The 113656-nt window shown below is 70.6% G+C and carries 111 protein-coding genes (2 of these 111 cut by a window edge); 69 read left to right on the top strand and 42 right to left on the bottom strand.

The features are described 5' to 3' along the window. The 3 genes from pta to R4P08_RS10335 all read left to right on the top strand — a co-directional run. A protein-coding gene (gene pta / locus R4P08_RS10345; protein ID WP_317813822.1) for a phosphate acetyltransferase crosses the window boundary here: on the top strand, window positions 1-2056 show its 3' portion. Its footprint begins 92 nt before the window's first position; only the last 2056 of its 2148 coding nucleotides appear in the window; the start codon falls outside the window, past its left edge; it ends in the stop codon at window positions 2054-2056. Then, complete coding sequence (locus tag R4P08_RS10340) at window positions 2053-3264, top strand: acetate kinase (protein WP_317813732.1); 1212 nt, start codon at window positions 2053-2055, stop codon at window positions 3262-3264. The genes pta and R4P08_RS10340 overlap by 4 nt, the downstream gene beginning before the upstream one ends. An 86-nt stretch (window positions 3265-3350) precedes the next feature. Then, entirely contained in the window at window positions 3351-4886 is a 1536-nt protein-coding gene (locus tag R4P08_RS10335) for a thrombospondin type 3 repeat-containing protein (RefSeq protein ID WP_317813731.1), read from the top strand. Between the two features lie 19 nt (window positions 4887-4905). Here the strand turns inward: R4P08_RS10335 and R4P08_RS10330 are convergent, their stop codons facing one another. The 3 genes from R4P08_RS10330 to R4P08_RS10320 all read right to left on the bottom strand — a co-directional run bounded on the left by R4P08_RS10330 (window position 4906) and on the right by R4P08_RS10320 (window position 9835). Continuing rightward, entirely contained in the window at window positions 4906-7422 is a 2517-nt protein-coding gene (locus R4P08_RS10330; protein WP_317813730.1) for a serine/threonine protein kinase, read from the bottom strand. Then, window positions 7419-8426: a glutamate ABC transporter substrate-binding protein gene (locus tag R4P08_RS10325; protein ID WP_317813821.1), complete on the bottom strand. Its 1008-nt coding sequence runs from the start codon at window positions 8424-8426 to the stop codon at window positions 7419-7421. The genes R4P08_RS10330 and R4P08_RS10325 overlap by 4 nt, the downstream gene beginning before the upstream one ends. Before the next feature lie 92 nt (window positions 8427-8518). Then, the gene (locus R4P08_RS10320; protein WP_317813729.1) at window positions 8519-9835 is read right to left on the bottom strand and encodes a hypothetical protein; all 1317 of its coding nucleotides are present in this window, start codon (window positions 9833-9835) and stop codon (window positions 8519-8521) included. Between the two features lie 351 nt (window positions 9836-10186). On the opposite strand from R4P08_RS10320, the gene R4P08_RS10315 reads away from it, so the two are divergent. Next, window positions 10187-11206, top strand: a complete 1020-nt coding sequence (locus R4P08_RS10315) for an NUDIX domain-containing protein (protein WP_317813728.1) — start codon at window positions 10187-10189, stop codon at window positions 11204-11206. 127 nt (window positions 11207-11333) lie between these two features. Further along, window positions 11334-13148 (top strand): alkaline phosphatase D family protein, encoded by a 1815-nt coding sequence (locus R4P08_RS10310; RefSeq protein ID WP_317813727.1) that lies wholly within the window; start codon window positions 11334-11336, stop codon window positions 13146-13148. 89 nt (window positions 13149-13237) lie between these two features. Here the strand turns inward: R4P08_RS10310 and R4P08_RS10305 are convergent, their stop codons facing one another. Beyond that, window positions 13238-14020: a thiamine phosphate synthase gene (locus tag R4P08_RS10305; RefSeq protein ID WP_317813726.1), complete on the bottom strand. Its 783-nt coding sequence runs from the start codon at window positions 14018-14020 to the stop codon at window positions 13238-13240. A gap of 37 nt (window positions 14021-14057) precedes the next feature. Here R4P08_RS10305 and thiO point away from each other — a divergent pair, with 37 nt between their 5' ends. From thiO to R4P08_RS10290, 3 genes are all read left to right on the top strand, one after another. Then, window positions 14058-15347 carry a glycine oxidase ThiO gene (thiO, locus tag R4P08_RS10300; RefSeq protein ID WP_317813725.1) on the top strand — a complete coding sequence of 430 codons (1290 nt, stop codon included), beginning with the start codon at window positions 14058-14060 and terminating at the stop codon, window positions 15345-15347. 61 nt (window positions 15348-15408) lie between these two features. Continuing rightward, window positions 15409-15609 (top strand): sulfur carrier protein ThiS, encoded by a 201-nt coding sequence (thiS, locus tag R4P08_RS10295; RefSeq protein ID WP_317813724.1) that lies wholly within the window; start codon window positions 15409-15411, stop codon window positions 15607-15609. Between the two features lie 31 nt (window positions 15610-15640). Beyond that, window positions 15641-16411, top strand: coding sequence for a thiazole synthase (locus R4P08_RS10290; protein WP_317813820.1), 771 nt, complete (start codon window positions 15641-15643; stop codon window positions 16409-16411). Window positions 16412-16487: 76 nt separating this feature from the next. Here R4P08_RS10290 and R4P08_RS10285 read toward each other — a convergent pair whose 3' ends face one another. Further along, on the bottom strand, window positions 16488-17165 hold the full coding sequence (locus tag R4P08_RS10285) for a DUF1707 domain-containing protein (protein WP_317813723.1): 678 nt from the start codon (window positions 17163-17165) through the stop codon (window positions 16488-16490). 88 nt (window positions 17166-17253) lie between these two features. Here R4P08_RS10285 and R4P08_RS10280 point away from each other — a divergent pair, with 88 nt between their 5' ends. The 4 genes from R4P08_RS10280 (at window position 17254) to R4P08_RS10265 (ending at window position 19762) form a co-directional block, all read left to right on the top strand. Continuing rightward, window positions 17254-18168, top strand: coding sequence for an ABC transporter ATP-binding protein (locus R4P08_RS10280; protein WP_317813722.1), 915 nt, complete (start codon window positions 17254-17256; stop codon window positions 18166-18168). Further along, window positions 18165-18929, top strand: coding sequence for an ABC transporter permease subunit (locus R4P08_RS10275; protein ID WP_317813721.1), 765 nt, complete (start codon window positions 18165-18167; stop codon window positions 18927-18929). The genes R4P08_RS10280 and R4P08_RS10275 overlap by 4 nt, the downstream gene beginning before the upstream one ends. A gap of 85 nt (window positions 18930-19014) precedes the next feature. Then, window positions 19015-19311, top strand: a complete 297-nt coding sequence (locus tag R4P08_RS10270; protein WP_317813720.1) for a GNAT family N-acetyltransferase — start codon at window positions 19015-19017, stop codon at window positions 19309-19311. A 25-nt stretch (window positions 19312-19336) separates the two neighbouring features. After that, window positions 19337-19762 carry a CD225/dispanin family protein gene (locus tag R4P08_RS10265; RefSeq protein WP_317813719.1) on the top strand — a complete coding sequence of 142 codons (426 nt, stop codon included), beginning with the start codon at window positions 19337-19339 and terminating at the stop codon, window positions 19760-19762. An 86-nt stretch (window positions 19763-19848) separates the two neighbouring features. Here R4P08_RS10265 and R4P08_RS10260 read toward each other — a convergent pair whose 3' ends face one another. From R4P08_RS10260 to R4P08_RS10235, 6 genes are all read right to left on the bottom strand, one after another. Next, complete coding sequence (locus R4P08_RS10260) at window positions 19849-20265, bottom strand: CoA-binding protein (protein ID WP_317813718.1); 417 nt, start codon at window positions 20263-20265, stop codon at window positions 19849-19851. 103 nt (window positions 20266-20368) lie between these two features. Continuing rightward, on the bottom strand, window positions 20369-20578 hold the full coding sequence (locus tag R4P08_RS10255; RefSeq protein ID WP_317813717.1) for a hypothetical protein: 210 nt from the start codon (window positions 20576-20578) through the stop codon (window positions 20369-20371). Between the two features lie 44 nt (window positions 20579-20622). Further along, a complete protein-coding gene (gene ppk2 / locus R4P08_RS10250; protein ID WP_317813716.1) occupies window positions 20623-21516 on the bottom strand; it encodes a polyphosphate kinase 2 in 894 nt (297 codons plus the stop codon). Window positions 21517-21573: 57 nt separating this feature from the next. Next, window positions 21574-22374 carry an exodeoxyribonuclease III gene (locus tag R4P08_RS10245; protein WP_317813715.1) on the bottom strand — a complete coding sequence of 267 codons (801 nt, stop codon included), beginning with the start codon at window positions 22372-22374 and terminating at the stop codon, window positions 21574-21576. 101 nt (window positions 22375-22475) lie between these two features. Beyond that, on the bottom strand, window positions 22476-23609 hold the full coding sequence (locus R4P08_RS10240; RefSeq protein WP_317813714.1) for a GNAT family N-acetyltransferase: 1134 nt from the start codon (window positions 23607-23609) through the stop codon (window positions 22476-22478). Next, window positions 23602-24285 carry a peptide deformylase gene (locus R4P08_RS10235; protein WP_317813713.1) on the bottom strand — a complete coding sequence of 228 codons (684 nt, stop codon included), beginning with the start codon at window positions 24283-24285 and terminating at the stop codon, window positions 23602-23604. Before R4P08_RS10235 ends, R4P08_RS10240 begins: the two co-directional genes overlap by 8 nt. Before the next feature lie 190 nt (window positions 24286-24475). Between R4P08_RS10235 and R4P08_RS10230 the strand changes: the two genes are divergently transcribed. From R4P08_RS10230 to R4P08_RS10220, 3 genes are all read left to right on the top strand, one after another. Next, window positions 24476-24808, top strand: a complete 333-nt coding sequence (locus tag R4P08_RS10230; protein WP_317813712.1) for a DUF3263 domain-containing protein — start codon at window positions 24476-24478, stop codon at window positions 24806-24808. Window positions 24809-24823: 15 nt separating this feature from the next. Next, complete coding sequence (locus R4P08_RS10225; RefSeq protein WP_317813711.1) at window positions 24824-25525, top strand: LytR C-terminal domain-containing protein; 702 nt, start codon at window positions 24824-24826, stop codon at window positions 25523-25525. 88 nt (window positions 25526-25613) lie between these two features. Further along, window positions 25614-25931 carry a hypothetical protein gene (locus R4P08_RS10220; protein WP_317813710.1) on the top strand — a complete coding sequence of 106 codons (318 nt, stop codon included), beginning with the start codon at window positions 25614-25616 and terminating at the stop codon, window positions 25929-25931. A gap of 100 nt (window positions 25932-26031) precedes the next feature. On the opposite strand, the gene R4P08_RS10215 is transcribed toward R4P08_RS10220, so the two are convergent. The 10 genes from R4P08_RS10215 to R4P08_RS10170 form a co-directional block, all read right to left on the bottom strand. Next, the gene (locus R4P08_RS10215) at window positions 26032-26400 is read right to left on the bottom strand and encodes a cation:proton antiporter (RefSeq protein ID WP_317813709.1); all 369 of its coding nucleotides are present in this window, start codon (window positions 26398-26400) and stop codon (window positions 26032-26034) included. Further along, the gene (locus tag R4P08_RS10210; RefSeq protein WP_317813708.1) at window positions 26397-26690 is read right to left on the bottom strand and encodes a monovalent cation/H+ antiporter complex subunit F; all 294 of its coding nucleotides are present in this window, start codon (window positions 26688-26690) and stop codon (window positions 26397-26399) included. The genes R4P08_RS10215 and R4P08_RS10210 overlap by 4 nt, the downstream gene beginning before the upstream one ends. Next, window positions 26687-27286 (bottom strand): Na+/H+ antiporter subunit E, encoded by a 600-nt coding sequence (locus tag R4P08_RS10205; RefSeq protein ID WP_317813707.1) that lies wholly within the window; start codon window positions 27284-27286, stop codon window positions 26687-26689. Before R4P08_RS10205 ends, R4P08_RS10210 begins: the two co-directional genes overlap by 4 nt. A 1-nt stretch (window position 27287) precedes the next feature. Continuing rightward, the gene (locus R4P08_RS10200) at window positions 27288-28913 is read right to left on the bottom strand and encodes a Na+/H+ antiporter subunit D (RefSeq protein ID WP_317813706.1); all 1626 of its coding nucleotides are present in this window, start codon (window positions 28911-28913) and stop codon (window positions 27288-27290) included. Continuing rightward, on the bottom strand, window positions 28910-29503 hold the full coding sequence (locus R4P08_RS10195; RefSeq protein ID WP_317813705.1) for a Na(+)/H(+) antiporter subunit C: 594 nt from the start codon (window positions 29501-29503) through the stop codon (window positions 28910-28912). Before R4P08_RS10195 ends, R4P08_RS10200 begins: the two co-directional genes overlap by 4 nt. Continuing rightward, on the bottom strand, window positions 29500-32544 hold the full coding sequence (locus R4P08_RS10190; RefSeq protein ID WP_317813704.1) for a Na+/H+ antiporter subunit A: 3045 nt from the start codon (window positions 32542-32544) through the stop codon (window positions 29500-29502). The genes R4P08_RS10195 and R4P08_RS10190 overlap by 4 nt, the downstream gene beginning before the upstream one ends. Window positions 32545-32677: 133 nt before the next feature. Continuing rightward, a complete protein-coding gene (locus R4P08_RS10185; protein WP_317813703.1) occupies window positions 32678-33244 on the bottom strand; it encodes a hypothetical protein in 567 nt (188 codons plus the stop codon). Between the two features lie 164 nt (window positions 33245-33408). Further along, window positions 33409-35706: an AAA family ATPase gene (locus R4P08_RS10180; protein WP_317813702.1), complete on the bottom strand. Its 2298-nt coding sequence runs from the start codon at window positions 35704-35706 to the stop codon at window positions 33409-33411. A gap of 25 nt (window positions 35707-35731) precedes the next feature. Then, window positions 35732-36949, bottom strand: coding sequence for an alpha/beta hydrolase family protein (locus R4P08_RS10175; protein WP_317813701.1), 1218 nt, complete (start codon window positions 36947-36949; stop codon window positions 35732-35734). Between the two features lie 116 nt (window positions 36950-37065). Continuing rightward, on the bottom strand, window positions 37066-38499 hold the full coding sequence (locus R4P08_RS10170) for a M20/M25/M40 family metallo-hydrolase (RefSeq protein WP_317813700.1): 1434 nt from the start codon (window positions 38497-38499) through the stop codon (window positions 37066-37068). A gap of 79 nt (window positions 38500-38578) precedes the next feature. Here R4P08_RS10170 and R4P08_RS10165 point away from each other — a divergent pair, with 79 nt between their 5' ends. Further along, complete coding sequence (locus R4P08_RS10165) at window positions 38579-39367, top strand: hypothetical protein (RefSeq protein WP_317813699.1); 789 nt, start codon at window positions 38579-38581, stop codon at window positions 39365-39367. A 25-nt stretch (window positions 39368-39392) separates the two neighbouring features. On the opposite strand, the gene R4P08_RS10160 is transcribed toward R4P08_RS10165, so the two are convergent. Both R4P08_RS10160 and R4P08_RS10155 read right to left on the bottom strand, forming a co-directional pair. After that, on the bottom strand, window positions 39393-40175 hold the full coding sequence (locus R4P08_RS10160) for a hypothetical protein (RefSeq protein WP_317813697.1): 783 nt from the start codon (window positions 40173-40175) through the stop codon (window positions 39393-39395). A gap of 5 nt (window positions 40176-40180) precedes the next feature. Beyond that, on the bottom strand, window positions 40181-40657 hold the full coding sequence (locus tag R4P08_RS10155) for an SRPBCC family protein (RefSeq protein WP_317813696.1): 477 nt from the start codon (window positions 40655-40657) through the stop codon (window positions 40181-40183). A gap of 281 nt (window positions 40658-40938) precedes the next feature. On the opposite strand from R4P08_RS10155, the gene groL reads away from it, so the two are divergent. From groL to R4P08_RS10120, 7 genes are all read left to right on the top strand, one after another. Then, window positions 40939-42561, top strand: a complete 1623-nt coding sequence (gene groL, locus R4P08_RS10150; protein WP_317813695.1) for a chaperonin GroEL — start codon at window positions 40939-40941, stop codon at window positions 42559-42561. 355 nt (window positions 42562-42916) lie between these two features. After that, window positions 42917-43054, top strand: a complete 138-nt coding sequence (locus R4P08_RS10145) for a hypothetical protein (protein ID WP_317813694.1) — start codon at window positions 42917-42919, stop codon at window positions 43052-43054. Window positions 43055-43221: 167 nt separating this feature from the next. After that, a complete protein-coding gene (locus R4P08_RS10140; RefSeq protein WP_317813693.1) occupies window positions 43222-43374 on the top strand; it encodes a hypothetical protein in 153 nt (50 codons plus the stop codon). A 409-nt stretch (window positions 43375-43783) separates the two neighbouring features. Beyond that, the gene (locus R4P08_RS10135) at window positions 43784-43930 is read left to right on the top strand and encodes a hypothetical protein (protein WP_317813692.1); all 147 of its coding nucleotides are present in this window, start codon (window positions 43784-43786) and stop codon (window positions 43928-43930) included. 136 nt (window positions 43931-44066) lie between these two features. Beyond that, on the top strand, window positions 44067-44213 hold the full coding sequence (locus tag R4P08_RS10130) for a hypothetical protein (protein WP_317813691.1): 147 nt from the start codon (window positions 44067-44069) through the stop codon (window positions 44211-44213). A 381-nt stretch (window positions 44214-44594) separates the two neighbouring features. Further along, a complete protein-coding gene (locus tag R4P08_RS10125; RefSeq protein WP_317813690.1) occupies window positions 44595-45707 on the top strand; it encodes an alpha/beta hydrolase family protein in 1113 nt (370 codons plus the stop codon). 162 nt (window positions 45708-45869) lie between these two features. Continuing rightward, window positions 45870-46769, top strand: coding sequence for an alpha/beta fold hydrolase (locus tag R4P08_RS10120; protein WP_317813689.1), 900 nt, complete (start codon window positions 45870-45872; stop codon window positions 46767-46769). Here the strand turns inward: R4P08_RS10120 and R4P08_RS10115 are convergent. Continuing rightward, window positions 46729-48915 (bottom strand): prolyl oligopeptidase family serine peptidase, encoded by a 2187-nt coding sequence (locus tag R4P08_RS10115; RefSeq protein ID WP_317813688.1) that lies wholly within the window; start codon window positions 48913-48915, stop codon window positions 46729-46731. The genes R4P08_RS10120 and R4P08_RS10115 overlap by 41 nt on opposite strands. A 167-nt stretch (window positions 48916-49082) precedes the next feature. Between R4P08_RS10115 and R4P08_RS10110 the strand changes: the two genes are divergently transcribed. Both R4P08_RS10110 and lpdA read left to right on the top strand, forming a co-directional pair. Beyond that, window positions 49083-49238, top strand: a complete 156-nt coding sequence (locus tag R4P08_RS10110) for a hypothetical protein (protein ID WP_317813686.1) — start codon at window positions 49083-49085, stop codon at window positions 49236-49238. A gap of 124 nt (window positions 49239-49362) precedes the next feature. Then, complete coding sequence (lpdA, locus tag R4P08_RS10105; protein ID WP_317813685.1) at window positions 49363-50754, top strand: dihydrolipoyl dehydrogenase; 1392 nt, start codon at window positions 49363-49365, stop codon at window positions 50752-50754. A gap of 208 nt (window positions 50755-50962) precedes the next feature. On the opposite strand, the gene R4P08_RS10100 is transcribed toward lpdA, so the two are convergent. Beyond that, window positions 50963-51745 carry a hypothetical protein gene (locus tag R4P08_RS10100; RefSeq protein WP_317813684.1) on the bottom strand — a complete coding sequence of 261 codons (783 nt, stop codon included), beginning with the start codon at window positions 51743-51745 and terminating at the stop codon, window positions 50963-50965. Between the two features lie 307 nt (window positions 51746-52052). Here R4P08_RS10100 and R4P08_RS10095 point away from each other — a divergent pair, with 307 nt between their 5' ends. From R4P08_RS10095 to R4P08_RS10085, 3 genes are all read left to right on the top strand, one after another. Continuing rightward, window positions 52053-52781 carry a beta-phosphoglucomutase family hydrolase gene (locus tag R4P08_RS10095; RefSeq protein WP_317813683.1) on the top strand — a complete coding sequence of 243 codons (729 nt, stop codon included), beginning with the start codon at window positions 52053-52055 and terminating at the stop codon, window positions 52779-52781. Next, the gene (locus tag R4P08_RS10090; protein ID WP_317813682.1) at window positions 52778-55324 is read left to right on the top strand and encodes a glycoside hydrolase family 65 protein; all 2547 of its coding nucleotides are present in this window, start codon (window positions 52778-52780) and stop codon (window positions 55322-55324) included. The genes R4P08_RS10095 and R4P08_RS10090 overlap by 4 nt, the downstream gene beginning before the upstream one ends. 431 nt (window positions 55325-55755) lie before the next feature. After that, window positions 55756-56616 (top strand): endonuclease domain-containing protein, encoded by an 861-nt coding sequence (locus tag R4P08_RS10085; protein WP_317813681.1) that lies wholly within the window; start codon window positions 55756-55758, stop codon window positions 56614-56616. Window positions 56617-56891: 275 nt separating this feature from the next. Here the strand turns inward: R4P08_RS10085 and R4P08_RS10080 are convergent, their stop codons facing one another. Continuing rightward, a complete protein-coding gene (locus tag R4P08_RS10080; RefSeq protein ID WP_317813680.1) occupies window positions 56892-57527 on the bottom strand; it encodes a carboxymuconolactone decarboxylase family protein in 636 nt (211 codons plus the stop codon). A gap of 5 nt (window positions 57528-57532) precedes the next feature. Beyond that, entirely contained in the window at window positions 57533-58987 is a 1455-nt protein-coding gene (gene ramB / locus R4P08_RS10075) for an acetate metabolism transcriptional regulator RamB (protein WP_317813678.1), read from the bottom strand. Between the two features lie 194 nt (window positions 58988-59181). Between ramB and aceA the strand changes: the two genes are divergently transcribed. The 9 genes from aceA (at window position 59182) to R4P08_RS10030 (ending at window position 68661) form a co-directional block, all read left to right on the top strand. Beyond that, on the top strand, window positions 59182-60471 hold the full coding sequence (gene aceA / locus R4P08_RS10070) for an isocitrate lyase (RefSeq protein WP_317813677.1): 1290 nt from the start codon (window positions 59182-59184) through the stop codon (window positions 60469-60471). A gap of 214 nt (window positions 60472-60685) precedes the next feature. Next, window positions 60686-61594 (top strand): 3-hydroxybutyryl-CoA dehydrogenase, encoded by a 909-nt coding sequence (locus R4P08_RS10065; protein ID WP_317813676.1) that lies wholly within the window; start codon window positions 60686-60688, stop codon window positions 61592-61594. A 79-nt stretch (window positions 61595-61673) separates the two neighbouring features. Then, window positions 61674-63983 (top strand): 5-methyltetrahydropteroyltriglutamate--homocysteine S-methyltransferase, encoded by a 2310-nt coding sequence (gene metE / locus R4P08_RS10060; RefSeq protein ID WP_317813819.1) that lies wholly within the window; start codon window positions 61674-61676, stop codon window positions 63981-63983. 77 nt (window positions 63984-64060) lie between these two features. Continuing rightward, the gene (locus tag R4P08_RS10055; RefSeq protein ID WP_317813674.1) at window positions 64061-64369 is read left to right on the top strand and encodes a hypothetical protein; all 309 of its coding nucleotides are present in this window, start codon (window positions 64061-64063) and stop codon (window positions 64367-64369) included. A gap of 89 nt (window positions 64370-64458) precedes the next feature. After that, a complete protein-coding gene (locus R4P08_RS10050) occupies window positions 64459-65667 on the top strand; it encodes a DUF445 domain-containing protein (protein WP_317813673.1) in 1209 nt (402 codons plus the stop codon). A gap of 142 nt (window positions 65668-65809) precedes the next feature. After that, window positions 65810-66328, top strand: coding sequence for a helix-turn-helix transcriptional regulator (locus R4P08_RS10045; RefSeq protein WP_317813672.1), 519 nt, complete (start codon window positions 65810-65812; stop codon window positions 66326-66328). A gap of 80 nt (window positions 66329-66408) precedes the next feature. Beyond that, entirely contained in the window at window positions 66409-67500 is a 1092-nt protein-coding gene (locus R4P08_RS10040) for a hypothetical protein (RefSeq protein WP_317813671.1), read from the top strand. A gap of 172 nt (window positions 67501-67672) precedes the next feature. After that, window positions 67673-67954, top strand: coding sequence for a DUF2516 family protein (locus tag R4P08_RS10035; RefSeq protein ID WP_317813670.1), 282 nt, complete (start codon window positions 67673-67675; stop codon window positions 67952-67954). Next, window positions 67951-68661 carry a MerR family transcriptional regulator gene (locus R4P08_RS10030; protein WP_317813669.1) on the top strand — a complete coding sequence of 237 codons (711 nt, stop codon included), beginning with the start codon at window positions 67951-67953 and terminating at the stop codon, window positions 68659-68661. The genes R4P08_RS10035 and R4P08_RS10030 overlap by 4 nt, the downstream gene beginning before the upstream one ends. 73 nt (window positions 68662-68734) lie before the next feature. Here R4P08_RS10030 and purU read toward each other — a convergent pair whose 3' ends face one another. Then, entirely contained in the window at window positions 68735-69601 is an 867-nt protein-coding gene (purU, locus tag R4P08_RS10025; RefSeq protein WP_317813668.1) for a formyltetrahydrofolate deformylase, read from the bottom strand. Between the two features lie 53 nt (window positions 69602-69654). Between purU and deoC the strand changes: the two genes are divergently transcribed. Continuing rightward, entirely contained in the window at window positions 69655-70389 is a 735-nt protein-coding gene (gene deoC, locus R4P08_RS10020) for a deoxyribose-phosphate aldolase (protein WP_317813667.1), read from the top strand. A gap of 105 nt (window positions 70390-70494) precedes the next feature. Here the strand turns inward: deoC and R4P08_RS10015 are convergent, their stop codons facing one another. From R4P08_RS10015 to R4P08_RS10000, 4 genes are read right to left on the bottom strand one after another with little or no spacing between them, the layout of a single operon-like run. Beyond that, window positions 70495-71445, bottom strand: coding sequence for an NADP-dependent oxidoreductase (locus R4P08_RS10015; protein ID WP_317813666.1), 951 nt, complete (start codon window positions 71443-71445; stop codon window positions 70495-70497). Window positions 71446-71502: 57 nt separating this feature from the next. Next, window positions 71503-72006, bottom strand: coding sequence for a metallophosphoesterase (locus R4P08_RS10010; protein ID WP_317813665.1), 504 nt, complete (start codon window positions 72004-72006; stop codon window positions 71503-71505). A 42-nt stretch (window positions 72007-72048) separates the two neighbouring features. Continuing rightward, on the bottom strand, window positions 72049-72933 hold the full coding sequence (locus R4P08_RS10005) for a DUF2993 domain-containing protein (RefSeq protein WP_317813664.1): 885 nt from the start codon (window positions 72931-72933) through the stop codon (window positions 72049-72051). Window positions 72934-72990: 57 nt separating this feature from the next. After that, on the bottom strand, window positions 72991-73491 hold the full coding sequence (locus R4P08_RS10000) for a DUF2505 domain-containing protein (RefSeq protein ID WP_317813663.1): 501 nt from the start codon (window positions 73489-73491) through the stop codon (window positions 72991-72993). Window positions 73492-73529: 38 nt separating this feature from the next. Here R4P08_RS10000 and R4P08_RS09995 point away from each other — a divergent pair, with 38 nt between their 5' ends. The 4 genes from R4P08_RS09995 (at window position 73530) to R4P08_RS09980 (ending at window position 78727) form a co-directional block, all read left to right on the top strand. Beyond that, entirely contained in the window at window positions 73530-74723 is a 1194-nt protein-coding gene (locus R4P08_RS09995; protein ID WP_411741190.1) for a UDP-N-acetylmuramate dehydrogenase, read from the top strand. 151 nt (window positions 74724-74874) lie between these two features. Beyond that, the gene (gene yidC / locus R4P08_RS09990; protein WP_317813662.1) at window positions 74875-75984 is read left to right on the top strand and encodes a membrane protein insertase YidC; all 1110 of its coding nucleotides are present in this window, start codon (window positions 74875-74877) and stop codon (window positions 75982-75984) included. A gap of 437 nt (window positions 75985-76421) precedes the next feature. Next, entirely contained in the window at window positions 76422-78038 is a 1617-nt protein-coding gene (locus tag R4P08_RS09985) for an ATP-binding cassette domain-containing protein (RefSeq protein ID WP_317813661.1), read from the top strand. Window positions 78039-78067: 29 nt separating this feature from the next. Beyond that, window positions 78068-78727, top strand: a complete 660-nt coding sequence (locus R4P08_RS09980; RefSeq protein ID WP_317813660.1) for a dihydrofolate reductase family protein — start codon at window positions 78068-78070, stop codon at window positions 78725-78727. Window positions 78728-78892: 165 nt separating this feature from the next. On the opposite strand, the gene R4P08_RS09975 is transcribed toward R4P08_RS09980, so the two are convergent. The 3 genes from R4P08_RS09975 to R4P08_RS09965 form a co-directional block, all read right to left on the bottom strand. After that, the gene (locus R4P08_RS09975) at window positions 78893-79429 is read right to left on the bottom strand and encodes a ferritin (RefSeq protein WP_317813659.1); all 537 of its coding nucleotides are present in this window, start codon (window positions 79427-79429) and stop codon (window positions 78893-78895) included. A 254-nt stretch (window positions 79430-79683) separates the two neighbouring features. Then, the gene (locus R4P08_RS09970) at window positions 79684-80463 is read right to left on the bottom strand and encodes an SDR family oxidoreductase (protein ID WP_317813658.1); all 780 of its coding nucleotides are present in this window, start codon (window positions 80461-80463) and stop codon (window positions 79684-79686) included. 102 nt (window positions 80464-80565) lie between these two features. Beyond that, window positions 80566-81015: a limonene-1,2-epoxide hydrolase family protein gene (locus tag R4P08_RS09965; protein WP_317813657.1), complete on the bottom strand. Its 450-nt coding sequence runs from the start codon at window positions 81013-81015 to the stop codon at window positions 80566-80568. Between the two features lie 139 nt (window positions 81016-81154). On the opposite strand from R4P08_RS09965, the gene R4P08_RS09960 reads away from it, so the two are divergent. From R4P08_RS09960 to R4P08_RS09945, 4 genes are all read left to right on the top strand, one after another. Continuing rightward, window positions 81155-82012 (top strand): alpha/beta hydrolase, encoded by an 858-nt coding sequence (locus R4P08_RS09960; RefSeq protein WP_317813656.1) that lies wholly within the window; start codon window positions 81155-81157, stop codon window positions 82010-82012. Window positions 82013-82093: 81 nt separating this feature from the next. Then, entirely contained in the window at window positions 82094-83440 is a 1347-nt protein-coding gene (gene mshA / locus R4P08_RS09955) for a D-inositol-3-phosphate glycosyltransferase (RefSeq protein ID WP_411741189.1), read from the top strand. 151 nt (window positions 83441-83591) lie between these two features. After that, entirely contained in the window at window positions 83592-84134 is a 543-nt protein-coding gene (locus R4P08_RS09950) for a YbjN domain-containing protein (protein WP_411741191.1), read from the top strand. 57 nt (window positions 84135-84191) lie between these two features. Further along, on the top strand, window positions 84192-85517 hold the full coding sequence (locus R4P08_RS09945; protein ID WP_317813654.1) for a hypothetical protein: 1326 nt from the start codon (window positions 84192-84194) through the stop codon (window positions 85515-85517). Window position 85518: 1 nt separating this feature from the next. On the opposite strand, the gene R4P08_RS09940 is transcribed toward R4P08_RS09945, so the two are convergent. The 3 genes from R4P08_RS09940 to R4P08_RS09930 form a co-directional block, all read right to left on the bottom strand. Beyond that, on the bottom strand, window positions 85519-86025 hold the full coding sequence (locus R4P08_RS09940) for a GNAT family N-acetyltransferase (RefSeq protein WP_317813653.1): 507 nt from the start codon (window positions 86023-86025) through the stop codon (window positions 85519-85521). Window positions 86026-86034: 9 nt separating this feature from the next. Further along, window positions 86035-86343 carry a DUF1778 domain-containing protein gene (locus R4P08_RS09935; RefSeq protein WP_317813652.1) on the bottom strand — a complete coding sequence of 103 codons (309 nt, stop codon included), beginning with the start codon at window positions 86341-86343 and terminating at the stop codon, window positions 86035-86037. Window positions 86344-86457: 114 nt separating this feature from the next. After that, a complete protein-coding gene (locus tag R4P08_RS09930) occupies window positions 86458-88167 on the bottom strand; it encodes a long-chain-fatty-acid--CoA ligase (RefSeq protein WP_317813651.1) in 1710 nt (569 codons plus the stop codon). Window positions 88168-88208: 41 nt separating this feature from the next. On the opposite strand from R4P08_RS09930, the gene R4P08_RS09925 reads away from it, so the two are divergent. The 3 genes from R4P08_RS09925 (at window position 88209) to R4P08_RS09915 (ending at window position 90952) form a co-directional block, all read left to right on the top strand. Continuing rightward, complete coding sequence (locus R4P08_RS09925) at window positions 88209-88958, top strand: phosphoglyceromutase (protein WP_317813650.1); 750 nt, start codon at window positions 88209-88211, stop codon at window positions 88956-88958. A gap of 111 nt (window positions 88959-89069) precedes the next feature. After that, window positions 89070-90266: a sensor histidine kinase gene (locus R4P08_RS09920; protein ID WP_317813649.1), complete on the top strand. Its 1197-nt coding sequence runs from the start codon at window positions 89070-89072 to the stop codon at window positions 90264-90266. Next, a complete protein-coding gene (locus R4P08_RS09915) occupies window positions 90263-90952 on the top strand; it encodes a response regulator transcription factor (protein ID WP_317813648.1) in 690 nt (229 codons plus the stop codon). The genes R4P08_RS09920 and R4P08_RS09915 overlap by 4 nt, the downstream gene beginning before the upstream one ends. 66 nt (window positions 90953-91018) lie before the next feature. Here R4P08_RS09915 and R4P08_RS09910 read toward each other — a convergent pair whose 3' ends face one another. Beyond that, on the bottom strand, window positions 91019-91909 hold the full coding sequence (locus tag R4P08_RS09910; protein WP_317813646.1) for a hypothetical protein: 891 nt from the start codon (window positions 91907-91909) through the stop codon (window positions 91019-91021). Window positions 91910-91942: 33 nt separating this feature from the next. Here R4P08_RS09910 and R4P08_RS09905 point away from each other — a divergent pair, with 33 nt between their 5' ends. The 7 genes from R4P08_RS09905 to R4P08_RS09875 all read left to right on the top strand — a co-directional run bounded on the left by R4P08_RS09905 (window position 91943) and on the right by R4P08_RS09875 (window position 98554). Further along, window positions 91943-92890, top strand: coding sequence for a Ppx/GppA phosphatase family protein (locus R4P08_RS09905; RefSeq protein ID WP_317813645.1), 948 nt, complete (start codon window positions 91943-91945; stop codon window positions 92888-92890). A 1-nt stretch (window position 92891) separates the two neighbouring features. Continuing rightward, window positions 92892-94394, top strand: a complete 1503-nt coding sequence (locus R4P08_RS09900) for a hypothetical protein (protein ID WP_317813644.1) — start codon at window positions 92892-92894, stop codon at window positions 94392-94394. 196 nt (window positions 94395-94590) lie between these two features. Then, on the top strand, window positions 94591-95433 hold the full coding sequence (gene proC, locus R4P08_RS09895) for a pyrroline-5-carboxylate reductase (RefSeq protein ID WP_317813643.1): 843 nt from the start codon (window positions 94591-94593) through the stop codon (window positions 95431-95433). A gap of 207 nt (window positions 95434-95640) precedes the next feature. Then, on the top strand, window positions 95641-95862 hold the full coding sequence (locus R4P08_RS09890) for a helix-turn-helix domain-containing protein (protein WP_317813642.1): 222 nt from the start codon (window positions 95641-95643) through the stop codon (window positions 95860-95862). Between the two features lie 136 nt (window positions 95863-95998). Next, the gene (locus tag R4P08_RS09885; protein ID WP_003855542.1) at window positions 95999-96100 is read left to right on the top strand and encodes a 30S ribosomal protein bS22; all 102 of its coding nucleotides are present in this window, start codon (window positions 95999-96001) and stop codon (window positions 96098-96100) included. Window positions 96101-96263: 163 nt separating this feature from the next. Next, window positions 96264-97424 (top strand): NAD-dependent epimerase/dehydratase family protein, encoded by a 1161-nt coding sequence (locus tag R4P08_RS09880; protein ID WP_317813638.1) that lies wholly within the window; start codon window positions 96264-96266, stop codon window positions 97422-97424. Further along, window positions 97421-98554 (top strand): lysophospholipid acyltransferase family protein, encoded by a 1134-nt coding sequence (locus tag R4P08_RS09875; protein ID WP_317813637.1) that lies wholly within the window; start codon window positions 97421-97423, stop codon window positions 98552-98554. The genes R4P08_RS09880 and R4P08_RS09875 overlap by 4 nt, the downstream gene beginning before the upstream one ends. A gap of 76 nt (window positions 98555-98630) precedes the next feature. Here R4P08_RS09875 and R4P08_RS09870 read toward each other — a convergent pair whose 3' ends face one another. Next, window positions 98631-99767: an HAD family hydrolase gene (locus R4P08_RS09870; protein WP_411741188.1), complete on the bottom strand. Its 1137-nt coding sequence runs from the start codon at window positions 99765-99767 to the stop codon at window positions 98631-98633. Window positions 99768-99840: 73 nt separating this feature from the next. On the opposite strand from R4P08_RS09870, the gene R4P08_RS09865 reads away from it, so the two are divergent. Then, window positions 99841-100110 (top strand): glutaredoxin family protein, encoded by a 270-nt coding sequence (locus R4P08_RS09865; protein WP_317813636.1) that lies wholly within the window; start codon window positions 99841-99843, stop codon window positions 100108-100110. Window positions 100111-100253: 143 nt separating this feature from the next. Here R4P08_RS09865 and R4P08_RS09860 read toward each other — a convergent pair whose 3' ends face one another. Then, entirely contained in the window at window positions 100254-100595 is a 342-nt protein-coding gene (locus R4P08_RS09860) for an HNH endonuclease signature motif containing protein (protein ID WP_317813635.1), read from the bottom strand. Between the two features lie 437 nt (window positions 100596-101032). On the opposite strand from R4P08_RS09860, the gene R4P08_RS09855 reads away from it, so the two are divergent. The 3 genes from R4P08_RS09855 to R4P08_RS09845 all read left to right on the top strand — a co-directional run bounded on the left by R4P08_RS09855 (window position 101033) and on the right by R4P08_RS09845 (window position 105150). Further along, entirely contained in the window at window positions 101033-102442 is a 1410-nt protein-coding gene (locus R4P08_RS09855; RefSeq protein WP_317813634.1) for a glutamyl-tRNA reductase, read from the top strand. Then, window positions 102439-103437 (top strand): hydroxymethylbilane synthase, encoded by a 999-nt coding sequence (hemC, locus tag R4P08_RS09850; protein ID WP_317813633.1) that lies wholly within the window; start codon window positions 102439-102441, stop codon window positions 103435-103437. The genes R4P08_RS09855 and hemC overlap by 4 nt, the downstream gene beginning before the upstream one ends. Before the next feature lie 69 nt (window positions 103438-103506). After that, on the top strand, window positions 103507-105150 hold the full coding sequence (locus R4P08_RS09845; RefSeq protein WP_317813632.1) for a uroporphyrinogen-III synthase: 1644 nt from the start codon (window positions 103507-103509) through the stop codon (window positions 105148-105150). A gap of 61 nt (window positions 105151-105211) precedes the next feature. On the opposite strand, the gene R4P08_RS09840 is transcribed toward R4P08_RS09845, so the two are convergent. Next, window positions 105212-105688 (bottom strand): MarR family winged helix-turn-helix transcriptional regulator, encoded by a 477-nt coding sequence (locus R4P08_RS09840; RefSeq protein WP_317813631.1) that lies wholly within the window; start codon window positions 105686-105688, stop codon window positions 105212-105214. Window positions 105689-105780: 92 nt separating this feature from the next. Here R4P08_RS09840 and R4P08_RS09835 point away from each other — a divergent pair, with 92 nt between their 5' ends. The 9 genes from R4P08_RS09835 to R4P08_RS09795 all read left to right on the top strand — a co-directional run. Further along, window positions 105781-106434, top strand: a complete 654-nt coding sequence (locus R4P08_RS09835) for a maleylpyruvate isomerase family mycothiol-dependent enzyme (protein ID WP_317813630.1) — start codon at window positions 105781-105783, stop codon at window positions 106432-106434. Window positions 106435-106515: 81 nt separating this feature from the next. After that, entirely contained in the window at window positions 106516-107559 is a 1044-nt protein-coding gene (hemB, locus tag R4P08_RS09830) for a porphobilinogen synthase (protein ID WP_317813629.1), read from the top strand. Further along, complete coding sequence (locus tag R4P08_RS09825; protein ID WP_317813628.1) at window positions 107556-108134, top strand: hypothetical protein; 579 nt, start codon at window positions 107556-107558, stop codon at window positions 108132-108134. Before hemB ends, R4P08_RS09825 begins: the two co-directional genes overlap by 4 nt. 115 nt (window positions 108135-108249) lie before the next feature. Continuing rightward, on the top strand, window positions 108250-108678 hold the full coding sequence (locus R4P08_RS09820; RefSeq protein ID WP_317813627.1) for a hypothetical protein: 429 nt from the start codon (window positions 108250-108252) through the stop codon (window positions 108676-108678). Then, the gene (locus tag R4P08_RS09815; RefSeq protein WP_317813626.1) at window positions 108675-108911 is read left to right on the top strand and encodes a hypothetical protein; all 237 of its coding nucleotides are present in this window, start codon (window positions 108675-108677) and stop codon (window positions 108909-108911) included. The genes R4P08_RS09820 and R4P08_RS09815 overlap by 4 nt, the downstream gene beginning before the upstream one ends. A 219-nt stretch (window positions 108912-109130) precedes the next feature. Next, window positions 109131-110996 (top strand): alpha/beta fold hydrolase, encoded by a 1866-nt coding sequence (locus R4P08_RS09810; RefSeq protein ID WP_317813625.1) that lies wholly within the window; start codon window positions 109131-109133, stop codon window positions 110994-110996. A gap of 45 nt (window positions 110997-111041) precedes the next feature. After that, window positions 111042-112391, top strand: a complete 1350-nt coding sequence (gene hemL, locus R4P08_RS09805) for a glutamate-1-semialdehyde 2,1-aminomutase (protein WP_411741187.1) — start codon at window positions 111042-111044, stop codon at window positions 112389-112391. A gap of 284 nt (window positions 112392-112675) precedes the next feature. Then, complete coding sequence (locus tag R4P08_RS09800; protein ID WP_317813814.1) at window positions 112676-113296, top strand: histidine phosphatase family protein; 621 nt, start codon at window positions 112676-112678, stop codon at window positions 113294-113296. 15 nt (window positions 113297-113311) lie between these two features. Beyond that, on the top strand, window positions 113312-113656 hold the 5' portion of the coding sequence (locus R4P08_RS09795) for a TlpA disulfide reductase family protein (RefSeq protein ID WP_317813813.1). 255 nt of this gene lie beyond the right edge of the window; only the first 345 of its 600 coding nucleotides appear in the window; it begins with the start codon at window positions 113312-113314; its stop codon lies off the right edge, out of view.

The raw sequence follows: 113656 nt of genomic DNA, 5'->3' as shown, positions 1-113656 counted from the left end.
CATCTTCGCCGGTACCGTGCAGCGGGTCGGGGTGTTCCGTCCGGTCACCGTCGCACCACGCGTGGCTGACACCGAGCCCGCTCGCGACCGCATCGTGGAGATGCTGCTCCAGCACACCACCGTCGACCTCGAATACGAGGAGTGCATCGGCGTGACCAACGCCCGGGTGCACGAGGACCGCGACGCGGCGCTGACGGAGATCGTCGACCGATATCACGCCGTCGCCCAGCAGTGCGACGTCGTGGTGATCCTCGGAACCGACTACACCGGCGTCCCCAGCCCGACCGAGTTCGACTTCAACGCCACCGTCGCGGTCAACCTCGGTGCGCCCGTTCTCCTTGTGCTCCGCGGCGCCGACCGGACGCCTGAGGAGATCGGCACCAACGCCCGGTTGACCCTGGACGAGCTGCGGGTCGAGCACGCCCACCCGGTCGGGATCGTGGTCAACCGGTGCGTTCCGGAGGAACTGGAGACCATCCAGTCAGAGCTCGCGCCGCTGGGCCTACCCGCGTGGACGCTGCCGAGCCAGGCGCTTCTCACCGCGCCCACGATGGGTGAGCTGCTGGAGGCCGTGGACGGGACGCTCTACTCGGGTGACTCCGCGCTGCTGGACCGCGAGGTCATGGCCGTGATGGTGGGCGGGATGACCGGGGACCGGATTCTGGAGCGGTTGGTCGACGGCATGGTCGTCATCGTCCCCGCCGACCGGACCGACGCGGTCCTGGCGATCCTCGCCGCGCACGCCGCGGAGGGCTTCCCCTCGTTGGCCGGGATGATCTGGAACGGCGGACTGCTGCCGAACTCGGCGATGGACCGGCTTGTCCACGGGATGCGCTCCACGTTGCCGATCGTCTGCACCGCCCACGGCACCTATGACACCGCTCGCATCGCCGCGGACACCCGGGGACGCGTCTACTCCGGGTCCGGCCGGAAAGTCGAGACGGCGCTGAGCCTGATGGAGAAGCACGTCGACACCGAGGAGCTTCTCGCCCGCCTGCGGGTGGAGACCCCCGACGTGATGACGCCGCAGATGTTCGAGCACCAGCTCCTCGAGCGCGCCCGCGCCGACAGGCGGCACATCGTGCTGCCCGAGGGCGACGACGACCGCATCCTGCACGCCGCGGGCCGGCTGCTGCGCCGGGACGTGGCCGACCTGACGATCCTCGGCGATTCCGAGGCCGTGCGCCGCCGCGCGGACGAGCTGGGGATCGACCTGACCGGCGCGACGATCCTCGACCCGCGGACGAGCGAGCACGCCGAGCGGTTCGCGACCGAATACACCGAGCTGCGCAAGCACAAGGGCATGACCCTGGACCTGGCCCGCGACCGGATCCTCGACATCTCCTACTTCGCCACGATGATGGTGCACACCGGACTCGCCGACGGAATGGTCTCCGGCGCGGCCCACACCACCGCGCACACCATCCGGCCGGCGCTCGAGATCATCCGGACCCGGCCCGACGTCAAGACCGTCTCCAGCGTGTTCCTCATGTGCCTGGCCGACCACGTGCTGGCCTTCGGCGACTGCGCGGTGGTTCCCGACCCGACCGCCCAGCAACTCGCCGACATCGCGCTGTCGTCCGCCGAGACCGCCTCCCGGTTCGGCGTGGAGCCGCGGGTCGCGCTGCTCTCGTACTCCACCGGCGACTCGGGCAGCGGCGCGGACGTCGACAAGGTGCGCGAGGCCACCGAGATCGTCCGTACGCGCATCGCCGAGGCCGCCGCGGGTGACCCGGTGGCGGACCTCGTCGTCGACGGTCCCCTGCAGTTCGACGCCGCCGTCGACCCCACCGTCGCCGCGAAGAAGATGCCCGACTCGCCGGTCGCCGGCCGCGCCACCGTCCTGGTGTTCCCCGACCTCAACACCGGCAACAACACCTACAAGGCCGTGCAGCGCACCGCCGGGGCGGTGGCGATCGGCCCGGTTCTGCAGGGACTGCGCAAACCCATCAACGACCTCTCGCGCGGTGCGCTGATCGAGGACATCGTCAACACGGTCGCCATCACGGCCGTCCAGGCGCAGGCTGCCTCCGGGGCCCAGGAGAGCGACTCGTGACCCGCGTCCTCGTCATCAACTCCGGTTCGTCCTCGCTCAAGCTGCAGATCCTCGACACCGCCGTCGAGGCCGAGCTGGCGTGGGCGCTGGTCGAGCGCATCGGGGAGCCCTCCGGGACGCTGACCGTCCGCCGCAGCGAGCACACCGGGTCCCCGGCGGCAGAACGGACCGCTGAGGCCGGGTTCCCGGACCACTCCGCCGCGCTCGGCCGGGTGCTCGAACTGGCCGCCGAGCTCCGGGTGCACCCCACCGACCTGGGCGTCGAGGCGATCGGGCACCGCGTGGTCCACGGCGGGCCCGCCTTCCACGAGCCGGTCGAGGTCACCCCCGAGGTGGAAGCGGACATCGAGGAGCTGGAGCTGCTCGCCCCGCTGCACAACCCCGCCAACCTGCGCGGGATCCGCGTGGCCCGCGACCTGCTCCCCGGTCTGCCGCACGTGGCGGTGTTCGACACCGGTTTCTTCCACACCCTGCCCGCCGCCGCCCACACCTACGCGATCGACCGCGAGCTGGCCCGCAAGTGGGACCTGCGCCGGTACGGCTTCCACGGCACCAGCCACGAGTTCGTCTCCCGCCGCACTGCTGAGATCCTGGACCGGCCGTACGACGAGCTCAACCAGATCGTGCTGCACCTGGGCAACGGGGCCTCGGCGTCGGCGATCGCCGGCGGCCGTGCGGTCGACACCTCCATGGGCCTGACCCCACTCGAGGGCCTGGTGATGGGCACCCGTCCCGGAGACCTCGACCCCGGGCTGATCATCCACCTCATCCGCGACCGGGGCATGTCCCCGGACGACGTCTCCACCCTGCTCAACCGGAAGTCCGGCCTGGAGGGACTGGCGGGCGTGCGAGACTTCCGCGAACTGCTCAGCCGGGTCGACGACGACGACGAGGACGCGACGCTCGCCTACGACGTGGTTATCCACCGCCTGCGCCGCTATATCGGCGGTTACTGGGCGGTCCTCGGCGAGGTCGGGGCGATCACGTTCACCGCCGGGGTCGGCGAGAACGTCGCTAGCCTGCGGGCCGATGCGCTGTCCACGCTCGCCGGCTGGGGAGTGGAGATCGATCCGGAAGCCAACGAGAAGGGGTCGGGCGAGCGGATCATCTCGACCCCGGGCAGCCGGGTCGCGGTCCTGGTGGTGCCCACAGACGAGGAGTTGGCCATCGCCCGGGCATGCGATGTCGTACTCGGACTGGGCGGGTGAGCCCTCCATGCCTTGATAAGCGACGGCTTAGACGTAGGGTGTGAGGGGCTACCCGGGGTTTCGCTCGGGCCTGACGAAGCAGGACGATGCCCACTTCCGCACCCTCCCCTCGCGACACCGAGCCCGCTGACACTCCGCGGTCGGTCCGGTCGCGCGGTGGCCGGAAACGGGGACTCGTCCCGCTCGTACTCGCGATAGTCGCCACCCTGGTGCTCGGTGGGGCGTCCGTGGCGGGGGCTCTCACCGCCCCGCCCCTGGACGCGCACACCGACCTGGAGTTCTCTCTCGACGGAGCCAACTGGACTGACGCGCCTGACCTGGTCCTGGGGGCGTGGGGCTGTGACGTGTTCGGCGGGCCCGTCGTCTCCGACCCCGGAGGTGCCCTCGGCGGGACGCCGCGGGTCGAACCGTGCAGCATGTCGCCCGGGGAGTCGATCGACAGGACCTACCACGTCCGCAACGCCTCTCGGTCCGGCCGGATCGGTCGATACGCAGTCGGCGTCGGCGACTACCTGGTCTCCGGAGAGGCCGAGTTCGACGTGAGCAGCTCCATCACCGGTTCAGCCGGCGCAGACTCCCAGACCGTCACGCTCTACGGCGCCGACACTCCTCAGGCCGCCGACTCCCCGGCCCGCGGGAGTACTGTTGCCGCGCTCGACCTGGGGCCCGGCCAGTCCGCGCGGGTCGTCGACGAGGTGTCGGTGTCCCGCGATGTTCAGAACTACGCCCAGCGGCAGAGCGTGAGCCCCATGATCTGGGTGTCCTTCACCGAGACCGGGGAACTGGACACCGATCGCGACGGGCTGCCCGACCCGGTCGAGAACCAGCTCGGCACCGACCCCACCGATCCGCTCAACCGACTCCCCGACGGCACCGTGGGTCAGCACTACGGGCCCGAGCCGTTCCTGCCGACGCCCCCGGCCGGGACCGAGCTCGTCGTCGACACCCGCACCCTCCCGCCGGGCATGCGACTGGAGGACGGCGTGCTGGTCGGCACGCCCACCAGGGCCGGGACATACGACGTCGAGTTCACCGTCACCATGCCCGGCGGAGCCAGTTACACCTCGGTGCGGCGTGTGGTGATCAATTCCGTATCAGGCGGCGGATCCACGGAGCTGCCGGACTTCATCTGGCCGTTCGTCGTCTTCGGGGTGATCGGCGCGATCGTCGGCATCCTCGGGCAGACGCTCGGATTCCTGGGTGGATCGATCGGTGGTCTCCCCGGCGGGTCGATCGGATCAGGTGGACTCCCGACCGCTCCGGGCGACTCGTCTGGCTCCGGTGCGTCATCCGGAGGCTCCTCCGGTTCCGATTCGGGCCCGGACGGCACCGGTGACCCGAACGCCACCGGCGACCCGGGCGGAGCGGCGACCGACGGGGGCCGAGGCGGCCGCTCCGACGGCGGGGCCGAGTCCGGTCAGGTCGACGCGAACGCGGTGACCCCTCGCGATGGCGCGCCGTCGTCGGAGTGGACCCGCGCCAACTCGCAGGTCCGAGGCTCCCTGGCGGAGACCGGCGTCGGGGCGGCAGAGCTCGCGCTGTGGGCGCTCACCGCCGCTGCGGCCGGGGTGACGATGCTCCTGCTGGCATCTCGCCGCCGCGATCACGGCCCCGAGAGCTAGTCGCGGCAACCCAGTCGGCTCAGAACAGCGTCCGCGGCCGGATGCTGTTGGCCTGGTCCACCAGCCGGAACCGCTGCTGTCGGGTCTCGGTGGATCGCGCCAGCGTCCGCAGAACCGTCTCGGCGCCCGATCGCAGTCCGAACTCGGTGAACGGCACCCCACGCATCAGCGGTGAGGGCGACGGCTCGTTGCCGGGCAGCTGGATCCACGAGAGTGCGGTGGTCAACAGGGTGAGGCGGATCTGGAACGCCCGGTGCTCGCCGGTGGACAGGTTGGCGACGCGCCGTGCGGCCTCGCGCAGATGGTGCTCCTCGGTCTCGGCCAGGGGACGCCCCTGGCACTGCAGGAGGATCGCGGTGAGGTTGGCCAGCGCCGAGTAGCGGGAGTTGGGCGGCACCCGGTCCAGCTCCTCGATGGCCGATTTCACCTCACCGCGCCGTTGCAGCTGGCGGGCCAGCCCGAACGCGGAGCTGATCACCGACCGGTCCACCGACCACACGGTGCGGTAGAAGTGTTCGCTCGAGCGCGCCCAGCGGGTGCGGTCTCCCTCCGCGCACACGTCGAGGATCAACTCGGCGGTCGCGGCCAGGGCGAGTTTGGGGCCGTTCTCACCCGGCATGGCGGTCAGCACCTGCTGGAACTTCGGATACGCACCCATGGGTTCGCCTTTGAGTAGCGCGACCACCCCGTCGTACCAGACCAGCCGCCACTCCGAGCGCCGCCGGTGGGCGTTCTCCTCCAGCAGTGCCTCGGCCGCCGCGAGGTCGCCGCTCTCCAGGTAGGCGCGCGCCAGCGACATGATCACCCCCACGCTCTCGTGGGCCTCGGAGCTCTCGTCGGAGTACAGCTCGAGGAGGGTGTCGATCCGCTGCTCGACCGAGGTGTAGGAGGTGGCGGCCAGGATGCGCCCGGCGGGATCGGAGGACTCCATGAGCGGCACGGGCAGGGCGTCCACGAGTTCGGCGCCGGTGAGGGTGGTGTCGCGGGCGCGGCCGTCCACGAGGAAGTCGGTCGGCAGCACAGTGAAGAGGGTGCCGAACGTAGATCGCTGCGGTGAGAACACCGACGAGAAGGCCGGGTGCGGCACCCCGGTCCGCAGCGCCAGGACTTCGCGGAGGACGCCCATGAGCTGCCCGGCCATCCCGCTGGCGCTGCGGAAGCGCATGTCCGGGTCCTCGTTGGTGGAGCGCAGCAGGAACCGGTACAGCGAGTCGTACCGGCTGAACACCGGTTCCTCGACGGGGGAGGGGATCCCGTCGGCGTACCGGCCGTCCACCACGGGCAGTCGCACGATGAGCGAGGCCAGCGTGCGCCCGACGGTGTACAGGTCCGAGGCGATGGTGGGGCCGGTCTCGGGGATCTCCGGCGCCTGGAACCCGGGCGTGCCGTAGATGTGCCCGTACTCGCCCACGCCCGAGACGGCGCCCATGTCGATGAGCTTGACGTGATCCTCGGTGAGCATGATGTTCTCGGGCTTGAGGTCGTTGTAGACCAGACCCACCGAGTGCAGGTATGACAGGGCTGTCAGTGCCTCGAGGACGTACGCGATCGCCTTCTCCACCGGCAGGACCCGGCCCGGCGCCGACCGCCGCACGTCCCGCAGGCTCGGGCCGCCGACGTACTCCATGACGATGTAGCCGCCGTGCGTGGGCGAGGTGGCCCAGTCGTCGTGGATGAAGTTGTAGATACGGACGATCGACGGGTGGGAGAGCTCGGCCAGGATCTCCCGCTCGGCCACCGCCACTTCCTGCGCCTCCGCGTGGTCGGCGTGCAGCAGGCCCTTGAGCACCACCCACCGGTCGGACACGTTGTGGTCCACCGCGAGGTAGATCCAGCCCATCCCGCCGTGGGCGAGCGCACCGCGGACCTCGTACTGGTCGGCCACGATGTCACCGGTCTGGAGTTCGGGGCGGGGCAGCCGCCCCCCGGAGGCCGCACACTCGGCCTCGATCTCCTCCGGAGTGAGCATCGCCGAGGTGGGGTCCACGGGGATGATGTACGGCAGGTCCACCAGGCCCTCGGACGCCGGGCTCGGCCGGTCCTCGGGTTCGGTCGGATGGCGCAGCCGGAACGGGGCGGAGCGGTCGCCGGTGTGCCGGTCTCCGGTGGAACGTCCGCCCGTGCCGCGATCGCCGGTGGGCCGTCCACCGGTGTCGGCCGCTCCGGTCCCCCGGCGCCCGCGCGAGCCGGGGACGGATTGGGTCCGCGAATCGGGTTCGCCGTGTGCGGCCGATTCTGCGGCCGCGCCTCCAGCGGGTCCGGTGCCAGAGATGCCGGGCGCGGCAGCATCCGTCGCGGACCCCGCGGTGTCGTCGAGGAGGCCCGTCATCGAGACCGCTCCGGTGGCCGCCACCGTCCCGGTGACCTCCGTCGCCCCCGTCGCTCCCATCCCGTCGGTGGCCGCGACGGCCCCCGTGACCGCCGGCCCCGTGACCGCCGGCCCCGTGACCTCCACGGCCTCCGTCCGGAATGTGGCCTGCGTCCCGACGGTCGGCTCGTCGGCGGCGGGCCCGTCGTCCCACGCCCGGTGACTCATCGCCGCTCCTCCTGGACATAGACCGGCGCCGGCATCCCGGGGCTGGGCCCGAGCCCGGACAGCCACGTGGAGTACATCCGGTTCCACGTGCCGTCGGTCCGGATCCGCTCCAGCGTCGAGTTGACCTGCCTGACCAGCCCGTCGGTGTTCCTCTCCGGCGTCGACTTGGCGATGCCCACCCCGTACGGTTCCGCGTCCAGCCGCGGGCCCACGATCTCCAGGTACGGGTCCTGAGCGGTGATGCCCACCAGGATGGCGTCGTCGGTGGTGATCGCGTCCACCTGGTTCTGCTGGATCGCCACCAGACAGTCGGCCCACGAGTTGACCGAGAGGACCGTGAGCCGGTCCAACTCCGCCCACAACCGTGCGGCCGAGGTGGTGCCGGCCGCCACGCACACACGCCTGCCCTCGAGGTGTTCGATCTCGGTGATCCCCGAACCGCGGACCGCCAGGACCCGCTGGTACGCCTGGAAGTACGGGGCGGAGAAGGTCACCCGTTCACGCCGCGCGCACGTGATGGACATCGACCGGATCACCACGTCCACCTCGTCGTTCTCCAGCGCCTCGATCCGGTTGGCCGAGGTCAGGGACCGGAACTCGACCTGCCGGGGGTCGCCGAAGATGTCCGTGGCGATCTCCCGCGCCAGGTCCACGTCGAACCCGATGAGCTGCCCGGAGCCCGGGTCGCGGAAGGAGAACAGGTTGGAGCCCTGGTCCAGGCCCACGAGCAGGCGGCCCCGCTGTTTGATCCGCGGGACGCGCTCCTCGGGCGGCGCGTCGTCCGGGCGCAGGCTGCGCAGCGGGTCGCACGACTCGTCGTCGGCGGCCGGGGGGAGTCCGGACGGGACCTCGGTGCTGATCACGGCGCCGGCGGGGAGCGGCATCACGGCCTCCACCTGCGGGATCCCCGCCGAATCCGATTCCGCGGACGTCGGTTCCGAGTTCTGACCCGGCTCGCCGGTGCCGCCGCCCGCCTCGTCGTCGACCCCACACGCGCCGGTCATCGCCAGAGCCGCCACCAGGAGGCCCCCGGTCAGCACCTGGGCGGCCCGCCGCCCGGCGCCCCGCCGCCTCGTTCCCGGCCGTGTCCGCGTGCTCACAGGTACTCCCTGATCCGGGGCGCGATGCCCACGACCACGGCGAACGCGGCCAGGCTGGACAGCGCGATGATGAGGTCCGGCCCGTTGGAGGAGGTGCGGCGGGCGTTGTCGATGCGCGTGCGCAGGGTGTCGCGGGCCTCCTCGATGGCCTCCTGCATGGACTCGTCGTACCGGTCGAACGCCGCGCCCGAGTCGCCGTCGTCCTGGCCGGAGGAGATGGTGATGGCGCCCTGGTAGTCGCCCTGCTGGTACAGCGAGTCGGCCCGGTTCTGCGCGGCCATCCACTCGTCGAGGGCCGCGATCGCGTCGGTGACGGCGCCGCTGTCGTCCAGGCTGATGTTCCCGCCGGACGGCTCATCCGGCTCCAGGTAGACGGTCAGCGTGTTCCGGACCCCGCCCAGGATGGCCGCGCGCTCGGCCGCCGAGCCCTCGGGATCGGTCCGCCGCACCAGGTTGAGCGTCTCCTGCGCGCGGACCTTCTGGGCGTTGATCCGCTGCCGCGTGAGCTCGTTCATCGGCGCCGCGCCCTCGGACAGGCCCTTGGCGTTGTCGTTGGCGGCCAGGAACCCGGCGATCATCGTGAGCAGGAACGTGGCCACCACGAGCAGCGAGGCCAGCGCCAACGCCGGGTTGATCCGCCGGCCGGTGAGCCGCCACAGCCACTGCTGCATCAGCACCAGCACCCCGATCGCCAGGCACAGTAGGGCGAACGACCCCCAGGGCGGGGAGGACCACTCGCGGTCCGACTCGCCCACCGAACTGGACTGACGGTCGTACAGGTCGGCGGCCGCGGGCAGGATCGTGTCCTGCATCAGCGTCGACGCCGACGCCAGGTACGCCGAACCGACCGGGTTGGCCACGCGGTTGTTGGTCCGCGCGGTCTCCACGAGGCCGGTGTAGGTGGCCAACTGCGCGTTGATGTGGGCCAGCTGGTCGATCGACTCGGTGTCGCTGCGATCGAGGCCCTGGGAGGCGGCGATGATCGACGACGACGAGGTGGCGATGGCCTGGAGGTAGCGCTCCCTCAGTTCCGCGGGCTCGATTCCGCCGGTGATGAAGGCCGTGTTGGCGGCCGAGTCCGCGATGGTCAGGGAGCTGTACAGCGTCTGCGAGGCGTTGGCGACGGGCTCGACCTCGGCGAGCAGCGTCTCGTGGTAACTCTGACGCTGGGTGATGGTCTGGGACGCCACGATCCCGCCGGTCAGAATCGCGAGGATCGCCACCACCGCGAACACCGTCATCCGCCCGGGCGTGGTGAGGACGTCGTTCCAGAACTTGGCGGCGCGGCGGCGGACGGGCCGACGGGGTTGCATCCACGTGGTCCTCCCGCCGGAGAGGTCGGTCTCGGTATCAGAGCCGGAGATGGGCCCCGAGCCTGAGGCCGACGCGGGAGAGCCGGAACCGGAGCCTTTCCTGCCGGAACCGAGGCCGCTGCCGGGTCCCGACCGGGCTCTGTCGGAACCGCGGCCGCTGCTCCGCGTGAGGGTGGGCAGGTCCATCGCGCCGATCACCTCCCCGGTCCTCTTCGCGCTGTAGCCGGTGTTCCGGCGGGCGTGTGTCCCAGGTTAGTGAAGTGGCGGGGCGTCGTCGGGCAGACTGGTCGAGGAGGAAGCAGTTCCGCCCGATCCGGGGCGGATCTCCAGAGCGCGTGGAGTGGAGGACCGGTGGCCGCGAGCGAGGGTGACGGCAACGGCTGGGTGGTGTCGGCCGGCGGTGATCGGCGATGGGGCCGCTTCGGTGCCGCGGGCCTGCTCCTGCGCGCGGCCGACCCGACCGATCCCGACACCCCACTGGTCCTGCTGCAGCACCGCGCGGTGTGGACGGCCTCCGGCGACACGTGGGCGCTGCCCGGCGGCGCCCGGGATTCCTTCGAGGACGCGCCCGAGGCGGCCCTGCGGGAGACCCAGGAGGAGGCGGAGATCCGGCCCGACGACGTGATCGTTCGCGCCGTGCGCGTGACCTCGCGGATGCCCGGGACGGTGTGGCACCGGCCGGGCCTGGACATGCGGCACGTGGCCGAGATGATGCGACGGTTGCGGCCCGACCAGCACCACACCGAGAACGCCGTCGGCGCCGACGGCCGCCCCCGGACGATCCCGCCGCTGGTCCAGGAGTCGGCCGACGCGGTGGAGTGGACCTACACCACGGTCGTGGCGGACGCCCCTCACGCACTGGACACCGTCCCCAACAACGAGAGCCTGGAACTGCGCTGGGTGCCCGAGTCCCTCGTCGCCGAGCTCCCGCTGATGCCCGCGTTCGCCCAGGCCTGGGCCGACGGGCTGCGCACCGAGCCGGTGGAGCTCGTGGTGGACGTGGCCAACGTCCTGGGTTCGCGGCCCGACGGGTGGTGGAGGGACCGGGCGGGCGCCACCACGCGGCTGCTCGACGAGTTGGGCGCGGCCCTGCCCCGGACCATCGAGTTGCCGGGCGGCTTCGGCTGGGTGGCCCGCGCGCACGCGGTGATCGAGGGCGCGGCCCGCGGGGCCGAGCACTCCGGACCGCTGGTCGTCCACCGCGCCCCCGGCTCGGGCGACGACGCGATCGCCGACCTCGCCGCCGAGCTCGCTGCTGACCTCGCTGTCGGCGGGTCCCGCCGGGTGGTCGTGGTGACGGCCGACCGGGGACTGCGGGCCAGGCTGCCGGGATGCGTCCTCGTCGTCGGGCCCCGCGCTCTTCTCGGTTAGATCTCCGCCGCCGCCCGCTCAGCTCTTCGCCGCCCGCTCAGCTCTTCGCCGCCCGCTCAGGGCCGCGCCACCCGCTCAGGTCCCCGCCGCTGCACGCCGCCCGCCGCCCGGAGGCACACTGGTCCCCATGCTCCAGACCCCCACGACCCCCGAGATCCTGGTCGGCCCGATGCTGCGGTACGTCGACAGCTGCGACGCGACCGTGTGGGTCGAGGTGTCCGCGCCGTGCCTGGTCACGATCCGCGCAGGTGGCGAGGAGTTCTCCGAGCAGTCGTGGGGCGTGCACGGGCACCACTTCGCCGTACTGCACCTGCGCGACCTCGAGCAGGGCGTCGCCACGCCGTACGAGGTGACGCTCGACGGCGTGAGCGCCTGGCCCCCGGACCCCGAGCGGCCCAGCGTGATCCGCACCCCGCGCCCCGACGACACGGTGCGGCTGTCCTTCGGCTCCTGTCGTCGCGGCGAGAGCCAGACCCCGAGGTCGCTGCGCACGATCGGCGCGGACGCACTCGTCGCGCTCGCGCACCAGATGGCGCACACCGCGCGCGAGGACTGGCCCGATGCGATGCTGTTGCTCGGCGACCAGGTGTACGCCGACATCCCCAGCCAGGAGATCACCGAGCGGTTGGCGGAGCGGCGCCGGTCCGGAGGTGGGCCGCAGTCGGTGCGCGACTCCGCCGGCGCCGGGGGAGAACGCGACGTCTCCGAGGAGATCTGCGACTTCGAGGAGTACTCCTGGCTGTACCACGAGTCGTGGCGCGACCCGGACGTGCGCTGGCTGCTGTCCACCGTCCCCAGCTGCATGATCCTCGACGACCACGATCTGCGCGACGACTGGAACTCCTCGCAGTCGTGGCGCCGCGAGATGACCGCGCAGCCCTGGTGGCCCGACCGGGTCAAGGGCGCGTTCGCCAGCTACTTCGTCTACCAGCACCTGGGCAACCTCTCGCCGCACGAGCTCGCGGGCAACGAGGTGTACCAGGCCCTGCGGTGGGCCGGCTCCGACACCGAGCGCGAGCGGATCCTGTCCGACTTCGCCCTCGCCGCGGACGGTGAGGTCGGCGCCGCGCAGTGGAGTTTCAAGCGCGATTTCGGGAGCGTGCGGGTGGTGATGCTCGACGTGCGCGCCTCCCGCCACCTGGACCCGGACGACCGCCGGGTGATGGACGCCGACGAGTGGGAGTGGACGCGCGACGCGTGCCTGAGCGAGGACGTGGACCACCTGGTGATCGGCTCGTCGCTGCCGGCGTTCATGCTCCCCGCCCTGCACAACGTCGAGGGGTGGAGCGAGGCCGTGAGCCGCGACCGGCCCGACAAGCCGCTCTCCGCGCGACTGGGGGAGCGGATCCGATTGGCCGTGGACCTCGAGCACTGGGCGGCGTTCCGGAACAGCTTCGACGACCTCGTCGGGCTGCTCACCGAGGTCGCCTCCGGCGAGCACGGGCGCCCGCCCGCCTCGATCCTCGTTCTTGGCGGCGACGTGCACTGCTCCTACCTGGGGGAGGTCGACCTCACCTCGCCACTCGCGGCCGGTTCGAACACCCGGGTGCACCAGCTGGTCATGTCGCCGTTCCGCAATCCGCTACAGAAGTCGATCCGCCTGGTCAACAGGGTCTCACTGCGAGAGCCTCTCCCCACGCTCACGCGGCGGCTCTCCCGGGCGGTCGGCGTGCGGGAGCCCGAGGTGCGGTGGCGGGTCACCGACGGCATCTGGTTCGACAACGGCGTCATGACCCTGGTGATGCGCGGCCGCCGCGCGACGGTCGAGGTGGACCACGCCCACGTGGAGTGGCCCGCCCGCGGCCTGGGTAGGTTCCTCACCCTGGTGCCGGGGTTGGCGCCCGACTCCTGGGGACGACGACGACGACGAGGCGGAGACTCCCTGGAACGCAAGCCCCGCCAGGTTCTGCGCAGGACCCTGACCAAGGAGCTCTCCGGCTGACCTGATTCGGTCACCCGGTCGGCCGGTCACCCGGTCGGCCGGTCGGCCGGTCGAGGCCCGGGAGCCGGCGCCCACCCGGCCTCCGGCTGTCACGACGGCAGGGCAGACCGGAGCTCGCGCGCGGCGGCGGTGGCGTCGGCGGCGCCGGTGATCGCCCGGACCACCACCACGCGATCCGCGCCCGCGGCCAGCACCTCGGGCAGGTTCCGGAGGTCGATGCCGCCGATCGCGAACCACGGTTTGATCGCCGCATCTCTGAGTTCAGCCGCTGGCCGCGTCGCCGGCGTCGAACCGAGCTCGCCCGCCGGTCCCGCCAGTCCCGCCGCGTGCCGGACCAGGTCCAGGCCCGGTGCGTGTCGGCCGGGCTTGGTCGGGGTGGGCCAGACCGGACCGGTGCAGAAGTAGTCCACGCGCGGGTCCGCAGCCGCCGCGTCGACCTCGTCCGCGGCGTGGCAGGAGCGGCCGATCACCACGTCGCCGCCCACGATCCGGCGCGCCCACACCAGCGGCAGGTCGTCCTGGCCCAGGTGGAGGACGTCGGCGCCGGAGGCGGCGGCCACGTCGGCCCGGTCGTTGACGGCGAGCAGCGCGCCGTACTCGTCGCACACCTCCCGCATCACCGTCAGGGCCCGCAACTCGTGGGCGGCTTCGAGGGGGCCGCTCTCGCGCTCGCCGGCGGAGTTCTTGTCGCGCAGCTGCACGATGTCCACTCCGCCCGCCACCGCTGCGGCGATGTCCCTGCGCAGCGCCGGGAACTCGCCCGACCACCCCTCGGTGCGGGCCTGGTCGTCGAGGTGTCGGCGCGCGTCCGTGCACAGGTAGAGGCGGGCACCCGAGAGGCGGGAGCGGAGGTGATCGGCGCGGGCGGTCATGCTCGCAACCGTAGGCGATCGCGCCGCTGAGACCCTGATGGCTAATAGGCTGGCCGCCGTGATCGTCGACCCCGGCCCCCCTGTTGGCCCCGGCACGCCAGTCGACACTGGCCCTCCCGACTCTGGCCCCACACTGCGCCGCGTCGCCGTCGTCGGCGGGTCGGTGATCGGTCTGGCCTGCGCGTGGGCGGTCGCGCGCGCCGGGGTCGCCCGGGAGGTCGTCATCCACGAGCCCGACGACGCCGGACCCGATGGTGTCCCCACCTCGAGCGCAGCATGGGTGGCCGGCGGCATGCTCGCGCCGTTCAGCGAGGCGTGGCCGGGAGAGGAGGCGGCGTTCGCGCTCGGAGTGGATTCCCTGCGCCGCTGGCCGGACTTCCTGCGCGATCTCCAGCCGCACCACCGGCCCGGACCGCCGATCCGCACCGCCACGCACACGCATCTGCTGGCCGTCGATGACGCCGATTCCCGCGACCTCGACATGGCCATGGCCTGGGCCGCGCGCCAAGCCGGACCCGCCCGCGCCACCGAGGCCGATGTGCGCCGGGTGACCCGCCGCGAGCTCCGCGAGGCCGAACCGTCCCTGGCCCGCGTCGCCCGCACCGTCTATCGCATGGACACCGAGAGCGCGGTCGACAACCGATTGCTGCTCGCCGCGCTCACCCGGGCCTGCCACGCCGAGGGCGTGACGTGGGTGCGGGGCGCCGTCGCCGTACTCGACGACGTCGAGGCGGACCGGGTCGTCCTGGCCGCCGGCGCCGGCTCGGCCGATCTCGCCGGACTGCCGGTGCGCCCCGTCAAAGGGGAGGTCCTGCGACTGCGCATCCGGCCGGGATGCGAGGAGCCGCCCCGCGGGGTCGTCCGCGCGTTCGTCCGCGGGCGGCCGCTGTATCTGGTCCCGCGGGACGGGGGCCTGGTCGTGGGCGCCACCCAGTACGAGCACGGCGAGGACCGGCAGGTCACCGTCTCCGGGGTGCGCGACCTCCTCGCCGACGCCGAGACGGTCTTCCCCGGGGTGGGGGAGTACGAACTGGCCGAGGCCATCGCGGGGCTGCGGCCGATGTCGCCGGACAATCTCCCGTTCCTCGGCGTCGACCCGGACGACCCGAGGGTCGTGCACGCCACCGGACACGGCCGCAACGGGATCGCGCTCACCCCGGTGACGGCCGCGACCGTGGCCGCGCAGTTGCAGGGCAGGCCCGTCCCGGCGGCGGCTCAGGCGGCCTCGCCCGATCGATTCTCCCGAGCGGCTGAACCGATTCGCTCGACCGATCAGCCAGACCGATCAGCCAGACCGATCAGCCCGACCGATTCGCCCGTGGGATGAGACGCAATCACGGCCCGACTACGGTGGGCAGTACCGGTAAGACTTCTGCAGGGGAGGCCTCTTGATCGTCACCGTGAACGGCCAGGACCACACACTCGTCGACGGTGCGACCGTCCGCGCACTGGTCACCGCGCTCGATCTTCCCGATGAGGGCGTGGCCGTGGCCGTCGACGGCGTCGTGGTCCCCAGTTCGGGCTGGGACGAGGCCCGGCTGGACGCGGGCGCCGAGGTGGACGTCCTCACGGCGGTCCAGGGTGGCTGAGCCGGACGGGAGGGCATCCGGCCCCGCCGCGGTGCTGGACTCGCCGCTCGTGATCGCGGGCGAGGAGCTGGGCTCCCGCCTCATCATGGGTACCGGCGGCGCCGGCAACCAGGAGATCCTGCGGGAGGCCCTGATCGCATCCGGGACCGCTATGACCACGGTGTCGATCCGCAAGGTCGACCTGCGGCAGGGCTCGGACGGCCTGGGCCTGCTCGGGCTGCTCCGCGAACTGGGCATCCGGCCGCTGCCCAACACCGCGGGCTGTCGCGGGGCCGCCGAGGCCGTCAAGACCGCTCGGCTCGCCCGGGAGGCGCTCGGCACCAACTGGGTCAAGCTCGAGGTGATCGCCGACGAGCGCACGCTCCTGCCCGACGCGATCGAGTTGGTGGAGGCCGCGGAGGACCTGGTCGACGACGGATTCGTCGTCCTGCCCTACACCACCGACGACCCGGTCCTGGCCCGCCGACTCGAGGACGTGGGGTGCGCCGCGGTCATGCCGCTGGGCGCCCCGATCGGCACCGGGCTGGGCATCTGCAACCCGCACAACCTGGAGATGATCGTCGAGCGCGCCGGCGTCCCGGTGATCTGCGACGCCGGGATCGGCACCGCCTCCGACGCCGCCCTGGCCATGGAACTGGGCTGCGACGGCGTCCTGCTGGCCACCGCCGTGACGCGTGCCGAGAACCCGCCACTCATGGCCGCCGCGATGCGCGAGGCCGTCCGCGCAGGTCATGCCGCTCGGGCCGCCGGGCGGATCCCCAAGCGATTCTGGGCGCAGGCCTCCAGCCCGCCGGTGGACTGACCGCACGTCAGAGCGAGCCCGGGGACCCGTGCGGCTGCCACTGCGCCTGGTGATCCGCGCGGTTGCTACGCGCCTGCTACTCCGCGCGACGCGGCACCCGCCGCACGCCGATCCCGCCCATCAGCGCCAGGCCCGTCACCCTGACCCGGGGCGCCCCGGGCGGCGCCTGCCGGACCGGGCGCGGATCCGACTTCCACGCGCCCGATTCCTCGCCGAACCCGCCCATCAGGCCGAGGCCCTCCACCTCGAGATGGATGTCGTCGGGCACGATGATCTCGATTCCGCCCATGATCGCGAAGGCGCGAATGGTGGTCTCGTGCGCCTGCAGGCCGGCCGCGCGCAGATCGAGCTGGATCCCGCCCATGAGGGCGAACGCGGTGTGCTCGGCCGGCACCGTCCACACCCCCTTCCGCTCGCTCCCGCCCAGGATCGCCAGCGACGTCGCCGGGCCGCTCCCTCCGGTGATCCGTCGCAGCGGCGACTCCGGGGAGTCGATTCCGGGGTGGGCTCCGAGACCGGCCCCGGGGAGGGCGTCGAACTCCCGGCGGGGAGTGGGCAGGTCCCGCGTGATCTCAGCCAGGTCGGACCGGAACCGCGCCGCGTACACCCTCGCGGTGCGCTCATCGAACTCCGCGAGCGTCAGGCGGCCCTCCGCGTACGAGTCCTGAAGGAACCGCGCGGTCGCCTCACGCTCGGCGTCAGAGGCACGGAGGGACGGGAGGTGACTGTCGGGGTCGGGCGGGCCGTCGTCCATGGGTTCGAGGATAGGCGCGGCCCGGCCTGAGCGGGCGCTGAGTGGGTGGGCACCTGCTCCCGGAACCCCGGCAGGCACACTGGGGGCCATGATCGAGGTACGAAACCTGACAAAACGATTCGGCGCGTCCACCGCCGTCGACGACCTCAGCTTCACCGTCCGACCGGGTGTGGTCACCGGCTTCCTCGGCCCGAACGGGGCCGGCAAGTCCACCACCATGCGCATGATCGTCGGACTGGACACCCCCACGTCCGGTGAGGCGCTGATCAACGGCACGCCCTACCGCGAGCTCGAGCACCCGTCGCACACCGTCGGCTGCCTGCTCGACGCGTCCTGGACCCACGCCAACCGGACCGCCGGCGCACACCTCAAGGTGATCGCCGCAGCGGGCGGGCTACCCGCCACCCGCGTCGACGAGGTGCTGGCACTGGTGGGCCTGACCGATGTGGCGGGCCGCAAGGTGGGCGGGTATTCCCTGGGCATGCGGCAGCGGCTCGGCCTGGCCACCGCCATGCTCGGCGATCCGGAAGTGTTGATGTTCGACGAGCCCGTCAACGGCCTCGACCCCGAGGGCATCCTCTGGATCCGCCGCTTCATGCACGCCCGCGCCGCCGAGGGTCGGACGGTGCTCGTCTCGTCCCACCTGTTGTCGGAGATGTCCCAGACGGCGCAGGACCTCGTCGTCATCGGTCGCGGAAAACTCCGCGCACAGACCTCCGTCGAGGAGTTCCTCTCCGCCGCGGCGTCCAGCGTCATCCTCCGGACACCGCACGTCGACGAGTTCACCGCCGCCGCGCCCGGCGAGGGCTTCACCGCCGCCTTCGACGCTCAGACGGGCGAGTTCACGATCGAGGGGCTGCGGGCCCCGCAGGTCGGCGACCTCGCCGCGAGCCTGGGGATCACTGTCCACGAACTGCGCGAGAAGCGGGCGTCACTCGAGGAGGCCTTCATGGCACTCACCGACCAGGACGTCGAGTACCACGGTCAGGAGACCACCCCATGAACTTGCTGAAGTCCGAGTGGATCAAGGCCACCACCACCAAGAGCATGTACTGGCTGTACGGCCTCGGGATCGCCCTCGCTGTGGGCCTGGCCATCATCATCGGCCAGTTCGAGCAGCCCTCGACAGGGGAGCCGATGGCCGGGGAGCCCGGCGGCGGCAGCGATCCGCTGTTCGCGATCCTGGGTGTCAGCGTGTTCACCGTCACCCTGGCCTGGATCGCGGCGATCGTCGCGGTGACCGGCGAATACCGCTACCACACGGTCAAGGCCACCTTCCTGACCACGCCGTCGCGGTGGCCGGCCGTGCTCGCCAAGACAGCGCTGTTCACGGTGATGACCATGGTCGTGACCGCGGTCGCCGTGATCATCTCGCTCCTCGTGGCGGGAGCATTGTCCGGTCAGGACTCGTGGACCCCGTTCTCGGGCGATGGCCTGGGCTACCTGCTGCGCTTCCCCGTCTACGCGGGGCTCGGCACCATCGCGGTGATGGGCCTGGCGTACATCATGCGCAACGCCGCCGGCACCATCTCGCTGTTCCTGGTGTGGACGCTCGCGCTGGAGGGCATGGTCGCGCTGATCCCCCGGGTCGGGCAGGACATCGCCGGCTGGATGCCGTTCGCCAACGGTGACTTCTGGACCCAGGGGGAGAGCGTGCGGGGCAACATCACGTGGGGCGAGTGGTCGGCCTTCGCCTGGTTCGCGGCGGTCTGCGTGGTGCTGTGGATCGTGGGCCTGGTGATCGTCCAGCGCCGTGACGCCTGAGTTCGTGCGCCGGAAACGGGCTGGCCGCGAGCACCCTGACGGGTAGGCTCACAGGGATTATCACGGTCGGCCCAAAGGAGTCCTGATGTCTGCCGAAGTGTCGCTGAAACTGATCCACAACACCTCTAGAGACCGGTTTGAGCTGTGGGACGACGAGACCTTCATGGGCTTGGTCGGCTATGAGAAGGACGGCGACGTCTACATCCTTCTCCACACCGTCATCGAGGAGAGGTTCGGCCAGCAGGGCATCGCCCGCTTGCTGGTGAGCCTGGTGCTCACCCGCATGCGGTTGGACGGCGTCAGGATCCGTCCGGTCTGCAGCTACGTGCGTCGTTTCCTCGTCCGTTTCCCCGAATACCAACTCCTCGTCGACCACAGCTGACGGCCACCCACCCGTAAGGAACACCGTGACCTACCCGCCGCAGAACGGCCCGTCCGGGCAGAACGCCGGATCCGGCTACACCGACTACTCGGCGCAGCCCGGTCATGCGGGTCCGGGTGGGTACGCCGGTCAGGGTGGGTACGGCGTCCAGTCGTCGTTCGGCGCCCACACCGACTACCAGGCGAGCCCATCGGGGCGCCCCGGCCCGCCTTCCAACGTCGGCTGGGCCGTGGCCTCGATCCTGTTCTTCTGGCCGCTGTCCTTCGTGGCCATGACCCGTGCTCTCGAGGTCCACCCGCTGTGGGCGGCTGGCCGCCACGCCGAGGCCGAGGCCGCGAGCGCGTCCGCCAAGAAGCTCGGCATGATCTCCATTGCGATCGTCGCGGTGCTCTTCGTGTTGTACATCGTGTTCTTGATCGCGATGGTGGGCCTGGCGGCCTCGGGCTACTAGAACCCCGGACTGACCCGCCCCTGGAGGCTCTCGGCCTGAGATCGTCGGCCTGAGATCGTCAGACCGGGATCGTCAGACCGGGATCGTCAGACGAGGCCCACAATCGGTGCCTCGATCGCGGGGCACGTATCCATCACCACGTCCAGGCCGGCATCCGCGGCCCGTCGCGCCGCGGCCTCGTCGACCACGCCGAGCTGGAGCCACACGGCCCTCGCGCCCCGGGCGATGGCCTCATCCACGACGGCGCCCGCGAGCTCGGAGTTGACGAATACGTCCACGACGTCGATCTCGCCGGGCACCTCCGCCAGACTCGCGTACCCCTGCTGGCCGTGAACTGTTTCGGCCTTCGGATGGACCGGCACGATCTCGTGGCCGAGGTCCCTGACGTACGCGGCGATCCCGTACGCGGTGCGATCTGAGTTCGCGGACAGGCCCACCACGGCCCACCGCCCCTTCTCGGAGAGCAGGCGTTTGACGACGGCCGGATCATTGGTGTGGCTCATGCCCACTGCAAGGCGCGCCGCCCGGCAAACATTCCCGAGCCCCGCCCTGCCCGCCCTGCCCGCCCCGCCCGCCCCGCCCGCCCCGCCCGGGGACGCACCGCTACTACCGACGCTCGGTCACGAGGTGTCGACGCTCGCGCATCGCGATCGCGACGAGCGCGAGGAAAGTACATGCCAACGCCACGGAGATCCACACGGGAGACTCGTTCTGCGGATCGAACAACGCCGGGATGGACAGAATCGTTGCCGCGCCGGCCACTCCCGCCAGGATGAGGAGAAGTCCGGTCAGGTACTCACGTTTCGACGGGCTCATGCACACGACGCTACCGACGGGCCCGGACATCAGCCCTTCCTCCGCTAGTCCCCGACGGCGTCCCTGCCGCGCTTGACGATCTTCGGGTCCGGGTCAAACACGACCTGCGTGTCCTTCTCCGGGTAGTCGAACTGGTTGAGGAAATGGCGCATCGCATTGACGCGGGCCCGCTTCTTGTCGTTGGACTTGATCGTGATCCACGGCGCCCAGTCGGTATCCGTGCGCCGGAACATCTCCTCCTTGGCGGCGGTGTACTGGTCCCACTTGTCCAGGGACTGCAGGTCCATGGGGGAGAGCTTCCAGCGGCGCACCGGGTCCAGCTGGCGGATCGCGAAGCGGGTCTTCTGTTCCTCCCGGGTGACGGAGAACCAGAACTTGGTCACGCCGATCCCCGAATCCACGAGCATCTTCTCGAACATGGGTGCCTGCTCCATGAACGTGGCGTGCTGGGCGTCCGTGCAGAACCCCATCACCTTCTCGACGCCGGCCCGGTTGTACCAGGAGCGGTCGAACATCACGAGCTCACCATGGGTGGGCAGGTGGCTGACGTAGCGCTGGAAATACCACTGGTGCAGCTCGGTCTCGGTGGGTTTGATCAGCGCCACCACGCGCGCCTGGCGGACGTTGATGTACTCGTTGAACCGCTTGATGGTGCCGCCCTTGCCGGCGGCGTCGCGGCCCTCGAACACGATGACGTGCCGGTGTCCGGTGTCCGATTGCCAGCGCTGGAACTTGAGCAGCTCGATCTGCAGCAGGTACTTCTCCACCTCGTACTGGTTGCGGTCCAACCGGTGGTCGTACGGGTAGTTCTCGCGCCAGGTGTCCACGGCCTTGCCGTTGATATCGATCAGGTCGGGGTCTTCACCGTGGTCGTCGCGGACGGTGAAACCCTCGGCTCGCAGCCGGTCGATGTAGTGGCGCAGCTGGAACGTCGACACGATCGTCTCCTGGTGGGGGCGGGCCGAGAAGGGCGTGGGCGGGGTAGAGCCCTGGTTCTAATCGAGGTCGACGACGACCGGCGCGTGATCAGAGGCGCCCTTACCCTTGCGTTCCTCACGATCGATGTAGGCCCCCGTGACCCGGGCCGCCAACTCCGGCGAGTGCAGCTGGAAGTCGATGCGCATGCCCTGCTTCTTGGGGAAGCGCAGCTGGGTGTAATCCCAGTAGGTGTAGACGCGGGGCCCGGGGGTGTACTCGCGCGTGACCTCGCGGAAGCCCGCGCCGTCGAACGCGGCGAACGCCTGGCGCTCGGGCTCCGAGACGTGCGTCTTGCCGTCGAAGACCTCCATGTCCCACACGTCCTCGTCCAGCGGCGCGACGTTCCAGTCACCCACCAGGGCGACCTGCGCGGCGGGGTCGGCGGCGAGCTGGGCGGCGGCGTGGTCCCGCAGCCGGGCCAGCCACTCGAGCTTGTAGGTGTAGTGCGGGTCGCCCACTTCGCGGCCGTTGGGCACATAGAGGCTGTACACGCGGACGCCGTCGCACACCGCCGAGATGGCGCGCGCCTCCGGATCCTGCGAGACCTCGGGATCCTTGTGGAAACCGGGCATGCCGTCGAAACCCAGCTTCACGTCCTCGAGCCCGACCCGCGAGGCCACGGCCACGCCGTTCCACTGGCTCAGCCCGTGGTGGGCGACCTCGTACCCGGCCGCGGCGAATGCCTCATGCGGGAACTGCGCGTCCTTGCACTTGGTCTCCTGCATCGCCAGGACGTCGACGTCCGAGCGTTCGAGCCAGGCCACGACGCGGTCCTGTCGGGCTCGGATCGAGTTCACATTCCAGGTGGCCAGGCGCATGGAACGAGTCTATTGCCCGTCGGCGGATCGCGTCGACGCCGGTGGTGAACTCTCGGTGCCTCCCGTGCCTCCCGTGCGGCCGACGGCGTCGGAGCCGTGAGCTAGACGACGACGAGGTGGCGCAACGAATGGTGCGGGGCCAACCCGAGCTTGGCCCACAGTCCGCGACCGGCGGTGTTATCCGCGAACACGTGGAGGTGGCACTCCTCGGCGCCCAGCCCCAGGCCCCACTCGACCAGCGCGCCGGTGACCACCTCGGCGAGCCCGCGGCGGCGGTGGGAGTCGGCGGTCTCCACGCAGGAGACCGCGATCCGGGGTGCCCCGTCGGGCCCGGCGGTGACGGCGCCCCGGGCGATCGCGGCCAGCTCGCCGTCGTCCTCGACCCGCGCGAACACCACGTGCCCGCCGGCCCCCGGTTCGCCACTGCCGGATCCCGCACTGCCGGATCCCGCACTGCCGGATCCTGCACTGCCTGATCCCGCACTGCCTGAATCCACACTGCCCAGCCCCGCCGTGGCCAGCATCGCGGGCCGGACGCGGTCGGGATCCAGGCCGGCGGTGGCGTGGTAGAGCGCGAGCCAGTCGTCATCGGGGGAGTCGGCCAACACCACTGCCGGGCGGACTTCGGTGGGGACCGCGGCTTCGACGGAGGCCAGCAGTTCACGGCTGTCGGCAGTGCACAGGAACAGATCCCGATCTGCGTGGACCCGCACCGGGTCGACCGGGGCGCCGTCGAGCATCATGCGATCGGCATTGACCAGCCTGTCCACGGCCACCAGCCGCAGCGGCAGGCCGCGGGCCGCGTACCAGTCGCGGACGCGGTCGAGGTCCTGGCAGCTGGCCCACGGCAGCACGGGCACGGCCGAGTTCCCCCGGTAGGACCAGTCGTCCCCGGCCCGGCAGAACCAGCCGTCCACCACCTCGAACTCCGCGCCCGGCCACGCCAGCGCACCGGCGAATTCGCGCGCCCGGACATCGCGGGCCCGAACCGGCCGGGGCGGGAGCACCTTGAGCACGGCGATGTCGGCGTCCGGGATCAGCAGCTCCTCGCCCGATTCCCGGCGTACGACCAGGTCCGGCTCGAGCGCCTCCACGTGACCGATGACATCGGTGTAGAGATGCGACGCCTCACCCGGAGTCAGATGGCGACGCACCACCACGCGCTGCCCCACCTCGACCTGCCTGCCGGCGTTCCACCGGGACCGATCGGACAGACCCCGGTCCTGCTCAGCCATGGAAGGGGGCGGCCTCGTCGTCGTCGGTTCCTTCCAGGTCGTCCAGGTCGTCCTCGTCGGCGAACGGGTCCGGGTCGGTGGACGGGTCCCAGCTCAGGCCGGGCACGCCCCAACCGGCGTCGCGGATGTGCTTCTTGGCGGCTTTGCGGTTCCGCCCGATCAGGTGATCGGTGTAGAGGAATCCGTCCAGGTGGCCCACCTCGTGCTGCAGGCAGCGGGCGAACAGTCCGTAACCCTCGACGGAGACGGGCTCGCCGTTCTCGTCGGTGCCCGTCACGCGGGCCCACCAGGCGCGGCCGCGCGGGAAGTTGACGCCGGGGACGGACAGGCAGCCCTCGAGGTCGTCGTCCGGGTCGGGCATGGTCTCCGGGATCTCAGAGGTCTCCAGGACGGGGTTGATCACGCAGCCGCGTCGGTTGAGCCAGCCCCCGCGCGCCTCGACGTCCTCGCGGGAGACCCCCTCGCCGTCCTCGGTGTCCAGGTCGGGGCAGTCGTAGACGAAGATGCGCTTGCGGATGCCCACCTGGTTGGCGGCCAGACCCACGCCGTTGGCGGCGTCCATCGTGTCGTAGAGGTCCCGGATGAGCTCGCGCAGCTCCTCGGGGGACTCGGTGACGGGCTCGGTGGGGGCGTGGAGGGCGGGGTCACCGAGGATGACTACGGGCAGAACGGCCATGGCAGACGATCCTAGTGCGCACCTGGCCCGGTGTCGGATTCGTGTGGTTCACTACGGGGGAATCGCACCGGTGTGATTCCCCGAACCACGCACCGAGAGCCCACGCACCGAGAACCCACGCACCGAGAACCCACGCACCGAGAACCCACGCATCGAGAACACAGGCACCGAGAACACAGGAGGCGCGCACATGGGTCGAACATCCACTGCGGCACGCGAGGCGCAGGTCGAGGCCGAGCAGAACCTGACCGAGCTGCACGCCGCCGACCCCGTCCTGTCCGACAGGGACCGGGCCATGCTCGAGTTCGAGCGGCAGTGGTGGAAGTTCGCCGGCTCCAAGGAGGAGGCGATCCGCCAGAAGTTCGACATGTCGGGGACCCGCTACTTCCAGATCCTCAACGACCTCGTGGACCGCCCGGAGGCGCTGGCCGCGGACCCGCTGCTCGTCAAGCGGCTGCGCCGGATGCGTAAAAGCCGTCAGAAGGCACGCGCGGCGCGCAACCAGGGAATGCGTCTCGACTGACCTAGACTCAGCCGGGTGAGCTCCCAGCCCGAAACCTCGCAGCATGACGCCGCCGACCAGCACGCGCCCGGTGACGGCCCCGACGTGGACGAGTCGTCCGGGCCCCCGTACCGGGCGATCGCCATGGTCCTGCTCGCTGCGGTGGTCGTGGCGATCGGCATCGGTCTCGCGCAGCTCTTCAGCGGCGGTGACGATTCGACGCCCGCCGCGGTGGAGGAGACCACCACGCAGTCAGAGCAGGGCGAGCAGCCGGGTCAGGCCGTCGAGCCCGGCCCGCAGGGCGAGCCGGCTCAGCCCGGCGGGACCGCTGCGGGCCAGGACGGCCAGGGTGCGCCCGGCGAGGGACTCCCCGGCCTGCCCGAGCAGCAGCAGCCGGGAAGCGGTCAACAGCCTTCCGCCGGTCAGCCCGCCCCCGGGCCGGCCGTGACCGCGGTGCCCGTGCAGATCTTCAACAACAGCAACGTCACCGGTCTCGCGGGTCGCACCGGCGAAACCCTCCGGGAGTCCGGCTTCGCCGTGGGGGACGTGGCCAACCTGCCGTCCAACCAGGGCGTGGTTTCCGAATCGACCGCGTACTTCGGCTCCGGGCCCGGCGAACAGCAGGCCGCCGAGGCTATTGCCGCGCAGTTGGGGATCCCCGTCAAACCCCGGCCTGCGAACATGGCGGTGGAGACCCCCGGTGTCATCGTGATCGTCACCCAGGACCTGGACCGCTGACGTCTGACGATATGATGAGCCGGTGCACCCCGCCCGGCGGGACCCGTGCGCACAGCGACTTGCAGCTTCCCGAGATCGAAGGAGCCCCATGGCCCCGCGTCAGACAGCCCGCCGCCTCCTGGTCGCGGCTCCCGCACTCGCCCTCGCGTTGGCCGTGACCGCTTGCAGCCCGCCCAACGAGGAGCCGGCCGACCCGAACGCGCCGTACACGCTGCCCACGTACTCCGAAGAAGCCGAGGCGAGCACCTCGGAGGCGGAGCACTCGAGCGGTGGGGAGACCACCACCGTCGTCGAGACCACGACCGTCGTCCAGGGCGCGCCCGGCGAGGCCGGCACCGCGCCGCTCGCGGGCGAGGAGCAGCCGGCCGTGGGCCAGGCCGATCCCGCCGCGCCGACCGCTCCCTGATCTCCCGGTAGCGCCGTCGGCGCTCGCCCTATCCCGGGCAGTAGACGCCGCGACGTACAGACGAGCCCCGCCCCCTGCGAGGAGGCGGGGCTCTTCTGCGTCAGCGGCGGCGCTTGCGGTTGGCTTCGCTGGCCTGGAACTTCTCGAGCACCGGCGCCTCGTGAGTGATGGTGCCGTCCTCGACGTCCTCGCGGTAGGCCAGGTTGCCCACCCGGTTGGCGATCACGGGCGCGGTACACACGGCCACGATCCCGGCCAGCACGAGCATGCCCATGTCGATGTCGGGGAAGATCCGGACGCAGGTCCCGAACAGGACGAGGATCAGGCCGAGGACCTGCGGCTTGGCGGCCGGGTGCATGCGGCTGAGGGTGTCACGGAAGCGGACCAGGCCGATGGCGCTGGACAGGGTCAGCAGCGCCCCGGCGAGCACGAACAGCGCGGAGACGATCTCTCGGATGTCGTCGGTCATGTGATGGACTCCTCGGGCACCCCGGTGGTGTCGTTGACGCGGAACCGGGCCACCGACACCGAGCCGAGGAAGGCGACCAGCGCCAGCGCCACGAGCGCGGCCGCGGGCGTGGTGTCCTTGGTCCAGGCGATGTAGACGCCGATGCCGCACTGCGCGATGGCGGCGAGCATGTCCAGGGAGATCAAGCGGTCGAGGGTGTCGGGTCCGCCGATCAGTCGGATCATGGTGGCGAACAGCGCGAGCGTCAACGCGATGACCGCGGCGCTCCACAGCAGGATGGTCAGGCTCACCGGATCCCCTCCTTATCGGTGGCGGGGCCGCTGTCGGCGGGGACGGTGAAGTGCTCGGGGCTGGGCTTCCAGTCCTCGGGCCGCTCGAACGCGCGCAGGTACAGCTGCTCCACGTGTGCGGTCTGCCGACGGAAGTTCTCGATGGCCTCGTCGGACCCGGCGTCCAGGACGTGGATGTACACGTAGCGGGCCACCGGGTCGACCCGGACGACGATGCCGCCCGGCATGAGGTTGAGCGTGTTGACCGCCAGGGCGAGGGTGAAATCAGACTTCAGCCGCATCGGCGCCCGGAGTACTGCCGATCGGGGCGGCGGGGAGGGGCGGACGGACAGCCAGGCCACGGCGAACGACGAGCGGACGAGGTAGTAGGACACCACGATCACCAGCCACACGGTGGACACGGGTCGGAGCAGTCCCTCGACGGGTACGCGGGGTAGTGGGAGGAGCGCCATCACCGCGAGGGCCACAAGCAGGCCGGCGGCGATGGTGCCGATCTCGATCGAGCCCCACAGCAGCACCCAGGTGAACGTCAGCCACAGCAGCATGAACATGCGGGAACCGAGCACCCGTGGATCCAGTCGGACTTTGCGGGCCATGTCAGCGCACCCCCGTCACGGAGTCGACGTAGCGCTCGGGCGTGGGGTCCGCGGGGACGGTGTCGAGGTACTCGCTGCGCTCCCGCAGGCTCGCGGCGGCCCGGTCGGTGACCCCGAGCAGCGGGCCGGCGAACACGGTCATGAGCAAGGACACCACGATGAGTGCCATGGTGGGGGCGAGCATGCTCAGCGGCATCTTGCCCACCTCTTCCCGCTCGTCGAACTCCACGTACTCGTCCGAGGGCAACAGCGAGAGGGGCTTGGCCAGCGCGAACGCCCCCTCGGGTGCGTCCGCGCGGGGCCGCCAGAACGCCTTGGACCACACGCGGACCACCACGTAGAGGGTGAGCAGGCTGGTGACCATCGCACCGGCCACGAGCGCCCAGTTGAGCGGTCCGCCGATCTCGGCCCCGGCCTGGACCACCGCGAGTTTGCCGATGAAGCCCGAGAACGGCGGGATACCGCCGAGGTTGAGGGCGGGGATGAGGAAGACGACGGCGAGGACCGGACTGGACACGGCGAGCGAACCCAGGCGGCGCAGGGAGGACGACCCGGCCTGCCGTTCGATCAGACCGACCACCAGGAACAGGGTGGTCTGGACGACGATGTGGTGGCCGACGTAGTAGATCGCCGCGCTCAACCCGGCCTCGGTGGACAGCGCGATGCCGAAGATCATGTAGCCGATGTGGCTGACGAGCGTGAAGGACAGTATTCGTTTGATGTCCGATTGGGCGATCGCACCGAGGATGCCGACGACCATCGTGAAGAGCCCGGCCACCAGCAGGACGTCGTCCATGGAGCCGCCGGGGAACACGAGGGTGTGGAACCGGATGATCGCGTAGACGCCGACCTTGGTCAGCAGGCCGGCGAACACGGCGGTGACGGGGGCGGGCGCGGTCGGGTAGGAGTCCGGCAGCCAGGTGGAGAGCGGGAAGACGGCGGCCTTGATGCCGAACGCCACCAGGAACACGGCGAAGATCGTGGTGCGGAGCCCGTCCGGGACCTCCGACATCCGGGTGGCGAGCTGGGCCAGGTTGAGCGTGCCGGCGGCCGAATAGGTCAGCGCGATGCCCAGCAGGAACACCATCGAGGACACCATCGACACGACGGTGTAGGAGACACCCGCGCGGACACGTTCCTGGCTGGCGCCCAGCGTGAGCAGCACGTACGAGGCCGCCAGGAGGATCTCGAAACCCACGAACAGGTTGAACAGGTCGCCGGCGATGAACGCCGCGTTCAGGCCCGCACCCAGGGCGAGGTAGGTGGGCAGGAAGATCGAGGTGGGCTGGTCGCCGTCGCCGTCACGGACGCCCTGTCCGACGGCGTAGATGATCACGGTCAGCAGCACGACGGCCGAGACGCAGAGCATCAGCGCGCTGAGCCGGTCCGCCACCAACGTGATGCCCACGGGGGCGTCCCAGCCGCCCACCTGCACGGTGTGCATGCCGTGTCGGTCGGTGAGCACCAGGAGGATGCCCGAGATGACCAGCACCCCGGTGAGGGTGACGATGGTGATGAAGTTCTGCACGCGCGGCTGGCGCGAGGCCACCAGACACAGGGCCGCGGCGAGCAACGGGGCCAGGAAGACCGACGGGATCAGGTAGCCGAACAGCTCGGGGGAGATCACAGTTCCCACTCCTCTCTGCTGTCCTTGGGGCGCTTCTCGCGCCACGCGCGAGACCGGGCATCGGCCGCCGCGCGGGCGTCGGCTTCTGCGCGGGCTTCGGCCTGGGCCTCGGCTTCCGCCTCCTCCAGGTCCTCGTCGTCGTAGTCGACGTGGTCACCCAGTTCGGTGGGTTCTCCGGTGGTCTGGTCGTCGGACAGGTCCCGGTCGGGTGCGGACCAGGCGTCGGTGGGCGAGCGCTTGGCGATCTTGGTGTCCTCGGCGTCGTCGGCGACCTCGTCCACGGTGGTGAACTGGTACGAGCGGTAGGCCAGCGCGAGGATGAACGCTCCGACGCCCGCGGTGATGACGATCGCGGTGAGGATCATCGCCTGGGACAACGGGTCGGAGTCGACGGTGTTGTCGCCCCAACCGCGGCCCCGGATGGGCGGATTCGCGGGCGGACCCCCCGCCGCCAGGATGAGCAGGTTGACGCCGTTGGAGAAGATCATGATGCCCAGCAGGATCTTGATGATCGCGCGCTCGAGCAGCAGGTAGACGCCGGCCGCACAGAGGATCCCGGCGAGCAGCAGAAGTGAGAAGTCGGCGGTCATGGCATCCCCCCGGGACTGGCGCCCTGGTTCTCCGCGGCCTCGAGGCGGGCGGCGCGGTGGGCGAGCAGGTCGGACCGGGCGCCGGTGGCGTCGACACCCGGGACGCTGCGCAGCGCGGCGGTGGACGGCAGGTTGGTGGCGTCGACGTAGATGGCGCGGAGCTCCTTGAGGTCCTCGGCGTCCAGGTCGAGACGGGCACCGAGGCTGCGCAGGATGTCCAGGACGAGCCCGACGACGATGAGGTACACACCCGCGTCGAAGAACAGCGCCGTGACCAGCTTGACCTCGCCGAACACGGGGAGCGTGCCCTGGAAGGTGGCAGTGGACAGGGCGGGGGCCCCGAAGAACATGGAGGCCGTCGCCGTGCCGGCGGCAAGGAGCAGGCCGACGCCGAGGATCCGGCCGGCGTCGACGGGGATCGCCTCGCCGAGCTCGTAGCGGCCGCCGGCGAGGTAGCGCAGTACCAGGGCCAGACCCGCGACCAGGCCGCCGGCGAACCCGCCGCCGGGGTTGTTGTGGCCGGCGAAGAAGAAGAACAGGCTGAGGATCATCATGGTGGGGAAGATGAGCCTGGTGGTGACCTCGAGGACGAGCGAGCGGGCGCGGGGGTCGCGGACGGACGCCCCGACCAGCCAGCGGCCGGGGGTCGCGCCGGGAGCGTCGATGACGACGCGGGCCGCCTCGACACCGCGGCGACCGGAACGGGTCTTGCCGACGTCGGCCAGGCGCGGCCCGGAGCCATAGCGGCGGTTACGGAACACCAGGCTGGCCACGCCGGTCGCCGCGACCAGCAGGACGGTGATCTCGCCGAGGGTGTCCCACGCGCGGATGTCGACCAGGGTGACGTTGACGGAGTTGGCGCCGTTGCCGAGCCGGTAGGCGATGTCCGGGAAGACGGCGGACACGGCCGGGTGCTCGCGCGCGTTGATGGCGTAGGCGCCCACCACCACGACGAGCAGACCGACGCCGATCCCGAGCCAGGCCCGCATGCGACGGAACCCGTTGGACAGCGGGACCTCGGCCGGCATGGTGCGCAGGACCAGCACGAAGGTGACCATCATGAGGGTCTCGACCAGCACCTGGGTGAGCGCGAGGTCCGGGGCGCCGTGGAAGGCGAAGATCACGGCCACGCCGTAGCCGGTGACGGACATGCAGATGACCGCGGCGAGACGGTTGCGCAGCAGGGTGGTCGCGACCGCGGCGAGGGTCATGGGGATCATGACGACCAGCACGACCGGATTGGCGGACAGTTCCATCCGCAGGCCCTCGCGGGTTCCGGCCATGAGCGAGCCGAACGGGAACACCACGAGCGTGACCAGGATGATGCCGAGGGTCAGCGGCAGCGACCCGCGCTGGGTGAGCGCGGTGATGTGCAGCGAGAGGGTGTCGAAGAACCGCAGGACGGAGTCGTAGATGCGGTCGGCGTTGCCGAGCGCGGGGGACTCGAACTGCATCCGCTCGACGGTCCGCTGCGCGACGTAGAGCATGGCGCCCAGGACGTAGACCACCACGGTGAGCGCGAGCGGGATCTCGAGACCGTGCCACAGACCCAGGTGGTACTCCTCGGCCCCCCGCCACGGGCTGCCCACGGGGAACGCGGCGTCGACATAGCGGGTGATCAGGTTCTCCACCGGAGCCGACCACAGCCCCAGTACCAGGCCGGCGGCGGCGAGGACGGCCGGCACCGAGAGGAAGAACGGGCCGGGGGCGCGGGAGGCCGCGACGGCGGGGCTGATCCCGTCGGTGAAGACCTTCTTGGCGCGGAACGCACCCATGACCAGGCGCGCGGTGTAGGAGAACGTGAGGACGGACCCGGCGACCAGTCCCGCGGTGATGACCAACGACGGCATGCCGTGCAGTCGCTCCTCGGACAGGACCGTGGCGAACGCGCCCTCCTTGCCCACGAAACCGAGGAACGGCGGGAGCCCGGCCATGGAGGCGGCGGCCAGGGTGAAGACCACCGCGAGGGCGGGCCGCGTCCGTCCCAGCCCCGACAACTCCCGGATCTCCCGCGTGCCGGTGGTCTTGTCGATCACGCCGACCGCCATGAAGAGCGCCGACTTGAACAGGGAGTGCGCCAGGAGCATGGTGAGCCCGGCGAGCATCGTGTCGCGCGACCCGATGCCCACCAACACCAGTAGGAATCCCAGCTGGCTGACGGTGCCGAACGCCAGGACCAGTTTGAGGTCGGTCTCGCGCAGCGCCCGCCAGCCCGCCATCAGCAGGGAGACCAGGCCCAGGATGATCAGCGGTAGCTGCCAGGTCGACGACCCCGAGAGTCCGGGGGTCATGGCGGCGATGAGGAAGATGCCGGCCTTGACCATGGCCGCGGAGTGCAGGTAGGCGCTCACCGGGGTGGGGGCCGTCATGGCGCCCGGGAGCCAGAAGTGCAGTGGGGCGATGGCGGACTTGCTGGCCGCGCCGATGATCACCAGGACCAGCGCCCAGTGGATGAGGGTGCCCGACGGCGGGGAGGCCACGATGTCACTGATCAGGTACGACCCCGCGGACTGACCGAGGATGACCATCCCGACGAGCATGGCCAGGCCGCCGAGGGTGGTCACCAGCAGGGCCTGGGTGGCCGCGCGTCGGGCGGTGGCCCGCTCCGCGTAGTGGCCGACCAGCAGGAAGCTCAGGACGGAGGTGATCTCCCAGAAGATGTAGAACAGGATCATGTTGTCGGCCACGACCAGCCCGAACATCACCCCGGCAAAGGCCACGAGTTCGGCCGCGAACAGGTGGAGGCGCGGTTCGGAGTCGTCGAAGTACCAGGTGCAGTAGACCAGCACAAGCGCACCGATCCCGAGGGCGATGAGCGCCATCAGCGCGGAGAGCGCGTCCATCCGTAGATCGACGGTCAACTGGATCCCGGGGGCCCACGGGACCGTCTCGGTGGGGATACCGCCGAGATTGGCGGCCACCCACACCGCGCCGGCGGCGGGCACCAGCGCCAGGAGGAGGAAGGCCCGTCGGCCGAGTCGGAGAACCAGCGGGATCGCGATCAGGGTGGCTACGGCGTGAGCCGCGAGGATCGCGAGCACCGGCGGCTCCTTCCGTAGCGTCGTCTCCGACGACGACATGCTGGGATACCCGCCGGTTGGGGGCGGGGTACCGGTGGTCGACCGGAGTCAGGGTTCGGGGATCACTTTACAGAAGCCGCCCCGTCGGCCGTTCTCAGCGCAGGTGGAGCAGGGTCGCCGCGCTCAGGAGCGCGGCGATGGCGGCTTCCGCGGAGCTCTCGCCGAAACCCAGTGCCCAGGTCTCCCGACGTCCGCAGGTGGCGCGCAGGATCGTGCACCAGGACTCGGTGCCCCCGAACCCGGTGCCTCCGTACCCGCTGCCCTCGAAGCGGTGGCCCTCGAAGCGGTGGCCCTCGTACTGGTGGAATCGCTCGATCTCCACGCGGGCGCCGATCCGGCCCAGCATCTCCGACATGGCGGTGAGGTCGCCGCAGGATTCGGTGGTGAGGCGGTGGGCGGTGAAACCGCCCGGCTCGTCGCTGGCGCCGCGGGTGGCCAGGATCGCCTCGTACGCGGTGATCCCGCGGCCCAGCGGGCGCCGGGAGAGGTCGGCCAGGTGGAAATGGTCGGTGGAGGGCGCGTAGGTGTCGACCAGTGTGCGCCAGTCCAGCCCTGCGGCTTCATCGGCGAACCCACGGGGCAGGCGTCTGCCGAAGCGCTCGCCGAACGGGCAGGTGGCTGTCGCGGTGGCGGAATGCGTGGGGGTTGCGGTGGTGTTCATGGTGTGCTCGTCTCTGACGTCGGTGGGGGACCGACTTCAGAAGAGCAACCACGCAACGGGGATGCCGGTCTGTCAGGCCCCGTTACGTCCGGTTACTACGAGAATCTTCCGCATGGCCGGAGACTCTAGCCGCCCGGCGCGCACTCCGGCAAGCCGGATCCGACTCACACCTCCCGGCGTTCGGCGTACAGGCGCAGGCTCTCCACCTGGTCGGGATCGAGCGAGGGGCGGACATTCTCCCGGGCGCGGTCCACGTCGTCGGCCGTGACCTCGGCCGCGTTGATGTCACGGCGCATCGCGGTCAGCGCGGATTCCCGGAGCAGGGCCGCGCAGTCGGCTGCCGAGTAGCCGTCCAGGTCCCCGGCGAGCTCGGCCAGGTCCACGTCCTCGGCGAGCGGGACGTTCCGGCCCGCGGCACGGAGGATGTCCGCCCGCGCCTCGGCGTCCGGCGGGGGGACAAAGACCAGTTTCTCGAGCCGCCCGGGCCGCAGCAGCGCCGGGTCGATGAGCTCGGGACGGTTGGTCGCGCCCAGAATCACCACGTCCCCGAGCGGCTCGGCGCCGTCCAGTTCGGTGAGCAGCGCCGCCACCACGCGGTCGCCCACCCCGGAGTCCCCGGTCTGACCGCGACGCGGGGCCAGGGCGTCGATCTCGTCCAGGAACACCAGCGACGGCGCCGAGTCCCGCGCCTTGCGGAACAGGTCCCGCACCGCCTTCTCCGACGAGCCGACCCACTTGTCCATGAGCTCGGCGCCCTTGACCATGTGGACGGTCAGGCGTCCGCTGGCCGCCAGTGCCCGCACGACAAAGGTCTTCCCGCATCCCGGGGGGCCGTAGAGCAGGATCCCACGCGGCGGTTGCACTCCCAGGCGTTCGAAGGACTCACGGTGCTGGAGCGGCCACAGCACCGTCTCGGTGAGGGCCTGCCGCACCTCCACCATGTCGCCGACGTCGTCGAGGGTGATCGAACCCAGGCTCAGCTCTTCGGTGCCCGACCGGGACAGCGGCCGGATCACGCTGATCGCGCCCACGAGGTCGTCCTGTTCGATCCGGATCGCGGAGGCGTCGTCACCGGCGGCGCGGCCGGCCGCTCGCATCGCCGCCTCCCGGGCCAGGGCCCGCAGGTCCCCGGCCACGTAACCGGGCGTGCGCTCGCTCACCGCGGGCAGGTCCAGCTCCCCGGTCGGCACGTCCCGCAGGAGCACCTCGAGCAGGGCGGCCCGATCGCCGGCATCGGGCAGCGGCAGGTCCAGGACGCGGTCGCACACGTCGGGTTCGCGGAGCCGGGCGTCGGCGTTCTCGGGACGTACGCACGTGGCCATCAGCACCGAGCCGGGGTGGGCGACCACGGACCGCAGCCGGTCGAGCACCAGCGTCGACACCGGTTCGGGCTGCGCGGGCAGCAGTGCGTCCACGTCGGTGACCAGCAGGATCCCGCCGTTCTCGCGGGCCCGTTCGGCGGCAGTGCGCACCGCTTCGAGTCGGCCGGCCGGATCCAGGGCGCCGACGGACGGGCCGTCGACCACCTCGAGCCAGCGGCCGTCGGCGACAGACCGCACCAACGTGGCCTTGCCGACCCCGGGCGGCCCCGCCACCAGCACCCCGAGGTGTGGGGAGGCGCCCAGGGTGCGCAGCAGCTCGGACCGGTCCAGCGCGAGGGACAGCCACTGCTCGAGGACCTCGGCCTGGTCGCGCACCCCCACCAGGTCCTCGCGGGCGACGGCGGTGATGGCGGCCTCACCGCTCGGGGCGGCGGAGCTCGTCGTCGTCGCCCCCGGGTTTGGTCCCCCCGCGCCCGGACCGACGCCCGCACTCGCACCCGGACCGACGCCCGCGACCGCGCCCGGACCGATGCCCGCGACCGCGCCCGGCCCCGCGCCCGCCGTCGGACCGGAGGCCCCGCCGCCCGTGGTGACCACCGCGGTGGTCGGCTGGACCGACACGACTCCGTCGGGAACGGTCGCGGTGACGGTGAGCAACTCGGTGCTCCACTGCATGCCGATGGTGTTGCGCAGGGTGCGGGAGGTGTCGGCGGTGGGGAAATCGGGGCCGAGGTCGCGGGGCAGGAGCGTCACGGAGTCACCCACGCGCACCACCTTGCCCAGCAGCGCGGACCGCAGCACCCGCTCGGCCACCCCGCGGCCCGCCGGGGGCAGGCCCTGGACCTCGATGGAGTGCGCGCCCGTGACCTGCGCGGCCCGGACGGTCACCCGCGCGTCCTCGCCCAGGCCGCAGTTGGCGGCGATCACCTCGTCCACCACCAGCACGCCGCTGGGCGCACCCGGCCCGGCCGCCGCGACCACCGCGGCGGTGGTACGAGCGCCCACGATCTCGATCGCGTCCCATTCGCGCATCCCCAGCGCCAGGATCACCTCGGGATGCGCGCGGACGATCCCCCTGCGGGAGTCGGAAGCGGACGCCGACAGTCGGAGGGTCAGGGCCAGGTCTGGGCGGGGGTTCACGCGTGCGAGCGTATCGCCGATCCCCCTACTGGAGCGCTGCGCGCACCGCGTTCCAGGCCACCGGGATCTGCTGGGAGTAGTACGACCAGTTGTGCATGCCGGTGGGCAGGTGGTCGACCCGCGCCGGGATGTTCAGCTCGCGCAGGCGCCGATCCGCGGCCCGGGTGCACTGGCCCGTGGCCTGCTCGAGCGCCATTCCGGCCACGAAGTTGGCGGCGTCGTTGTTGTATTCCGCCCAGTCGCCGGGGTTGGCCACGCCGGTGCCGGACGAGAGATAGATGGCCTTGCCGCGCAACTTCTCGGCGTTGATCATGGCGTCGTGGGAGGCCCACTGCGCGTTGCCGGGCTCGCCCCACATGTTGGTGAGGGTGGCTCCGCGGCTCTCCACGGTGTAGCGGGTGAGGATCTGGCCGAGCGTGTCGGTGGAGTAGCACCCCGAGACCCCGAACACGGCCCGGTAGAGCTCCGGGTGGCGGGTGGCGAGGGTGAGTGCGGCGCCCGCGCCCATCGAGATCCCGCCGACCCCGCGTTTGGTGCTGGTGCTGACCTGCGGCTCGACCAACCGGGGCAGGTCCCGGGTGATGAACGACTCCCACTTGCTGATCCCCAGCACCGGGTCCTGCGCGTTCCAGTCGGCCCACATGGACCCCTGGCCACCGGTCGGGATGATGAGGTTGACGTTCTGGTCCGCGAACTGCTCGGCGGCACCCCACTGCATGAAGCCGCTGGGCAGTTCGGAGCCGACCCCGTCGAGGAGGTAGAGGAACGGGGCGTCGGGCCGGGTGGCCCGGTACACCTCGACGGTGATCCCGCGCTTCATGTCGGCCGAGTCGATGAGCCACTGCTCGTAGCGGCCGTCGATCTTCTTGCCCACCACCTTGGTCACGGTGATGTTGGGGTTGGGCTGTGGTGCGGGCGGCGCGGAGCCGGCGAACATGTTGGGGGAGAAGCCGAACCGGTTGGCCAGGCCCATCATCGACGAGCCCGAGGAGCCGGGCAGGTTGCCGAAGTAGAGCAGTTGGCTCAAGCTCTCGGGCGAGATCGCCCCGAGGGCGCCATTGCTGATCTGTTCGGGGCTGATCGAGGCCGGCAGTCCCTGGGCCTGGGCAGAAGCGGGGGTCAGGCCCACGGCCAGGGCGGCGGCGGTCGCGACGCCCAGCACGGCCCTGCTCGCGCGGCTCGCGCGGCGCAGACGGCTCGGGCGGCGCGTCCGGGGAGCTGGAGGAACTGGATTAACGATCATGACGGCTCCTGGTTCCGGCGACCGACCCTGCCCAGCCACCACTGAAGTCCCTATCGCACCTCTCCGTCACGCTGTTACCGCCGGTCAAGCCCCACCAACCGGGGAGGTCGGGGCCGTCAGCGGTAGCGCTGCAGGAACGCCGCCTCGGCCAGCGCGATGCGCTCGATCTCCCGCGGGTCCACGCTCTCGTCCGGGGAGTGGATGGCGGCGGCGGGGTCCTCGACGCCGAAGAGCGCGATGCTCGCCTCCGGATGGGCCTCGCGCAGCGCCGTGCACAGCGGGATCGACCCGCCGGAGCCCACCTCGGCGACCCCCGCTGCGCCGTACGCCTGGGCCAGGCACTGCGACAGCAGGTCGTGCACCGGATCCGACTGGCCGACGGGGACGGAGCTGAACGGGTAGCCGACGGCCTCCCGCTCCACCGTCACCCGCGCGTTCCAGGGCCGGCGCCGGTCGAGGTGGGCCGCGAGCAGATCCTGCGCTGCGACCGGGTCCATCCCGGGCGGCACCCGCAGGTTGACCAGCGCTCGGGCCCGCGGCTGGACCGCCGCGATCGCACCCTCGACCGGCGGGCAGTCGATGCCCAGCACGGTGACGGCCGGGCGCGCCCACACCAGGTCTGCCACGGGGGCCGCGGACGAGGGCTCCACGCCCTCGAGGATCCCGGCGTCCGTGCGGAACGTCTCCGGCGGGTACGGCTGTCCGGCCCACACTCCGGTGAAATCCAGGCCGTCGACGGTCGTCGCGCCGGTCTCGGGGTCCCGGAGCGAGGCGAGGATCGCGATGAGCGCGGCCAGGGCGTCCGGCGCCGCGCCTCCGAACTGGCCGGAGTGGACCCCGGCGGAGAGGGTGTCCACGACGACGACGAGGTTCGCGATCCCCCGCAGGCTGGTCGTGAGCGTGGGCACGCCCACCGAGACGTTTCCGGAGTCCGCGATGAGGATCGCGTCCGCCGCCACCAGGTCGGGCCGGGAGGCCACGAGATCGTCCAGACCCCCACCGCCGGTCTCCTCGGAGCCCTCGACGACCAATCTGATCCCCAGTCCGTTCAGCGGGTCCGCTCCGGAGGAGTCCACCAGGGCGGCCAGGGCGCGCAGGGCGGTGAGGTGGACGACCAGGTTGCCCTTGCAGTCGGCGGCGCCGCGGCCGTACCAGCGGCCGTCGCGCTCGGTCAGGTCCCACGGCGAGGCGGTCCACTCGGTGGGATCGCCGGAGGGCTGGACGTCGTAGTGGCTGTAGAGCAGCACGGTCGGCCGACCGGGGGCGGCGGGCCGGTGGGCGAACACCGCGTGCGAGCCGTCCGAGGTCTTCACGACCTCGACGGTCTCCGGGCCGAGACCGGGGACGGGGAGCTCGGACAGCAGCGTGCGCACCAGCTCGCAGGCCTGTGCGCACGCCTCGGGCTCGGCGCCGTGGACCGAGGGCAGGGCGACCAGGCCGGCCAGGTCGGTGCGGGCGCGGTCGAGCTGGGCGGTCACCGCGGCGGCGAGCGGCGCCAGGTCCGGGTGCGGGGCGGCGAACGGAGCTGTGAACGGTGACGTGTCGGCCATGAGGTCAGGGTAGGGGAGTCCTCCGACACGATGCGTAGATGAACGGAAGATGAACCGGGAATGAAGTATTGTGGCCGACATGAGCTTTGTGATTGTCGTCACTCCTTCTGATCCGGACTTTCGGGACGCGGCCCATCTCGACGACCTCCCCGAGCACCTCCGGGCCGATCTCCTGGCCCTGCGAGACGAGGTCAGTGAGCGCTTCCCCTCCGCCGAGGCCATCGGCGAGACCGGCGCACTCGCACGCCGCCCGGAGATCGAGGGCGTCGGGGTGGTCATCCACCCAGAGGTCATCACCCGGCCGCTCGTGGTCAACGCGGTCATGCGGTACGCGGCCCCGCGCCAACTCCTGGTCAGTTCGCCGGCGCAGGGGCTGGTGGCCGACCCGCGCGAGCGCATCGACATCGACGTCCACCGCCGGCCCACCATGGCCGGCTCGGACATCTGTGACCACGGGGTCCGGGGCCGGCCGCACGGCACGCTGCCCTGGGTCACCCACGAGTTGCTCCGCCAACTCGTGGGCAAACTCGAGGTGGTCGGCGACCGGCTCGAGCTCGGTGTCGACGACGACCGCTGGTTCCGGTTCGAGCTGACCGCCGAGGCGTTGAGGGTCGGTGTCGCCGACGGGCCCGAGGTGCCGCTGTACGCCCAGGAGCTGGATGCGGACGGGAAGACCGCCGCCGCCGACGCCGGTTGGGCCTGGGCGCGAGGCTCGGGGGAGTGGGCCGGGCTGCTGGGCGGAGTCGGTAGAGCGGTCGGTAGCGCGGTCGAAGGTGCGGCGGTCGGGGACGGCCCAGTGCAGGGCCGCGATGTGGGCGCTGACCCCGGGCTGGGTGACGCTGTGGGAACCGGCGCCACTGCGGCCTGACACGCCACCCGGGCGAGGTGCCGGGTCAGACCGAGTTGTTGTAGCGCAGCGACGCCACCACGGCGTCGATGGTGGCCTCGGGCTGGACGCCGGGTTCGTCCTCGTCAGCCATCAGCACGAACACGATCGAGGCCGGCGAACCATCGGCCGCCAGGGTGGAGACCGCGATCGTGTCGAAGCGGATGGTCGGGGGAGTGCAGGTGTCGCGGGGCGGCCGCACCGTCCCCCGGAGTGAGACGTACCAGGCAGAAGCCCCCGACACTCCGATGCTGCGCGGCTCCGGGACCGGTACGTCCGCCCCGTTGCGGGTGAAGCGGCGATCGATCGAATCCGCCATCGCCCGGGAGGCCGACTCGGCCTGCTCGCGGGCCTCTCCGGGAAGCACCGTGCTGATTCCGGACAGTGTCCGGAACGACTGGCTGCTGGACTCGCAGTACCCGCGGTCGGCGATCGCGTTGGCCGTGGTCACGAATCCCGATCCCCAGTCGGAACCCGAGTCCTCGCCGTCGCCGCCGGCGCCACCGTCGTCGCCTCCGGATCCGTTCGGGTCGTCCGGAATGGAGCCGAAGGGGTCCCCGACCTCCCATTCCGGAGGAACGGAGTAGACGAGTCCGGTCCGGCTGAGGACGTCCTGCCAGTCTCCGGGCGGCGGGCCGGCGGCGAGGCTCGGGCCGGGTGCCTCGCGCTCGGCCTGCTCCGGCGGGCCCCCGGACCCCGGGGAACAGCCGGTCAACGCCGCCGTCAGCGAGCCCGCGAGGAGCGCCGCGAGCCCGGCGTGGGTCGCCGCGCTGACGCGCCCCCCGATCACGTCGATCAGCCCCGCTCGGCGAGCGCCTTGATGCGCTGGAGCGAGGTCGAGACGCCCTGGTCGAGTTCCCGGGAGAAGTTCTTCTGGCCGCCGAACGCCCTGTCGGTGAGGAAGCGGGAAAGGAGGGTCAGGCCGTGGGGGACCTCGCGGCGCTGGGTCAGGCGGGTGCCGCCGCTCGAGGTGGGCTCGAGCTCGAACGCCCAGACGGTGGTGTTCTCCGCGATGCGGTTGGCGAACCGGCGGCCCGGCTCGAACTCGACGACGCGGCTCGTGGTGGGCCAGAACAGCGGACCACGCCTGTTGATGTTGATGGCGCGTGTCCCGGCACTCGTGCGGCCACCCAGGGCGATGACCTTGACGGCCTGACTGCTCCACTGCGGGGCGTTGCGGACCTCGGAGACGACCTCCCAGACCCTGGCGGGCGGGGCGTCGATCTCGATCGAACTCTCGATGGCGCTGATGGGAGCGGACTCGGTGGTCATGGGGGCCTTCCGACGGTGAATGCGTACTGGCGTCTCGATGCTAGGGGATAGATACGACGCACCGCCGGTCGTTCGCCTGTCGCGAACACGAGCCGCACCCTTTGCACTCGTGGGGGGCGAGTGCTAGAAAAGCGGTTGGCACTCGGCTACCCTGAGTGCCAGCAATACCTGAACTGAGGTCGCAAGGTGAGGCGCGGATCTGACACGGTCTGCACCGTCCGTCGCGGGCGCCGACGCCGACCACATACGTGTCACCCCATACCCGGAGGATGATTCACCCAATGGCAAAGATGATCGCGTTCGACGAAGAGGCCCGACGTGGCTTGGAGAGCGGTCTCAACCAGCTCGCCGATGCCGTCAAGGTCACCCTCGGCCCCAAGGGCCGCAACGTCGTGCTGGAGAAGAAGTGGGGCGCCCCCACGATCACCAACGACGGTGTCTCCATCGCCAAGGAGATCGAGCTCGAGGACCCGTACGAGAAGATCGGTGCCGAGCTCGTCAAGGAGGTCGCCAAGAAGACTGACGACGTCGCAGGCGACGGCACCACCACCGCCACCGTTCTAGCCCAGGCGCTCGTGCGCGAGGGTCTGCGCAACGTGGCCGCTGGCGCCAACCCGATGGGCATCAAGCGCGGAATCGAGAAGGCCGTCGAGGCCGTCACCGCGCACCTGATCGCCTCCGCCACGGAGATCGAGACCAAGGAGCAGATCGCTGCTACCGCGGGCATCTCCGCCGGCGACCCGGCCATCGGCGAGCTCATCGCCCAGGCCATGGACAAGGTCGGCAAGGAGGGCGTGATCACGGTCGAGGAGTCGCAGACCTTCGGTCTGGACCTCGAGCTCACCGAGGGCATGCGCTTCGACAAGGGCTACATCTCGCAGTACTTCATGACGGATCCGGAGCGCCAGGAGGCGGTCATGGAGGATCCGTACGTCCTCCTGGTCTCCGGCAAGGTCTCCACCGTCAAGGACCTGCTCCCCCTGCTGGAGAAGGTCATCGGCGAGGGCAAGTCCCTGCTGATCCTGGCCGAGGACGTCGAGGGCGAGGCCCTGTCGACGCTCGTGGTCAACAAGATCCGTGGCACCTTCAAGTCCGTCGCCGTCAAGGCGCCGGGCTTCGGTGACCGCCGCAAGGCCATGCTGCAGGACATCGCGATCCTCACCGGTGGCCAGGTCATCTCCGAGGAGGTCGGCCTCTCGCTCGAGACCGCCGACATCTCCATGCTGGGCAAGGCCCGCAAGGTCGTCGTGACCAAGGACGAGACCACCATCGTCGAGGGTGCGGGCGACCAGGGTCAGATCGAGGGACGGGTCAACCAGATCCGCGCCGAGATCGAGAACTCTGACTCGGACTACGACCGCGAGAAGCTCCAGGAGCGGCTGGCCAAGCTCGCCGGCGGCGTCGCCGTCATCAAGGCGGGCGCGGCCACCGAGGTCGAGCTCAAGGAGCGCAAGCACCGCATCGAGGACGCCGTCCGTAACGCCAAGGCGGCCGTCGAAGAGGGCATCGTCGCCGGCGGCGGCGTCGCCCTGGTCAAGTCCGAGGCCGCTATCGACGCGCTCTCCCTGGAGGGCGAAGAGGCCACCGGCGCGAAGATCGTCAAGTTCGCGCTGAGCGCCCCGCTCAAGCAGATCGCCTTCAACGCCGGCCTCGAGCCGGGCGTCGTTGCGGAGAAGGTTCGGAACCTCCCGGGCGCCGAGGGCCTCAACGCGGCCACCGGCGAGTACGAGGACCTCCTGGTTGCCGGGATCAATGACCCGGTCAAGGTGACGCGTTCGGCTCTGCAGAACGCTGCCTCGATCGCGGCGCTCTTCCTGACCACCGAGGCCGTCGTCGCCGACAAGCCCGAGCCTGCCGGCTCGGCCATGCCGGGTGGAGACGAAATGGGTGGAATGGGGTTCTGAGTTAGCTGAACGGTTGGTCCAGACGTTCGCGTCCGGACCCGTTCCCCACGACTGTGGCCCGCACCGGATCTCCGGTGCGGGCCACAGTCGTTTGTACGGTCTTGATGGCCTCTCTGGGGCGCCTGGCGCGTGTTGGGGCTGTTCACACATCCCGCCCACATTGCTTGTCCGGGACGCGGTCGCGCGCGTTACCCGACGTTTACCTAAGCCGTGGGCTGTAAACGCTGAGAGACCTGCGGTTACGGTTTGATATCTGCCATTGCCGCAGACGTGAAGGGTTCTTACTATTCGGTTCAGGCGCCGGAAGGTGCCAGTCGCAGACGAGAGTCGTCCGCGAACATGAATGGAGTGACTCATGCCTGACTTCGCCGTCCTGTCCGACCTCTTCTCCGCAGTCTCCGACCTCCTCGGCGGATTCAGTACCTTCGTCGGCTCCGCAGGGCCCGAGGGGTTCGGTACGACTCTGTTGGGAAGCGCCACCGCTGGGGAGTGACCACCTGACAGGCCCCGTTGATCCCGGTCCGTCGGAGGTCCGGTCCCCAGGGGCTTTGGCCCTTCCTGATCTGGTGACGCGTCGCTACTGCCGGTCCCCGTTACTGACGTCCGCAAAACACACCGACACCCGCGTCCCGCGGGTTCGCAGCACATAGGAGAAAAAACATGCTTGGTTCCCTTGCCGCCCTTGACCCCGTTGGCACCGCTCTCGGCGCACTCAGCGACTTCGCCGGAGCCTTCGGCGACATCTTCTCGGGCATCGCCTTCTTCACCGGCGAGGACTTCGCCGCGGCCCTCGCCAAGGGCTTCATGAAGTAGGGGCACAAGACCCGTTCGGTCGCCACATATGAGGCGGCCTTCATAACCGTTCGACCCCCTGTACGGCCCGCGCACTCACCCTGCGCGGGCCGTACAGCTGTATCTGCACAGATGTCCAAGATGAACAAGTGTTGATGTGAAGATGAACGCCACCGGTCTCGACCGGGCGGGTTCCGCCATGCCCTGGGGAGTCGGTCGGAGAACCTTGCCGGGGACGCCGTGTCTTGGCAGATGGGGCAAGGTGTTAGGTTACCCTTGCTGCCGGCGCCCCACGGTGCCGGAAGTGCCCTGGGTTCACGGCGAGATGAATATCAATCGTCGTGACGGAGGTCTCAATTGACAACTGTTCAACCCAGGCTACTCTTAGCCCGACCCCTCAGCAGGGGCTCGACTTCACAAAGGGAGAAACATGCCTGACTTCAGTGCGATCGCCAAGCTGCTCGGCGGCGCCAAGGACATCCTCGACTTCGTCGCCGGCATCACCGGCTCGGTTGGCGGCTTCGAGACCGGCGTTACCGGTCCCATCGAGGGTCTGCTTTCGGGATCTGCCGAGTAAAGGGGCCAGTCCTCACCCGAGCGGAACGCCTTCGCGATCCGCTTGCCGTCTGCCGGAACTGCTCGGAAGACGGTCCGTAAAAATCCCCTCCCTGCGCGGACGAACCCGAGCGGGATACGCACATAAGGAGAACATCATGGGCTCTTCCGAGCTGTCCATCTTCAGCAAGCTCGTCGACGTCGTCGGCGGCCTCTTCGGCGACGTCAAGAGCGGCGTCACCGGTCTTGGCTACTTCCTCGGCGAGGACTTCGGCAAGGCGCTCGCCGCCGGCTTCATGAAGTGAGCTGACACCTGAGTCGCAAGACTTGTCGGAGAGGGCGCCGGGATACCGGTGCCCTCTCCGCATTTCCGGGCGCGTCCGGTGTGGCTCGTGCTTCCCGTTCTGGACAGTGTGTATAGAGATCCGTTCATAACGGTAACGCCGAGGCTGATACCGTCGATAATGTTGACGTGAGCCGCAAGGGTGGCTCCGCGGGTACTACTGGGCCACCTCGGCTCGGAACCCCCGGGCCTTGCCTCGGCGGGCGCAATACTCAGTCTCAGCTACTCTTGTGGTGCGAGAGTGTCCAGTGGGGCTTGTGTGACTAATGGGAGTTGGGCTAACTTCAGCTGAAGGTCTGCCCTGGTCCGTCTGTGAACAACGAGAAGGTAAGGCGTCGGAAATATGCGTTCAGTCAAGAGCGGTCGGTTCGGTAAGAAGGTCGCCGCTGTGGCCGTTGCCGCGGCCATGGTCCCCGTCGTCGCCACGGGCACGGCACAGGCCCAGGGTGGCAACATCCAGTACACCAAGGCCACTGCCGACAAGAAGGTCGTCGAGACCAAGCTGGCCGACGGTCGTCTGATCGTGTCGGTCTGGTCGGACAAGATGGCCATCGAGGTCCCGAACATCGTCCAGCCGCCCCGCGACGGCAACCGCAGCGCCCCGGTGCTCTACCTGGTCAACGGCGCCGGTGGTGGCGAGGATTCCGCTACCTGGCAGGCGCAGTCCGACGTCAAGGCCTTCATGGCGGACAAGGACGCCTGGACCGTCACCCCGATCGGCGGCGCCTTCTCGTACTACACGGACTGGCAGCGCCACGATCCCAACGTCCAGACCCGCTACGCCCGCGAGACCAACCGTCCGATGGCGTTCGAGAGCTACCTCGCCACGGAGCTCCCGGACCTCTTCGAGAAGGCCTACGGCGGCAACACCGGCGGCGACCGCAAGCGCTCGCTCGCGGCCATCTCGATGACGGCCACCTCGGTGCTCACCATCGCCCAGAACCACCCGGGCCGCTTCCAGGCCATCGGCTCCTACTCCGGCTGCGCCGAGACCTCGACGCCGATCGGCTACCAGTTCATCAACATCGTCACCGGCATGCGTGGCGGCGCGGACCTCAACAACATGTGGGGACCCTTCCCGGGACCGGGCTGGACCGCCAACGACCCGGTCGCCCAGGCGCACAAGTTCGTGGGCCAGCGCGACCGGAACCAGCTCCCGGCCATGTTCATCTCCACCGGTAACGGCCTGCCCGGCCCGCACGAGTCCATGGAGAACTGGCGTCTGCGCAACAGCATCCCGGCGCTGGCCAACCAGGCGATCGTCGGCGGCATCATCGAGGCGGCCACACAGTACTGCACGGCCAACCTCGCCCGTCGCTTCGCCGAGCTGCAGATCCCGGCCCAGTTCGACTTCGCGCCCAACGGCACGCACTCGTGGGGCTACTGGCAGGACGACCTCAAGCAGTCCTGGCCGATGATGGCCAACGCCATGAACGCGCGTTACGGCCCGATCTGATCGGTCGCTGACGCCACCAGGCACCCACGGACCCCGTCCCACCACTCGTGTGGGGCGGGGTCCGCTGTCGTCGGGGCGCCCTGCCGTCGGGTCACGGTGCCATCCGCACTGCGCCGTCGGGTCGGCTGTTGCGCCGGCCGGGACCTCCGGCATCCTGTACACATGACCAAGACTGACGACCCGCAGCGGATCGAGCTCCGGCACTCCGACGGCAGCACGAGCCCGCTGCTGGTGGTCGAGGCCGATCACCGGGATGAGAACCGGCCCGCGGTCCTGGTCCTGCCCGGTATCGCCGTCGGAGCCCGCTACTACCTCCCCCTGGCCCGCGCGCTGGCCGCGGCCGGCGTGGACGTGGCGATCACCGAACTGCGGGGGCAGGGCGAGAGCACCCACCGCATCGGCCGCCGCGGGGGAGCGGCGGGCTACCACGAGAGTGCCGCCGAGGACGTGCCGCTGGCGCTCGACGCCATGCGGCGCACGCTGGGCGAGCGTCCCGTGGTGCTGCTGGGTCACAGCATGGGCGCGCAGATCGGCGTCTACCACCTGGCGCGCCACGACCCCCGCGTGGTGGGGCTGGTGGCGGTGGCCGCGCAGTCCCCGTTTCACCGGGGCTACCCGCCTCAGGTGGGGCGCCGGCTGCATCTCGGCTCGGTGCTGCTGCCCGTCATCGGCCGGGTGTCCGGACACGTGCCGGGTCAGTTCTTCGGCGCCACCGGCAGGATCCCGGCCGATCGCATCCGCGACTGGTCCCGCCTCGCCGCGACCGGCGTGATGCAGCCGGAGCGAGCGGACGTCGACTACCGCGCCGGGTTGGCGCGCGTGACCGTCCCGGCGCTGTCGATCGTGATCGCCCGCGACCACCTTGCCCCCGAGAGCGCCGCCCGCGGCCTGCTGGCGATGCTGCCCGCGTCCCGGACCAGCCTCGAGCTGGAGCCGTCGGCGCTCGGCCACAACGGGTGGGCGCGCAAACCAACTGAGGTCGTCGCCCGGGTGCTGGCGTGGATGGACCGGGAGGTGGCGGTCAGTCCGTCGCGGGACGACGACGAGGTAGGCGACGCCTGAAGAACTCGTAGGTGAGAACCGCCTTCCGGGCCTCCTGGGAATTGTCGGCCGCGCCGGCGTGGCCGCCCTCGACGTTCTCGTAGTAAGCCACCTCGTGTCCCGCTGCCTCCAGTGCGGCCGTCATCTTGCGGGCGTGACCCGGGTGGACGCGGTCATCCCTGGTCGAGGTGGTCATGAGGACCGTCGGGTACCGGCAATCCGAGGCCGGCCGCACGTGCTGGTACGGCGAGTAGGCGCCCAGGAAGTCGTCCCAGTCCGCCGACTCCGGGTCGCCGTACTCGGCCATCCAGGACGCCCCCGCCAGGAGCAGGTGGTAGCGCTTCATGTCCAGCAGCGGCACCGCGATGGCCAGGGCGCCGAAGAGTTCCGGGTAGCGGGTGAGCATGACGCCCATGAGCAGGCCGCCGTTGGACCCGCCGGTCGCCCCCAGCTGGTCGCGCGTGGTGACGCCCGTGTCCACGAGGGCCCGGGCCACGGCCGCGAAGTCCTCGTAGGCGCGCGGGCGTTTCTCCCGGACGGCGGCCTGGTGCCAGGCGGGGCCGTACTCGCCGCCCCCGCGGATCCCGGCCACCACGTACACGCCACCTTCGGCGAGCCACAGCGCCCCGCGCAGGGCGGCGTACGAGGGTCGCATCGAGATCTCGAAGCCGCCGTAGCCGTAGAGGATCGTGGGCGCCGGCCCGGCCGGGCCGGGGCCGCGCATCACCGTGTACGGCACGAGCGTGCCGTCGTCGCTGACCGCGGTGTGGCGGGTCACCTCGATCCCGCTGGTGTCGAAGCGGTCCGGTGTGGAGCCGAGGGTGGTGGTGGTGCCGTCGGCGCGGAGGAGGACCAGGGACGGCGGGACGATCGGCCCCGAGACGGCCAACACGGCGTCGTCGGGGTGCGGACGCTCCCCGGCCGCGCCCTCGCCCGCGCCGGCGCCGTCCGCGGTCGAGCCGTCGGTGCCGGTGCCGTCCATTCCGGAGAGGCGGTCGCAGGACAGGACGTCCACCGAGACGTGCTCGGGCAGGCCGTCGACGGTCAACCGGCGCCACGGCCCGTCCGCGTGATTGGGGATCGCGAACGCGTCCAGGCGGGACTCCGTGTCGTCGAGGATCGTCAGCAGGATCCGGCCCCGGCCCCACGTCACGTCCTCGACGGTCGTGGACGGGGTGGGGGAGAACAGGACGACAGGGTCGGGCAGCGCCGTGGGGTCGGCGTCGACCGCGGCCCAGGGCAGCACCAGGACGGACCCGCCGGGGTGCGTGCGACCGGCCACCTCGAGGTCGGTACGCGGGCGCAGCAGGAGCCAGTCGCCGCACGAGTCCACGCGGCAGTCCTCCGGCACCGGGAGCAGGTGCGGGGCATCGGCCACGGGATCGCCGCCCGCCGGCCAGAACCACTCCTGGGAGGTGTGGAAGTCGGGGGCTCGACTGGCAAGGAAGCGGCCGGAGGTGAGGTCGTACGAGGCGCCCACGGCCACGTCCTCGGTTCTCCCGGCAAAGATCTCCGGCGCCTGCTGCGGGTCGGTCCCCCGCCGCCAGAGGCGTGCGGTGCGCGCATAACCGGAGTCGGTGGCATCGGCACCGTCAGGGTCCAGCGGCGCGCTGAGCAGCAGGGTGTCGCGATCCACCCACGACACTGAGCACTTGGCCTCCCGCAGCCGGAACCCGCCCTCGGACTCGGGGATCAGCCGGCGGGCGGTCAGGTCGTATTCGCGGACCTCCACCGCGTCCGCGCCCCCGCGGGACAGCCGGATGAGCGCCCGGTCATCGGCGGGCCGCCGGACGACCGCGCCCGAGTAGACCCAGTTCACGCCCTCCTCGGCGGCGAGGGCGTCGACGTCCACGAGCGTCTCCCACGCCGGGTGGTCCACCCCCGGGGCGCCGCTCGAGAGCACCGACCACGGCACCCGGCGCCACAGCCCCCGGGGGTGCTCGGCGTCGCGCCACAATGTGTAGGCGTAGCTGCCCCGCAGGACCGGCCACGCGATGCGGTCGGTGGCGTCGAGGATCTCAAGCGCGCGGGCGTGCGCGCGCTCGGCGTGCGGACCGGAGGCCAGGTCAGCGACAGTGCGGTCGCTGCGCTCCCGGACCCAGTCGAGGGCCTCGGCGGAGTCCACGTCTTCGAGATGGAGGTAGGGGTCGGTTGCAGGTGCGGTCATGCCCTCGATGATGCCGTTACCGTCGCGGTGGACCGGAATCGCTGCCGGATTTACTCAGGCTCTTGTTACTGGACCGTGTCATCCGTAGCATCTTCCCTACGCAGGGGTCGACTGGCCCGGCCATTCTCGACGGTGTCGGGGATGCACTCGATAAACGGAGATATACAATGGGTTCCATCACCGACATCCTCAGCACCGGCTCCGGCGAGTCCGGTTCGCTCAGCGGCGGCAGCGCCACCGGCGACATCGTCAACACGATCGCCGAGACGATCGGCGACATCGTCGCCACCGCCCTCAAGTCGGTCCTGGGCAACCTGTCCTGATCCGCGTCTGACGCGAAGGCCGTCGCCGCTCCCTCCACCCGGAGGGGGCGGCGCCGCTCATTTCGGGTGCGATTCCACGCGGCATCCACTGCCTGAGTCGCGCGATGCGCATACCCTGTGTTCCGTGGCTGACACTCATTACGACCTCATCGTCCTCGGCGCGGGCCCCGGCGGCTACGTCGCCGCTATCCGCGCCTCGCAGCTCGGCCTCAAGGTGGCCGTGATCGAGGAGAAGTACTGGGGTGGTGTCTGCCTCAACGTGGGGTGCATCCCCTCCAAGGCGCTGCTGCGCAACGCCGAGTTGGCCAACACCGTCCTGCGCGACGCCAAGACGTTCGGGATCTCCGGTGACGTCTCCTTTGACTTCGGTGCTGCGTTCGACCGCAGCCGCAAGGTCTCCGACGGCATCGTCAAGGGTGTCCACTACCTCATGAAGAAGAACAAGATCACCGAGATCGACGGGTTCGGGACCTTCACCGACGCCAAGACGGTCGAGGTCGACGGCACGGCGTACACGTTCGACAACTGCATCATCGCGACCGGCTCAGTGGTCAAGACCCTGCCGGGCATCGAGTGGAGCGAGAACGTGGTGGGCTACGAGGAGCAGATCCTCTCCCGCGATCTGCCCGGCTCGATGGTGATCGTGGGTGCCGGAGCGATCGGCATGGAGTTCGCCTACGTCCTGGCCAACTACGGCGTCGAGGTGACGATCGTCGAGTTCATGGACCGTGTCCTGCCGAACGAGGACGCGGAGGTCTCCAAGGAGCTCGCCAAGCACTACAAGAAACTCGGCGTGAAGCTCCTCACCGCGCACAAGACCACCAAGGTCACCGACAACGGTGACTCGGTGGACGTGGAGATCCAGAAGAAGGACGGCGGCGACACCCAGACGCTCACCGTGGACAAGGTGCTGGTGTCCGTGGGCTTCGCCCCCCGCGTCGAGGGCTTCGGGCTGGAGAACACCGGGGTCGAGCTCACCGACCGCGGCGCGATCGACATCGACGACCACATGCGGACCAACGTGAAGAACATCTATGCGCTCGGCGACGTCACCGCCAAGCTGCAGCTCGCCCACGTGGCCGAGGCGCAGGGAGTGGTGGCCGCCGAGACGATGGCCGGCGCCGAGACCCAGACGCTGGGCGACTACCGCATGATGCCGCGCGCCACCTTCTGTCAGCCCCAGGTGGCCTCCTTCGGGCTGACCGAGGCCCAGGCCCGCGACGAGGGCTACGACGTCAAGGTGGGCAAGTTCCCGTTCTCCGCCAACGGCAAGGCCCAGGGACTGGGCCACGCGGTCGGGTTCGTCAAGGTGGTGGCCGACGGCACGCACGGTGAGCTGCTCGGCGCGCACCTCATCGGCCCCGATGTCTCCGAGCTGCTGCCAGAGCTGACCCTCGCCCAGATGTGGGACCTCACCGCCGAGGACGTGGCGCGCAACGTGCACACGCACCCGACGCTCTCCGAGGCCATGAAGGAAGCGCTCGAGGGCGTCAGCGGCCACATGATCAACCTGTAAGGCCCGCCCCGGCCCGCCCCGGCGGGACCCCCGCCCCGGCCGCCCCGGCCCGCCCTGGCGGGACCCCCGCGGCCCGCCGGGCCCCGCGGCCCGCCGCCAACGATAAGAGCGTTCCGACCACCCTCGGGCGATGTGGTCGGAACGCTCTTATCGTTGGCTGGTGCCGTGCGCCGGCTGCGCGGTGTGGGTGCGCGCCGCGCCTGCAGCGCTACTCCGCGCTGACCAGCTTGCCCATCTGCGTTGTGTAGATGGAGTCGAGCGCTCCGGCGGCCGTCGGCAGGACCGGGTCTGCTGCCGGGTCGTCGCCGCGGGCGGCGTACTCGATGCTCACCGTGGTGTCGCGGGCGAAGCCGTGGATGGCGACCGCCCGGCTGATGGTCTTGGTGCCGTTGGGCAGGGTGGAGATGAAGTCGCTGGTCACCCGGAACCCCTCGGCACCTGCGACGGCCGGGGCGTCCGCCACGGTCATCTTGAGCTCCACGCTCGGGTTGGTGGTGCTCTTGGAGGACTTGCAGGCCTCGTAGAGCGAGCGGTCCATGAACTCGTCCAGCTTCTGGCCGACCATGCCGATGCCGAAGCGGTGCTCGGTCTCGACGCTCTCGGACTGCTTGTAGCGCACCGCGGCGGTGACGCCGTCGGTGGCCGCGAAGTTGGAGACCGTCTCCAGGCGGGAGACCTTGTCGCAGGCCGGTTCCGTCATGAGCTGCTTGCCCTGGTCCGCGACGAGCTTGTCCACGGCGCCCCGGAGCAGATCGGGCTTAATCACCTGCACGACACCGCCACCGGGGGCCTCTCCCTCGGCCAGGACCAGCTCGGCCACCGGAGCCTGGGGCGCGGACTCATCGACCGGGGTCGAGGTCTCGCTGCTGGCTGTGGGGTCGGCGCTCTCGGAGTCGCCGGAATCCGACGTGCAGGCCGTGAGCGCGGCTGCCGTGACCAGCGCGAGGCCGGCGACGGCGACGCGGCCGGGGGTACGGGTGCGAAGTCGCATCTCTCTCCTTCTAGTCAGGGTCAGTTACATGATGCCACCGCGCTTGCAGGATCTGGGCATCCCGCGCGACTCCGGCGGCCCGCGCGCGTGAGGTGTGCCATATCGGGGGAGGGGCAGGCGTCGAATCGTAGTTCATGCGTTTACCCTTGGTGCGGCAACTGCATGACACTCAACTCTGCACGACAATGGCCTCCGCACGACAATGGCCTCCGCACGACAATGGCCTCCGCACGACAACGGCCTCTGCAGGGCAACTGCACTGAGAAGGCACCGCGAACGGCCCTGAGGCCCGGAAGCAGGACATGACATGGACCATGACGGAGTAGACGCCGTGCTCTTCGACCTCGACGGGGTGATCACCCCGACGGCCGAGAAGCACATGCAGGCGTGGAACCAGATGTTCTCCGCCTACTTCGTCGAACGCGGGATCGAGCCGTACTCGGACGAGGACTACTTCCGTTATATCGACGGAAAGCCCCGGGTCGAGGGCATCGCGTCGATGCTCGCCGCGCGCGGCATCACCCTCGAGGAGGGCGACGACGACGACCCGGCCGATCGCGAGACGGTCCACGGGCTGGGAGCACGCAAGAACGTGATCTTCCGTGAGCTGCTCGACCAGGGGATCGAGGCCTACCCGGGCTCCCTCGAGTACCTCGACGCCCTCGACGCCGCGGGAATCGCCTCCTGCGTGGTCTCCAGCTCCAAGAACGCCGTCTCCGTCCTCGAGGCCGCGGGCCTGAAGGATCGGTTCGACATCGTGGTCGACGGACTGGTGGCGGTGGCCGAGGGGATTCCCGGCAAGCCCCTTCCCGACACCTACCTGCGGGGCGCCGAGCTGCTCGGGGTCCCCGCGGAGCGCTGCGTGGTGATCGAGGACGCGGTCTCCGGGGTGCAGGCCGGTGCGGCCGGCGGGTTCGCCCGGGTGGTCGGCGTGGACCGCGGTGCGGGCAGAGAGGCCCTCCTGGCCGCGGGCGCCGACCTCGTCGTCGTCGACCTGGCCGAGCTGGTCCCCGGACTCGCGGGGGTACGGTCATGAGCCCCATCCCCCCCGGGCGCGGCCCGGTCCACGACACCGTCGGTGAGTCCGTCCCCGGCAACATCCGCACGACGTACGGCGTGAACCTGCGCAGCCACCTCGAGGTCCCGGAGATCAACCGCTCCACCCACCCGGTGGACCCGTGGCGCTGGGTCGAGACCAGCCCCAAGGCCTCCCCGCTCGGGGTCTCCGAGACGCAGTTCGCCGTGGCCAACGGCTACCTGGGGATGCGCGGCAACCCCGAGGAGGGCCGCGACTCCCGCACCCACGGCACCTTCATCAACGGATTCCACGAGACGTGGCCCATCCAGCACGCCGAGGACGCGTTCGGTCTGGCGCGCGAGGGACAGACGATGGTCGAGGTCCCCGACACCAAGACGATCCGCATCTACGTGGACGACGAGCCGCTGCGACTGGGCGCGGCCGATCTCGAGCACTACGAACGCAGCATCGACTTCCGCGACGGCATCCTGCGCCGTGAGCTGGTGTGGCGCACGCCCGCGGGCAAGAAGGTGATCGTCCGCACCACCCGCATGGTGTCGATGGTGGAGAAGCACCTCGCGGTGATGACCTACGAGGTCGAGCTGCCCGACGAGCCGGCTCCGGTGGTGATCTCCTCGCAGGTGCTCAACCGGCAGGACGGCGAGGACGAGTACCACTCGGCGGTGGACACCGAGACCCCGGAGGGCTTCGACCCCCGGCGTTCGGACGGGCTCGAGCACCGGGTGCTGGAATCGCAGCACTGCGAGGGCCAGCACGGGTACCAGGTGCACGGGTACAAGTGCGCGAACTCGGGGATGACCATCGGTGTGGCCGTGGACCACCGGGTGGAGACCGAGGACGAGGTGGACATGAACACCGACGTCCACGAGGACGGCTCGACGGTCGTCTACCACGCGCACGCCACCCCGGGGCGCGTTTTCAGGCTCACCAAGATGGCGGCGTACCACACGTCGGATCAGGCCCCCGCCCAGGAACTGGTGGAGCGGTGCGCGCGGACCCTCATGCGGGCGCGCGACCGCGGTGTCGAGGACCTGCACCGCACCCAGCGCGACTGGTACGACCACTTCTGGCACCGCGGCGACGTGGAGGTGGAGGGCCCGGCGGAGACGCAGCAGGCCATCCGCTTCAACCTCTTCCAGCTGGCCCAGGCCTCGGCGCGGGCGGAGACCAACGGGATCGCGGCCAAGGGCGTCACCGGCAGCGGCTATTCCGGGCACTACTTCTGGGACACCGAGACGTACGTCCTGCCGTTCCTGACCTACACGCTGCCGCAGTTCGCCCGCAACGCCCTGCGCTTCCGCTACTCGATGCTCGACAAGGCCCGCGAGCGCGCCCGCTTCCTGTCCGTGAAGGGGGCGCTGTACCCGTGGCGCACCATCAACGGTGAGGAGGCCTCGGCCTACTACGAGGCCGGCACCGCGCAGTACCACATCAACGCGGACATCGCGCACGCCATGGTCAAGTACCTGTGGGCGACCGACGACCAGGAGTTCATGATCCGCGAGGGCGTGGACGTGCTGGTGGAGACCGCGCGGATGTGGGTCTCGCTCGGGTTCTTCGGCGTCGACGGGAAGTTCCACATCCACGGGGTGACCGGCCCCGACGAGTACACGACCGTCGTGGACAACAACCTGTTCACCAACGCCATGGCCCGGTTCAACCTGGTGGCCGCGTCGATCGCCTGCAAGCGCATCGCCGAGCTGGGTGACGGCCGGTGGGAGGGCATCTGCTGGCGCCTGAAGATCGACGACGACGAGATCGCCGAGTGGCGACGGGCCGCCAAGAACATGGTGATCATCTACGACGAGGCGCTGGGGGTGCACCCGCAGGACCAGGACTTCCTGGCCAAGGAGGTCTGGGACCAGGACCTCGAGGACCCGCGCCGGCCGCTGCTGCTGCACTTCCACCCGCTGGTGATCTACCGCCACCAGGTGCTCAAGCAGGCCGACGTCGTGTTGGCCATGTTCCTGCGCGGCGACGAGTTCACCGAGGACCAGAAACGGAACAACTTCGAGTACTACGACCCGTTGACCACCGGTGACTCCACTCTGTCCGCGGTCGTGCAGTCGATCATCGCGGCCGAGATCGGCTACTGCGACGAGGCGTTCGAGCACTTCTCCAAGGCGCTCGTGGTGGATCTGGCGGACGTGCACGGCAACGCCTCCGACGGGATCCACGTGGCCTCGGCCGGTGGTGTGTGGTCGGCGCTCGTCAGCGGCTTCGGCGGGATGCGCGACTACCAGGGCGACATCTCCTTCGACCCGCGGGTGCCGGCCGAGTGGGACGGGCTGACCTTCCGGTTGACCGTCCGCGGTACGCACGTGCGGGTCCGGTGCACCCACGAGCTGATCACGATCGTCAACCTCAACGGCGCGGACTTCGAGTGCGCGGTCCAGGGGCAGCCGGTCCTGGTGCCCGCGGGGGAGACGGTGTCGATCGAGCTGGACGAGCGGGCCCGCGTCTGCCGGCCCCGCGTGACGACCGCGGTGCAGGACGCAGAGGCGCTGGATGCGATGGCGGAGGGTGCGCCGGCGCTCTGAGCTGGCCTGCTGATCCGGCCTGCTGATCCGATCGGCTTTGCGCTGCTCCTTCGCCGGTGGGTCCGATCGGCTGCGGGTGCGCGATCAGCGAGGTGGCAGCCGCCCGGGCAGAGCGCCAGCGCACCCGCTGCCGGATACGCTGCCCCTTCGGCCTGCGCTGGCTGAATGCACGGTTTCAGCAGGGGTGCGCTGGCAGTTCGGTCCATAGGGCCAGCTCAGGTCAGAGAAGCAGCGTATCCGGCGAGGGGTACGCTGCCTCTCCGCTCTCCGCTCTCCGCTCTCCGCTCGCGGGGACTCGGCGCCGATGCTCAGCGGGCTCTCTGCGCAGACGGCTGTCGGGTTTCTCCACAAGCGCGCCTCATCCACAGGCGAGGTGTTCCGGCCCAGCCTCTCCGCGGGATTCGTCGTCGTCGTCGGGCAGCATCACCGACATGATCGGCGTCATCGATGAGGTGCACCCAGTACTGTCTCTGGCCCGGCTGAGCCACGAGATCGCCCACCTCCCCAGGAGGCGTCGGGAACGCGACTTCGTGAAGATCGCGGACGAGCTCTGGCTGCCTGCCGGCGTGGTCCAGGATTTTGAGACACTGTCGGTCGCGTACTCCCGTCTCTATCCGCGCGGGGTCCTGACCGGTTGGTCGGCGGCGATGCTCCACGGGATCAGTCCGCCGGACGACGCCGTTCCCGAACTGTCCGTAGGACCGCACGGTCGGGTTCGCGACGGGCTCCGGATCCGGCGATACGAGGTGCCGGACCAGGCGGTGAATGTCGTCCGGGGCGTTCGCGTAACCGCGATGCGGTGGACTGCCTTCGATCTCGCGCGCTTCAACGACCACGTGTACGGAGTGCTCGCGGTCGAGGAGTTCTACCGTCGCGGGGTGACTCGGGCGAGCATGCAGGAGACGGTGGCCTATATGGCCGGGACCTGGGGCGTCGCCCGGGCTCGGCGGGTTCTGGCGGACGCCGATCCCCGTTCCGAGTCGCCGCGGGAAACCGAGACCAGGTTGTTTCTCAAAGAGGCCGGTTATACGAATTTCCTGCCGCAGGTCGAGGTCCGCGACCTCGGATATCGCTTGGACCTCGCGGACCCGGAGCTCAAGATCGCCGTCGAATACGACGGGCCCCACCACGACGATCCGATTCAGCAGTCCAAGGACCGGCGCCGGAGGAATCGCCTGCAGGCGGCGGGGTGGATCGTCATAGTGGTGGACCGCAGACTCTTCCGACATCAGCGCGACGAGATCCTGCAGCAGGTCGCGGCTGCCTACCTCGTGCGCCGGGCCGCAGCGTGAGCCGGGCGGGCGAAGAGCGTGAACCGGGCGGGCGGGCGGGCGGAGAGCGTGAACCGGGCGGGCGGGCGGGCGGGCGGAGAGCGTGAACCGGGCGGGAATGGCCCGAGAACGGGCAGAGACGGCGCGTTACCCCCGCCGGATACGCTGGTCCTTCGAGCGGCGATGGATGAATGGACCAATCGGGCAGCGCAGGCCGGAGGATTCCGTGCATTGGGCCAGCGCAGGTCAGAGGGGCAGCGCGAACCGGGGCGGTTGCGCTGGCGCTGTGTTCGGAGTCAGCGGGGCTGGTCGGGCTGGATGCGCAGGGCGTGGAGTGAGGTGGCCAGGCCGTCGTATTGGGCCACCAACTGCACCAGGGCGACGAGCTCCGAGGAGTTCAGGTGGGTAGCCAACGCCGCCCACGCGTGATCGGCGATGTCCTTCGACTGCACCAGCTCGTCGACCGCGCGCATCACGGCTTCGAGCCGATCCGTCCACCCGGCGGTGGCGGGGTCCCGGAGGGTCCGGGCGATGTCGTCGTCGTCGAGTCCCACCCGGGCGCCGATCCGCTCGTGATGGGCCCGCTCGTACTCGCTGCCCCGCAGGTGGGCCACGCGCAGGATCACCAGTTCGGTGGTGCGGCGGTCGAGGACGCCGAACGGCATCATCATCCCGGAGTAGGCCAGCCACGCGGGAAACAGGCGGCGCGCATGGCCGAGGGTGGCGAACAGGTGGACGTCGCGGCTGCCCGTGACCCGGGCGCCGATGCGGTTCACGGCCCACCCCACCGGGCCGAGTTCCCGCAGGCCACCCGGCCGGATGCGGGGCCGAGCCGGTTCCTGGGGCGGACGCTCGGCCGGACTCTGGGCCGGACTCTGGGCTCGCCCCGGGGCCAGGCCCGGGTCGTCGCTGCTGCTGGCGGGCTGGCTCATGGCCGTCAGGGTAGGCCAGTGGCGCCCGCCGGGGAGCCGGGTTCGTCGAGCAGATACGGCGAGAGCGCCGAGCGGTGGGCGTCCACCTTGAGCGCACGGTTCAGTGGCGGGAAGGCACGTTGCGGGCAGGCGACGCGCTCGCACATGCGGCAGCCCGGACCGATCTTGGTGGCGGCGTCGACGTCGGCCAGATCCAGGCCCTGCGCGTACACGGTCCGGTGGGCGTGGCGCGCCTCGCAACCGAGGCCGATCGCGAACGTCTTGCGCGGCTGGCCGAACCGCATCGGCCGGGTGGTGACGGTCCGGGAGACCCAGAGGTGCACGCGGCTGTCCGGCGTCTGGGCCACCTGGCGCATGATCTTGCCCGGCGAGGAGAACGTCTCGTAGACGTTCCACAGCGGGCACGTGCCGCCCGAGGTGGTGAAGTGGATGCCGGACGCGGACTGGCGCTTGGACATGTTCCCCGCGCGGTCCACGCGCACGAAGCTGAACGGCACCCCGGAGGCGCCCGGCCGCTGCAGCGTGGACAGGCGGTGGCAGACGGTCTCGAAGCCGGTGGCGTAGAAGGCGCTGAGCCGCTCGATGTCGTAACGGAAGTCCTCGGCCGTGTCCAGGAAGCGCTGGTAGGGCATGAGGACGGCGGCCGCGAAGTAGTTGGCCAGCCCGCGCAGGGCCAGCGTGAGCGCGTCGGGCGAGCTGAAGGCGCCGCCGGCGACCAACTCGTCGAGCAGCTCCCGGTGTTCGAGGAACGCCAGCTCCGACGCCACCCGGAAGGCCTGCTGTCCGCCGGTCAGGTGGGCCGACAGGTCCAGCCGGCGGTCCTCGGCCGAGAAGCGGTGCCAGAGCCCGTCGGGCAGGTCCACGCGGCGCACCACCCGTACCCCGTGCACCTCCGACAGGCGGTTCTCGAGCTCGGTGCGGACGTCACCGCGGTTCATGCGGATGCGGTTGGTGAGCTCCTCGGCCGCGGTGTCGAGCGAGTGGATGTAGTTCTGGCGCTGGTAGAAGTAGTCGCGCACCTCCTCGTGCGGCATGGCGAGTGCGGAGTGGTCCACCTCCCCGGCCAGCGCGTTGCGGCTCTCCGTGAGCGCCGCGAGCAGGTCCGCGGAGTTCCGGTAGCGCTGGTTCAGGACCGCGAAGGCGCGCGCCAGTGACGGGTGGGCGCGGACCAGGTCGATCACGTCCGCCGCCGGGATCCCGGAGGACACCTGCGGGTCGGACAACGCCTCGGTGAGCTCTGCGATGAGGCGGGTGTCCGAGTCCGAGGCGAAGAAGGTCGAGTCGACGCCGTACTGCTCCGACAGGCTGGTCAGAACTCTGGAGGTGACCGGGCGGGCGTCCTTCTCGAGCTGGTTGAGATAGCTCGCGGACAGGCCCAGGGTCTGGGCGAACGCGGCCTGGGTCAGCCCGTGCTCCTCGCGGAGACGGCGCAGGCGCGCGCCCATGTGGCTGGCGGTCATGAGTGGCTCCCCTGAGGTGATGGCGTGCCCCACGATCCTCGCAAACATTGCACGACGAGTAAAGAAACTCGCCAGATTCGCAGAACCCGCAGGTAGACGCGGTGCGACACGTATGGCACCCTTAGCGAGTACAGGGCGCAGAACTCGCATTAGTGCGAAGGTCGCGTCCGTCCCCGAGACAGAAAAGAGTCGCGATGTCGAACGTCGGCAAGGCACGTACCACTGAGGAGATCCAGCAGGACTGGGACACCAACCCCCGCTGGAAGGGTCTGACCCGCAACTACACCGCTCAGCAGGTCGCCGATCTGCAGGGCAGCGTGGTCGAGGAGCACACCCTCGCCCGCCGCGGCGCGGAGGTCCTCTGGGAGAAGGTCAACACCAAGGACTTCGTCAACTCCCTCGGCGCGCTCACCGGCAACCAGGCTGTGCAGCAGATCCGCGCCGGCCTCGAGGCCGTGTACCTCTCCGGCTGGCAGGTCGCCGGCGACGCCAACCTCTCGGGTCACACCTACCCGGACCAGTCGCTGTACCCGGCCAACTCGGTCCCGACCGTGGTCCGTCGCATCAACAACGCGCTGCTCCGCGCCGACGAGATCGCCCGCGTCGAGGGTGACACCTCGGTCAGCGACTGGCTCGCCCCGATCGTCGCGGACGCCGAGGCCGGCTTCGGTGGCGCCCTCAACGCGTACGAGCTGCAGAAGGCCATGATCGCCGCCGGCGCCGCCGGTGTGCACTGGGAGGACCAGCTCGCGTCGGAGAAGAAGTGCGGCCACCTCGGTGGCAAGGTGCTCATCCCGACCAGCCAGCACATCCGCACGCTGACCTCGGCTCGTCTCGCGTCCGATGTCGCCAACGTGCCGTCGGTCATCATCGCGCGTACCGACGCCGAGGCCGCCACGCTCATCACCTCCGATGTGGACGAGCGTGACCGCCCGTTCATCACCGGTGAGCGCACCGCCGAGGGCTTCTACCACGTCAAGAACGGCATCGAGCCGTGTATCGAGCGCGCGAAGGCCTACGCCCCGTTCGCCGACATGATCTGGATGGAGACCGGTACCCCGGATCTCGAGTACGCCAAGAAGTTCGCCGAGGGCGTCAAGTCCGAGTTCCCGGACCAGCTCCTGGCCTACAACTGCTCGCCCTCCTTCAACTGGAAGGCGAACCTGGACGACGACACCATCGCCAAGTTCCAGAAGGAGCTCGGCGCGATGGGCTTCAAGTTCCAGTTCATCACCCTGGCCGGCTTCCACTCGCTCAACTACGGCATGTTCGATCTGGCCTACGGCTACGCCCGCAACCAGATGACCTCGTTCGTCGAGCTGCAGGAGCGCGAGTTCAAGGCCGCCAAGGAGCGTGGCTTCACGGCCATCAAGCACCAGCGTGAGGTCGGTTCCGGTTACTTCGACCGCATCGCCACCACGGTCGACCCCAACACGTCCACCGCGGCGCTGAAGGGCTCCACCGAAGAGGGTCAGTTCCACTGACCTACGTGTCGGCCTCTCGTCGGGGTCGACCAGCACGGTGACGAGTGATACCCACCGGGGGCTGCGGCCGTCTCCTCGAGGCGGCCCGGCCCCCGGTGGCGTTCGCGCACCGGCGTCCGCACACCAGCGTCCGCACACCAGCGTTCGCACACCAGCGTCCGCACACCAAGGACGCGCGCCCGCCAGACCCCCCGCCACGAAGGACGTGTCGCACATGCCCACCACCCGCGAGGTAACCCGGGGTCCGGGCCGGATCACCCGCGTCGGCGTGGTGGGTGCCGGTCAGATGGGTGCGGGGATCGCCGAGGTGTGCGCGCGTGCCCATGTGGACGTCCTGGTCTGGGAGTCCAGCCGGGAACTCTCGGCCGCGGGGCGCTCCCGCATCCTCGACTCACTCGGGCGCGGCGTCTCCTCCGGCAAGATCACCGAGCGGGAGCGGGAGCAGGCCGCGCTGCGGCTGCGGTTCACCACCGACCTCGGGGACTTTGCCGACCGCCAGCTGGTGATCGAGGCCATCGTCGAGGACGAGTCCGCCAAGACGGCCGTGTTCCGGGAACTCGACGCGGTGGTCACCGACCCCGAGGCCGTGCTGGCCTCCAACACCTCGTCGATCCCCATCATGAAGCTCGGCACGTGCACGGCGCAGCCCCAACGGGTGATTGGCATGCATTTCTTCAACCCCGTCCCCGTGCTCCCACTGGTCGAGTTGGTGAGCACCCTGGAGACCGGCACGGCCATCCGTCAGCGTGCCGAGGCGTTTGCCGAGCAGGTCCTGGGCAAGCAGGTCGTGCACTCCGCGGACCGCTCGGGCGCGGTCGTCAACGCGCTGCTCATCCCGTACCTGCTCTCCGCGATCCGGATGGCCGAGTCCGGATTCGCCACGCCGGAGGACATCGACAAGGCCATGGTGCTCGGTTGCGCCCACCCGATGGGCCCACTCACGCTGTCCGACCTCGTGGGGCTGGACACGGTCAAGGCGATCGCCGACTCGATGTACACGGAGTTCCGCGAGCCGCTGTACGCCCCTCCGCCCCTGCTCCTGCGCATGGTCGAGGCCGGGCGGCTGGGCAAGAAGTCGGGCCACGGCTTCTACCGCTACGACGTCGCCCGCGCGGCTCGCTGACCGTCTCGTGACCCCGCCGGAGGCTGTGTCGCCGCACGAGTCCGGCCGGCCGCGTGCCCGAGGGCCGCACCTCGACCGCGTGCACCTCGACCGCGCGCACCTCGACCGCGCGCACCTCGACCGCACCCGCGCCTCCAGCGTCCTGGGCTACCCGCGGATCGGCCCGCGCCGCGAACTCAAACGCGCGCTCGAACGGTACTGGCACGGCAACGGCACCCGGTCCGAGCTGCTGGCCGTGGGGCGCCGTATCCGTGAGTCGACGTGGCAGGACCTCCGCGCCGGGGGACTCACCCAGATCCCGGGCAACACCTTCTCCTTCTACGACCACGTCCTGGACGACGCCCTGCTCATGGGCGCGGTCCCGCACCGCTTCAGGGACCTGGTCGAGGGGATGTCCCCGGTGGACACCCAGTTCGCGCTGGCCAGGGGCCGGGCGGACGTCTCGCCACTGGAGCTGGTGGCACTCCAGGGCACTCCGTACCACTATCGCCAGCCGGAGTTCGAAGAGTCCTCCGTCCTGGGACTGCAGGCCGGGGAGCTGCTGGCGGAGGTCGCCCGCGCACACGAGCTGGGCTTCGAGATCCGCCCCGTCATCACCGGGCCGATCTCGCTGCTCCTGCTGAGCAAGCCCGCCCCCACGGCCGATCCCGGTTTCCGGCCGATCGCCCTCCTGGACCGGTTGCTCACCCAGTACGAGGCGCTGCTGGGCGTGCTCGCGGAAGCGGGCGTGACCTGCGTGCAACTCGACGAGCCGTGCATGACCATGGAGCGCACGCCGTTCGAGGTCGGGCGGCTCCGCCACGCCTACGACCGGCTCTCGGCGGTCCGGTCGCGGCCACGGATCCTGGTGACGGGTCAGTACGGGGATCTGGGCGAGGCCCTGCCGGCGCTGGCTGCCACGGGGATCGAGGCGATCGCGCTCGACCTGGTGCACGCCCGCCGGAGCGCCGCTGAACTCGCGGTGATCCCGGGGCTGCCCGATAAGCGGCTCTACGCCGGGGTGGTCGACGGCCAGAACGTCTGGCGCACGGACAAGTTCACCACGTTGGACTACCTGCGCGACCTCAAGGCCACGTTCCCCGATCTGGTGGTGTCCACCTCGTGCACGCTGCTCCACGTCCCCTACGACGTCGCCACCGAATCGGACCTGCCGGCCGAGCTCGCGGACTCGCTGGCCTTCGCGCAGCAGAAAGTGGCGGAGGTGGTGTCGCTGGCCAACGCGCTCGCCGACGGTCCCACGCCGCGCTGGCGCCGGTTGCCGGTACTGCCCAGCGCGCGGCGCGCGGACGTTCGCGCCAGAACCGCGGCGATCGACGACGACGACAAGGTCCGCCTGCCCTACGCCCAGCGGGTCCCTCTGCAGGCCGAACGGCTGGATCTTCCAACGCTGCCCACCGCGACCCTCGGATCGTTTCCGCAGACCGTGCAGATCCGGCGGGCCCGCCGGGACCTGGCCGACGGCCGGATCGACTACGAGCGCTACCGCGAGTACCTGCGGGAGGAGATCGCCTCGGTGATCCGCCTGCAGGAGGACATCGGCCTGGACGTCCTGGTGCACGGTGAGGTCGAGCGCAACGACATGGTGCAGTACTTCGCGGAGCTGCTCGACGGGTTCGCGGTGACCCGGTACGGGTGGGTGCAGTCCTACGGGTCCCGATGCGTCCGCCCCCCGGTCCTCTACGGCGACGTCGCGCGACCAGCGCCGATGACGGTGGAGTGGACGGGTTACGCGCAGTCGCTGACGGACCGGCCCGTCAAGGGGATGGTGACCGGCCCGGTGACGATGCTCGCCCGGTCCTTCTGCCGCACCGACCTCGCGCTACCCGAGGTGGCCACCCAACTCGCCCTGGTGATCCGCGACGAGGTGGCGGACCTGGAACGGGCGGGACTGGCGATCGTGCAGATCGACGAGCCGGCCATCCGTGAGCTGCTGCCCCGCCGTGGAGCCGACCGGGGGAGCTACCTCGACTGGGCGGTGGCCACCTTCCGCCTGGCGTCGGCGGGAGCGCGGCCCGACACCCAGATCCACACGCACCTGGGCTACTCGTCGCTGCAGGAGATGAAGGAGGCGATCGAGGGCCTCGACGCCGACGTCACCGCGATCGTCGCGACCAGGTCGATCGACTGGGTCCTGGACGCGCTCACCGACCACGCCCTGACCCGGCAGGTGGCCCCGGGTGTCTACGAATCCCGCTCCGGTTTCGTCCCGGACATCGACCTGCTGCACGAGCGACTGCTCAAGGGGGTGGCGGCGGTGGGGGTCGAGCGGCTGTGGGCGGTGCCGGACGGCGGCCTCAAGACCCGTTACACCTGGCAGTTGGAGCCGAGCCTGCGCAATCTGGTCACCGCCGCCCGACGAATCCGTCGGGCGGTTGCCCGGGACGGGTGAGGTTCCAATAGGATCAGGGGCAGGTAAGTCCCGGGCTGTGGGCCCGGGTTCGGCAGTAGACGAAAGAGGACGACATCATGGCCGGTCAGACCCTTGAGCACACTGGTGCCGCCATCGTCGAGGAGTACTACCCGGAGTACGCGACCACCGAGTCTCCCATCTACCCGCTGTACTCGACCCTCATCTACGTCGGTTCGGCCGTCATGTTGCTGAGCATGAGCATGCTGGGGCTGCCCATCACCGCGCTCGGCTACTACATGGACGACATGGGTGTGGGGCTTGGGCTGGTCGTGGGGGCCGTCGTGGCCACCACCGTCGTCTTCCTCCTGGGCCTCGGCCTGTGCATGGCTGGCTTCCGTAAGCACGGGCGCGAGGACGCACACTGATCCTCGACCCGGTCGCCGCCGCGGGCGGAAGCGCACTCAAGGCGGGCGACCCGGACACTGATGCGGAGCGGAGGTCTGCCCTCCGCAGGATGAAACTGGTCGCGACGGGATTCCTCGTCGCGGCCGGTCTCGTCTTCCTGGTCGCCGAGTACGCCCTCCACCACGGAGCCGCTCCGTGGGTCGGCTACGTGCGCGCGGCCGCGGAGGCCGGCATGGTCGGCGGGCTGGCCGACTGGTTCGCGGTCACCGCGCTGTTCCGCCACCCGCTCGGCATCCCGATTCCGCACACCGCGCTCATCCGTAAGAAGAAGGACCAGCTGGGAGAGTCGCTGGGCGGGTTCGTGGGAGAGAACTTCCTGGATCCCACGATGGTGAGCGACAAGGTCCGTGGGGCGCGGATCCCCCAGCGGGCCGGCGAGTGGCTCGCGGACACCGAGCACCGCGCGTTGGCCTCGGACCAGGCTGCCAAGGCCATCCGGTCCGTCCTGGCGGTGCTGCGCGACGACGACGCCATCGCGATCATCGAACGCACCATCGTCGCGCGCATCGCCGAGCCCGAGTGGGGGCCGCCGGCCGGGAGGATCCTCGCGGAGCTGCTCGACGAGGGGCGGCACCTGCCGTTGTTGGACCTCATGGCCGACCGGGCCCACGAATGGGTCGAGTCGAACCCCGTCACCATCGACCGGTGGGTCCGCGAGAAGGCCCCCACGTGGGCGCCGCAGTTCGTCAACGAGCTGCTGTCCGAACGCGCCTACCGGGAGCTGCGCGAATGGACCTGGCAGATCAAGGTCGACAAGCAGCACGCCGTACGCCTGGCCCTGATCGGGTTCGCCGAGGACTTCGCGCGGGACCTCCAGCAGGATCCCGCCACGATGGCCAAGCTCGAGATCTTCAAGCAGGAGGTGATGAACCGCGAGGAGGTCAAACGGGCCGCCGGCTCCGCGTGGTCGGCCGCCAAGCGGATGATCATCGAGGCGACCGAGGACTCGTCGTCGACCCTCCGCGTGAAGATCGACGACCTCCTGCGCCGCCTGTCCGACATGTTGGTCGACGACGACAAGGTCCGGGCGCGGCTCGACGACTACATGACCCGCACCGCCGCCTACGTGGCGGAGAACTACGCCGGCGAGGTCACCTCGATCATCTCGGAGACCGTCGAGCGCTGGGATGCCGACGAGGCCTCGGACAAGATCGAGCTGCTCGCGGGCAAGGACCTGCAGTTCATCCGCATCAACGGCACGGTCGTGGGAGCTCTCGCGGGGCTGGCCATCCACCTGGTCTCCGAGGTCATCTTCTGAGACCTCGCCCCCGCAGGGGACGTCTCCAGCTGTGACCAAGCCCACTTCGTCGTCTCCGCGGTAGTGCTTGCTGTAGCTAGCACTCGTTGCTAGCGTTGTCTGCAGACGACGTGAGAGCAAGCGATGCGAGGAGGTGGACTCCGTGGCCAGAGAACATGGCGGCCAGAACGATCGTAGTGCCGAGTCCACCACTCCGGCGGTCGAGCCGACCGCCGCGACCCTCGCGCGGAGGACCAAGCCGACCGGCGAGGTCCCCCGTCAGAGCGACGTCGCCCACCAGGGTGACGACGACAAGCGTTCGTCCGAGTCGCAGGACATCGGGTCGTTCATCCGCGCCCAGCGGGTGGCCGCCGAGGTGTCCATCCGGCAGCTCGCGGAGCGCGCCGGCGTCTCGAATCCGTACCTGAGCCAGATCGAACGCGGATTGCGCAAGCCGTCCGCCGAGGTCCTGTCCCAGATCGCCCGAGGTCTGAGGTTGTCCGCCGAGGTGCTCTACGCACGCGCCGGGATCCTCGAACTGAAGGTGGGGAGTCCGGTGCGGGATGCAATCCTCACCGCTCCTGACCTCACTGAGCGCCAGAGGGAGGTGCTTGTGGAGATCTACGAGTCGTTCCGTTCCAACAACGCGACCGCAGCCGACCAGGTCGTCGACGTGCCCTGAGCTCGTCGTACGGCGGCCCGGCAGGGCCACTTGAGAAGTGCACCCGAGAACATCCGCAGGAAATCACCCAAGGAGTCCACATGAGCCAGAAGAAGACCACAGACAGCAAGGCCACCGCCAAGAAGACCCCCGAAGAGGCCGCCGCGGCGCAGTTCGAGTCGCAGGCCGCTGACCAGAACAACGCCGCGGGCGGCCCGCTCGGCCAGGCGTTCTCCGCCGTGCGTACCCCGGTGTACGCCTACGTGGGCATCAACGACCTCGCGGTCCAGGCGGTCTCCGGACTGGTCTCCGACCTGCGCCGTCGCGCGGAGGACGCCGTCACCGACGCCCAGGCCAAGGTGACCGAGCGCGTCACCGAGGTCCAGAACCGCGTGACCGGACGCGTCGCCGACGTGCAGAACCGCGTCAACGAGGTCCCCGACCGCGTCCAGGCGCTGCCGGCCGAGGTCGAGGAGCTCGTCAGCCGCTTCCGCCCGGAAGAGCTGCGTAAGGTCGCCGACGCGTACGTCCAGGTCGCTGCCGGGATCTACGACGGTCTGGCCGCCCGTGGCGAGGACGTCGTGTCCCGCCTGCGCGAGGAGAACCCGCAGCTCGAGGCCGGCCTGGCGCTCGTCAACGAGCAGGTCTCCCGCGCCGCCGGCGCCGTGGAGGAGCAGGTGGAGTTCAGCGAGGAGGCCCTCGGGACAGTGGCTCGCCAGACCCGCTCGATCGGTGTGAAGGCTGCCGGCCGCGTCTCCAAGGCGGCTCGCCGGGCCGCCGAGGAGGCTGGCGACGTTGCGGACACGGCCGCTGAAAAGGTCGACAAGGCCGCCGGCTCCGCCGCGGACAAGGTCGACGAGGCTGCGTTCGCCGTTGCGGACGAGGTCCAGAGTGGCGCCGGCAAGGTCGAAGCCCGCACGGCCTCCGCCAAGAAGGCCCCGGCCAAGAAGGATCCGGCCAAGAAGGCGCCCGCGAAGAAGGCTCCGGCCCAGAAGGCCGCCGCCAAGCCGAGCTCGGCCGCCAAGCCCGCCTCGACCCAGGCCGCCAAGCCGGCCTCGACCTCGGCTGCCAAGCCCGCGTCGACCACGGCTGCCAAGCCCGCGTCGACCCAGTCGGGCAACCCGACGCCGAACACGGCCGCCAAGGCGACGCCGAACACGGCCGCCAAGACGGCCGCGTCCGACGACAAGTGAGTAGTCGCGGCTGACCCCGCTGACCCCCGACGCCGCCCCCGGCCCGCTCTCACCGAGTGTGCCGGGGGCGGTTCTGTTGTCGCCGGAGCGGATGGGACGACGAGGCCGGACAAACTCCACACCGTGAACATAGGTGACAGGTATGTCGGACCCCTGGACTACACTGGCCACTGTGATAGACGCACTCCCCGGGGTATGGGGCATTGTCCTGATGGCAGTCCGCGCGGCTCTGGTCGTGTGGGCGCTGGTCGGTGTTGTGTTCGCCGTGCTCCCGCCCGCCTCGGCGTACGCGATCGAGGGCAAGTGGCCCAAGCCGGCCTGGATCGGTATCTGCTCGGTGGCCGCCCTCTCCTTCTGGTTCCTGCCGTTCGGCTTCATCAGCATCATCGGGATGGTCGCCGTCGGCGTCTTCTTCGCGGACGTCAGGCCAGCAGTCGGGGGCAGACGCAGGTGAGCTCCAGGAGGCCCGGGCCGCTACAGCGCATCGAGGAGCTGGCCGAGGCCTCCGGCGCCACCGTGCGCAATATCCGCGTCTACCAGGAGCGGGGACTGCTCCCGCCGCCCATCCGTCAGGGTCGGACCGCACTCTACGGTCCCGACCACCTAGATCGCCTGAGCCTGATCCTGCGCCTGCTCAACCGGGGATACACCTTCGCCACGATCGAAGAACTGCTCGTAGCCCAGCAACACGGGTTCACGCTGGCCGAGCTGCTCGCGGTCGACAGCGTGCGGGCCGAGCGCAGACCATCTGTGTCCCGTAGGCGCCTCACCCGCACGGAGGCCCGAGCGGTCGCCGGCTTCGATCTCCCCGAGGACCTGCTCGAGATGGGGGAGGCCCTCGGACTGGTGCGCAAACCGGATGCGGTTGGCCATTTCTTCTCCGACGCCTACATGGACGAGCTCTTCCGAGAGCTGATCCTCATCGGTGTGGACGAGAAGGGGGTCGACACGATGGGCCGACTCTTCATGGAGGGGCAGCAAATGGCGGCCGAGTCGATGGAGGTGCTGGTGCAGACGATGCGGGGCGCCGGGATGAATCAGCCTGCCATCGAGAAGCGCATCGGCTCGATACTGCCCCGGGCAGGCGCTGCCGCCCGGGTGATCTTCCTGGCCGCCGCGGAGACGCTGCTCGCCGATCGGCACGGCCACCGCCGGAACTGAGACGGCCCGGAGCGGGCGCTGCCCGGGCCGGACCCCCGCGCCCGCGACCCGCGCCGCCCACCTTGACGCTGGCTCAGGTGAACACGACGGTGCGGCCGCCGTGGACAAGCACCCTGTCCTCGAGGTGCCAGCGCAGGCCGCGGGCCAGGACCAACTTCTCCGCGTCGCGGCCCTGCCGGACCATGTCCTTGACCGTCGCGGCGTGATCCACCCGGATGACGTCCTGCTCGATGATCGGCCCCTCGTCGAGATCCGAGGTGACGTAGTGGCAGGTCGCACCAATCAGCTTGACCCCACGGGCGTGGGCCTGGTGGTAGGGGCGGGCCCCCACGAAGCTGGGCAGGAAGCTGTGGTGGATGTTGATCGCGCGACCGGACCATCGGGTGCACAGCTCGGCGGGCAGGACCTGCATGAAGCGGGCCAGGACGATCGCGCGCGGGTCGATGTCGTCGACCAGAGTGGCAACCTCGTCGAAGGCCGGGCCGCGCTCGGCCGGGTCCGTCGGGAACGGGATGTGGTGGAAGGGGACGCCGTGCGCCTCGGTCATGCCCCGCAGGTTCTCGTGGTTGCCGATCACTGCGCGGATGCGCGCGGGGTAGTCGCCGCTGTCGACCCGGCCCATCAGATCGTGCAGGCAGTGGCCCTCCTTGGAGACCAGGACCACCACGTCCTTGGGTTCGTCGGAGTCGGAGATGTGCCAGTCCGTCTCCGGGCCCAGCTCGGTTGCCACGCGCTCGAAGCGTCGGCGCAGCTCGGCGAGCTCCATCCCGATCGACTCGGCTTTCACGGACTGACGCGTGAAGAACCAGTGCGAGTCCTCATCCGCGTGGTAGGCGGCCTCCGTGATCGTTCCGCCGAGTTCGGCGAGGAACGTGGCGATGCGGGCGACGATGCCGATGCGGTCGGGGCAACCCAGCGTGAGGACGAAGCGGCGTGACATAAGCGGTCATTCTGCCAGCAGGGATGTCGTCGGGCCCCGCTAGGCTGCTCCGCATGGACGCCACTTCGCCGACCGCCCCGCACAACTCCGCACAGAGCACCGCGGGGGACACCCTGACCCGAGCCCGGGTCGCCGCGATGATCGACCACACCCTGCTGTCCCCGGACGCCTCCCGCGAGGACGTGCAGGCCTGCGTGGCGGAGGCCCTCGAGCTCAGGGTCAAGGCGGTATGCGTGAGTCCGGCCATGCTGCCGGTGCGTGCCGAAGGGTTGACCGTGGCCACGGTGGCCGGCTTCCCCTCCGGCAAACACCATGCTCTGGTCAAGGCCATGGAGGGCCGGCTGGCGGTGGACCAGGGTGCCGTCGAGGTGGACATGGTGATCGACGTGGGCGCGGCCATCGCCGGACTGGTGGACGAGGTGATGGCCGACGTCCTGACCATGCGCGATGCGGTGCCGCCGCCCATCAGGATCAAGGTGATCCTCGAGACCGCGGCCATTCACAAGGCGCTGGGAGAGCAGGCGGGGGACGAGCGGATCGAGGCGCTGTGCCACGCCGTCGCCCGGGCGGGTGCGGACTTCGTCAAGACCTCCACCGGCTTCCACCCCGCCGGCGGTGCGAGTGTGCGAGCAGTTGCCGCCATGCACCGGGCTGTGGGCGGACAGCTCGGGATCAAGGCCTCCGGCGGTATCCGCGACGCCGACACCGCTCGGGCGATGATCGCCGCCGGCGCCACCCGGCTGGGACTGAGCGGAAGCCGCGCCGTGCTGGACGGCTTCCCGGAGTAGCAGCGCCCGCTGGACCGCGAGCCCCCTGGCCCGCCAGCCCGCTGGACCGCGCCGTCCGGCCAGCCCGCCGCCGGGATGCCCCGGCGTCGGGCTCTCGGGCGCGTTTCAGCCCGTGGTCAGCACCATCTTGCCGCTGGTGCGGCCGGTCTCGCCCCGCCGGTGCGCCTCTGCGGCCTGCTCGAGCGGGAAGACGTCGGCGATGGTGGCGCGCAGAGCGCCCTGCTCCACCAGGTCGGTGATGGCCACCAGATCGTGGCGCGAGGAGTCCACCAGCATGCGCAGCGCGCGGACGCCCAGCTCGTCGGCCTCACGGAAGAAGTCGCTGGACCCGACCGGCAGGATCGACACCACGATCCCGCCGGGCCGGAGGGTGCGCAGGGAGCGGGTCGAGTAGTCGCCCCCGATGGTGTCGAGCACGACGTCGACGTCGCGCACCGCCTCGGCAAAGTCCACCTCGCGGTAGTCGATCGGCTCGTCGACGCCGAGTTCCCGCAGGAAATCGTGCTTGCCGGCGCTGGCGGTGCCGATCACATACGCCCCGCGGGCCTTGGCGATCTGCACGGCCACGTGGCCCACGCCGCCGGCCGCGGCGTGGATGAGCACCCGCTGGCCGGGCTGGATGTCCGCGTTCTCCGCGAGCGCCTGCCACGCCGTCAGCGACACCAACGGCAGGGCGGCCGCCTGCACGTGGTCGAGCGAGGCGGGCTTGGGCGCGAACCAGGCCGCGGGCGCGGACACGTAGTCGGCGTGGGCGCCGTGCCCGAACGGGTACGAGAGCATGCCGAAGACCTCGTCGCCGGGGGCGAAGCGGGCCACGCCGATGCCGACCGATTCCACGACGCCGGACAGGTCCCAGCCCAACACGAACGGGGGCTTGCCCACGAACCCGCCGGTCTCGCGGTGCTTCCAGTCGGTCGGGTTGACGCTGGCGGCCCTGACCCGCACCAGGATCTCGTTGGTGCGGGGTTCGGGGCGGGGTTGGTCGACGACGACGAGGACCTCCGGTCCGCCCAGGGTCTGCTGGCTCACGGCACGCATGGTGGTTTCAGTAGTCATATGCCCCAGGGTGGCAGAATCCGGCGCCCGCCGTCCGGGAGGATGCCCCGACGATCCTCAGAGCCGGTGCAGTTCGACCTCATGCACCGCACTCTCCGCGATGGTCGCGGTCATGTACGTGCAGTGCGGCTGCCGACGGCGATCGGTCGGGGAGCCCGGGTTGAGCAGCCGCAGGCCGCCGGGCGCCGCGGTGTCCCACGGGATGTGCGAGTGGCCGAACACCAGGACGTCGGTGTCCGGGTAGGCCGCCGCCATCCGCTTGTCCCGACCTGCCGATGCCCCGGTCTCGTGCACCACCGCCAGTCGCACACCGTCCAGCGTCGCGCGCGCCACCTCGGGCAGCCGCGCGCGCAGCTCTGGACCGTCGTTGTTGCCCCAGCACGCGAGCAGGAGCGCTGACCGCTGCGCCGTGGCGTCGTGGAGGGCGTCGAGCAGCCGGGGGTCCATCCAGTCGCCCGCGTGGATCACCACGTCCGCCCGGTTGACCTGGTCCCAGACCTCGGATGGGAGATCGCGTGCACGCGTGGGCACGTGGGTGTCGGCGAGGATCAACAGGCGCATGGTCTCAGTGTGCCGCGCAGCTCTGCGGGCAGCACCCGGCGGCTAGCGGGCCGCCGCCTCCAGAACGACGTTCTGCCCGCTGAGATCGACGGTCATGCCTCCCGGGACAACTCGCACCCCGGTCAGCTGGACGCCATCCGGGAGTTCGGCGAGCGCTGAGTCCATCATCGAGATGGTGCCGCCGAGCAGTTCGGTGGGCAGCCGGAAGCCGAAGATCGAGGCCTGCGAGGGCTCCATCTCCAGGTTGCCGCCGGTGAGCCGCGGCGTCACCACGGCTTCGGCCAGCCCGCTGATCGAGACGCGCAGCGTGCCTGCGGCCGGGTCGGCGACGATGCCCTGCACCTGGATCAGGCCGCCGAGCATGCTGTCGCCGGTGGACTCCTGCTGCGCGGCGGTGGCCATGGCCTGCTCGGAGACGAAGGCGGTGCCGCTGAGCGAGTCCACGTAGGTGAGGTCGCCCTCCGAGCGCACGCCCTCGGCGGTGACGTCGATCGCCGGCGCGGGGCCGGCGGCGCCCTCGGTGGCGGTGCCGTCGGTGGTGATGCGGACGGTGCCCAGATCCCCACCGAAGTAGGACAGGAGCACCGGCCGGGCGCCCAACTCCACCTGCGCCGGGGTCCCGAGCGAGGCCGTGATCTCGTCCTGGATCCGGTTGGTGACCGCGTTACGCGTGCCGAACTCCAGGCCCACCAGGCCCACCACCAGGGCGACCGCCGCGAAGCCCGCGACCAGCGCGATCATCGGGCCGCGTCGACGCCCTGAGCGCGCGGGTCCGGTATTCCCGGTCCCCGGTTCCGCGCTCCTCGGCTCGTCGGCGCCCTGTTGCCGGGAGCCGCTTTGCGCGGCGGCGAACTGCTGGGTCTGGGCGTCCTGGACGCCGGAGCGGTCGTAGGCGGGAAGTCGCTGGGTGTCCTGCGGCGGCTGCATTGGTCCGATTGTCGCCGATCCCGGCGCTGATCGCAGAACCCCGGGCAGAACCCCAGGTCAGCGCGCGGCGGTCCAGCGGTTGAGGTGCCGGTACTCGGCCTCGAAGAGCCGGTTCAGGTGGGAGACGACCAGCTTCTCGAGCTTGCCGCCCAGCAGCGGGATCGACACGTTGACCTGCCCGGAGACCGACTCCTGGGCCACGCCACCCGCGTCGACCACCTCCGCGTTGCCGTCGATCAAGCCGATCCCGCCGGCGGCCTCCGCATGGGCGGAACCGGTGAAACGCTCGCCGTCGAAGCCGGTGAAGGTGCTGGTCCGCACGATGACCAGCCGCCCGGGGAGGACCTTGCGGGCCAGGTCCGGGATGTCCTCGTCCGGGATGTGCTGGGTGATGGTCACGGAGACGGCGTCGCCGGTGGACGCGAAGTCGTCCAGCGTGTCCTCGGGGGTGCCGACGGTGATCATGCGGTCGCGCCAGTAGGCCTCGTCGGCGTAGGAGGTGAACACGGTCTCGAGCCGGGCGTCGATGCGGGCTGAGTGGGAGAAGCGGGTCGCCATGGGGGAAACGATACAAGGGGGCGACTACCCTCTGGCGTGTGCTCTCCCCGTCCTCTGACAGTCCCGCCGACGACGTGATCCGCGCTCTGGCGGACGTCGCCGACCTCGTCGTCGTCCCCCACACCCGACTGGCCGACCTCACCACGCTGCGCATCGGCGGCCGGCCGCGCGCGCTGGTGGAGTGTCGGGCGGCGGAGGCGGTCACGGCGGCGGTCGGGGCGCTCGACGCGGCCGGGGTGCCGGTGCTGGTCCTGGGCGGCGGGTCGAACCTCGTGGTGGCCGGCGGCGATCTGGACCTGGTGGTGGTGGCCGTGCGCAACCGGGAGATCGACTACCGCACGGTAGAGGCGGGCGGCGCGGAGGCTGGCGGCGCGGAGGCTGGCGACGGGGACACCGGGCCCGGCGGGATCGTCGTCCGCGCGGGCGCCGGCCTGACCTGGGACGAGCTCGTGGCCGACACCGTCGCGCGAGGGTATGGCGGGCTCGAGTGCCTGTCCGGCATCCCGGGCTCGGTGGGCGCGACCCCGGTCCAGAACGTGGGCGCCTACGGCGTCGAGGTGGCGCAGGTGCTGCACCGCGTTCGCTGGTTCGACCGCGCCACCGGCACCGACGAGTGGGTCTCACCCGGCGCGCTCGGGCTGGCCTACCGCACCTCGGTGCTCAAGAACGCCGATCGCGCGGTGGTCCTGGAGGTGGAGTTCCGGCTCGACGCCGCCGGCCGCAGCGAGCCGATCCGCTACGCCGAACTGGCCGGCCGGCTGGGCGTCACGCCGGGGGAGCGGACCGACCCCGCCGTCGTGCGGCGAACCGTGCTGGAGCTGCGCCGCGGCAAGGGGATGGTCCTGGACGACGACGACGAGGACACCTGGAGCGCCGGGTCCTTCTTCACCAACCCCGTGGTGCGCGAGGGGGATCTCCCCACGGTGCGGTCCCGGGTCGCGGACCGGTTGGGGGTCGAGCAGGCCGAGCAGATGCCGGCGTTCCCTGCTGCGGCCGGCGGGGTCAAACTCTCCGCGGGGTGGCTGATCGAGCGGGCCGGTTTCAGCAAGGGGCACCCCTCGTCGTCGTCGCCCGCCCGTCTGTCCACCAAACACACGCTGGCGCTGACCAACAGGGGCTCGGCCACCGCCGACGACGTGATCGCCCTCGCACGCGAGGTCCGCGACGGCGTCCGGCAGGCGTTCGGCGTCGAACTGCACCCCGAACCGGTGTGGGTGGGCTGCAGCATCTGAGCGGGGCCGGCCGAGCAGGGCCGCCTGACGGGCCGCCCGACCCCCGGGGACCGCCTTTTCCGCTGACCCTGGCACGCTGGGCGATGGCCTTCTAGTCTTGTCCCGCCCCGCGCGCCCGGCTGGCGCCGCCGTCAATCCTGGAGATTCGCCCGTGGACCTGTTCGCCTATCCGGTGTCGCTCGTCATGAAGTTCTGGCACTTCGTGCTGAGCTTCCTCGTGGACGCCGACTCCGGGATCGCCTGGGTGGGTTCGGTGCTGTTGCTGGTGGTGACCGTGCGGCTGCTGCTCATGCGGTCGATGTACCGGCAGCAGTTCTCCATGCGCAAGATGGCGCAGATCGCTCCCAAGATGAAGGAGCTGCAGAACAAGTACAAGGACCGAAAGTCTCCCGAGGACCGCCAGGAGCAGGCCAAGGAGATGCAGGCCCTGTACGCCGACGCCGGGGTCAACCCGGCCGCCGGCTGCCTGCCGCTGCTCGTGCAGATCCCGGTGTTCATCGGTCTGTACCACGTGCTGCTCAACTTCTCGCCTCCCGGCAAGTCGATCGAGGAGGCCTCGCAGATGACCAACGGGGCGTTCCAGCCCGAGCAGGTCGCCTCCTTCCTCAACGCCGAGATCTTCGGGGTGCCGCTGGCCTCGTACATCCGGATGCCGCAGGAGGTCATGGACTCGCTGCACCCGGGGCTCGTGCGCGAGGACATCCTGGTGCTGGCCGTGCCGCTGTTCGTGCTGGCGGGCATCGCCACGTTCATCAACATGTGGAACTCCTTCCGCCGCCAGGCCGCGGCCAAGAAGGCCGAGCAGGAGGCGCTCGCCCAGGTGGACGCCGATGAGCGCGCGGGCGGCCCGGTCGTCGACGGCGAGGTCGTGGAGATCGACGGCGAGCCCGCGAACCCCGCTTCCGCCTCCGCGACGGACGACGACGACGCGGCCCGCACCCCGGGGACGGCCACGGTCGGCCCAGCAGGCACCGCGGGCGCGGCGGGTGCGGCGGGTGCGGCCGCGAAGCCGCAGGATTTCCAGTCGATCGCCGAGTCCATGACCGAGTCGATGAACCAGTCGATGAAGATCATGATGTACCTGTTCCCGTTCTTCCCGATCGTGGGCGCGTACTTCTTCAACTTCCCCATCGCGATCGGCCTGTACTGGCTCACCAACAACATCTGGACCGCGGTGCAGTCGCACTTCTTCATGGAGAAGCTGGACAAGGAGCTGCCGATGAGCAGCCGCGAGGGCCTGCCCCCCAGCGCCTTCATGTAGCTCGTCGTCGTCGTCCCTGCCGCCGCACCCTGCCGCCGCACCCTGCCGCCATACCCCGCGCCGCTCCTCACCGCACCACACGAAAACTTTGTCGTAGCTACGGCGGAAAATCTCCCCGATTACCGCAGTAGCTACGACAAAGCGCTCTCTGGCGACCCCCGCCGCACCGCCGCACCGCCGCGGGATCTTGTCGTAGCCACTGCGAAAAATCTCGCCGATCACCGCAGTAGCTACGACAAAAATCCCACTGGCGACCCTTGCCGCCCCGCTGGCGCACGGAGTAGCGTGCACCGGAGGAAGTTGGCAGACGCACGGCGCGACCGCGGAGAGATCCCGGTGGCGAGGGGCATTAGCCGAGACCCTGAGACGAGGAGACGTCAGGACAATGCTCGACAACAGGTGAGACCCGGCCCATCCGCCACCTCCCTGGAGCATGCATGTCCTCCCTCGTCCTGTCGGACGTCGCGTACGCGTTCCCCGACCACACCCCACTGTTCACCGAACTCAATCTCACCGTGGGCCCCGGCCTCACCGCGCTGATCGGGCGCAACGGCGCCGGTAAGAGCACCCTCCTGCGCCTCGCCGCCGCCGAGCTCCGGCCCTCCGGCGGTTCGATCACCGTCGGCGGCGAACCGGCCCGGCCGCCCGCGGTGGCCTACCTGCCGCAGTTGCTCGCCGACGCCCCGGCCGGCCGCACCCTCGCCGACGAACTCGGTGTGGGCGGGCGGCTGGCGGCGCTCGAGCGGATCGAGGCGGGGGAGGGCGGCGACGACGACTTCGCCCGCATCGGGGACGACTGGGCGGTGGCCGAGCGGACCGTCGCGCTGCTCGACGGGCTGGGGCTGCCCACCGACCTGGGCCGACCCGTGGGCGCGCTGTCCGGCGGGGAACGCACCCTGGCGGCGCTGGCGGGTCGGCTCCTCGGGCAGCGGCGGGTCCTGCTGCTCGACGAGCCGACCAACAACCTCGACTCCCGCGCCCGGCTGCGGCTGTTCGACGCCCTCGACCGGTTCACCGCCGGCGGGGACCGGCTCGCGCTGGTGGTGAGCCACGACCTCGAGCTGCTCGAGCGCGTCGGGACCACGGTGGAGTTGCGGGGCGGGCGGTGCAGGGTGTTCGGCGGCCCGTACTCGCATCACCGCGAGGTGGTCGATGCCGAGCAGGCCGCGGCGCTGCAGTCGTTGACGGGTGCGCGCAACGACCTGCGCGCCGAGAAGCGGGACAAGGTCGACGCCCAGGTGGTGCTGGCCCGGCGCCTGCGGTACGGGAGGAAGATGGAGGCCACCAAGCGCGAGCCCAAGATCGTCATGGGGATGCGCAAGCGCTCGGCGCAGGAGTCGGCGGCCCGGTACCGGGCGACCCACGAGCGGGGCGTCGAGCAGGCGCAGGGACGGTTGCGCGCGGCCGACGCCGCGGTGCGGCACGACGACCTGCTGCGGATCCCGATGCCCGACCCCGGGCTGCCGGCGGGTCGGATCGTGCTCGACGCGGTCGACCCCGTCGCCGGCCGCATCCACCTCGCGGGGCCCGCGCGCGTCCGACTGGCCGGCCCCAACGGCAGCGGTAAGACCACACTGCTGCGGCGGCTGTTCGGCGACGGTGTGGCCGGTGGCGCGGGCGGCCGGGGTGCCTCGGACGCGGGCGACGACGACGAGGCCGTCCACGTGCCCTGGGCCCTGCTGCCGCAGGATCTGCGGATCGAGGAGCCGGAGTGGTCGGTCGTCGACGCGATCCGGGCGGTCCGCCCCGACGCCCCGGCGGAGGAGGCCCACGCCCACGCGGCGCGCTTCCTGTTCATCGGCGACGCGGGGTTCCGCAGGCTCGCGGACCTGTCCGGCGGCGAGCGCCTCCGGGCGGCGCTGGCGGCGCGGTTGTTCGCCCGGCCGGTCCCGCAGGTGCTGGTCCTGGACGAGCCCACCAACAACCTCGACCTCGACGGAGTGGAGGTGCTCGCCGACGCCCTCGCGCAGTGGCGGGGAGCGCTACTCCTGGTGAGTCACGACGACGGCTTCTGCGACCGGGTGGGGGTGGACGACGTGATCACCCTCGGCTGACCCCCGACCCACCGACGAGAGGACATCCCATGCGCAAGCTCATCTACTACGTGGCCGTCAGCGTTGACGGCTTCATCGCCGGGCCCGACGGCCGGACCGACTCGTTCCTGTCCGAGGGCGACCACATGGCGTGGCTCATCGAGCACTACCCGGAGACCATCCCCGGCCACTTCCGCGGACTGCTCGGTCTGGCCGAGACGCCGCCACGCGAATTCGACACGGTCGTGATGGGCCGGGCCACCCATCAGATCGCGGTGGACGAGGGCCTGGCCAGCGGGTATCCGCATCTGCGCCAGTACGTGGTCACCCACCGGCCGGAGGGGCTACCCGTCGTGGAGGGGCTGTCGGCCTCCGACGCCGACCCGCTGGCCCTGGTGCGGGAGCTCAAGGCGGAGGATTCACCGCTCGACATCTGGCTGTGCGGCGGCGGCGCGCTGGCCGGGGCGCTGGTGGACGAGATCGACGAGTTCCGGCTCAAGGTCAACCCGCTGATCCTCGGCGCGGGCATCCCGTTGGTCGCGCGGGATGCCGGTCGGGCGGGAGGGGTCGGCGCTGCGAGCGGCGGTGCGGGCGGCGGCGCTGCCAGCGGCGGTGCGGGCGGCGGCGGTGCGGGCCCGCTCCCGCTGGTCCAGCGGATGCGCCGGGAGTTCGCGAGCGGGGTGAGTTACGTGGAGTACACCCGCGCCTGACCCGCCGGGTCGGCGGAGATCCCCATTGGGTTGGCGGACACCAGCCGCGAGTTGGCGGACAGAATTCGTGGACCGAGGCCTTCCGGGCGCTAAATCTGTCCGCCAACTGCGGCGGGGTGTCCGCCAAACGGGGCGGGGTGTCCGCCAACCGGGGTGGGGGCTAGCTCAGACCTCGCCGCCGGCCACCGAGGGCGGCGTGCCGGTGTTGGAGGAGGAGGCGGTCTCGCGGGCGAGGTACTCCTCGATGCGGAACCAGTCGTTGTCGGCGCGCTCGGCAATGGCCACCAGCGTGCTCATGTTGGCGACCTCCTCGACCTGCTCGCGCAGGAACCAGAGCATGAACTGCTCGCCCAGCGGGTCGGACTCGGCGCGCGCAGCCTGGAACAGCGCCTCGATCTGCTCCGTGACCTGCTTCTCCTGCCCGAGCGCGGTGCGAAGCGCGTCGATCGGGCCGCGGAAATCGGCCTGCGGGGCCGGTACCGCCGGGATGGTGACGGCGATGTCGCGGTCGAGCATGTACTGGACCATCATCATGGCGTGGTTCCGCTCGCCCAGGCTGTGCTGGTAGAAGCGGGCGGCCAGCTGGGGCAGATCCTGCGCGTCGGCCCAGACGGCGATCGCGATGTACTGCTGGCTGGCGGCAAACTCGTGGCCGACCTGCGCGGACAGCAGCTCGGTGAACGAATTCTTGATTCTGGCCATAAAAGTGGCACCTTTCGCTGGGGAGACCCCGACCTGGCGTCGGGGTTCGCCGGGGGCTTGCGGGCCCGGGTCCCCAGAGTAGGGCCGCCAGCAGCATCGTGCCAGGTCAGTAAGCCTAACCTCTGCCTGCCAAGCCTTACCTCTGTCCGCCCAGCCCTACCTGCGTCCGCCGGGAGGCGCCTGCCTTCCGCCGGACCGTGCCTGCATCCGCCGGGCGGCGCCTGCCTTCCGCCGGGCCGCGCCTGAGCGAGCCGTCAGCGTCGGTGCGCGCGCGTGGCCGAGTGCTGATCCCGCGGCTTCACCACGATCTGGTCGAGGTTGACGTGCGACGGTCGGCTCGCCGCGAATCCGACGATCTCCGCGATATCCTGCGCCACCATGGGGGTGAGTCCCTGGTAGACGCTGCTCGCCTTGTCGTCGTCGCCGTCGAACCGCACCAGTGAGAACTCGGTCTCCACCATCCCGGGTGCGATCTCGGTGAAGCGCACGGGCTCGCCCAGGAACTCCCCGCGCAGCGTCCGGTGCAGGACGGCCTGCGCGTGCTTGGCGGAGGTGTAACCCGAGCCCTTGTCGTAGGTCTCGAACGCGGCGACCGAGGTGATGGTCACCACCAGCCCGTCGCCCGTGGAGATCAGCACAGGCATGAGCCCCCGCACCATCCGCAGGGTGCCGAGCACGTTGGTCTCCCACATCCAGCGCCACTGGTCCTCGTCGGCGTCCATGACGGTGGTCGTGCCCTTGGCGCCGCCGGCGTTGTTGACCAGCACGTGCAGTCGGGGAACGGCCGCGCAGAACGCCGCGCACGAGTCGGCGTCCGTCACGTCCAGGGGCAGCGCGGTGCCGCCGATCTCCTGCGCCAGCGCCTCGAGCCGGTCCAGCCGGCGGGCTCCGACCACCACATGGAATCCCTGCGCGGCCAGCTCGCGGGCGGTGGCCTCGCCGATGCCGGAGGAGGCTCCGGTCACCACCGCGACGCGGGTGTCGGCGGGAAGGGCGGCCAGGCGCTCACGGGCGGCGGAGTGATCGGTGCTCATGGCTCCGAGATTAGGCGTCGTGAGCGCGCGGGTCGATGGCCGGGCGACGACCGACCGACGACCGGGCGATGACCGACCGACGACCGGGCGACGACGACGAGGTCAGCGACCCCGACCGGTGACCATCCCCACGAGCCCGCGGATCGCGCCCCGGGCCATGTCCGCGGTGGAGAAGTAGTCCTGCCAGCCGCAGATCAGGCCATCGCGGACCTCGAGGCGACCGCACACCCAGAAGCCGCAGCGGAACGGCCCGGCGCCCAGGTAGTCGGTGCGCTCGGTGAGCACGATGGTCGGCGCGCCGGGGTCGCTCGGATCGGCGGGCGCGCCCACGGCGAGGTGGTGCATGTCCACGTCGAACCGGATGCTGCGGTTCATCGAGCCGATGGCCTTCACCACGGCGCGCTTGCCCCGGATCGTCGGTAGGCCGATGTTGGCCCACCACATGTCGTCGGCCAGCAGTCCCGCGGCCGTGTCGGTGGAGCCGGAGACGAGCGCATCAAAGAAGGTGCGGACCACGACGTCGGCGTCGGTCTGGGTGATGGTTGCTGCCATTGGGACACGGTAGCCGCCCGGGCCCGGCCTGCGCTTCCGGAACGCTCGGCCTCGTCCGGCCTGCGCATGGTTGCGGGCAGACAGGGCGCCTGGTGCGCTGGTTCGTGCCCCGTGTCCGCCCGCTGGCACGATGGGCGCCATGACCTCAGCGACCAGCAACTCCCTCGCCTCGGCCGTCTCCACTGACGGCACCGTCATCGCCTACCGCGCTCTCGGCGATCCCGCCGCCCGGCCGCTCGTGCTCATCCACGGCTGGGCCCAGTCGAGCTCGTCCTGGGGGAGCGAGGTGCTGAGCGACCTCGCGCAACGGTTCCGCGTGGTGGCGATCGACCTGCGGGGGCACGGGCATTCCGACGTCCCGGAGGGCGGCTACGACTCGTCGCAGCAGTGGGCTGACGACATCGAGGCGGTGCTCGACGCGGCCGGGGTCGGCGAGGCGGGGGTCGGCGGGAACGCGGGCGCCATTCTCCTGGGTTGGTCGTACGGCGGGGTCGTGGTCTCGGACTACCTGGCCGCGCGCGGCGAGGGCCGGATCGCCGGGATCGTGCTCTGCGGCGCGGTGACCTCGCTCTCCCGCTCGGCCGGCGGCGCGATCGGGCCGGCGATGAAGGAGGTCACCTCAGGCGGTGCGTTCGACGAGAAGCCCGCCGTCGCGCTCGCGGCATTCACGAGCTTCGGCAGGGCCATGATGCGCTCGGGCGCGGGTGCGGACGGTCAGCGGATCCTGGGGCTCTCCCTGGCCACGCCGCCGGCGGTGCGCCAGAAGCTGCTCACCCGGCGGGTGGACAACGACGACGCACTGCGGGCCCTGACCATCCCGGCGCTGGTCATCCACGGTGCCCACGACGGGGTGGTGCTGCCCTCCGCCGGCCAGGCCAACGCCGAGATGATCCCGGGTGGTCGCTACGTGGAGTTCGCCGGGTCCGCGCACGCGCCGTTCCTCGAGGAGACACCTCGTTTCCTCTCCGAGCTCGACGCCTTCGCCGCGGAGCTCTAGCAGCCGCCGGGACTTCAGCGACGGCCGGCAATGGCCGGCGGCGGTGTGCGCTGTCTGGTCGGCGGGGGCACAATCGGACTGGTGACCGTTTCCGATCTCCACTCAGGTATCAGTGCAGGCCCCGAGGCAGGCGCTGGGGCCGGCACCGGGGCCCTGCTTCCGCGGCGCATCGCCCTGCTGTCCTTCCACACCTCGCCGCTGGCCCAGCCCGGTACCGGCGACGCGGGCGGCCTCAACGTTTACGTCCTGCAGACCGCGCGCCGACTGGCCCGCCGCGGTGTCGAGGTGGAGATCTTCACCCGTGCCACCCATTCGTCGCAGCCCGCGGTCGAGGAGGCCGGCGACGGCGCGCTGGTGCGCAACATCGTGGCCGGCCCGTTCGAGGGGCTGCGCAAGGAGGATCTGCCCACGCAGCTGTGCCCCTTCGTGGCCGGCGTGATGCGCGCCGAGGCCGGTCAGGCTCCCGGCCACTACGACCTCATCCACTCCCACTACTGGCTGTCCGGGCAGGCCGGGCTGGTGGCCTCCGAGCACTGGGGCGTGCCGCTCGTGCACACCGCGCACACCCTGGCGGAGGTTAAGAACGCGGTCCTGGCCGCCGGCGACGCCCCGGAACCGGAGTCCCGGCGGATCGGGGAGCAGCAGATCGTCGACGCGGCGCACCGGCTCGTCGTCAACACCACCGGTGAACGCGACGAGCTCGTGCGCTACTACGACGCCGACCCCGCCGACATCGACGTCGTGCCCCCGGGCGCCGACCTCGAGCAGTACACCCCCGGCACCCAGCGCGGCACCGAGCGGGCCCGCCGGACCCTGGGGCTCGCGCAACGCTCCGAGGTGATCGCGTTCGTCGGCCGGATCCAGCCGCTCAAGGCCCCCGACGTGATCGTGCGCGCGCTGGCCGAGATCGTGCGCGCCCAGCCGCACCGCGACGTGCGCCTGCTGGTGGTCGGCGGTCCCAGCGGGTCCGGGTTGGAGCGCCCGAGTTCCCTCATGGACCTGGCCGAGGAGCTGGGCGTGGCCGATCGTGTGAACTTCCTCGCGCCCCGCCCGCCGTCGGAGTTGGTGGACGTCTATCGCGCCGCCGACATTGTGGCGGTGCCGTCGTACTCCGAGTCGTTCGGGCTCGTCGCCCTCGAGGCCCAGGCGTGCGGGACGCCGGTCGTGGCCGCCGCGGTGGGCGGCCTGCCCACCGCCGTCGACGACGGCCGCACCGGGATCACCGTCGACGGGCACGATCCGCGGGTGTGGGCGCAGACGTTGTTGGGACTGCTCGACGACGACGAGCGCCGCCTGTCGATGTCGCGGGCCGCCCCGGTCCACGCCTCCGGGTTCTCCTGGGATTCCACCGCCGACGGGCTGCTGGCCTCGTATGCCGGCACGATGGCCGCCTATCGGGCCCGGCGGGCCGCCGCCACGGCGTCCTGACCGTGCGCTGCAGCCCGGGACCCGCCTCCGCCCGCGATCGCCCGGTCTGCGATCCAGCCAGTCCGAACCAGCCCCCGCCCCGAATCGCTCACGAGTCCAGGCCATCGACCCCCGAGGAGTCACGATGATCGACCCCACCGAGAACAAGCGCATGGACGACGGCAGCGAGGCCGCACCGTGCGGCTCCGACGACGTCGACGGCCCCACCCTCGAGCGGATCCGCGATTTCCTGGTCGAGCGGGAGATCGAGTCGACGCTCGCCGACAACCGGACCTTCGTGGTGCAGCTGCCGGGGGAGAAGCGCCTCAAGACCGCCTGTCACCTGACGGTCAACAAGGAGAGCGTGCGCATCGAGGCGTTTGTCTGCCGCAATCCAGACGAGGACTTCGAGAAGGTCTACAAGTACCTGCTCAAGCGCAACCGGCGGCTGTACCAGGTGGCGTACACGGTGGACAACAACGGCGACATCTACCTGGTGGGCCGGATGCCGCTGGTGGCCGTGACCGACGAGGAGCTGGACCGCGTGCTGGGCCAGGTGCTCGAGGCCGCGGACCACGATTTCAACATCCTGCTCGAGACCGGATTCCACACCTCGATCCGCCGCGAATGGGAATGGCGGGTCTCGCGCGGGGAGCCACTGCACAACCTCGACGCGTTCCGCCACCTCACCGCGGACCTGCCCCAGCCGGAATAGTATTTGGCGTCCGGGATCACAGAGGATTGGTCCGGTCGCTGACCTACGATTCGAGACATGTATTCCGACCTTCATGTTGCCGCTCTCGACTATTTCTCGGCCGAGTGCTCGGCGAACGGTCATGCACTGTGCGGCGGTGACGGGGCGTGCGAGTCGATCCGCAGCCTTGCGGTCGAGCACCGCCGGCTCGATTGGGAATGGGCTGACGTCGACCTAGGAAGGGACGTCCTTCAGAGGGTGGGTGTCCCTCCGGATGCAACGTGGCCGACGCCTACCCTGCTTCGCTTCGTGCGTGACAAAGTTCTCACCCCTCCATGGCGGGATCCGCTGAGGAGGGCGATCCATGTGACCTCAGCGCTCGCGATGTTGGGGGAGCGGGGTATTGGCCCGGACATGGTCCTCAGGGGGTTCCTGGCGCCGGCGGTTGCGACGCAGCTCCTCTACGACCTAAGTCTGTCGGTGTGGGCCATGGAGTCCGGCTCCGACGAGCCCCTCCCCTCAGCCCCAGAGATGCAGCCGTGGCTCAAATATGTTGAAGATTGCCTCTCGCGCTGTCGGGGATTGGGCGGCGAGATCACTCTGGACCACCTCATGCATGAGACCCGAAAAGGCGCGAGGCGCGATGTCATCGATCGGTGGGTCGAAGACGCGGCCGCGGCCCACCTGATCGCGTGGAAACTGGAGGGGTACGAACGGACGGAGGCCGCGCCCGACGACAGGGTCTTGGCCGGCGGACAATCCGTCTCGAGGTGGGTCTATGAACGGTTCACGAGGACCTCACCACGGGAGTGGTGCACCCGATCGATCGAGCTTGAGATCGCGTGGGCCAACGATCCTCTGAGTATGGCGGCTTTGGCAGGGGTCAGTTCAGAGGTCCTGACCGAGCGACAGTTTCCGATGACAGTCCTGTGGAAAGCGCTCGGGCGATCAGTGCTGGGGGAACTCCAAAGCGGGGATTCCGAATCGGTTGACGTGGAACAGGTCTTGGAGGACATTGTCCGTGCGATTCAAGCGGGGGACAGGTTTGCAGCGGTGCACCGTGCACGGAAGGCATGGTTAGACGACCCACAGAACGCAGTATGGGGCAATGCCCTTGCCTTCTGCTCGATCCCCGACGACCCGGAGTTGGCTATACGGTTACTGAGTGCTGTATCGAACGAGGTCGAGAACGTCAGCAGGTCGGTCAATCTGGCAGCGGCCCATATCGTTCTAGGTGATCTGGATGGGGTTAGGAAGCATTTCGATTCCATCGAGGGGAACGTCGCTGCCTGGTATTGGGAACCCGACTCGCTGTGGTCGGGCGATCCGGTGGCGGTGGAGATCGAACCAGTTCGGTGGCTCGAGAGCGCAAGAGAAGTATTGCGAATGGCTAGTGAGGGGTGAGTCAGCCGGATAGGAATTCCTTGCGGACATCTTTCATCGGCAGGAACAAATGCAGCGGGTCGGTCGGAGAATCCAAGAAGCTGCCGTTGTGGAGATAGAATCGCCGAGCATCTTCGTCGCGAGCGTGGATAAGGAATGCGGCCGCGCCGATGGACTCGCTGATCACGGCAGCCCTCTTCAGTGCGTCCTGCAGAAGGCCTGCGCCCAACCCGTGCCCATGGGTGGACTTGTCTACAGCTAGACGTGCGAGAAGGATGCACGGCAGCTCGGCTGGGCGACCTCCCTTGGTCAGTCGCTCAGGTGCTTGAGCGAGCTCCACCGCAGCGACGACGATCGAGTAGTAGCCCACCACCCGATCGCCGTCGGTGCTGACATAGGTGACCGCGTTGTTGGCCCGCTGGTTGACGAATGCGTACCGGTCCAACCACGAGTCGAGCTCCGCAGCACCGCTATCGAACCCCTCGGTGATGTCGTTGCGCAGTAGCTTGCGTGGGAGGCAATACGGCATACTCTCCCGTCACTCGCTCTCGAAATCGGAGAACGGCGATGAGCGGGCGGCCAGTCGCCGAAGCTTGGAGGTGTCCTCCAATGGAGCGTCGAGTAGCCGATTGAACTCGTCCCACTGTTCCTGGGACACCGTGAACCATCTGCGATCGGCAAGAACCTTCTCGGCCTGATCGACGGCGCTGCCCAAGATGAACTCGGACATGGAGGTATCGGTCGCTGTAGCGGCGCGACGCAGAAGTTCCTCCTGCCGCTCGCTTGCTCGAAGATTGATCCTCTGCGACTTCGAGGTACGAAGCGCGGTCTCGGATGACTGGCTCATGACGAACCCCTTCCTGATGTGAGTACACAGTACGTACGCCCGGGAATTGCTGTCAACCTATTCGTTGACGGCGCGATCAACATCGCCTTGTTGGCGGTGGTCGCGGCGCCCGCGTCAGGGGTTGATCTGCTCGGCGACCTTCTTGCGCAGCACCTTGCCCATCGGGTTGGTGGGCAGCTCGTCCACCTCCACGAACTCGCGCGGGACCTTGTACCCGGCCAGCGAGCCCTTGCAGTGCGCGCGCAGGGCCCGGCTGTCGAGGGAGGCGCCAGGCTCGGGGATCACCGCGGCCACCACCTGCTCGCCGCCATCGGACCCGCGACGGCCCACCACAGCGCAGTCGGCCACTCCGGGGGCCGTGCGCAGGACCGCCTCGACCTCGGACGGGTACACGTTGAACCCGCCGGTGACGATCATCTCCTTGATCCGGTCCACCACGTGCAGGAACCCGTCCTCGTCCTGTTTCACCACGTCGCCGGTGCGGAGCCAGCCGTCGTGGAAGGTCTCCGCGGTGGCCTCGGAGTTGCGCCAGTAGCCCGGGAAGATCTGCGGGCCCTTGACCAGCAGCTCGCCGGGCTCGCCGACGGCCGCGTCCACCGAGGGGTCGTCCTTGTGGGCGATGCGGACGTCCGTGTCCGGGAAGGGGACGCCGATGCTGCCGGCCCGCCTCGCCGTCGACATGGGGTTACCCACCGTGATGGGCGAGGTCTCGGTCATCCCGTACCCCTCGACCAGCAGGCCGCCGGTCGCGGCCTCCCACTTCTGGATGAGCTCCTCCGGCAGGCTCATGGCGCCGGACAGCGAGTGTCGGATGCCGTGCAGCGGGATCTTCCGCTTACCGGCCTCCTCGAGGATCTTGGCGTAGATCGGCGGGACGGCCGGGATGAAGGTGGGCAGGTCCTTCTTGAGGATCGGCATGATGAGGTCCATGTCGGGCGTCGGCACCAGCTGCAGCCGCGCGCCGACGGCGATCCCGATCACCACGCACAGCGTCACCCCGTAGGCGTGGAACATGGGCAGTGAGGCCAGGAAGCGCTCCTGCCCGAACTCCAGCTCCGGCACCCACGCCTGGCCCATCTTGGCGTTGGCCACCAGGTTGGCGTGGGTGAGCACGGCGCCCTTGGGGGTGCCGGTCGTGCCGGAGGTGTAGAGGATGAGCGCGGGATCCGCGGGCTCCGGCCGCGGGTGCGAGAAGTCGAGCTCGGGCCCGGTCTCCAGATCCGCCCAGTCCAGGGTCCCCGGGGCGGGCCGGGAGAGCTTGGCACGGGAGGCGCGCAGCGCGGGAACGGGCAGGTACCTCAGCGCCAGCCGCTTGGCGGCGGGGAGCTCGTCGAGCAGGTCGACGGCGATGACGTGCTCGATCGCGGTTCCGGGGCGTGTGGCCAGGTCGCGCACGATTCCCGCGACGACGTTCCACGTCACGACCACCTTGGCGCCGTGGTCGACGAACGGCCCCTCCAGCTCGTCGGCCGTGTAGAGCGGGTTGTGCTCCACGACGATCGCGCCGATCCGCAGCGCCGCGTAGAACACGGCGACGCCCTGGGGGCAGTTGGGCAGCAGCACGGCGACGCGATCCCCGCGGGACACCCCGAGGCGGCGCAGACCCTCGGCGGCGCGGCGGACCCGCCTGCCGAGCTCGGAGTAGGTGGTCAGGCGGCCGAAGAACTCCGTGGCGGGCCGGTCGGGGTACGTGCTGACCGCGTTGTCGAACTGGTCGATCAGCGTGGTGGTGCTGTAATCGAGGTTCTGCGTGGTGCCCTGCGTGTAATGGGCGGTCCACGGCCGGTCGGGGGATTCGGGGGCGTCTCCGGCGTGTGCGGTCATGTTTTCACCGTAGTCCCCCGCAGGCAGGTCATAATGTCGTCATGGCTTACGGAACCCTCGTCCTCCTGCGTCACGGGCAGTCCACGTGGAACGCATCCAACCAGTTCACGGGGTGGGTCGACGTCGACCTCACCGATCTCGGGCGTGAGGAGGCCGTCCGGGGCGGCCGGCTCCTGGCCGAGGAGGACATCCTGCCGGACGTGCTGTTCACCTCGCTGCTGCGTCGCGCCATCACCACCGCCAACATCGCGCTCGACGCCTGCGACCGGCACTGGATCCCCGTGGTGCGCCACTGGAAGCTCAACGAGCGCCACTACGGCAAGCTCCAGGGACTCAACAAGGCCCAGATCAAGGACGAGTTCGGTGACGAGCAGTTCATGCTGTGGCGCCGCAGCTACGACACCCCGCCGCCGGCGATCGACGCCGACAACGAGTACTCGCAGTCCTCAGAGGCCCGCTACTCGGACCTGCCGGAGGTGCCGCTGACCGAGTGCCTCAAGGACGTGGTGGACCGGTTCATCCCGTACTACGCGGCCGAGATCGCTCCGCTGCTGGCGGAGGGTAAGACGGTCATGGTGGCCGCGCACGGGAACTCGCTGCGGGCGCTGGTCAAGCACCTCGACGGCATCTCGGACGCCGACATCGCGGGCCTCAACATCCCCACCGGCATCCCGTTGATCTACCGTTTCGACGACTCCGGATTGGTCGCCAACCCGGGCGGCACGTACCTCGATCCCGCAGCCGCAGCCGCCGGTGCCGCCGCGGTCGCCAGTCAGGGCGCGGCCAAGTAGGTGTCGCTCCGGTGAACACGCAATGAACCCCCGTCCACCCGCGGACTTCCCGCAGGTGGACGGGGGTTCGCCGATGTGGAGGCCGGTTCGCCGCACCGTAGTATCGGGCACGTGCAGGTCAGTCTCGGGATCGCCCTCGCGATCGTCGCCGCAGTCGTCGGCTTTGTCGTGGGTGGCTTCATCGTCCCCCGCATCCACGCGCGCAGTGAGCAGCGTGCGGCAGAGCAGCAGGGGCCGAGCCGGCTGGAGGTTCTGCGCGAGGTGTACCACCAGGCGCCGTTCGCGCTGGCCGTGGTCGATCGGCACCAGGATGTGGTCCTCTACAATCGTCGCGCCGCTGAACTGGGGATTGTGGACGACCGACTCCTGGTGGAACCCGTGTGGCGGGCCGCGCAGGTCACGTTCAAAGGCAGCGGACCCTCGGCGTTCGATCTGCCCGCCAAGATCGTCTCGGGGCGCCGCCGGATCCCGTCGGTCAGCGGGCGCAGCGAGATCCTCGGCGGACACGGCGAGCAGTTCGTGGTGGTCTTTGCCGACGACGACTCCGAGCACCGCCGCATGGAGGCCGCCCGCCGCGACTTCGTGGCCAACGTCTCCCACGAACTCAAGACGCCGGTCGGGGCCATGGCGGTGCTCGCCGAGGCGCTCATCGAGTCCAAGGACGACCCGGAGACGGTCGAGTACTTCGGCGGCCGCGTGGTGAGTGAGGCGCACCGGCTGGGGAAGATGGTCACCGAGCTGATCGAGTTGTCCCGCCTCCAGGGCGCCGAGCGCATCCGCGATCTACAGCCGGTCGACGTCGACGACGTGGTGGACGAGGCCATCCGGCGTTCCGCATCCGCGGCCGAGGCTGCCGGGATCGAATTGATCACCGACCCCCCGTCCGGGCTCGAGGTCACCGGCGACCGGACCCTGCTGGTCACCGCCCTGACCAACCTCGTCTCCAACGCCGTCAACTACTCGCCGGAGCGGACGCCCGTCTCGATCACCAGGGCGATCGACGGGGACACCGTGATGCTGCGCGTCACCGACCGCGGGATCGGCATCGCCCCCGACCAGCAGGGCCGCGTCTTCGAACGGTTCTTCCGCGTCGACAAGGCCCGCTCCCGGGCCACCGGCGGAACCGGGCTGGGCCTGGCGATCGTCAAACACGTCGCCCAGAACCACAACGGCAGCGTCAGCCTGTGGAGCCGACCCGGCACCGGGTCGACGTTCACACTCGAACTTCCGGCCCATTTCGAGCCGGGTGGCGACGGGGCTCTGCCCTCCGCCGAGCACGACCAACAAGGAGAGGACCAGGTGCCGTGACCAGGGTGCTGATCGTGGAGGACGAGGCGTCGTTGGCGGATCCGCTGGCGTTCCTCCTGCGCAAAGAGGGCTTCGACGTCACCATCGCGGGTGACGGCCCGACCGCGCTGGAGAGCTTTGACGCCGAGGGTGCGGACATCGTGCTGCTGGACCTCATGCTCCCGGGCATGTCCGGGACCGACGTCTGCAAGCGGCTGCGGGTGACCTCGAGCGTGCCCGTCATCATGGTGACGGCCCGGGACAGCGAGATCGACAAGGTGGTCGGGTTGGAGCTGGGGGCCGACGACTACGTGACCAAGCCGTACTCGGCCCGCGAGCTGATCGCCCGCATCCGGGCGGTGCTGCGGCGGGGTGCCGACATGGACGCGGACCAGCCGGACGAGATCGGGGTCCTGGAGTCCGGGCCGGTCCGGCTGGACATCGAGCGGCACACGGTCAACGTCCGGGGCGCATTGGTCACGCTGCCGCTCAAGGAGTTCGACCTGCTCGAGTACCTGCTGCGGAACTCCGGCCGCGTGCTCACCCGCGGTCAGCTGATCGACCGCGTGTGGGGCTCGGACTACGTGGGCGATACCAAGACCCTCGACGTGCACGTCAAGCGGTTGCGCTCCAAGCTCGAGCAGGACCCGGGCAAGCCGGTCCACCTGGTGACGGTCCGCGGGCTGGGCTACAAGTTCGAGGGCTGACCGGCCCGGCACCATCCCGAAGGGGCACGGAGGGCGCAGCTGGGCGGGGGAGGGCGCCCGGCCGGTTCACGTGCCGCAGGCCCGGCCGGTCTGTTCCCGCTCCGTCCGGCCGTGCGCCGTCTGCGCCCGTTCCGTGGCCGGGTGCACGGCGACGATCCCCAGCTGGCGGCGGCGCCGGCACGCCGCGGCCAGCACCTCGTAGACGTCCGAGCCCAGCAGCTCCACCAGCTCGTCGCGCAGTGAGACGTAGACCGGGTCGGCGCCGACGTGCGCCTCGGGCGATCCGGTGCAGTACCAGTCCAGGTCCAGCCCGCCGGGCCCCCAGCCGCGGCGGTCGTACTCCCCGATATGGGTGTGGAGTACCTCGACCTCGTCGGGCCGGGTCTCCCACTCCTGCGTGCGGCGGATGGGCAGCTGCCAACACACGTCGGGCTTGGACTCGGGCAGGGTCCGTCCCGTCCGCAGGGCCATGTGGTGCAGCGCGCAGCCGGAACCGGCCGGGAAGCCCACGTCGTTGAAGAACACGCATCGCCCGCCGTGGCGGCGGGTGCGCAGCGCCGGTTCGAGCTCGCCGTCGTCCCCGGTGAGTTCGTCCTCCTCCAGCCACGGCTCGAGATCGCCGCCCTCGGCCCCCGCGGCCTGGTCAGCAGCGCCGCGGTGCTGCCAGTCCTCGGGCCCCAGGAGGGCGACGTTCACCTTCAGGCGCTCGCGGTCGTCGTCGTCGCACAGGAACGCCCCGTGCGTACAACAGCCCGAGTCGGGCTGGTCGGATTCGATGCCGTGGCAGGCGGGGGTGCCGAAGACGCAGGTCCAGCTGGACAGCAGCCAGGTCATGTCCGCGGAGATGAGGTGCTCGCTGTTGCCGGGGTCGGGGAACGTGTACCACTCGCGGGGGAAGTCGAGGGGGACTTCTGCGAGGGGCGCACCCGGGGATTGCGTGCGGTCGGTGGCGGTCACAACCTGCGACCGTAGACCGTTTAGGGTGGGCGTGTGAGATTAGGTGTCCTGGACGTCGGGAGCAACACTGTCCATTTCGTCGTTGTCGACGCCCATCGCGGCGGACACCCGACGCCCATGAACGACTCCAAGACTCGGTTGCGCCTGATCGAGTACCTCGACGGGGACAACAACATCTCCAAGACCGGCGTCGCCCGGTTGATCGACGCGGTCAACGAGGCGGCCGACCTGGCGCGCGCCACCAAGTGCGGAGAGGTGATGGCCCTGGCCACCTCCGCCGTGCGCGACGCGTCCAATTCCGACGCGGTGCTGGCGAAGGTCGAGAAGGAGACCGGCATCGAGCTGCGCGTGCTCTCCGGCGAGGACGAGGCGCGCATGACCTTCTTGGCCGCCCGCCGCTGGTTTGGCTGGAGCGCGGGACGGATCGTCAACCTCGACATCGGTGGCGGTTCGCTGGAGATGACGATCGGGGAGGACGAGCTGCCCGAGCAGGCCTACAGCCTGCAGTTGGGCGCCGGCCGGCTGACCCGCGACTGGTTCCACTCCGATCCGCCCGAGCGCAAGCGCATCAACCAGCTGCGCGACTACATCGACGCCGAGCTCGAGGGCCCCGCCAAGGCGATCCGCGCCGCCGGTGACCCGGACCTCGCATGCGCCACCTCCAAGACGTTCCGCACCCTGGCGCGGCTCACCGGCGCGGCGCCGTCGTCGGAGGGGCCGCGCGTCGAACGCGTCCTCACGGCGTCCGGTCTGCGGCAGGTGATCGCGTTTATTTCTCGCATGACGGCCGCCGACAGGGCAGAGTTGGAGGGAATCAGTTCTGATCGCTCGCATCAGGTGGTCGCGGGAGCGCTGGTGGCGGAGGCGTCCATGAGGGCATTGGGCTTGGAAAGTGTGAAAATCTGCCCGTGGGCCCTGCGCGAGGGGCTCATCTTGCAGCGTCTCGACCGGGACGCGGGCGGCGACGGAAAGGGGAGCTGAGATGGCCGAAGATCAGGACGGTCAGCAGATCACCGTGGCGGAGCTGCTCAAGCGCATGGGCGCGGAGCGACCGGCCGCGGAGCAGCCGGCCGCGCCGGAGGGCCGCCGGCATCGGCGGGCCGAGGACGGTGGGCGCGGCGTGAGCGTCTCCGAGCTCACCGGCGAGATCCCGCGGATCACCGACGACACCGTGCTCAGCAGCCGCGCCTCGCGCCGCCGGGCCCGCGAGGCCGAGGAGCAGGCCGCCGAGCAGGCCACGGCCGGTGCCGGGGCTGGTTCCGGCACGGGCGCGCCCGCGGCGCCCTCTACTTCTGCGGCGGTTCCTGAGGCAGCAGCCGGGGCCTCGGGGAAGACCCCCGAGACGACGACGAGGCCTGCCGCCGCACCGCCCGTGCGGCCGAAGAGGGATGCGGGCAAGCCTGCAGCCAAGGTTTCCGCTGCGCCGACCCCGAAGACGCCGCCGGCCGCGTCGACAGTGCCCACGTCGTCTGCAGCGGCGCCGACTGCGCCCACCCCGCCTCCCGCGATAGGCGACGCCCCCGCCGACACCGGTGCGAAGGGTGGCCTGCGCGGACTGTTCGGTCGCAGGCGCAAGGACGCCGAGCAGACCGAGTTCGACGCCCCCGCCGTCCGGCCGGACCCTGACGCCCGGCCGGACTCCGACCACCAGGCAGCCCCGACCGGGGGTTCGCCCAAGGCGCGCGGGTTGAGCGCCGGTGGGGCCGCCGCAGGCGCTTCTGCCGCGGGCGCGGCCGCGTCCACAGCGGCCGCGGGCAAGTCCGCGGCTACGGCGGCGACGGGCAAGTCCGCGTCCACGGCGGCGACGGGCGAGCCCGCTTCGGCTCCCGCCGGTGCGGACACGCCGCCGTCCACGTCGACGGTCGTCACGAAGAAGACCGACACCCCGGAGCCCGCCGCTCCTGTTGCCTCGGTTCCGGACACGAAGCCTGCCGACGCGACCGCTCCGACCGGCGGGTCGGCGACGTGGGGAGTCCCGTCCGGCAGCGGCTCGACCGCCCACCACGCCCCGGGTGGCCCGACCGAGCAGGCCGAGGTCGCCGAGACCCGGTCCGACTCGGACGCGGCGGCTCCGGCCCGGGCCCCTCAGTCCGAGTCGTCTCAGGACGAGTCGCTGCAGTCCGGGTCAGCTCAGTCCGGGTCAGCTCAGCCCGGATCAGCTCAGCCCCGGGCCGACGAGTACCACGACTTCGAGTACTCGCGGGGCGGCGTGGCCGACGAGCGTTCCTCGGCCACGCAGTGGCTGGTCCTCGTCGCGCAGGTCCTCGCCTCCGCCGTCGCGGGTGCGGCCCTGTTCATCGGCTTCCAGCTGCTGTGGCGAGACCTGCCGTGGGTGGCGATGGCACTGGCGGTCGTGGTGATCGTCGGTCTGGTCGCCATGGTGCGGGTGCTGCGCCGGTCCAACGACATGGTCAGCATCGCGCTCGCGGTGATCGTGGGCCTGGGCGTGACCTGCGGGCCATTGCTTCTGAGAGTGATCACCTAGGCAGCTCCAACTCCCAGCCCGCCCCGCCCGCGCCCGTCAAGGCGCGGGCGGAGTCGTCTCGACAGCTGCCGGCCACGTCAGTCGCGCCCGTCCGGGCGCAGCCGCCCGAAACCCGCCTCCCGGGTTCGCACCGCGCCCGGACTAGCGCCGTGGGCAGGACCGGTCGCGGCCCCGGGCGTGTGGCACTGTGAACGGCATGACAAGAATCGCAGTGGTCGGTGGCGGGCGCATCGGTGAAGCCCTCATCGCAGGGCTCAGGGACGCAGGAACGCAGGCTCAGGACATCGTGGTGATCGAGGCCGTCGAGGCCCGCGCCACCGAACTGGCCAAGAAGTACAACGTACTCGCGACCAGTCTGGACATCGGCTGCGAGGGCGCGGACGTGATCGTCGTGGCCGTCAAACCCGGTGACGTCCCCGCCGTCGTCGAGAGGATCGGCAACGCGATCTCCGACAGCGTCCACGAGTCGATCGTGGTCTCGCTGGCCGCGGGCGTGCCCACGGTGGTCATGGAGAACAAGCTCAGCGCCGGCTCGCCGGTCGTGCGGGTCATGCCCAACACCGCGATGCTCGTGGGGCAGGGCGTCTCCGCTGTGAGCAAGGGCCGCTTCGCGCGTGACGAGCACCTGGAGCAGGTGATCACGATCATGAAGAGCGTCGGCGCCGTCGTCGTCGTCAACGAGAGCCAGATGGACGCCGTCACCGCGGTCTCCGGCTCCGGACCCGCCTACTTCTTCCTCCTCGCCGAGGCGTTGGTCGACGCCGCCGTGGAGCAGGGCCTGCCGCGCGACGTGGCGTTGACCCTCGCGACCGGGACCGCGCTGGGCGCGGGCGCGATGCTCGCCTCCGGTGGGGACGGGCCCGCCGATCTGCGCGCGGCCGTCAGCTCGCCGGGCGGGACCACGGCGGCGGCCATCCGGCGCCTCGAAGCCGGCGGTGTGCGGTCGGCGGTGGCTGACGCGGTGGAGGCCGCCGCGACCAAGTCGCGGGTCATGGCACAGTCCGCCCAGGAGGCCGACGACGACGAGGTCGACCTCTAGCCGACCGGACTGCAACGGCCGCGTTTTTAGCACAATCCCTGCTCAACACGGGTGAGGCTTGGCTGCGGCGGCGTGTCGTCCAAGGTATTTGCCCACTCCCGTCGCATTGATCACACCCTTCACGCTAGGCTCATACCCAGCACGTGCGTGTCCGTACCGCAGGAGGGGAAGCCTGCGGCACGACGCGTGCCACGAAGGGTTGTAATGATGGCGACTACCGACAAGACCGATAGCGGCGCTCCGGCAACTGGGGGTTCCCAGTTCCTGACCGTTGCCGAGGTCGCCGCGCTGATGCGCGTTTCCAAGATGACGGTCTACCGGCTCGTGCATTCGGGCGAGCTCCCCGCGGTTCGCGTGGGTCGGTCCTTCCGTGTGCATTCCAAGGCTGTCCACGAGTACCTGGACACCTCGTACTTCTCGGCTGGCTAATAAGCCCCGGGCCCGTTTTCGTCGCGGCCCCACCTGCAGGTAGTCTGGACGGGTTCCGTACCGGCTTCCGAGCCCGCTTAGTTGCCGGAGCGCAGTAAGGTCCACGACCAGTATTCGACAGGTAGGTGACCCCGATATGGGTTCTGTGATCAAGAAGCGCCGCAAGCGTATGTCCAAGAAGAAGCACCGCAAGATGCTCCGCCGTACTCGCGTGCAGCGTCGCAAGCTCGGTAAGTGAGTCTCGCGGCGGCTCGGTAGCGCCCGGACTCTCGCCTGTAGCGGATGCCCGTCACCTCACGCAGGTGGCGGGCATCGGTGTATTCAGCCCATCACCCTCTCCGGTGGCGGGCATCGGTGTATTTGCCCGGGCCCGCCCGGGGTGCACCGCTAGAGTGGGCGGAGTGAACTCAGAAGCCCCTGTCCGTCAGTCCACGCGCCCTGCGCGGGCAGTGGCGGTCGTGGGCGGCAGCCGTTACCTCGGCGCGCACCTCGTGGGGATGCTGCTGCGGAGCGAGTCCGTCGAGCGTGTCCTGGCCATTGACTCGGTCAAGCCGTCGCCGCAGCATCGTCGTCGTATGAGGGACGCCGAGTTCGTCCGCCTCGACCCGCAGTCACCGCGCCTCCAGGGCATCCTGCGCGACGCCGGGATCGACACGGTGGTCCACGCCGGGCTGCACCACACCGACTTCGCTGCCGGCGGACGCGCGGCCGTCAAGGAGTCCAACATCATGGGCTCCATGCATGTGATCGCCGCCTGCGGCCGAGCCGCGTCGGTCAAGCGCTTCGTGCTGATCTCCTCGACCACCGTGTACGGCTCCTCGGGCGCGGATCCGGCGATGTTCACCGAGGACATGGCCGCCCGCCGTCAGCCCAGCGGCGGCATCCCGATGGACCACCTGTCGGTCGAGGGGTACGTGCGCGCGATGTCCCGCAAGCGGCCCGACATCGACGTCACCATCCTGCGCGTCCCCGCGATCCTCGGGCTGCCCGAGCCGACGGTCTTCGGGGAGTTGTTGGCGCCCTCGATCGCGCCGGTGCTGGCCGGCTACGACCCGCGCATCCAGCTGCTGCACCCGCAGGACGCGCTCGACGCGCTCCTGCACGCGTCCATGGGCGCCACCCCGGGTACGTACAACATCGCCGCCGAGGGCATCCTGACGCTCACGCAGGCCATCCGGCGCGCCGGTCACGTCCCGCTGCCGGTCCCGGCGCCCACGTTCAGGATGGTGTCCCGGCTGCTGTCCAGCCAGGGGTTCCGCGACATCGGGCAGGCGCAGTTGCGTTTCCTGCGCTTCGGCCGCGCGATGGACACCACGCGGATGCGCACCGAGTTCGGATTCACGCCGCAGTACACCACCGAGGAGGCGCTGCAGTCCTACCTGGTGGACTCCGGCACGGAGCCGCTGGTGACCCGAGCGTCGTTGGAGCGCCGGATGGCCGGGTTCGCGGCCATGCTCCCCGGCCCGGTGGCCCGAGGTCTGCGAGCGGGCATCCACACCACCCTGGACGAGCTCGAGTCGCTGGGCGCGCTGCCCGACCCCATCGAGGAGGACGCACTGTGAAGGGCCCTGAATTCGACCTGAGCCAGACGATGGGCGGTCCGCGCTGGGGTGAGGGCCGCCGCGACTCGCGGAGCGACCGCGTGGTGGGCGAGGGGTTCCTGGGCTCCACCACCCACAGCGACGCCGCGGCCACCGAGATCGGCCGGATCGTGGACCGGTTCTTCAGCTCCATGCGGTCCGCGGTCGGGCAGGTCGTGGAGGCGCTGCCCGTCGACGCCGAGGTACTGGCGCCCGTGCGCGAGGCCGTCCGCAGCGTCGAGGTGATGCTCGCGACGGGCGACGTCAGCGCGCTGACCGGGTTGGTCGACGCTGTGAACGCCGCCGGAGAGGTGTTGGCCACCCGCGTGACCGGCGGTTACGAGGTCGACGAGTTCGGCTTCGACGAGCACTTCTACCGCAACATCTGGCTGCCCCTGTGGCGGCCGCTGTTCGAGAACTGGTTCCGGGTCGAGGTGATCGGCGCCGAGAACATCCCCGCCGACGGGGCCGGGCTGATCGTGTCCAACCACGCCGGCGTGGTGCCGGTCGACGCGCTCATGACCACCGTCGCCGTCCACGACCACACCGGTCGCGCGCTGCGGCTCCTGGCCGCCGACCTGGCCATGACGCTGCCGGGCTCCGCGCCGCTGGCCCGGCGAGCCGGCGCGACGTTGGCCTGCGCGGCCGATGCGGAGCGTCTGCTGGAGGGCGGTCACCTGGTGGCGGTGTGGCCCGAGGGGTACAAGGGCCTGGGCAAGCCGTTCGCGGACCGGTACCGGTTGCAGCGCTTCGGTCGCGGCGGGTTCGTGTCCACCGCGTTGGCCGCCGGCGCGCCGATCATCCCGTGCTCGGTGGTGGGCTCGGAGGAGATCTACCCCAAGATCGGCGAGTTCCTCCCGCTGGCGCGGCTGCTCGGGCTGCCGTACGTGCCCATCACGCCCACGTTCCCGCTGCTCGGCCCACTCGGCGGCATCCCCCTGCCCACCAAGTGGACCATCGAGTTCGGCGAACCCATCGAGACCTCGCACCTGGGCCCCGACGCGTCCGACGACCCGATGGTGGTCTTCGAGATCACCGACCAGGTCCGCGAGAACATCCAGAACACGCTGTTCCGGAACCTCGCGCGCCGCGGGAGCGTCTTCTTCGGCTGACCAGCGGCGCGAGGCAACCCGCCGCGCGAGGCAACCCGCTGGGCGGCAACTCGCCGGGCCCGCGGCGCGGCGTCGTCTAGAACAGCCGGCGGACCTGGCCCCTTGCGCGCACGCCGTAGGACGAGCGGATGGCCGCCGTGAGTCCGCCCACCGCGAGCACCCCGGGCACGGCCTTTTTGGCGGCCTTGCGCACGGTGCGGAAATCCTTGATGTCCCACCCGTTCTCGGAGGCGTACTTGCGCAGCCGTCCATCGGGGTTGATGGCCACCGGGTTGCCGACCATCGTCAGCATCGGCATGTCGTTGAAACTGTCCGAGTAGGCGTAGCACCTGGCCAGGTCAAAGCCCTCGGCCTCCGCGAGCGTGGCGACGGCGTGCGCCTTGCCGGGCCCGTGCAGGATGTCGCCCACCAGGCGGCCCGTGTAGACGCCGTCCTCCTCCTCCGCCACCGTCCCGAGCGCGCCCGAGAGCCCGAGCCGCGCCGCGATCACCCGGGCCAGCATCACGGGCGTCGCGGTGACCAGCCAGACCTGCTGACCGGCGTCGAGGTGCATCTGCACGAGCGACCGCGTGCCCGGCCAGACGCGGTCCAGCATCGAGGTGTCCACGACCTCCTCGCTCAGGGCGGTCAGCTCCGCGACGGTGTGGCCCTGGACAAAGCTCAGGGCCTTGTCGCGACCGGCGGCCACGTCGTCGGCGTTCTCCTTGCCCGAGACCCGGAACTTGATCTGCGACCACGCCAGTCCCGCCACGTCCTGCGCTGTGAAGAACTTGTGCTTGGCCAGACCTCGGGCCAGGTGGATGATCGACGCGCCCTGGATGAGGGTGTTGTCCACGTCGAAGAACGCGGCCGTCTGCAGGTCGGGGACAAACGGGGTGCCAGCGTGGTGTTCGTCGGACACCGTGGTCCCCGGTGCCGCGTCCTCTAAGCCTGTAGCGCCCGCCAGCGGCGGGCCGGGTTCGGTGCCGGGTTCGAGCTTGACCGCGTTCCTCGCGGACGCCTCACCGGCGACGCGCTGGTCGCGGGCACTACGCCGGCGCCAGGCCAGGCGGCCGATCGCGCTCGTGATGTCCGCCCGGCCGGGTAGCCGGGGCCCGGTGAACCTCGAGTCGGAGGCGTTGCTGCCGTCGGAAATGCCGCTGCCGTCGGAAGCGTCGGCGCCCGGGGCGTCGCCGCCGCCGAGGTCAGGGTCGTCGGTGGCGTCGTCGTTCACCGGGTGGACCTCCTAGAGGGGGTGGGACCCCATCCTAGGGCAGCCCCGCCACGCCGTCGGGCACTATCGAGGCATGGTGCACACGGTGACCCTGCTGACCCGCGACGGCTGTGGAAGCTGTGTCCGCGTCCACGGCCAGTTGATCCCGCTGTGCGCGGGGGAGGGCGCGGTCCTGGAGATGGTGGACGTGGATCTGGCCGCGGACCGAGAACTCGCGCTGGAGTACGGGGACCGCCTGCCGGTGGTGTTGGTGGACGGTGCGGAGCATTCGTGTTGGGAGGTCGACGACGACGAGCTGATCGCCACCCTCGCCGAGCCCGATCGATTCTCGGGCTGGGAGTGAGTCGGCCGCTGCCTGGCCGCCACGCTCACCGCGACCGGCCGGGCGACGGGCCGGACTACGTGCCGGGCGACGGGCCGGGCGACGGGCCGGACTACGCGCCGGACTACGCGCCGGACGACCCGCCGGACGACCGGCCGGGGGCCTCAGTCCTCGGCGAGCAGCGTCTGCAGGATCGTCGCGTGCCGGAGCAAAAACGCGCTCTCGTCCAGCTTCTTGCGCCGGAGCCACCCTGTGACCTCGCTGTTGTGCTTGCTCGCGTTGCAGGACGCGCAGGCGGGGACAACGTTCCCCAGGGTGTAGCGCCCGCCGCGGGACACGGGCATGACGCAGTCGCGCTGCAGTCCCGGGCCGGCCGCCCGGCAGTAGGCGCATCCGCCCCAGGCGTCGAGGAGTTCGGCCCATTGGGGGGCGGTGAGGTCGTTGTCGACGCGGGCGAGCCGTCGCTGCCGTCGCTTCGCGTAGCGCGCGCGAGTCGCCGCGGACATGCTGGAGGAGGACCTGCGGCGAGGGGGCACCGCGCAACCGTACGTCGACCGCGCCCACTCGGCGGCTCGCGGCCCGGACGCTCCGGGGGACCGGGCTCGGGAGGCAAGGGGTCCGCGCTGCTCATGACGGCCGTGCGCGAAGCGTCCGGACATAGCATCCGCCCCGGCGACGGTTTTGTCCCGGGGTGCCATGCGGGTTACGGTAAAGCGCGTTGCGGGTCGATTGCGGGCTCGCACCACGGCCGTCCCGGAAGGGCGATTCCTGCAGGAATTCTCCTGCTCGTAGCCGTGTACATCGACAGGAGACTACCGACTGTGGACCACCGTTCCGCGTTTGCGTCCAGCGGTTCCCCGTCTTTCCGAGTCGTTACCCCAGTTGACGCCCTGATGTCCATTCTGGCATGTGCCCCTGCGACCCCCGCGTGCGGGGGTCGGCTGTGAGCATTCTCCTAGTCGGCCTGTCCCACCACAGCGCACCGGTCGCCCTGCTGGAGTCGGTGGCCGTCGCGGAATCCGATCGCGACGCCCTCACCGAGGACCTCATCAGCGGTGACAACGTCGACGAGGCGATGATCGTCACCACCTGTAACCGGGTGGAGGTCTACGCGGCCGTGGAGGCGTTCCACCCGGCGCTCGACGACGTGGTGGGCCTGCTGTCCAAGCATTCCGGGCTGTCGGGCGAGGAGCTCAGCCGCCACCTCTACATCCGGTACTCCGAGTCCGCGGCCGAGCACCTGTTCTCCGTGGCCTCCGGCCTGGACTCGATGGTGGTGGGCGAACAGCAGATCATCGGCCAGATCCGCACCGCCTACCAGTCCGCCTCCGACATCGGCGCGGCCGGAACCACGCTGCACCGGCTGGCCCAGCAGGCCCTGCACGTGGGCAAGCGCGTGCACACCGAGACCGGGATCGACTCGGCGGGCGCGTCGGTGGTGTCGGTGGCGCTGGACCGCGCCGCGGAGATCCTCGCTGCAGCCGAGGCCGCTGAAGAGACCGCCGCGGCCGCCCCCGCAACTGCGGCCCGCAGTCTCGAGGGGCGCCGCGCCGTCGTGCTCGGCGCGGGTGCGATGGGTGGGCTGGCCGTCGCGCACCTCGGCCGGGCCGGGGTCGCGAGGATCGACGTCACCAACCGCACACCGGAGCGCGCGGATCGCCTGTCGGAGATCGCCCGTGACGCGGGCACCCCGGCGTCGGCGTTCCCCCTGGCAGACCTGGCGACCGCGATGGCGGACGCCGACATCCTCTTCACCTGTACCGGCGCTGTCGGGACCGTCGTGACGCTGGGCGACGTGCACAACGCGATCGCCCGCCGCGGCCCGGGTCGGGCGCTGGTGATCTGCGACCTGGGGATGCCGCGCGACGTCGACCCCGCGGTCTCGGGTCTGCCGGGCGTGACCGTGCTGGGCATCGAGGCGCTCAAGGCCGACCCGGACACGTCGGCGGCCGCCGCTGACGCCGACGCCGCCCGCACCATCGTCGACACCGAGCTCGCCGCGTACACGCAGGCGGAGCGGATGGCGGGGGTCGGGCCGATCATCGGCCGGCTGCGGGGACGTGGCGGCCAGGTGGTCGCCGCGGAGATGCGCAGGTTCGAGTCTCGAGTGCCGGATCTGGACGAGAAGGTCCGCGACGAGGTGGCCAATACCGTCCGCCGCGTGGTCGACAAGCTGCTGCACCCGCCGACGGTGAGGTTCAAGGAGCTCGCCGCGCAACCCGACGGGGAGAACCTGGCAGCGGTGGTGCGGACCCTGTTCGACCTGGACAACATGGACGACGACGACACCGTGCGACAAGACGCCGTGCAACACAGTGTGAGCGAGATCAGTGTGGACGAGGAGGCATCATGAGCAGGACCCTGAAGGTCGGGACCCGCGGGAGCAACCTGGCCACCACGCAGGCCGGTCACGTGCGGGACGCCCTGATCGCCGCCGGCTACCCCGCCGAGCTGGTGATCGTGCGGACCAGGGGCGACGTGGTGATGGCGCCGGTCGAGCGGATCGGCGTCGGTGTCTTCACCATGGAGCTGCGCTCGGCGCTCGAGCGCGGGGACTGCGACATCGCCGTCCACTCGTACAAGGACCTGCCCACCGCACCCGACAACCGGTTCGCCCCGATCGCCGTGCCGCCGCGCGAGGACCCGTCGGACGTGCTGATCGCCCGCGACGGGCTGACCCTGGACACGCTGCCCGAAGGCGCCCGCGTGGGCACCTCCGCGCCCCGCCGGCGCTCGCAGCTCGCGGCCCTCCGCCCGGACCTGGACCTGCACCCGCTGCGCGGCAACATCGACACGCGCATGGGCTACGTGACCAGCGGCGACCTCGACGCGGTCGTGCTGGCGGGCGCCGGACTCGACCGCGTGGGTGTGGGCGAACGCGCCACCCAGCGGTTCGGCCTCGACGAGATGCTCCCCGCTCCGGCCCAGGGGGCGCTGGCCGTCGAGTGTCGCGCCGATGACACGGGCGCCGCCGAGGCGATCTCCCTCCTCGACCACCTCCCGTCCCGGGTCCGGGTGACGGCCGAGCGTCGTCTGCTCGCCGAACTCGAGGCCGGCTGCACCGCTCCCGTAGGGGCGCGCGCCGAGCTCGACGAGGGCGTCCTGACGTTGCACGCGGTCGTCGCGGCGCACGACGGTTCGACCGTCCTGCGCGCCGAGGGCACTGCCGAGACCGCACACCACCCGGACGGTCCCGTGACCGCCGCCGACGAGTTGGGCCGCCGACTCGCGGCCGATCTGCTCGGACGTGGCGCCCGTGACCTGATGTCCGAGGAATCCACCGAGGAACGGGCCCCGCTCGTACCGCTGGAATCGACGACGGCGCCACCGACCGTCGTCGATTCCTGATCGATCCCCACTGAAGCTCCCCGTCGCGCGCAGCCAGCGCGCGACACCCACCCCACGGAGAGACGAACAATGACTCGAGCACGCACCACCCGCCCCGGAACGATCCGCTTTGTCGGCGGCGGTCCAGGAAACGCGGGCATGCTCACCTGCCGTGCCCGGGAGGTCATCGCGGCGAACGCGCTGGTCTTCGCGGACGCCGATGTCTCCACCGAGATCCTCGCGCTCGTCGCCGACGACGTCCCGGTTCCCGCCGAGGTGCTCGACGAGCGTCGCGCCGAGATGGACGCCGCCGTCGCCGCGGAGGACAAAGCCGAGGTCAAGCGGCTCAAGACGCTGCCCGCGCCTACCGCCGCCGATGTCCGCCCCGTCCTGGGCGAGCCGGCCGCGGTGGCCAAGCAGCTCGTCGCCGAGGCCAAGAAGGGCCGCGACGTGGTCCGTCTGGTCTCGGGGGACCCCATGACCACCGACGCCACAGTCACGGAGATCGCTGCCGTGGGGCGCACGGTCGTGCCGTTCGAGGTCGTGCCGGGCGTGGCCGAGGCCACCGCCGTGCCCGCCTTCGCCGGCATCGCGCTGGGCTCCGGGTACGTCTTCGCCGACGGCCGCGGCAAGGTCGACTGGGCCTCGCTGGTCGGCTCGCCCGGCCCGATCGTCCTGCGCACCACCGGCCGCCACCTCGCCGAGGCGGCCTCCGGGCTGGCCGAGCAGGGCCTGGCCGCCGGCACCCCGGTCACCGTGACCTGCTCCGGTTCGCTCTGTGCCCAGAAGTCCGCCGACGGTACCCTGGCCACCATGGCCGAGGTCGGGCGTGAGATGGAGGGCGATCTCGTGGTGACCATCGGCAAGTCCGCCGGTGAGCGCCACCGCCACCAGTGGTGGGAATCGCGCGCCATGTTCGGCTGGAACGTGCTGGTGCCCCGCACCAAGGCGCAGTCCGCCGAGATGAGTGAGCGCATCTCCGAGCACGGCGCCACGCCGGTCGAGGTGCCCACCATCGCCGTCGAGCCCCCGCGCAGCCCGGCCCAGATGGAGCGGGCCGTCAAGGGCCTGGTCGACGGCCGCTACCAGTGGGTCGTGTTCACCTCCTCCAACGCCGTCCGCGCCGTGTGGGAGAAGTTCACCGAGTTCGGTCTGGACGCGCGCGCCTTCTCCGGTGTCAAGATCGCCTGCGTGGGCGAGGGCACCGCGGCCAGCGTCCGCGAACTGGGCATCCAGCCCGAGCTGCTGCCCTCCGGCGAGCAGTCCAGCCTGGGACTGCTCGAGGTGTTCCCGCCGTACGACGACGTGCTGGACCCCGTCAACCGGGTCCTGCTGCCACGCGCCGACATCGCCACCGAGACGCTCGCCGAGGGCCTGACCTCCCGCGGCTGGGAGATCGAGGACGTCACCGCCTACCGGACCGTCCGTGCGGCCCCGCCGGCCGCCGAGATCCGCGAGATGATCAAGACCGGCGGGTTCGACGCCGTCTGCTTCACCAGCTCCTCCACCGTCCGCAACCTGGTCGGGATCGCCGGCAAGCCGCACACCCGCACGCTCATCGCGTGCATCGGCCCGCGGACCGCCGAGACCGCCCTTGAATTCGGCCTGCGGGTGGACGTGCAGCCGGAGAACGCCTCGGTGCTCGACCTGGTGGACGCGCTCGCCTCGCACGCTGATCAGCTGCGCGAGGCCGGCGAGCTGCCGCCCCCGCGCCGTCGCGCCCGACGCCGCTGAGCTCAGCCGTTCACGGACAGCCCGCCCGCCGACCACCCGTCGCCGGGCGGGCTGTCCCGCGTCAGGGGTCGACCAGCCCGCGGAGTTCCTCCAGCGCTGCGCGGAGGTGACGCATCCGTGCCACGCCCAGGCGGTCCTGCCATTCGGCCTCGATCCGCTGCTCCTCGGCCCTGGCCACCGGCACGATCTCCCGGCCCCGGGATGTGAGCTGGACCAACCGGGCCCGGCCGTCATCTGGATCCTGCGCGCGCCGGACGTACCCCGCCGCCGCCAACCGGTCCACCAACGCGGTCGCGGTCTGTTTGGCGATCCGGGCGCGCTCGGCCAACACGACGAGGCGGGTGCCCTCGTCGTCGTCGATCCCCGCCAGTAGTCGGACCTGCGCGCGGGTGATGTCGCCGAACCCGGCCCCCTCCAGCGCCGCGACGATCCGGTCCTCGGCGGCGCGGTAGCCGAGCCACATGAGCAGGCTCGTCGGGGCGGGCCCGCCGGGCGGGGGCTGGCCGCCGGGAGGGGGCGGTGCGGTCGCGCGGTCCACGGCAACTCCTCAGGATCACTGGGTGCAGATAGTCCTATCATGGTACTAAGTCGCGACCCGGGAAGGCGGGCCGCCCGGGGAAAGGAACCGTGATGGACGACAACATGGTCTGGGCGGCGGTCGACCGCCGTCGCGCGGACATCGCCGACTACCTCGAGGCGCTGCCGCCGGGGGAGTGGGACCACGACTCCCTGTGCGAGGCATGGACGGTGCGTGAGGTCGCCGCGCACCTGACGCTGGTGGGGCTCCCGCGGTGGCGTCTGGTGCCCTTGTTCCTGCGCTACCCGGGCAGCACCAACCGCGTCATCCGGGACGGCTCCAAGGCCGTGGCGCGCGGCCTGACGAATGAGCTGATCGTCGCCGCCATCCGCGACATGATCGGGCTGCACCGGCCCTTCCCCGGCCTGACCTGCCGCGAGGCGCTGATCGACGTGGTGGGGCACACGCAGGACATGACCCTGCCGCTGGGCCGCGAGGTCCCGATTCCGCCGGTGGAGATCGCCGAGGCCGCCGATCGCGTCGTCTCCTACGGCGGGCGGGGCAGCGCCAAGGTCTTCCGCGCGCTGCCGACAGGTGGCCTGCGCCTGGTCGCGGACGACCACGACTGGACCACGGGCGAGGGCGAACCCGTCACCGGCTCGATGCGGGACCTCTTCCTGCTCCTGACCGGACGGACCGTGCACCTGGACCGGCTTGCGGGTGCGGGCGCGGACCGGTTGCGCGAACAGGCCGCGGCCCGGCGCTGACGGGTCGCCGGCCGCGCGCCACGGGCGGGCCACCGACCTGCGTTTCGTCGCGCGACCGGCGACTTTCGTACAGTGGAGCGCGTGACCACACCGCGTGAGACCGACCTCCGTTCCCTCCCGGCACCGCTGGTGCGCCCACGGCGGCTGCGTTCGACCCCGGCGATGCGCCGACTCGTCGCGGAGACCACCCTCGCCCCGCGGCAGTTGGTTCTGCCCGCGTTCGTCGCGGATGGGATCGACGAGCCCCGCGCGATCTCCTCGCTGCCCGGGGTCGTCCAGCACACCGTCGACTCGATCCGCCGCGAGGCCGCCGCCGCGGCGACGGCGGGGCTCGGCGGGATCATGCTGTTCGGCGTCCCCCTCGATGCGGACAAGGACGCCACCGGCAGCTGCGGTGCCGCGCCGGACGGCATCCTCAACCGCGCACTGAGCGCGGTCCGCGAGGAGGTCGGCGACGCGCTGGTCGTGATGGCCGACACCTGCCTCGACGAGTTCACCGACCACGGCCACTGCGGGGTGCTGGGCACCGATCCGCGCGGAGAGCAGATCGTGGACAACGACGCCACGCTGGTCGCCTACAGCGACCTCGCCGTGGCCCAGGCCGCCGCCGGCGCGCACGTGGTCGCGCCCAGCGGGATGATGGACGGCCAGATCCTGGCCATCCGCGAGGCGCTCGACCGCGAGGGACACCTGGATGTGGCCGTGCTGGCCTACAGCGCCAAGTACGCCAGCGCATTTTACGGGCCGTTCCGGGAGGCAGTCGGCTCCTCGCTGCGCGGCGACCGGCGCACGTACCAGCAGGATCCCGCGAATCTGCGCGAGTCCCTGCGCGAGGTGCGGTTGGACCTGGAAGAGGGTGCCGACATGGTCATGGTCAAGCCTGCGATGTCCTACCTCGACGTGCTGCGCCAGACCGCCGAGATGTCCGATGTGCCCGTGGCCGCCTATCAGGTCTCCGGCGAGTACGCGATGATCTCCGCCGCCGCCGAGCGCGGGTGGATCGACCACGACCCGGCCGTCATGGAGTCGCTGATCTCCATCCGACGCGCGGGCGCGGACATCGTCCTGACCTACTGGGCCCTGCACGCCGCACGCCTCCTCTCAGACGGGTGGGGTTCCCGGTGACCGGCAGCAGTGGCCCGTGGCGCCCGCCCGCCGAGGTCGCCGCGCCGGCGAAGGAGCCTGCCGGCCCGCCGCCCGATGACGTCCACACCGCCTGGGTGCTGTGGCTGGCGGCCACGGCGTTCGCGCTCGTCGGGATGTTGCTCAACGTGGGCACCACCCGCTTCGCCGACCTCCCCGTGGCCACTCGGGACGCGTTCCGGGACGGAGTCGACACGGCCGGCGCCACCGAGATGTCCGTCGAGACGCTGTTCACCGCATCCCTGGCGGTGGGCGCGGTCCTGGCGGTGCTCGCCGCGGCCGTGACCCTGTGGTTGGCATTCCGGCTGCGCGCCGGCAGGGGATGGTCCCGGACGATGCTCGACATCGTGGCGATCTTCCTCGTGGTGGATGCCGTGTCCGTGGTGATCGGCGTGTTCGGCGGGGTCGCCGTGGCGGGGCAGCGGGGAGAGGCCATCAGCTTCGTCGTCTTCTCGCTCCAGATCCTCGCGGGGTTGTGCGCGGCCACCGCCGTGTGGCGCCAGCACACCCCCGAGGCCACGGCGTTCACGTCCGGCGGTGCGCGTGCCGGCGAGTGAACCGAGGCACCCGACGGCGAAGTCCGACGGGCCTGTCCTCTTCTCCGAAGACGGGTGGAGCTGGGCCTGGGTCTTCTCGGCCCCGCTGTTCTGCGCGAGTGCTGCGCTGTTCGAAGTGGTTACCGGGGCGCCCGTCCACTGGGGGATGCTCACGGTCTGCGCGATCGCCTCGGCGCTGTGCCACGCCGTGATGATCGCCGCCACCCGCGTCCACGGCCGGGTCCGGCTCACCCCGAGTACGTACACGCAGGGCACCGAGGAGCTGGACCTCGACCGCATCGAGGAGGTCCTGCCACTGCCCGACAACGACCAGCCCGAGGCTTCCTGGGAGACCGCCCGCACCCTCGGCGAGCTGCATGACGCCCCACGCCGCCGCGGATCCGTGGGACTGCGCCTGGACTCCGGCGGGGAGGTCCGGGCGTGGACCCGCAATCCGGTCGGGCTGCATGCCGCGCTCACTGCTGCGGTCAGCGCCGTCGGCACGGGCGACGCCGCCAACGCCGCCACCGACGACATCGACGGCACTGCGCCGGATCCGGCGTGACCGCACGGCGCTACGCGGTGCTGGCGGTTGCGGCGGCGGTTCTGGCGGCGGTGCTGTGGTGGCTCTCGCGAGACCTCGTACCAGTGGAGGCGCCGGCCGTCGACCCGCCCGCCCGAAGCCCGATCCTGCGGACCTACTCCGACCCCTGGCTGCTGCTGGCGGCAACGGTGTCGGCCGGGGTGGCGATTGTGTCGGCGACACTGGCGGTCCTCAGGGTCGGCGCCCCGAAATAAGGGTGATATAGCTACTTCTGCCTGCAGTTTCGCTCGCTGGCGGCGCCGCGCGGTAACGATCGTGTGACGGTTCCCTGAGCGCGCCCGGGCAGATGCTGCGTGGCGTTCGCCACAGGCTACATTTGGGGCGGTTCGGACGCCTGGCGCACTCGTGAAGACGAGGGGTCGTGGCGTCCGATTCGCAGTGAATTCACCTACAGAACATGGAATTGGGGATCGGTGCAGCCTTCTAGCACTTTCGTTGGCACCACCGCGGTCGTCGGGGCGATCGCACTTCTCGGAACGGGAGTGGCTGCGGCCGCCCCGGTCGAGTGGCAGGACTGTACCGAGATGCTCGGGATCGAGGCCGAGTACGTCCCGGCAGGGCTCGAGTGCGGGACCGTCGAGGTCCCCGTCGACTACACCGTGCCCGACGGAGCGAAGACCGGGGTCGCGCTGACCCGCATCAAGGCCTCCTCCGGGCAGGCCCGGTCCGCGATCTTCGGCAACCCCGGCGGTCCCGGCAACTACGCGCTCAACTTCTGGTCCCCCGCACTGGAGGGCGCCGCGCCCGCCGGCTTGTACGAGAACCACGACCTGGTGGCCGTGCAGCCGCGCGGGCTCTACGGTTCCGACCCGATGACCTGCGACGTGGCGTTTGTCGGCCCCGGCACCGTCAACCCGCTGCACGATGCCTGCTTCGGCACCGACCCCGCCTACATGGCCTCCTTCACCACCGAGAACGCCGCCCGCGATACCAACGCGGTCCGTGAGGCGCTCGGGCTCGCCGAGATCGACTACGTGGGCGTGTCCTACGGCACCGCGATCGGCACCGACTTCGCGACCCTGTTCCCCGAGCACACCGGCCGCATGGTGCTGGACTCCAACACGAACCCCGACTGGCGGTGGTCCCAGCAGGCTGAGCAGGGCGCACTGGCCCAGGAGCGGCGGATCAACGACATCTTCGGCTGGATCGCCGAGCGCGACGACTACTACGGCCTCGGTGACACCCCGCTCAAGGTGTTCAACTCCTGGAAGTGGGTCACCGACCAGGAGGTGGGTGGTCCCGCCAACCTCACCCCGCCGCCCGCCCAGACCCGCGACCTGCCCGTCGAGTTGCGGGGTTCCGCCCTGGAGCGGCCCGCGATCGACATGGTCAACGGGACGGCGCCGACCCGCGCCCGCATCGAGGGCTTCGCCCGTGCGGCCGCCCTGCAGGGCCTGACCAACAACGCCACCACCGGGCTGTACGAATCCACGGTCGGGGCCACCTACTCCGAGCAGGCGTGGCCGATGTTGGCCCACATGCTCAAGTACTACAACGACGGCGGCCGCATCGCGCGGGTCGACTACCCGACCGCTGCCAAGATCATCGCCGCGCAGGAGAACCGCTCGCCGGTCTTCCGCACGGACATCGAGATGAACGCGATCATCACGTGCAATGAGACCGCCTCGCCCCCAAACCAGCTGGGCGTCATCGCCGCGAAGGCGGACCAGTACACGGGCGGCAACAAGCTCACGACCCGCGCCGCCTCCGAGGCTAACGGTGACGACTGCGTGGGTTGGGCCCCGGTCGCGCGGACCATCAAGCCGAACGGCGACGCACTCGATCAGAAGCCGCTCGTGCTGCACTCGGAGAACGACGCCGTCACCCCGATCGCCGGTGCCCGCCGTGTGGTCGAGACGCTCGGCGGCACCCTCGTGACCGTCGGCGGTGGCGACCACGGGACCTTCCGCAGCGGCAACGCGGCCGTCGACGCCGTGGTGATGGAGTTCCTCGAGAGCGGCGCCGCCAGGCCCGGCCACGTGGAGGGCAAGCCCTCCCCGGAGCCGCTGCCCAGGTGGGGCCAGGCCGAGCGTGCGGCCGCCGCACAGCAGGGGCTGTCCGCCCCCGTCGCGGGGGCCGACGACTGGTACGGCACCCACCGCGACGCCGGCGCCGCCGCCGCGCCTGCACCGGTCGCCGCCCCGGCCGTCATCCCGGCACCGCTGCCCACCCCGCAGGAGCTGCAGCGGCAGGCCGAGAAGGCACTGCAGGACGTCGCCGGTCAGGTCGACGCGGCCGTCAAGTCGCTGTTCGTCCCGCCCGCCCCGCCGCAGGTCTGACACCGCGAGGGGGTACTCGCGGCCGGACTTTGAGACACTGAACGGGTGACGTCTGCGAGCGATGCCTTCTTGACCCCGTCCGGCCTGTCCGGCACCACCCGATCGGCCGAGCTGTTCGCCGAGGCCCGCGAGCTGATCCCCGGCGGGGTCAACTCGCCGGTCCGCGCCTTCAACTCCGTGGGCGGAACCCCGCGTTTCATGCGTGAAGCGCGGGGTTCGCGCATGACGGACGTCGACGGCAACTCCTACATCGACCTGGTGTGCTCCTGGGGCCCGATGATCCACGGCCACGCCCACCCCGAGATCGTCGACGCCGTGCGCGAGACCGCCGCCCGCGGCCTGAGCTTCGGCACCCCCACCGAGGGCGAGGTGGACCTGGCCCGCGAAATCGTCGCGCGCACCTCCGTCGAGCAGGTGCGCCTGGTCAACTCCGGCACCGAGGCCACCATGAGCGCCGTGCGTCTGGCGCGCGGGTTCACCGGCCGCTCCAAGATCGTCAAGTTCTCCGGCTGCTACCACGGCCACGTGGACGCGCTGCTGGCCGACGCGGGTTCGGGCGTCGCGACGTTCTCCCTCCCGGACTCGCCCGGCGTGACCGGGGCGAGCGCCCACGACACGATCGTGCTGCCCTACAACGACGTCGAGGCCGCCCGCCTGGTCTTTGCCAACCACGGCAGCGAGATCGCCTGCGTGATCACCGAGGCCGCCGCCGGCAACATGGGCACCGTCCCGCCGCTGCCGGGCTTCAACGAGGAGCTGCGCACCCTGACCGCCGCCCACGGCGCGCTGCTGGTGATGGATGAGGTCATGACCGGCTTCCGCGCCGGCGACCGCGGCTGGTGGGGGATCGACGGCGTGGCCGGCGACCTGACCACCTTCGGCAAGGTCATGTCGGGTGGGCTGCCCGCCGCCGCGTTCGGCGGGCGAGCCGACGTCATGTCCGCGCTCGCCCCCGCCGGGCCCGTCTATCAGGCCGGCACGTTGTCGGGGAACCCCGTGGCGGTGGCCGCGGGCCTGACCTCGCTGCGGTTGGCCGATCACTCCTGCTACTACACGCTGCAGACCAACGCCGACCGCCTCGAGGCACTGCTGAGCAACGCCCTGCAGGCCGCGGGAGTGGCGCACACCATCCAGCGCGCCGGGACCATGCTGAGCGTGTTCTTCACCGAGGACCGGGTCATCGATTACGCCGGGGCCAAGGCCGCCGAGACGTTCCGGTACGCGCCGTTCTTCAACACCCTGCTCGACCGGGGGATCTACGCCCCGCCGAGTGCCTTTGAGACGTGGTTCGTCTCCACCGCGCTGACCGACGACGACTTCCAGCACATCGCCGATGCCCTGCCCGTGGCCGCCGAGGCCGCGGCCGCCGCCTCCGCCCCGGAGTCCGCCCGATGAGCGGGTCCCGGCGAGGTCTGCGCGGGAAACTCGCCGTGCCGACCACGGGCCCGACCTCACTGCCCATCCCCCTTCGGGGCGAGCACCCTGCACCCGCGGCGGCGCCGCCGTCGCTGCGCGGGTCCGCGGCCACCGCGCGCCCGGCCGAGGACCTCGCCCCGTGGCAGCCGGAGGGTGCGGAGTCCTATGGGGCCGAGCCGGGGACGATCTCCGCTCCGGGTGAGCCGGTCTCGTCGTCGTCGACCCCCCGTGACTCGTCGGCCCTCGGAACCGAGACGCAGACGATCGTGCATCTGGTGCGTCACGGCGAGGTCCACAACCCGGACGGTGTCCTGTACGGGCGCCTGCCGGAGTTCCGGCTCTCCGAGCTGGGGCGCAGCCAGGCCGAGACCGTGGGCCGGGTGTTGGGCCAGGGACACGACATCGTGTCGATCGTGGCCTCGCCGCTGCAGCGCGCCCAGGAGACGGCCGCCCCACTGGCCGAAGCGCTGGGCCTGCCGGTGGGGATCGACGCCGACATCATCGAGGCCGACAACCGCTTCGAGGGGCACAAGGTCGGCGGCCGGGGCGGAGCGCTGCGCAACCCGCAGTACTGGCCGCTGCTGATCAATCCCCTGCGTCCCTCGTGGGGCGAGCCGTACCTGCAGATCGCTCACCGGATGATCGGGGCCGTGTACTCCACGCTCGACACCGCGCGCGGCCACGAGGCGGTGCTGGTGAGCCACCAGTTGCCCGTCTACACCACGCGCCGGTTCCTCGAGGGCCGGCGGCTGTGGCACGACCCGCGCTCGCGGCAGTGTTCGCTGGCCTCGATCACCTCGCTGGTGTTCGAGGGGACCACGCTGCGCGACATCGTCTACTCCGAGCCGGCGGGTGCGTCCGACCCGTCGCAGACCGGAGCCTGAGCCGTGCGCAGCAGGATGCGGGCCGCACTCGGCGCGTTGCTGCTGGCGGGAGCCCTCGCCACGAGTGCGTGCGCGACCGGCACCGACGCGGTGATCCAGGGCGAGACGTTCGAGTTCGTCAGCCCGGACGGCAAGATCGAGATCCATTACGACCCCCCGGCCGAGCGCAAACCGGTCGCCGAGCTGACCGGCCCGGATCTGATGGATCCCGACCGCACGCTCAACGTGCAGGAGGACTTTGCCGGGCAGGTGGTGATCGTCAACCTGTGGGGCCAGTGGTGCGGTCCGTGCCGCGCGGAGTCCGACGACCTGCAGCGCCTGCAGGAGGAGTTCGAGCCGCAGGGCGCGACGGTGTTCGGC

Origin of the sequence: Rhodococcus sp. IEGM 1408 (assembly GCF_033142235.1) — a bacterium.
Classification (GTDB): Bacteria; Actinomycetota; Actinomycetes; order Mycobacteriales; family Mycobacteriaceae; genus Dietzia.
Note: the sequence above shows the minus strand (reverse complement) of the source record. Positions and strands in the feature narration are given on the sequence as shown.

Coding starts and splice junctions, on each gene's coding strand:
- R4P08_RS10335 (WP_317813731.1), top strand. CDS start 3,351: ATGCCCACTTCCGCACCCTCCCCTCGCGACACCGAGCCCGCTGACACT.
- R4P08_RS10330 (WP_317813730.1), bottom strand. CDS start 7,422: ATGAGTCACCGGGCGTGGGACGACGGGCCCGCCGCCGACGAGCCGACC.
- R4P08_RS10325 (WP_317813821.1), bottom strand. CDS start 8,426: ATGACCGGCGCGTGTGGGGTCGACGACGAGGCGGGCGGCGGCACCGGC.
- R4P08_RS10320 (WP_317813729.1), bottom strand. CDS start 9,835: ATGCAACCCCGTCGGCCCGTCCGCCGCCGCGCCGCCAAGTTCTGGAAC.
- R4P08_RS10310 (WP_317813727.1), top strand. CDS start 11,334: ATGCTCCAGACCCCCACGACCCCCGAGATCCTGGTCGGCCCGATGCTG.
- R4P08_RS10305 (WP_317813726.1), bottom strand. CDS start 14,020: ATGACCGCCCGCGCCGATCACCTCCGCTCCCGCCTCTCGGGTGCCCGC.
- thiO (WP_317813725.1), top strand. CDS start 14,058: ATGGCTAATAGGCTGGCCGCCGTGATCGTCGACCCCGGCCCCCCTGTT.
- R4P08_RS10285 (WP_317813723.1), bottom strand. CDS start 17,165: ATGGACGACGGCCCGCCCGACCCCGACAGTCACCTCCCGTCCCTCCGT.
- R4P08_RS10280 (WP_317813722.1), top strand. CDS start 17,254: ATGATCGAGGTACGAAACCTGACAAAACGATTCGGCGCGTCCACCGCC.
- R4P08_RS10275 (WP_317813721.1), top strand. CDS start 18,165: ATGAACTTGCTGAAGTCCGAGTGGATCAAGGCCACCACCACCAAGAGC.
- R4P08_RS10270 (WP_317813720.1), top strand. CDS start 19,015: ATGTCTGCCGAAGTGTCGCTGAAACTGATCCACAACACCTCTAGAGAC.
- R4P08_RS10260 (WP_317813718.1), bottom strand. CDS start 20,265: ATGAGCCACACCAATGATCCGGCCGTCGTCAAACGCCTGCTCTCCGAG.
- R4P08_RS10255 (WP_317813717.1), bottom strand. CDS start 20,578: ATGAGCCCGTCGAAACGTGAGTACCTGACCGGACTTCTCCTCATCCTG.
- R4P08_RS10245 (WP_317813715.1), bottom strand. CDS start 22,374: ATGCGCCTGGCCACCTGGAATGTGAACTCGATCCGAGCCCGACAGGAC.
- R4P08_RS10240 (WP_317813714.1), bottom strand. CDS start 23,609: ATGGCTGAGCAGGACCGGGGTCTGTCCGATCGGTCCCGGTGGAACGCC.
- R4P08_RS10235 (WP_317813713.1), bottom strand. CDS start 24,285: ATGGCCGTTCTGCCCGTAGTCATCCTCGGTGACCCCGCCCTCCACGCC.
- R4P08_RS10230 (WP_317813712.1), top strand. CDS start 24,476: ATGGGTCGAACATCCACTGCGGCACGCGAGGCGCAGGTCGAGGCCGAG.
- R4P08_RS10220 (WP_317813710.1), top strand. CDS start 25,614: ATGGCCCCGCGTCAGACAGCCCGCCGCCTCCTGGTCGCGGCTCCCGCA.
- R4P08_RS10215 (WP_317813709.1), bottom strand. CDS start 26,400: ATGACCGACGACATCCGAGAGATCGTCTCCGCGCTGTTCGTGCTCGCC.
- R4P08_RS10205 (WP_317813707.1), bottom strand. CDS start 27,286: ATGGCCCGCAAAGTCCGACTGGATCCACGGGTGCTCGGTTCCCGCATG.
- R4P08_RS10195 (WP_317813705.1), bottom strand. CDS start 29,503: ATGACCGCCGACTTCTCACTTCTGCTGCTCGCCGGGATCCTCTGTGCG.
- R4P08_RS10185 (WP_317813703.1), bottom strand. CDS start 33,244: ATGAACACCACCGCAACCCCCACGCATTCCGCCACCGCGACAGCCACC.
- R4P08_RS10175 (WP_317813701.1), bottom strand. CDS start 36,949: ATGATCGTTAATCCAGTTCCTCCAGCTCCCCGGACGCGCCGCCCGAGC.
- R4P08_RS10170 (WP_317813700.1), bottom strand. CDS start 38,499: ATGGCCGACACGTCACCGTTCACAGCTCCGTTCGCCGCCCCGCACCCG.
- R4P08_RS10165 (WP_317813699.1), top strand. CDS start 38,579: ATGAGCTTTGTGATTGTCGTCACTCCTTCTGATCCGGACTTTCGGGAC.
- R4P08_RS10155 (WP_317813696.1), bottom strand. CDS start 40,657: ATGACCACCGAGTCCGCTCCCATCAGCGCCATCGAGAGTTCGATCGAG.
- groL (WP_317813695.1), top strand. CDS start 40,939: ATGGCAAAGATGATCGCGTTCGACGAAGAGGCCCGACGTGGCTTGGAG.
- R4P08_RS10145 (WP_317813694.1), top strand. CDS start 42,917: ATGCCTGACTTCGCCGTCCTGTCCGACCTCTTCTCCGCAGTCTCCGAC.
- R4P08_RS10140 (WP_317813693.1), top strand. CDS start 43,222: ATGCTTGGTTCCCTTGCCGCCCTTGACCCCGTTGGCACCGCTCTCGGC.
- R4P08_RS10135 (WP_317813692.1), top strand. CDS start 43,784: ATGCCTGACTTCAGTGCGATCGCCAAGCTGCTCGGCGGCGCCAAGGAC.
- R4P08_RS10130 (WP_317813691.1), top strand. CDS start 44,067: ATGGGCTCTTCCGAGCTGTCCATCTTCAGCAAGCTCGTCGACGTCGTC.
- R4P08_RS10125 (WP_317813690.1), top strand. CDS start 44,595: ATGCGTTCAGTCAAGAGCGGTCGGTTCGGTAAGAAGGTCGCCGCTGTG.
- R4P08_RS10120 (WP_317813689.1), top strand. CDS start 45,870: ATGACCAAGACTGACGACCCGCAGCGGATCGAGCTCCGGCACTCCGAC.
- R4P08_RS10115 (WP_317813688.1), bottom strand. CDS start 48,915: ATGACCGCACCTGCAACCGACCCCTACCTCCATCTCGAAGACGTGGAC.
- R4P08_RS10110 (WP_317813686.1), top strand. CDS start 49,083: ATGGGTTCCATCACCGACATCCTCAGCACCGGCTCCGGCGAGTCCGGT.
- R4P08_RS10100 (WP_317813684.1), bottom strand. CDS start 51,745: ATGCGACTTCGCACCCGTACCCCCGGCCGCGTCGCCGTCGCCGGCCTC.
- R4P08_RS10095 (WP_317813683.1), top strand. CDS start 52,053: ATGGACCATGACGGAGTAGACGCCGTGCTCTTCGACCTCGACGGGGTG.
- R4P08_RS10090 (WP_317813682.1), top strand. CDS start 52,778: ATGAGCCCCATCCCCCCCGGGCGCGGCCCGGTCCACGACACCGTCGGT.
- R4P08_RS10085 (WP_317813681.1), top strand. CDS start 55,756: ATGATCGGCGTCATCGATGAGGTGCACCCAGTACTGTCTCTGGCCCGG.
- R4P08_RS10080 (WP_317813680.1), bottom strand. CDS start 57,527: ATGAGCCAGCCCGCCAGCAGCAGCGACGACCCGGGCCTGGCCCCGGGG.
- ramB (WP_317813678.1), bottom strand. CDS start 58,987: ATGACCGCCAGCCACATGGGCGCGCGCCTGCGCCGTCTCCGCGAGGAG.
- aceA (WP_317813677.1), top strand. CDS start 59,182: ATGTCGAACGTCGGCAAGGCACGTACCACTGAGGAGATCCAGCAGGAC.
- R4P08_RS10065 (WP_317813676.1), top strand. CDS start 60,686: ATGCCCACCACCCGCGAGGTAACCCGGGGTCCGGGCCGGATCACCCGC.
- R4P08_RS10055 (WP_317813674.1), top strand. CDS start 64,061: ATGGCCGGTCAGACCCTTGAGCACACTGGTGCCGCCATCGTCGAGGAG.
- R4P08_RS10050 (WP_317813673.1), top strand. CDS start 64,459: ATGAAACTGGTCGCGACGGGATTCCTCGTCGCGGCCGGTCTCGTCTTC.
- R4P08_RS10040 (WP_317813671.1), top strand. CDS start 66,409: ATGAGCCAGAAGAAGACCACAGACAGCAAGGCCACCGCCAAGAAGACC.
- purU (WP_317813668.1), bottom strand. CDS start 69,601: ATGTCACGCCGCTTCGTCCTCACGCTGGGTTGCCCCGACCGCATCGGC.
- deoC (WP_317813667.1), top strand. CDS start 69,655: ATGGACGCCACTTCGCCGACCGCCCCGCACAACTCCGCACAGAGCACC.
- R4P08_RS10015 (WP_317813666.1), bottom strand. CDS start 71,445: ATGACTACTGAAACCACCATGCGTGCCGTGAGCCAGCAGACCCTGGGC.
- R4P08_RS10010 (WP_317813665.1), bottom strand. CDS start 72,006: ATGCGCCTGTTGATCCTCGCCGACACCCACGTGCCCACGCGTGCACGC.
- R4P08_RS10005 (WP_317813664.1), bottom strand. CDS start 72,933: ATGCAGCCGCCGCAGGACACCCAGCGACTTCCCGCCTACGACCGCTCC.
- R4P08_RS10000 (WP_317813663.1), bottom strand. CDS start 73,491: ATGGCGACCCGCTTCTCCCACTCAGCCCGCATCGACGCCCGGCTCGAG.
- R4P08_RS09985 (WP_317813661.1), top strand. CDS start 76,422: ATGTCCTCCCTCGTCCTGTCGGACGTCGCGTACGCGTTCCCCGACCAC.
- R4P08_RS09980 (WP_317813660.1), top strand. CDS start 78,068: ATGCGCAAGCTCATCTACTACGTGGCCGTCAGCGTTGACGGCTTCATC.
- R4P08_RS09975 (WP_317813659.1), bottom strand. CDS start 79,429: ATGGCCAGAATCAAGAATTCGTTCACCGAGCTGCTGTCCGCGCAGGTC.
- R4P08_RS09970 (WP_317813658.1), bottom strand. CDS start 80,463: ATGAGCACCGATCACTCCGCCGCCCGTGAGCGCCTGGCCGCCCTTCCC.
- R4P08_RS09965 (WP_317813657.1), bottom strand. CDS start 81,015: ATGGCAGCAACCATCACCCAGACCGACGCCGACGTCGTGGTCCGCACC.
- R4P08_RS09960 (WP_317813656.1), top strand. CDS start 81,155: ATGACCTCAGCGACCAGCAACTCCCTCGCCTCGGCCGTCTCCACTGAC.
- R4P08_RS09950 (WP_411741191.1), top strand. CDS start 83,592: ATGGACGACGGCAGCGAGGCCGCACCGTGCGGCTCCGACGACGTCGAC.
- R4P08_RS09945 (WP_317813654.1), top strand. CDS start 84,192: ATGTATTCCGACCTTCATGTTGCCGCTCTCGACTATTTCTCGGCCGAG.
- R4P08_RS09940 (WP_317813653.1), bottom strand. CDS start 86,025: ATGCCGTATTGCCTCCCACGCAAGCTACTGCGCAACGACATCACCGAG.
- R4P08_RS09935 (WP_317813652.1), bottom strand. CDS start 86,343: ATGAGCCAGTCATCCGAGACCGCGCTTCGTACCTCGAAGTCGCAGAGG.
- R4P08_RS09930 (WP_317813651.1), bottom strand. CDS start 88,167: ATGACCGCACACGCCGGAGACGCCCCCGAATCCCCCGACCGGCCGTGG.
- R4P08_RS09925 (WP_317813650.1), top strand. CDS start 88,209: ATGGCTTACGGAACCCTCGTCCTCCTGCGTCACGGGCAGTCCACGTGG.
- R4P08_RS09900 (WP_317813644.1), top strand. CDS start 92,892: ATGGCCGAAGATCAGGACGGTCAGCAGATCACCGTGGCGGAGCTGCTC.
- proC (WP_317813643.1), top strand. CDS start 94,591: ATGACAAGAATCGCAGTGGTCGGTGGCGGGCGCATCGGTGAAGCCCTC.
- R4P08_RS09890 (WP_317813642.1), top strand. CDS start 95,641: ATGGCGACTACCGACAAGACCGATAGCGGCGCTCCGGCAACTGGGGGT.
- R4P08_RS09885 (WP_003855542.1), top strand. CDS start 95,999: ATGGGTTCTGTGATCAAGAAGCGCCGCAAGCGTATGTCCAAGAAGAAG.
- R4P08_RS09865 (WP_317813636.1), top strand. CDS start 99,841: ATGGTGCACACGGTGACCCTGCTGACCCGCGACGGCTGTGGAAGCTGT.
- R4P08_RS09860 (WP_317813635.1), bottom strand. CDS start 100,595: ATGTCCGCGGCGACTCGCGCGCGCTACGCGAAGCGACGGCAGCGACGG.
- hemC (WP_317813633.1), top strand. CDS start 102,439: ATGAGCAGGACCCTGAAGGTCGGGACCCGCGGGAGCAACCTGGCCACC.
- R4P08_RS09845 (WP_317813632.1), top strand. CDS start 103,507: ATGACTCGAGCACGCACCACCCGCCCCGGAACGATCCGCTTTGTCGGC.
- R4P08_RS09835 (WP_317813630.1), top strand. CDS start 105,781: ATGGACGACAACATGGTCTGGGCGGCGGTCGACCGCCGTCGCGCGGAC.